Genomic DNA, 115,343 nt, shown 5'->3' with positions numbered 1-115,343 from the left:
CTTAAGCTCATTATTAACGATAACAAAACTATCGTTGCTATTTGTTAACCATTGTTTAACATCTGGCCTTTTATTGTAAAGTACTGAAATAAATCTACTAATTACATGGAAGTAATAAAATGAAGCTGATTTTTGTGCATGGTTGGAGCGTAACCAATACTTCTACCTACGGGGAGTTGCCGCAGTCCTTAGTGTCTAAGTCTGCTTCGGTAGGCCTTAGCATCGATATAGACCACATCTATTTGGGTAAATACATCAGCTTTCATGATGAAGTGTCGATGGATGATATTGCTCGCGCTATGGAACAAGCCTTAAAAGATCTTCCTGGTAATCAAGACCAGATTCAACCTTTCTCATGCATTACTCATTCTACCGGGGGGCCTGTTGTACGAGCCTGGGTAGATAAGTATTACGGCTCTGCGGGACTCGCCACATTACCCTTGCAGCATTTAGTAATGTTGGCGCCGGCAAATCATGGCTCTACTCTGGCGGCTTTAGGTAAGCAGCGGGTAGGGCGAATTAAATCTTGGTTTGCTGGCGTTGAACCTGGTCAGCGAATACTTGATTGGCTTTGTTTGGGTAGCCAAGGGCAATGGCAGCTTAATGAAAACGGTATGGCTTATGATTATGCCAATAACAGCTTCTATCCTTTTGTGTTATCTGGCCAAGGAATTGATAGCAAATTCTATGATTTTTTAAATGGCTATCTGGTTGAATCAGGGTCTGATGGTGTTGTAAGGGTAGCTGGCGCTAATATGAATTACCGATATTTAGCCTTGGAGCAATCAGAAGAGCTGATTAATGGGGTGGCGGGCAAAGCTTACCGCTTAAAACCCAGTGACATTGAACCAATTCGTCGACCCGCTGCCGTGCCTATTGGCGTGTTAAGTGAGTTTAGCCACTCGGGTACCAAAATGGGTATTTTGGCAAACAAAGCCAACACCGCAAACCACCATATTGTGGTAGACCAAGTTCTTGCCTGTTTAACAGTAAACTCAGCTGCGGATTATTCTCAGCGAAGCCAAGAGATGAAGCAGCTGACTCAATCTGAACAGGCCAAAGTGCCTATCGGTAAAAAGCAGCTTATTGGTAAGTATTGCATGTTGGTGGTGAGAGTACGTGACCAAAATGGCGAGCATATTCAAAATGAAGATTATGATATTTTGCTTCTGGCAGGCAAAGGTTATAAGCCTCACCAACTGCCCGAGGGCTTTTTTGTTGATAAGCAAATGAACACCGCAACTCATAGTTTGGTGTATTACATTGATGCCGACAAAATGTCGCAAATCAAAGATAACTGCTTTGGTTTGCAAGTGATGGCAAGGCCAAACAAAGGCTTCTCTTTTTACTGCAATACACAGTTTCGTTCAGAAGGTTTAGCCATAGACGAAGTGTGTGGTGCTAATCAAACCACTTACATTGATATTACTATTCACCGAGAGGTAGATAAGAATGTGTTTAGGTTTGATAAGGCCAGTAATCCTAGCGGTAGCTTTAAAAATGTAAAACCTTCAGGTGATGTTATCTCCTAAATGAACTTCGTTGCGGCGTAATGGTGAGTTGCTTACTGTTACGCCCGCCTAATATCAGGTTACCGTAAGTTACTGCCTGTTGAGTCAAATTCCCGCTAAGTTGGCTCTTTATTTACGGGAGTCCTTATGCAGTTATCTCAAGAGTTTCTTAAAACTATCAGTTTTGCCATTTTACATTTTAGTGTGCGTTCTCGGTGACCTATACCTTAACCGGAAGCGCTTTAATTGGTGGTGTGATTGCCCTTATTGAACCAGCGATAAACACAGTGGCTTTCTATTTTCATGAGAAGTTGTGGCAGCAATTTGACAAGAAGAAACTGGCGCAAATAAATTAATAAAAGTGGTGTTGGTAAACGGCTCTTATTGCACTCTGTTACCCGTTTGCAGAGTTGAGTCGCTTAGCTTGCAATTGTATAGGTGAGTGGGTATCGTCGCGTAGATTCAATCAATAACGTGGTGCTATGTTTACGCGCAGTATTCAAACTTGGCTAAGTTACTTTAGTTTGCTGGCATTTTTGCTAAGCGGCTTAAGTGCGAACGCAGCAATGCTTGAAATGTCCTTTATGCCTGCGCATAGCTCTCAGCAACAACTTGAATCCTCGACCCTTTCTCATCATTCAATGGTGGACTGCCATACTAGTCTTCTCAAAGGCTTTGACATTCGGCTGGGTGATAGTTCGACATCGTACACCATACCTAATAGCACCCATTGCTGCGGTGCTGCATGTGTTGTTCCGCCCTTAACTATCACTACCGCTTTACATGTTACCGAGTTAGCCAGTACTCGCTCGGTGCTACATTTGGAGCAACAACACGCTCCCTCAATAATTACCGACTCGCTCTACCGCCCTCCGATTCTATAAGTTTTGTTGTTTTTAAACACATCACCAACGCGGTGTTGTGGCTATCCCTATTGGGATCTTTTAAATAATAAATCGGAATAGATATGACAATTTTTGTGATTAGCTCAAGGCTAATTCAGGCATGGGCTAGAGGGTATAAACCCATCAACACAAAGCACCTACTAGTGCTACTTGTATCGTTTTGTCTAACGGCGATAGCTGACGAACATCTATACCAAACGGTAGGAGGCTATGGTTGCTCTGCTTGCCATGGTAAGTACGCAAATGGTGCTGGCAATGTGGGAGGCAATATTCGCGGGGCTAGTTTGCAACAACTCAATCAAGCTTTAGAGAATGAGCCCACTATGCAGTTGTTAGCCCGAGCGTTGAACGCGCAACAGCGCGTTTCGTTGAGCGATTATCTGCAGGCTCTAAAAGAGATGACGCTGATCGAGTGGAATGTTGCCGAAGGGGCTAAGCCTAGCCAAGTTCATTTGTTGCCTAATACGTCCCATCAATTGGTGATTAAAAATGACACCTTTAGTGAACTATTGCTTGATGTGAGTCTGTTAGGTGAACCGCAAGCTTTAAAAATTGCTCCCCTCGATACCCAAGCCGTTAGCTTTGTAACGCCTAAGCAAGCCGTAACCCTAAATGCTTTAAACAATCAGCTAACCTTAACTAATAAAGAACAAGAGAACTAATGATGAGATTAACTAGAAACCTCAGCCTGGTGCTGGCATTGCTTTTTAGCAATGCACTATTTGCTGCAACAACTATCGAACTCTATAAATCGCCTACTTGCGGATGCTGTAAAGAATGGGCTGCGATTATGGAACAGAAAGGGTATACCGTAAACGTTCACCATCAAAGTGATTGGACACCTATTAAAAAACAGTACGCAATGCCGGCGCAGTTACAATCTTGCCACAGCGCGGTAATAGACGGGTATTTGATTGAAGGGCATGTACCAGAAGCGGATATTGCCCGTTTACTAAAAGAGCGCCCAGCTAACATAAAAGGCTTGGCTGCTCCGGGGATGCCACAACATTCACCGGGTATGGCTAAACCAGGGCAAGCATATAAAGATTTTAAGGTGATTAGTTTTTCAGAAGAGGGACTTGGCTTGTATCAACAATATTAACTTGTGCTCTCAGTGATTCGTAGTCACAGCTAAGCGAAAAACGCTTTGCTTAGGCAAAGCGTTTTTTATCGACAGTTAAACTGCTACCACGCGAAGGTTTGAATAATGTTTTGCTTAGTCACAGGGTTGTAGGCAATGTTGTCATTCACTTTATCTAAGAAAGGCTGGCGTACTCCGGGAAACATCCCCCGCATTGGCGAAATGTTATTGCCATGGTCGCCCCAGTAATAGCAATTGAAGTCAGCTAAGTTTTCTAAAAGGTATTTTTCTTCTTCTAAAATTTGCAAAGGCGTCGGCAATATAAACTCACCGCGCGCTACTTCACGCTCTAGCTCAGAGCCAGGTTGAATCGCCAAAGCCATTGGCGCGATGGCATCCGGCTTAATAATGTTAAGTAAACAGGTGGTATTGATGGCGTGCTCTTTTGAGCGCTCTTTACCGCCCAAGCCAAAAATAAACGAGGCTAATACTTTAATGTTGGCTTCTCGCGCCAGTTCCATACCTTCTATTGCATGTTCGCGAGTCATCCGTTTTTGGATACGCTGCAATACAATTGGGTCGCCAGACTCTAAACCGGTATATGCCATATCCAAACCAGCAGATTTGATTTCTTTAAGCTCGGTAATGCTCTTACGGCGAAAATCATTAAAACCTGAGTAAAGCGAAATATTTTCAATTTCGGGAAAGGTCGTTTTGATTTTGTCCAATATGCTAACCAGCATTTCAGTGCGAATCGCCATCACGTTACCGTCAATCAAAAAGATTGATTTTACTCGTGGGTAAATAACTCTGGCTTCTTCAATATCGATGAAAATGTCGGCTAGTTCGCGCACTTTAAATCGTTTATCGTCAAACATCGTGCAAAACGTACATTGGTTGTTGCTGCAACCTAAGGTTGTTTGAATCAATACGCTCTCGGCCTCCATCCACGGGCGATAAATTTTACCTTGGTAATGCATAATAGCTCCTCAGCCATGCGTCTTTTGTTAGTGGTGAGCAGTGTAACAAGCAGCATTAGTGTTGATAATGAGCGCTGCAAGGGAATCAGTTTTAAGAAAAGTTTAATAATCAATTTGCCTTGAGTGAAACCATGTTCATGAGCGTTTAGTTGCACTATTAAAGTCTACAATGGCAAATGAAAAGGATCGCCATCGCGATCCTTTAAGCTAACTCTCTAGTTGTAACTAGTTGATGTCTTGAACATTCATTACCAGTTGATTCCAGTTTCGTTGATTTTCTATGTCGTGCTCAAGGCCTTGCTCGTCTGCCACGGTGAAGCGCTTAATCGCTGCAGTTTTGCTGGTGGCTTGGTATAGCCAATACGCTTCTGCTTTAAGCGCTTCGTCGATTGGTTTATCAATTGATTCATAGACGGCTTGTTTACAGGCGTTAATTGATTCAGCGGGGAAGCTGGCAATACGTTGCGCTAGATTATCTACGTATTCTCCAATTTCATCAGGTTCTAAAGCTTTGTTGATGGTGCCATAAGCTTCGGCTTCATCTGCGGTAAAGTCACGGGCACTAAGAATGATTTCCAAGGCGCGACCTAAACCTACTTGGCGCGCCATGCGAGAAGCGCCGCCGCCACAAGGCAAAATGCCCATCCCCACTTCCATTTGCATCAGTTTGTATTTGCCACGCGCGGCAAAGCGCATATCACACGCTAAGGCAAACTCATGGCCGCCGCCACGGGCAAAACCTTCTAATTTAGCAATGGTTGCTTGTGGTAGTTTGCTGATCCGCTCTAATACTACTTGCAGGTCGAGAAGGGTGACTTCATCTCGCGATACTGCTTCGGTAGACATATCCTTCAACAAATTTGTGTCGTAGTGACAGACCCATATCACTGGATTTGCCGATTGAAATACCACCACCTTTACCGTTCGGTCTCGTTCTAAGCGCAAGGCTAAGCCGTTTAAGTCGGCCAGCATTTCCTGCCCTTGTACATTTACGGTTCCAAAATCAAAGGTGACATACAAAATGCCACCTTGCTGCTCTGCGTTAAATGTTGTGTAACCCTGATAAGCCATAGTGTTCTTCCTTTTATTCATTTGTCTTGTGTGCTCACAACCTGCTGCGAGCACCTAGTCCAAATTCAAGGTATCAGTTGACACACCGCTCAACAATTAAGCAGATATAGAAACAGTGTTAAGCAAAATTTAAAGGTTATTTGAGTGTTTTGGTGTAGCTCTCGCAACGCATTGATTGCTTGCCTATCACTCAGTAAGGCTCTTCAAAGGATTATTAACGAAATCTTAAAACTCATTCTTTATTAAGCTGAATTATCATCTGTGACAAAGCTGAATACACTGCCTTCATTCCAACAATGTTTAGGGTAAAGTTTATGAAAGCAATGGTTGTTCGAGAGTTTGGTGGTGCTGAAGTGTTTGAAGCAGCAGAATTAGCAAAGCCACAAGTTACAGTAGGCAATGTTGTGGTTCGTATTGCCGCTTCCAGTGTTAATACTATTGACATGATGATTCGAGAAATGGGCGAAGGCTTGCCGTTTTCCCCTCCTGCGCCAGCTGTGTTGGGAATGGACTTTGCCGGCGTTATTGAAGAAGTCGGTGAAGGCGTAAGCGACTTTAATGTTGGTGATGAAGTCTACGGTTGTGCCGGTGGATTAGGCGACTTACCAGGCAGTTTAGCCCAGTACATATTGGCCGATGCTAAGTTAATCGCTCGCAAACCAAGCAACTTAAGCATGCGCGAAGCAGCAGCTATTCCGCTAGTGGGCATTACCGCTTTTGAAGGTTTGACTCGCGCTGGCATTAGCCAAGGCCAGAAGGTGTTAGTACACGGTGGCGCAGGCGGTGTAGGGCATTTAGCCGTGCAGTTAGCCCGTTTCTACGGTGCCGAAGTATATGCCACCGGCGCCGCGGGTGAGCAAGCTAAGCTGATAGAGAAGTTAGGCGCTACCGCGATTGATTTTGCAGCCGAGCCTGTGGCCGACTATGTATCTCGCTATACCCAAGGTGCGGGTTTTGATGTGGTGTATGACTCAGTGGGTGGTCCTAACTTAGTAAACTCGGTGGAAGCGGCTAAGTTAAATGGTCAAATCGCCACAACTCTAACCTTTTTAGAGCTAGACCTGTCGATGATTCACATGAAGGGATTGTCGCTACACGTAGTGTTTATGCTCATCCCAATGATTCATAACCAAGGTCGTGAAGCTCATGGTAAAACTTTAGCTGAGCTCGCTAAAATTATTGAACAAGGCGCGTTAACACCGGTATTAGGCGAAAAACGTTTTGCGCTAGATGAAGTCAGTGATGCTCACGCTTACTTATCTAGCGGTAAAGCCCTTGGTAAAGTGGTTGTAGATGTAGAATAAATTTTGCCATCGTTAATGGCTTACTCTGAGGTAAGCCATTTATCTCCTCGCTAGGAAGGCTTGTTTAGACCCCTTTGGGAACACTGCCATGTTAGCTGTATCACCAACATTAACTCTCATCATCAAAAAGACTCTGCCACTCAGCTTAGGCTTGTTTGCGGTAATGCTAGTGCAACTAGTGGACTCGGTATTCATTAGTCGCTTGGGCTTAAATGAATTAAGTGTTCACGGTATTACTCTGCCATTTCAAGCTGGCTTAATAGGTTTGCAAGTAGGCATTGGAGTCGCAGCAACATCGATTATTTCTCGCGCGGCAGGTGCTAAGCAACATGCTCAGGCTGGGGTTACCGCTAGCTTGGCTTTTATCTTTGGTTTGTTGTTTATTGCCCTTATTTGTTTGTTATTGATTGTGTTTACGAACAGCATCTTTGCTTCGTTTGTCGAGCGCGGGCCGGACGAGGCGCAATTTGAGTTGCTGTTAGCCATTTTCGCGGCTTATTGGCCGGTGTGGTTGTTAAGCGCTAGCACGGGAGCGGCGCTTTATTTGGCTACTTGTGTCTATCGGGCCAATGGCGATACCAAAACAACCGGAGCCATGTTTGTTCTGGCGAGTGTGATTAACTTGATTTTAGATCCATTGTTGATGTTCAGCTTGGATATGGGCATTCAGGGAGCGGCGATTGCCTCTACCTTAGGTTATGGCTTAAGTACCCTTGTTATGCTGCTGAAAGCCAAAAACAAAAATTGGTTTTACGCTATCCGTTTTAAGCCTGGAACGCTCAAGTGTTTTACTGCTCTTATCAATATGGCTATACCGACTACTGCTAATCAGCTTTTGCCTTCAGCGGGTGCTTTTGTAGGAATGATGCTGATAGCGCGGTTGGGCACAGAGGAGATCGCTTTTTGGAGTTTGCTTGCTCGCATTGAAAGCTTTTTGTTGGTATTTACCCTTGCGTTAACCATGTCGGTTCCGCCAATGATAGGACGTTATTTAGGAAAGGCGCAGCCAGAGAAAATAGCGCAAGTGGTCAGCGCGACAGCAAAGTTTGTATTGGTATATCATCTGCTGGTGGCGGTGATTCTGGCATTGGCCTCTCAACAACTGATTCCTACCTTGAGTCAAGATACGGGGATTCAGCTTTGGCTAAGCAGCGCTTTGTGGATCATCCCTTTTAGTTATGGAACCTTAGGTTTGTGCATGGTGGTAGCATCGATTTTTAACGCACTAGGTTTAGCTAAAATCGCGTTATTAGTATCATTCGCACGCTTGTTCGTACTGTATATTCCGGCCTTGCTGATAGGCACCTTAAGCGGTAGCGTATTGCAGGTAGTTATCGCTGCTACAGCCGCTAACTTTTTGGCGGGGGGATTCGCGTGGTATAAGCTAAGCACCTATATTAAAAGCAATCTTTCTGGCAATACCATTGTCAATCAACGCCAAGTAAGACTACTACCGAGCTAATGTAATGAACATAGAACACCTCAAACTGTTTGTGAGGCTAGCCTCCACCCATAATATTAGCCAAGCGGGCCAAGAATTAGGTTTGTCTCCACCGGTTGCTAGTATGCATATTAGCCGTCTTGAAGAGAGCTTAGGTGCGCGATTAGTACATAGAACGACCCGTAAGGTATCGCTTACCGAGGAAGGCGTCGCCTTTCTACCTCATGCTAAAGAGATACTGTTAAGAGTAGATGCAGGAAAAGCCTCTGTTGGCTCTGGCAGTGCTCTACCTCAAGGCGTGCTTCGAATCGCCGTGCCGTCTTCTTTTGGGCGAATGCATATCATTCCTGCCTTAAAAGAGTTTTTGGCGTTATACCCAGATTTGTCGGTGGATATTTCCTTAAGTGACAGTATGTTTGATTTAGTTGAAGGAGGTTTCGATGTATCTATTCGTAACGCCACATTGCATGACTCAAGCCTGATTGCGCGAAAACTGGCGGCGGATAAACGTATTATTTGTGCATCTCCTGAGTATTTAGCAAAACACGGCAAACCGGAAAATCCTGAGCAGTTAGTAAATCATCAATGTATAAAGCAAGCAGGTTTAGCCCATTGGAATTTTGCTACTACTAATGGTCCTTTTAACTTTAAGGTAAAAGGGCATATCCGCGTTGATAATGGAGAGGCCGTTCGCGACCTTTGTGCTGATGGAATGGGCTTGGCGAAGTGCGCAACTTGGATTGCTTATGAGCAGCTTAAGTCGGGTCAACTGGTGCAAGTATTGGAGGATTATCCGCTACTCGATAACGCCGCTATTTGGGCTGTTTACCCCAGCGCGACCTTGCTTGCACCTAAAGTAAGAGTGTTTATTGATTACTTTTTGCAATGCTTTGGCAGTCCGCCTTATTGGTGCGAAGATACTCAAGCAAGAGATACCCAGCCTGCAGACGCATAACTAAAAAGTCGTCATCCTCATTTCATGGACTCTATGTTCTCAGTAAAGAGCTGGGTAAGAGACTTTTTCACACCTTAACAAGTGCTTTTAGATAAAAGAAAACACCCTAAGGGTGTTTATGCTATAAATAAACAACTTACCTCCAAGAGCACTAAGATGAATTACTCACTGAGCCAACTTCAAGCCTTTGTTAGTACGGTGGAGTCAGGCAGCTTTAAGCAAGCTGGTATGCTGCTAAATAAGCGCCCGCAAGTTATTGCTAAGCTGGTGGGCGCTTTAGAAGATAGCTGTAACTTGAGCTTGTTTGAACGCAAAGTGCGCCAGCTAGTGATTACCGATGAAGGTAAAATATTGTTTCGGCTTGCTAAAAGAATTATGCAAGACGCCCAACAATTTGATAGCCAGCTAACGGCATTTGACCAAGCCTTGCCGAATGAGTTTAAGGTTGCCATTGATAACAGCTTAGTTTGCCAGCAAGTGACCGAATGTTACTTGGAAGTATTGAATCAAATTCCTACCATTGAATTAGAAGTGTTAAGCGGCGAAACCCTGCAAGTATTGGATTGGGTGAACGCAGGCGATGCAGATCTTGGTTTAGTATTTTCACCACTAGTTGAGCAAAGTGAGTTAGCTCAAATTGATGTCTTTCATTTTAGTATGGTAGAGGTGGCGGCTAAGCAGGTCGTTACTCAAGGCTGCGTTCTCAGCGAACAAGAGGTAGCAAAGCTTAGCCAAATAGTGCCTAAGTTTATTTATCAACTGGGTCACCAAGAGGTGTATGTATCCAGTGACCGAAATATCATCTCTAACAATGCGCAGGAAAGCATTGCTATGATGCTTGCTGGCACTGGTTGGTGTCGATTACCTTGTTATATTGTGCAGCCTTACTTAGATTCTGGAGACTTAAATGAGTTTTCTTTAGAGGGCGCTAATCGAATCATTTGGCATGGGTCGGTGATTCATAATAAGAACAAAGAACTGAGCATGGCTGGTGATATATTTTTGGAAAAAGCCATGGCACTGCAAGACCGGATTAGTCAGTAACGTACTTTAACACCTGCTAAAACAGGCCTGGCAGTTTAAGTTGTTATCTTTAGTTGGTTGCGGGGAATGACTGGTGAGAGTGCATGTTTAACCAGTGACCATTGACCTTTTTTAAGACAACGGTAATGACATAAGGGCCAGACTCTAGGGGGGGACCATTAACATCAAATTGGCTGTAATGCATGTCTGCTACATAAAGAGCAACAGTGTCAGATAACAGCGTTACTTGCTCTTTATGGGTTTTTAAGTGCTGTTTTACTACGCCATCAAAGGCTAAACCATACAAACCCAGCGTCTCTTGCTTTGACCAAAGAGGGTGGCCAGCCATTACGTAAGTGTGGTTATCAGGCGCTTTGCTAAACATTGCATCTACATCGGCGTTGCTCGCATGATCCCACATTTCATGCACTGCGGTTAATACTTCTGATTTACTATCGTTAGCAAAAGCGACACCCGGTGACGCCATAGTAAGTGCTAACAGCGCAAGACCAATTAAAAAGTTGATGATATTCATAGCTTGTTCTCTTGAGGTGATGGCCTGATAAAGGGCTTTGATGATTGAATGTAATCGACGACTTTTTGCGCGTGTAATTACTGCCATCGGTATTGTTGGTAATCTGCAGAGCCATAGATAGATGCAGCCTTGTACTCCACGGTGGAGAAATCTATTCGGTCCACATCAATTTTGCGAATGTTCATGTTGTCCATGGTGCGAAAGTAATAATCTTTTTTTTTTAGATCTACTACCGTGCCATAGCCAACCATCTGTGGGTTTTGATCTATCCAGCGCCAGTACAATGAGCCCTCTACAATTTCCATTGAGTTAACAATGGTCCAAGCTCGGTTCACTGCATCTAAATCAGTTTTTACTCGACGTAGATCTTCAACATAGTTCATTGAGACAGATTGCAAGAAGCGGTCGGTAGAGGTTTTATCAAAGCCTTTGAATGTTTTCTCAGATAGTTTTAGTTGGTAATCAGCCATGCGTACGCTGGCACCATCGGCATCAAAGACTTCCGCTGCAAGTTGCTCCATCTCTGCGTAGTTAGGGTCGTTGGTCATTGCACCTAAGTGGTTTTCAAAAATGCTTGGGTAACCACTGCCATCTAGGTACTCAATAACTATGGCGCGTTGGTTATCACGAATGGCGAAGTGCATTCCAACGGTTGAGCCATGCGCAACGGCAATAGTGGTGGTTTCTACTTTGGTTTTCTTCAATAGTGCAATGGCTTGTTCTACGCTTTTGGCATTTGCTAATACATGAGAGACCAGGCCCAAGTAATTTACGTCGCCTTCACCTTCTGCCACATATTTGCTTTCTATAAGGGCGAGTGATTCAACATTTAGGCCGTGCTCATTAAGGCCTGACGAAACCCATTCGGTGCTACCGTGTTGTATACCAATGTAGCCAATGCTTCCGTTAACGCCGTGCAAATCATAACCTCGTGGGAATACCGCTAGTCGTTCTTGCATGGTCATTGGTGCTTCCATAGAGCGTGCAACAAAGGCGTTCCCATTAGCTTCGAAAGTATTGTAAGAGCCTGCGTTGGCAGCCGTGGCAATTAACGCTGCAGTTGCAGTTGTTACAACAAATAGCTTTTTCATAACTGTTTCTCTTAGGGTGGAAAGCAATAAGTTTTTGTTCGGTCGCTGCATTTCAATGACACCATTATCAACATCCTTTAGAGTACTTGATAATCGTATTGGGCATCTTTAGGGTGTTTATGGTTGAGAAAAATAATTAACCAGTGTTGCGGCCAGTTGGCGAGTGGATAAAGCCGCCTAAGCCAAAAGCTTTGTGAATCAGCGGTGAAAATCGGATGGTGCTAAATAGAAAAGGCCGCATTAGCGGCCTTTGTAAGGATGTTTGTTGGTAGTCGCTTAGCTAAGTATTACTGTGTTTGGAAAAAACTGTGTCCAAATACCGTAGTGAACACCGTTATGGGTAGCCACTTGTTCACCTTGTTCATTGAGCAACTTAACAATCTCGCCATCACTAAATATCTGCAGGGTTTCACCACCTAACTCAAAGGTGAAGCCATTATTTTCATGGGCAAAGCTTGGGTCAATCGCAATTTGCTCTTGGCCGTTGTCGTATCCAAATATTTCTTGTTTCGGGTTGATTCTAGTATCAGCCAAGTTCAAGGTATCAAAGATAAAGTCTGGATTATCAATATTACGTTGGTCTTTCAGTGGTTGTTCAAATAAGCCAAGTAATACCTGGTCGATTAAACGCTCCATACCATAAACGTATACTTGTGCATCTGGGTATAAGGTTTTAGCCGTTTCCCATTCCATTTGGGTATTTGGGTGTACCGTAGTTTGATGTTCGGTAAATTCAGACTGCATAGTAATTTGCTGAATCGCGGTACCGTTATTAGTGTCTTTGAATACTAGGTTGTTATGCACTTGCCCCAATACTTGTAAGTTAGATTTACCTAAGCCGTAGTCTGTTTCTACTACCATTGGTAAGTTAGATAATCCACAATAGGTTACTGCGTACTCAACACCATCTTGTTCAAAACCAGCAACATGCGGAACTTGTAGGTGGTAACGAGGGAAGATAAAGGTTTCGCCTTTTAGCTCAACCACATAAACCCGTGAGTCTTCTTCTGGAATGAACATATCCGCATCTTCGGTTGAGAAGTACTGCGCGTTAAACTGCTCAGTAGGGAAAGCGGTGGGCATTGCATAAGACTGCGCCCAGAAAGTAAGCGCTACACCTGCAGTGGATAAGCCCATCCATACAGGTTTCCAAAACTTCCCTTTGCTATTTACCAACCAAAGTAGGGCTAAAGCCAATGCTTGTGCTGTCCAGTAATAAGGCATGTAGCGGAAATAGTGCAGCACTAAGTCTCTTGGTACGCCAATGGTTTGACCTGGCTCGGTCATTAATACCGCACAAAAAATAGCGAAGCTAGCCAGCAGCAGTGCATATAAGTTAAAAAATATCTTCATCGTTATCTCCTCAGAGCACCTGGTAAATTTGGTGCTATTGACGCTAGTGATTAACACAATCTTAAAGTTGTTAGGGCTAACCACGTTGTCGCTGTTCTCACTGTGCTTGTGAGCGATGGCGCTAACTAAGTGGCTATAAGTTGAGTGAATTTTGTCATGAAGATGATGAGAGAGTAAGCCGAGTGGCTGGAAAGCATTGTTCCACTAAATGGTTCAATAATGCAGACTCGTTATTTAAGTTTGATAGCCGTTCAGGCTTGGTTCGCGGTGTTTAGCTAAGTTCTTAGGGTCATAAAAGCACGGCAAACGCCGTGCTTTTTACTTTTAAACTGCGGCTTTTGCTTTAGGCTGAATAAGCACTTCTGGGCTCGATAGTCCCCAATCTACAATGGCTTCTTGCTGGTCTATTTCATAAAGGTTTTTGCCGCTGGCATGGTTAATAATTTTTGCAGCTCGCCAGGTGGCTAAGCTGAGTTGCGGCTCGGCAATACCGTGGCTATGAATGCCGGCATTCACCATGTAAATGCGGTTGTTGTTAGCTGCTGGCCATTTCACGCTAAAGTCAGGACAAAGCTCTGGCAAGCCTTGTGAATTTAGAGGGATTTGCGAAGCTAGTTTGCTTAAACAACTCGGCAGTGCACGGCGGTAACCGGTACATAATATCACTACGTCGGCGTTGATTTGAGTATTGTCGTGGGTGAGACCATGCTCCAAGTGTAATTTGTAGCCATTTTCGTTATGCGCCAGCGAAATCAGTGTTCGATTGGGCTGAATAGACCACCAGCTTGGATTATTAAGCACATAACGGTCGTGATAAAGGCGCTGGTAAATGCCTTGTAAGCAGTCGTTTGTAATTCCGTCACTGGTGAGTTTTTGGCGAGACACTTCACTGTTTTTGGTAGTTTGCGCTAGGTGATAAAATCCATCCACATAATCAGGCATAAAATACTGATCGGTAAAGCAGCTTTCATCTAATGCCTCAATATTTGAGCGGCGCGATATCCAGTTTATATCTGCTACTTCGCCGAAGGTTTTGTCGAACAAGTGCTGGAATACATCAGCACCGGTTTGTCCTCCGCCAATAATAGCCACACGCTTGCCCGTTAAATTGGGTTTTCTCAAGCCTAATTCGCTGGCATGAAAACAGGTATTGCTAATGTGGGGCTCACAAAAAGTAGGCACTTGTGGTTGCATACCAGTGCCAACGACCAAGTGTTTACTTTGGTAACTGTGTTCACTGGTTTCAATGGTAAAGACGTCGCCATTAAACTCAACCGACTGAACGTCTTGGTTAAAGCGTGTATTGTTTAAGCTGTGTGCTGCCCAGCTTAGGTAATGGGAAAATTCGATGCGTGAAATTACCGACTGGCCTGAGGCAATAAAGGGATAGAGCTTTTGTTGTTCTACCAAGTAATTTAAAAAACTATAGGGATTGGTGGGGTCAATGCCTGTCACTAAATCCTTCAAGTAGGAGGTTTGCATTTTTGCATCATTTAGTAACAGCCCAGGGTGCCAAGCAAAAGCCTTTTTACGTTCTAAAAAAAGCGTTGAAAGATCAGGCTTTGTGCTGGCTAAGGCAGCAATACTCAAGTTAAAAGGGCCAATACCAACGCCGAGTAAATCTACTGTTTGTGTGTTCATATTTAGTCCCTAAATGGCAAATTGATTAAAGAATCGCTGGCGGCTACATTGCAGTAATGCCGCCCGTTTGTGTGGAAAATCGAACTCAAATTGTTTCTCTAAACCAAGTCGTTCGGTAATGCTTACTACCCGGTGATTGTCGGCCCTTGGTTCGCCCATTACGTTGTTGGTTTTAGCTTCATCTAAAAAGCAGTACTGCAATATTGCGCAGCCCCAAGTGTCAAAATACACGCCGCCCCTAAAATTGAAGTTGCCCACTAAAATATGCACGCCACGGTCGTATTCTTGATAGCTATAATGAGGACCTAAGCGATCTTCTGCTGTCCAATACACTTCAAAATAGCCAAACGGTACCCCATCAAATTCGCCAATGACGGCATATTGATGTGGGTCTTTTTCCATTTTGCTTAAATACTCGTTATGGCTTTGTTTATCGCCTTCTAGCTCCCAAACCGGAAATATTTTGGGGTGGTTATGCCAACGATTAAAGCAGGTTAAATCTCGCTCTTTATCGATGACCCTAAAGGTGAGTTGGCGTTTTAAGTGGTAAAAGTAGCGGCTATATACCTGGCCACGAGGCCTTGCAGGACGAATCGGGTGCTTATTACCATTGTCGGCGCATATTAGCTCAGCACTTTTTGCGGTAGTTTGTTGTTCTCGCCATAGCGGCGCTAGCTGCAAAAATTGCTGCAACGTTAAGGCATTCAATTCGGATTGATTAACAGCGTGTTTGGCAGAGGCTGGGTAGTAGTCACACTTTAGGGCGTCGAGCTTAAGCTTGAATAGGCCATGTTCCGCAACACTCCACCATAACAAATCGTCTGTTTTGTATAGTGCGTTTAATGTGGAATCATCGCCATCAAACCGCAGCTGGCAGCAGTGTTGATGGTTTTCTATGGTGCCTCTCGCCAGCGTTTCGCCATTTTCTCTTACCGCAAACGTTATTGCGTTGTCAGGGAGTTGTTCATCTTCGAAACATAGCGTTCTGCCACCTGCGAGCTTTTTAAAGGTGAGCAACGGTGCCTTAGTTTGTTTAAAAGGGTTGTCGATAGAACAGTAGATTTTGCTAGGATCTTCTAGCGTGGCTTCATTGTGATTCGCCAAGAAGCAATAAAAATTACGTTTCCAATGTAAGCTTGGAGTGCTAAGTAAATACGTATAGAAAGAACCATCTTGAGGATGGCTTGCTTGCAACTCACTTATTTTATCCCGGCACAAATCCCATAATTTAGTTTCGCTGATCAAACCTGCGGCACCAATAGCGGCAAGGGTATTAAGTAGGCTGTTGCCGATTAAATAGTAGGCATGGTAGGGGTTTACCTGCTCAGCCTCCATAAAGTACTCGGGCCTTTCGTCGCCAAACTGTTGTTTAAACAAACTCATTGCTTGGCTGGTTAAACCAATACCTTGGCAATCTCTATACGCAGCGCCGCTAGGTAGGTTGTTTTCAATCTTAACAAGAATATTTTGTTGGTGGGCTAACAGCACAAATCCGTAGTCGGTGCGCGCAATACATAGCGGCTTAATCACCTTGTCCCAAAACGCCGACACCCATTTAAGCGAAGCGTGCTGGTAACATAATTGGTGTTGTTGTGCGTAGCTCTTAATCCAGTGAACAACTTTGGCATCTTTTTGCGCGCTGTTAACTTGGTTTACACTTGCCAAGCAAAACATGTTTTCAGTATTTAATTTACTGTTAGCAGCATGTGATTGATGGAATGGGTTTTCTCTAAAGCTAATCAGTGGTAGGTCTAATACTTCGCCGTTTATGCCAGTAACACTTGCCCATAAGGGTTCTTCTATAAAGTAGCTATCAGGCAAGCGCTGACGCAGCTCTTCACCCGCGGGGGTATTTAGTAAGCGACTGAACTGAATTCCTCGTTTGGCTTCTTTACTGGTGAGTAAGCGTAAGGAGTTGGTGAGTTTGACTGGCAGCGAGACCTTTAGCATCCAAGCTTGCTGGGGATGGTAAATAGCCCGACTAGATGATGTGGCTGTCCAGCCTGCAGATTCTATTCCTAGGTCTTTTACCACTTCGGCAAGGCTTAGCGCCTGTTCACTCGCACGCCAGGCTTTGGCTTGTAAAGGGTGCATAGGGAAGGGCACCCATTGTTTATCTTCTAGCTGATCTGCAGTGAATGTAGCGCCATTAGCTTGATTGGCCTGTTTTTCACAATTTCTGTAAAGCTGTTTTAGTTTGTCTGCTAAGTCTCCAACAAGGCTTTCGCCGACCAAGTGAGAGGAGTGAACCGCAAACCATTCAATGGCAAAATTGCTGGCAAACTCCGGCAAATATTGGGCTTGTTGTTGTTCACTTAGGGGCTCACAACTTTTTCCTGCAGGGTGCATGCTATGGCCGCCAGTCAAACTTTGCTCAGACAAAATAAACTGGTCTAAAGTAAGCTTAGAACGCTGGCTTAAAGCTTGTTCGGCTCGAGTAATATAATGATTAGAATCTTCGACACGCTGACGAAATAGCGCTTTTTCTTCTTTGCTTAGCTGAGAGTACAAACCCTCGACGATTAATTTTAATGCCACTTCAAATAAGATTCTTGTTTGTTGTTGAGCTTGATGTAACACCAGTTCACCGCTGTAGCGGTGACGCCAACTGGGCGATACATAACTCAACTTAATCTCTAGGCTAGAGCTTGCTGATAAGGGCAAAAATACTGAATTGCCTTCTAAATGCTTGTTAGCGGTTTCGGCCAGCAAACTGTTGAAAAATGACTGATGGCAAAGTGCGTGAGTCTTCATTACTGCTGTTCCTGTTTAACTGATTGAGTTGATCCCCAAGGGCTTACAGTAGCCGCGCCTTGCCACTCAACACTGAGCTCGGCCACGTTACTACGCGATTTAGTTCGTTTGGTGATTGGGCTGCCGATAACTAAAAATCCCACCGGGTGGTGCCTGTCTTGTAAACCTAACAAGTGCCTAACGTTAGGGAGTTCAACGGCGTCGGTGCTATACCATATGCCGCCGAACCCCAGCGCATCGGCCGACAGCAAAATCATTTGGCAGGCTGCTGCAGCCGAAAATATTTGGTCTTGTTTAGAAATGTGACTGTCTTCGGCAAGCTCGGCTGAAACCAACACTAAGCTGGGGGCTTGCTTTAAATAACTGGCTAAGCGTTTGGCGCGTTGTGGCTCTAAGCTCGCGTTGGCAGTTTGCCAAGCGGTTTGCAACAGTGAGATAAGTGCCTCAATATTTTGTTGATTAACCACTAAAAAATGCCAAGGCTTTAGTTTTCCATGATCGGGTGTGCTCATAGCCGCTTGCAGTATCTCTGTCATTTGTTGTGGCTTGGGCGCTGGTTGTTGCAGCTCATGAACGTGGTAAGACACTCGTTCATTTAAAAATTGGCTAATGGCATTCATGTACGTTTCCTGTAGCTAATCAGAAGTAGCAAAATAAAGTAGATAGACCCGATTACCGACACCATAAGGCCGGCAGGGATTTCGTTGGGCGCCATGAGTTCTCGGCCTAAGCTGTCGGCCCATATCAGCAATATTGCTCCAGTAATGCCCGAAGCAGGGATAAGGTGTTTATGGCGGTATAAACCTAAAAGGCGCGCGCAGTGCGGGGCAAGCAAACCTACAAAGCTAATGGAGCCAATGCTTGAAACACAAATGGCAGTGAGAAGGGCAGAAATAGCCAATAACAGTAGCCGTTGCTTTTGCAGCGCTACGCCTAAGGTTTTTGGCAATATTTCGCCCAATGGCATTAAGTCTAACTGTCGCAAAAGGGGCACAATGGTCAGTAAACTAAGGGTAGTAATGCTGGCGATGGGGATGATGCGTTCAAAAGTTGCCCCATAGGTGGTACCCGCTAACCACATCATAGTGACCGACGCGGTGGAGCTGCCAAAAGTGAGTAATATTTGGGTCGCAGTGCCAGCAAAGGCGGTAATCACAATGCCAAACAAGGCTAATTGAGATACGCTGAGTTGTTGTTTTAGTCCCCATGACAGCAAGGCCATTACCGCACTACCGCCTACTAACGCAGCTAGAGTAAGCTGCAATTGATTGGCGGCGGGGAAATATACCAATACGCAAGCAATCAGCAATACTGCCACAGCACTTACCCCTGATATATCGGGGCTCGCCATGGGATTTTTAAACAAGGTTTGCAGTAAAGTGCCAGCACACGCTAGACCAAAACCGCCCAAACCAGCCAACAATACCCGTTGGTTAATCCATACCGCGCCTATGTTTTGTGGCTTGGCTAAGCAAAAGTACAAACTAACAACTAACAAGCCACTGAGGGCGCCAATAACAAGGGCGGGGCTGGCGTGAATAAAGGGCTTTAAACCTAAGTGTTGAGTTTCTACCGCGGCTAAGGCCTTGCCAGAGCGTTGAAACAATAAAAACACAAAGTAAGGTGCACCTAACAGCGCTGTAAATGCACCAGTGGGTAAGCGATAGCCCAAGAACAACAAACTTCGTGAACACCACTCGGCGGCTAATACCAGCGCTGCACCAATAACAATGGTTATAAACCACTGCAGGGCGATATTGTTGGCCCCTTTGCTAAGCCTTAATACCAAACGTGTTAGATGCGGAGCCATTAAACCCACAAAACCTATCATGCCAACAATAGACGTGGCCAAAGCTGCTTGGCTAATGGCTAGTAGCAATATTGTCCAACGCCAAGGTTTTATGGCAAGGCCTAAAGCGGCTGCATGAGTATCACCCAATAAGAATAACGCTAGCTTAGGCAGTACCACTACACTCAGTAATAAACACACCAACATCGGTAGGGCCGTTTGTTCTAACACCAGAGTATTGGTTTGTAATACCTGACCACTTCCCCAAAGAAATAATCCGTCGGTTTGGTTTTCAAAGTAGAGCATAAACAACGACGATAGCGCTCCGGCACTTAAGCCTAAGGCCATGCCAATTAACACCACTGGTAGCTTACCGCCGCCAATCAGTTGGCTAACTGCTAGCACTGCTAACGAGAGCACAAATCCGCCGATTAACGCACCTAACCATACTAAATTAAGACTTGCCTCGGGCAATAATACGCGGGTTAGCACCGCGCCGAGCAGCGCGCCAGCGGCTATGCCCAAGGTAGAGGGAGAGGCGAAATCATTATCTAAGCTGGTTTGAATTAAAAAGCCTGAGCTGGCGAGCAGGGCGCCGGTAAATAAAGACATAAAGGCGGTAGGTAGCCAAATATTGTTTAGCATGGCTTGCGCCAATTCTTGGTTGGCTATCTCTGGCCTACTTAAGTAATAGGCAGCCATCAGCAACAGTAAGACCATTAGGCTAGAAGAGATGGATTTAACCACGGTTATTCTCCTGCCAGTTGAGTAATGACTGGGCGAATGCTTCGGCCATTTTTAGTGAAGAAAGCGGGCCGCCAAAGCTAAACAAAGGCTCAACTTCAGAGAATTGCTTCTGTGCAACAAATGGCAATAGAGGCCATACCGGAGATAACATCATTCGTTCACCGTCGACTTGATTGCCGGCCAACAATAAATGGCTGCTGCTAAGCCTTGGCAGTTGCTCTAGTTGTAAGTGAATAAAATCTTTACCAGGTAAGCCTTGTTGCCATGCGTAGCGCAGCCCTAGCTCTTGGCTAATCGCGCCAGCTAAGCTCTTATCGGTAAACACGCGCAAGCCATATCCCATGCCCACAAACTTGGCATAGGCCACTGCTTTATTGCTTAAACCCTGGGCGGCAATGCTTTGTTTTAACTCAGCTAATCGCGTGTTTAAGCGCGCCAATACCGCACTTGCTTGATCCGTTTTATTTACTGCTTTAGCAATGCCACTGAATACCCGCTGGGATTGCTTAAAGTAACTAAAGGTTTGTTGGTCAGCGCTAGGGAATTGTTGATACAACAAAGTTGGGGCAATTTGCTCTAAGGCGTCTAATATTCGGCGGTGGCGAAACTCGTAACCAATAATTAGATCTGGCTTTAAGCGCGCAATAGTTGCGAGATCAGGTTCTTGGCGACGACCAATTTCAGTGACCGATTCGGGCAACCTTGGGTGGTTAGTTTGCCACTTTTGGTAGCCCTTGGTGAGGGTTAAACCAACCGGCACGACGTCGAGCGTTAGCAACATTTCTGCGGCAGACCAGTTCAGTGCGATAACCCGTTGAGCAGGCTGTATTAAACTTACGCAATTGCTTAAACACACCTCAGTAACTTGGGCAAAGCTTGGTGGAGAAAGAATCAGCATGAGCATAGCCGCTAAAGCTTTTGGAAAACGTCTCATTGCTGTTGCTCCGGCCACAAAACCTGTTGTGAGCCAATTTGGTGGGAAGTTACCGGGGTCTGATACACCTCGCTAACGTCTTTGGCATTGATCACTGAACGGGCGTCACCACTGCTCACAATGTGCCCGTGATTAATCAACATAGCTTGGTCACTAAATTGGGCGGCCTGGTTTAAGTCATGCAATACCCACACTATGGTTTTGTTGTATTGTTGATTTAAGCGCTGAACGATCTTTAGCAAACCTAGCTGATGAGAAATGTCTAGCCACGAAGTGGGTTCATCGAGCATTAACACCTCGGTATCTTGGGCAAGAACCATCGCCAGCCAAGTGCGTTGTAACTCTCCTCCTGATAGATCAGTAAGCAACTGCGATGCATACTGTTTTACGCCTGTTTCCTGCATCGCCCAGTCGATAATCTGCTTATCGTCATTTGAAATGTTTTTATACCAAGGTCGATGAGGGTGGCGCCCAAAACAAACCAAGTCAGCCACATTCAAAGTGGCGGGCACTGGGTTTCGTTGCGGTAGCAAAGCAAGCTGTTTGGCCAGCTGTGCCCGACTAATGCTTGAGAGCGGCTGTTGCGCAAAATTTACGTCACCAGCGCTGGGCTTTACCAAGCCAGCCAATACCGACAACAAGCTGCTTTTGCCTGAACCGTTAGGGCCAATCAGCGCGGTAACCGCGCCTTTGGCAATCTTTCCGCTCATATCATTGAGGATGGTATTTCCCCCCAATTGGAGGGAAATATGATTAAAAGTAAACAAAGACTATCCTCTAAAATTCAGCGTTGTAGCTAAGTGCGTAGGTTCGGCCTTGGCCTTTAAAGCTAAACAATTCAGGGGCTGATATGCTGCTATAAAGGATCTGCGCACGTTGCGACCACAGGGTTTCATAATCTTTGTTGAACAGGTTTTGAATACCGAAGTTAACTCGGCCAATTGGCAGTGCGTAGTAGGCGCTGAGGTTAGCCAGTGAATAGCCCTTAAGCTCGCCGCCATTGTCGTCACTGTAGTCAGCCAATGTTTGCCATTGCAGTTCGGCGCCGTAGTTCAAATTGTCGTAGCCACCCCGTAGCACCGCATTTGAGGGGCTAGTTTCTTCTGCCGCTAACGCAGACCAAGAACCATCGGATTTAGTTTGGCTTTTAATTAGATGGGCTTGAACGCCACCGTACCAGTCTTCGGTAAACGAATAATTGGCTTGTCCTTCTAAGCCATAAATTCGGCGTTCATCGTCATTCACCACTACTGCTAAATTGCTTCGGTCGTAGGAGGTGGTTTTATCTGATAGCGAGTAATAGGCGGCTAATTGAACGTCGTAATCGGCTTGTGCAATTCGCCAACCAAACTCTAGCGAGTTAGTTTTTACTCCTTCCAAGCGATTGTCGGCAACGTTAATGCTGTCTACTAAGGTTGGGCCATCTCCATAAGTGCCATTGTAAGTGCCGTTACCGTAATATTTGGCGGGGTCGGGTAGGTTAAAACCTTGGCTAAAGTTGGCCCACAATTGTTGTTGCTCGGTAATTCGGTAAATAGCACCTAGGTTGAACAGCAATTCGCTGTAGTCTGTTTTGCCGCCTTCAATGGCATCTGGCGAAGCACCACCATAAGCACCAATGCCAGCAAGGTGCTGCTGCAATACACCAACGTTGTCGCCGACTTCGTGTTCAATGTATTGGTAGCGCAAGCCACCAGATATCGCCCAATCTTGGTTTATCTCCCAGTTGGCTTGACCAAAAGCTGACAGCTTTTGGGTATCAATATCTGGGTAGCGTTGCAGGGTTTGCACTTGTTTAAAGTTCATGCCGCCAGAGGATAGGGCGGTATTGGTGTCGTAGACTTTTTGCTTGGCAGAAAACGATTCTGATTCGGCATCTATACCGTAATTTATTTCTAAGCTATCTATGTTCTTAATGAAAAGAATTTTGCCGCCAAATACATCGGTTTCTTGTAACGATGCGCCGTATAGCGGGTAGCTATTGCCGGGAAGCGGAGACCCTGTTACACGATAAATTGATGGGAAAGGGTAAAACTGCATCGACTCACTACGGTAATAGGCCTGTGCTAACATGGTTTGGTTTAGCAAGTTGTCATGACGATATTGAGCGTTTACCAATACGCGCTCGGTGGCTGGTTGCTCTTCTAATTGCAGGCTCTTTTGAATGCTAATGAGTTCAGGTGCGCCAAAAATACCCGCTAAGTTAGGTCCTAGATAAGTACCGTATTCGGTATCCTGCTCGCTGTTGTAATATTGCCCCGTTAGCGATAAGAGTTGCTCATTGGTAGGTTCAAATTCAACATTACCCATAATGTCGATACTTTGATTAAACTGTAAATCGGTTTGGGTGATATCAGGCAAAATCATTTGCCCATCGGCATCATAAGCTGCGCCGCGACCTTCATAGGCGGCAGATAAGCGGCCACGTAGTTTGTCACTGCCACCAGATACCGCTAACGCGACATTCTTATTAAGATCTTCACTGCTGTTAAAACCAGAAGAAGCACCTACTTTTAGTTCTACCTTGGTCTCGTTTGCGGTGGCCTTTTTGGTGATGATGTTAATGATGCCGCCCGCCGCGCCAGCACCATAAATAGAGGTAGCGCCAGATAACACTTCAACATGGGCAATGTTGAAAGGATTAATACTGTCTAGCTGGCGGCTAATAGCGCGAGTAGAGTTTAACGATACGCCATCAATCATTACTAAGGCCGAACGACCACGAAGGTTTTGGCCAAAGTTAGTCCGACCTTCATTACCAAAATCAAAACTAGGGATTAAACGGCCTAGTGCCGTTTTTAAATCTGCACCGGTGTTAATTTCACGTTCGATTTGTTCTGGGTCTATTACCCACATAGTGGCGGCAATATCTGAAATAGTGGTATCTACCCGGTTTGCTGTAACCACTACCGTATCTAAAGTAGTGTTGGCGTAGCTAAAGCCAGCAAATAACACCAAAGCTATGGGCGTTAGTGTTGTGTTTAAAGTGCTAAGTTTGTTCATTATCTTCCTTGAACCGTAGTGATTATTATTAATTTGGGGCTGGCTGTAATCGCGCATGCTGGTTGACGACCAACACCAGCGCGACCATCGCCAAACTAAAGACCCAAATAGGAGTGAGTAGGGGAATACCCAGCATTAAGCTAGCGCTAGCTACCGCTGTACCTATTAAGTAACCGGCGGTATGCGCTCTTGCTAAAAAGGCACTTCGTTTTGCTCTAAACGACAGCGTGGGATTGTTTAAATAGGCCTGTTGGCTGTACCAGCTGGGTAAGCCTGAAATAGCAAATGCCATTACCGCTAAAGCCAACAATACAAATGACCAGTTTGAGAGAGGTACGCTGAGTAGCAGGACTCCGACGAGTAGCGACCCGACTAATACTGCGGGTAAGCGAGCTTGGCTGCGAGCAAACAAAGGGAGCAACACAAACTGATACACGATGATGATTACACTTAAATAAAGCAGTAATGAGGCGTAAATTTTGGTTGCTTGGGCGCCTTGATAACCAAAACCAATCAGTAGTGGCAGTATCAAATATTGCACCATACTAACCAGTGAAGTGGTGAATACAGCCAGCAGTAAGATGTATTTGAATGGCAGATACTCAGAGAGGGAGGACGGTGTAGCTAAAGGTTTGTTTTGCTCTATCTCAGCTGGCCAGCTTGACTTCGCTACCAGGCAGTAAATCAGCGCTATTAAGGCAAACAACACTGGAGCGCTCAAGACCCAAAGGCCTACCAAAGGCAGTAGGGCGATGCAGGGGCCTAGTAGTCTGCCAATAGTAATTGAGCCGCTGGTTTTAGCCAGTTGTCCAACATTGCTGTTGTTAATTATTGCTAGGTAGCTGTGCGCTAGAATGATAAATGCGCTGCTAAACAGACCTAGCAGTAAGCGGCTGGCAGACACTAATAAAAGCGATGGTGATTCACTAACAAACAGGGTGAGGCAAAACACCAAGTTTGCGAGTAAAAAACCGCTAATCGCTAAAACAGTGCTACGCCACAAACCAAGTTTACTGAGCTTACTTCCCCAAAATGTAACGCCAAACCAATAGCTAATTAGGTTTATGTTTAGCACTAAGGCAACGAAGCCTAGGTCTTTTTCTGAATGGCTAAAACCTAGCAACAGCGAAAGCTCCGGCAAAAACGCCAGCACCAGTGTTTGGTTAAGACCTAGAAGAACTAACAAGCCGCGATACAGCAAAATACAACTCAAATACAAATGATAATAGTTTGCATTATCATTGTGTATTTTTGTGGCCTATGTCAATATCTTCATAACAAAAATAGCAATAAAAAATAAATCTGCTTTTACAAAGGATTAGGAGAAGTGATGTTTAACGAAGCGCATTGGCATGCCGCAAACGTAAATTTAGTAGCAAAAATTCTAAGTGAGCTGCATTTCGAAGAACGGCTTCAGTTTGAGACTGACTATGAACATGAGCATGACGGCGGACCTCACCTGTCGCGCTCTTATTTGCTTGTGGGTGCCCAACAACGCTGGGCTTTTAAAGCGAAGAAAACTATTTGGGGCATGTTGCTTATAGACCCAAGAAGCATTGAAGTGAATGACCAATGTGTACCTTTAGCAGCCGAATTACTGCTCGACATTCAAGTATTAATCGGCATTAACGATATTAATTTGGCAGGCCTGCTGGAGGAGATTCAACAGACCTTGTATAGCGATACGGTTCGCTGGAAACAGCAACAAAATGTCAACGCAACAGATTTGGTATTGTTAGACGAAGCGTCTCGCCAAGCGTATTTAGATGCCCATCCTAAAGCCATCGCCAATAAAGGACGCTTGGGGTGGGGAAGCGATGAGCTAGCTAAATATGCGCCAGAATCAGCCAAAGGCATTCAACTTAGCTATCTAGCGATTAAAAAAGAACTGTGTAAGGTAGGGTTTAAGCAAGGCTTAGAACAATCCACTTTACTCCGCGACACCTTAGGCGAGGCAGCATTAGCAGCCTTAGTGAAACCATTGCCTAGTAATTGGCAGGATGGTTTTTACATTTTTGCCGTTCACCCCTGGCAATATGAGCGTTTTATTCAAATTCAGTACGCCCAATATTTAGCGCAGGGAGAAGCGATTTATTTAGGCTGCATCACAGGTGATTGGTTGGCACAGCAATCAATTAGAACCTTAAGCTCTGCTGACCAAGCGCAGCCTTATGATCTGAAAACAGCATTAACCATTCTCAATACATCTTGTTTTCGTGGGATCCCGGGACAGTTTATTGCGCAAGGGCCGCGGTTATCCAGTTGGTTGGCGAACTTAGCTGTGCAAGATCCCTTATTTAGGGAACGAGGGCTACATGTTCAACAAGAGGTAGCTGGCGTGTTTTGTGCCCATCCCCAGCAGCAAAAAATAGCTGCTGGTGCTTATCGTTATAACGAAATGCTAGGGTGCATTTGGCGAGAACGTGCTGAATCACTAATCCCCAAACATCAGCGAGTCATGTCGATGGCAACCCTTATGCAAGAAGATAGCAACGGCGAAGCTGCCATTGTGGCTTTAATTAGTCTGTCTGAAATTAGCGCTGAAGCTTGGTTAAGAAAACTGTTTAAACATGTAGTGGTGCCGCTGTATCACTTAATGTGTCGATATGGTGTTGCTCTAGTGGCGCATGGGCAAAACATTACCCTAGTATTGGAAAATCATCAGCCTGCTGGCTGTACCATTAAGGACTTTCATGGTGATTTACGCTTGATTGATCAAGCATTCCCTGAGCTAGAAAGTTTAGATAAAGAGGTGGCAGATACCTTAACGCGCTTACCAGCTCACTATTTAATTCATGATTTAGTGACAGGGCACTTTGTTACGGTGTTACGTTTTGTTTCTCCCAAACTACAACGAATTGCGGTGTCTGAGCAGCAGTTTTATCGCTGGTTAGCTGAAGAAATCTGCGATTATCAAGCCAGCCACCCTGAGCTAAAGCCTCGTTTCGAGCTATTTGATTTGTTTAAACCAGAAATTGAAAAGATTTGTGTTAACCGAGTACGGTTTAAAATTGGTTACGGAGATAGCGAAGAGCGTCCTTTGCCGGAGATTGGCAAGCCAATATCTAACCCTTTATGTTGTTAAAAGGAAGATTGGAGCATGCCGTTAGTAAGATCAACGATGAGAAGCCAAACAGATAGGTTTATAAACTCAAATTTGCTTAATCTTCATCAAAGCTAACGTAAACAATAAGGGCAAGCTCAGCTTACCCTTATTGTTTTTCGATTTACGCGTTTAACTTAGTCAAAGGCATTTTTTCTTCACATCAGAAAGGTAAGGGTACAGAAACACAAAGCGACCTACATAGAACATGATAAAAGCGAACCATAAGCCGCTATTCCCCCATGGTTCTAATGCAAAGTGCACCACCAGCAAAAAGACAATTAAAGTAAATACGCTCGAATTTCTCACCGGTTTTGTGGTACCAGTGCCGGTAAAAATACCGTAAATAGTTAGTCCGTAGCCGGCAACTAGTGGAAATACTAACAGCCAAGCCGACATGTCCTGATACAGCGTGACTAACTCGGGAATTTGCGTGAAGATTAACACTAAGTCATGCTGGGTTAAGGCGATTAGCGCGGTTAACAGTGCAACAAAAATGCTGGTCCATTGCCAGTTTAAGCTTAAGGTGCGTTTAAGCAGGGCAGGGTTCTTTTGGCCAACAGCTTTACCGGCAAATACACTAGACGCATTGGCAATACCATCGAACATATAACTGACTAAAAATGTTACCTGCATCATAATTGCGTTGGTGGCGAGTACCTCTGCGCCTAGCTTAGAGCCGCTTCTTGCCATTACGTTGAAGAACACCAAAATACATATTGTTCTTAGCATTAAATCGGTATTGGAGGAGATAATGGTGGCGAGATCTTGCTTACTCATTCGCATATAGCCAATGTATTGGAGAAGTGAGAAATGACTGCTCTTGATCACCAATATAAAACCTATCGCAAAAGTTGCGGCTTGGGCGATTAAACTGGCGTAGGCAACACCTACTACCCCAAGATCAAAACCTAATACAAACACCGCATCAAGGATGATGTTAAGTACGTTGCCAAATACTTGAGTAAACAGGGTTTCTTTTACTTTGGCTTGACCCATCAACCAACCAATAATGGTGTAATTGAGAAGCACGAGCGGTGCGCCCCAAATGAGTATATCGAAGTAACTTTTAGCGTGAACAGCAACATCAGGTTGGGGTTCTATTACCGCCAGTGCACCTTGCCAAATGAAACTTTGAGTGGCAACAAATAAGAGCCCTACACACCCTGAAAGCATCAGGGGCCTAATTAAACTACTTGCGCGGTCTTGATCGCTATTTTTCCCCATAGCAATGGCACTTTGGCCGGTAGTACTCACCCTAAAAAAGCCAAATAGCCAATATAGGGTATTCATAATTACTGTACCAATGGCTACGCCGCCAATTAACTCGGTTACTCCTAGTTGGCCAATTACTGCTGTGTCAACAGCCCCTAAAAGGGGTTGACTTAGGGTGGCAATAATAAAAGGTATGGCGATTTTGTAATAATCGTTATGGCTTAAGGTCATTTATCTACATCATTAATATCAAAGGGGATTTCTAGGTAACTGGCGGCATTTAATAAGTTTTTTGTATACTCGTTAGTCACCAATGGCAGGGCTGCAATATCGTTCACTTGCTCTACAATTTTACCGTCTTTAAAAAACATCAAGCGGTCACACAGGTAACTCGCCACAGCGATATCATGTGTGATGAACAAGTAAGCAATGTTGCGTGATTGCTTCAGTTCAAGCAGTAAGTCCAAGATTTGCACTTGAATAGAGACATCCAGCGAGCTGACAGCTTCGTCGAGCAAAATAAATCTAGGATTGGCTGCGATGGCGCGAGCAATGCAAACTCGCTGTAACTGCCCACCACTTAATTGGTGCGGATACCTTGCTCGCATACTGTCTTCAAGGCCTACTTCAATCAGCAGTTTACTGATTTGCGCTTTTAATTGTGATTTCTCAAGGCCTTCATTGATCAGTGGTTCGGCAATAATTTGGGCAATGTTAAGTCGTGGATTGACCGAGGTATTGTAATCTTGAAACACTACGCTAACGGCTTTGTGCCGAGGCAACTGAGAGATTTCATTGCTGAATGTGACCGAACCACTATCTTGTGTTTCTAAGCCCAAAATAACTTTGCCTAAGGTACTTTTACCGCTGCCAGATTCCCCTACAATGCCTATGCATTCACCTTTATTTAAACTAAGAGAGACACCTTTTAAAACATCTTGGTAGCGTTTAAAAAACCAGCTGTCGTCTTTAGCAAAAGACTTAGTAATGTCTTTAAGTTCAAGCAGCATTTATACGCCTCCCATAACGTGTTTAAAACGATTGATTAACTTCAGTCTGGTATCTATCAGGTAACGGGTATGCTGGCTGGAAGGCGCGTTAAACACTTGCTGAGTGCTACCGTAATCAACCATTTTTCCTTGATGCATGACTAACACTGAATCGGCGATGTGCGATACCAAACTGAGATCGTGACTAACAAAAATAATGCTCGTACCAAAGCGTTCTCTCACCATTTGTAGCTCATTGATGACTTCGCGCTGGCTAATATAGTCAATGGCAGTGGTGGGTTCATCTGCAATAATTAGCTTTGGTTTTAGTACTAAGGCTAAAGCCACCATGATGCGCTGCAGCATGCCTCCGCTTAATTCATGAGGGTATTTGCTTAACAGATATTGCGGATTTTTAAGGTTTACTTTGCTGAGTATCTCGCAAAAAAGCTTTTTAGCATCAGGTGTTGAATGAGGCTGATGTTGCTTGATGGTTTCAACTGCTTGGTTGCCTATGGTAAACAGCGGGTTAAACGCCGTCATTGGGCTTTGCATTATCATGGCTATTTGCTGTCCACGCATGTCTTGGCGCTGTTTACTCGGCATTGTTAACAAGTTTTCACCGTCAAATATGGCTTGCCCACTCACGCTAAATTGCTCGCCAAGTAAGCCGTTAATTGCGGAGCAGCTGACGCTTTTACCGCTGCCAGATTCTCCTAATATGCCTAAGCATTGGTCTTCTTTAAGAGTAAAGCTCACGTCACTAACTAAATGAGATTGGGTGTTTCCTGTTGCTACCGATACGTTTAGCTCTCTAACCTCTAGCATTGTTTATGCTCCGTTCTTGGGTCAAGCACATCGCGTAAGGCATCGCCTAACAAATTGCAGCAAGCCACTACAACCATAATGGCTAATCCCGGTACTATCATTTGTTCTGGGTTGGAAAACAGGACTTCTTTGGCATCGTTTAGCATGGCTCCCCATTCCGCCGTTGGCGGCTGTACCCCAAGGCCAAGAAACGACAGGGTAGAGATACTTAAGATAATCCAACCTAAATCAAGTGTGGCTAAAATGATCACTTCAGCGGTGATATTTGGCGCCAGGTGTTTAGCAAAGATAAAGCGCTGCGGAGACTTCACTGTTTTCGAGTACAACATGTAGTTTTTGTGATTAAACGAAATCACCGAGCCACGCACAATACGCACGTACCAGGCTATTTTTGCGATGAAATTGGCCAAAATAATGTTGCCGATCCCCGGCCCTAGAATGCCAACAATACTTAGAACAATGATTTCATAAGGAAACGACAGCATGACTTCGCAGGCACGCATAATTAAGGCATCCACCTTGCCTCGTAAATAACCCGAAATAATGCCAATTAACGCGCCTACCGCTGCGGTAATCACCATCGTGATGAGCGAATAGTAGAGGGTAGTGCGGACACCAAACAGTAGTCGAGAGTAGATACACCTTCCCAGATAATCAGTGCCTAAAGGATACTCTCCAGACATGGGTAATAAGGTGTTAATCACGTCGGCTAAGTTTGGGTCGTGAGGCGCTAAAAACGGTGCAAAAGCCCCCATTAAACAAATAATGGACAATAGGATTAAACAAATTAGTGCGGTTTTATTATTGAGTAGGCGCTGGGTCATTGGTATTCGCCTTCTGATTTAAGGCGTGGATCGATCACCGTTTGCAGGATATCAATAATCAAGTTCGACAGAACAAACAAGCAACCCATCACCAAAATGTAAGCTTGAATCACCGGGTAATCGCGATTAAAAATTGCCGATAGCGCTAGCCGGCCAAGCCCAGGAATGGCAAAAATACTTTCAATAACCACTGTGCCGGCAATTAAGCGAACCACACCAATACCCAATGCTGTCATTGAGGTTTGTAATGAGTTTTTGAGTAAGTGCTTCCAGATAACTTGGTATTCAGATAAGCCTCTAGCCCGAGCATAACTTACGTAATTATCTTGCATGGTGTCGAGCATTGAGTTGCGAATTAAACGTATATACGTGGCAATGTATGCCATACAAAGTGTAATTGAGGGCAATGCGTAGTGGCTCCAACTGGTTGCGCCGCTGCTTGGTAGCCAATACAATTTGATAGAGAAAAACCAAATCAGAATAAAGGCTAACCAGAAATTGGGCATGGCGGTACTAGCAAAAATAAAGGTTCGAACGATTTTGTCTAGCCAATGGTCTTTGTACACCGCACTCAATACGCCTAGAGGAATACTCACTGCAATGAGCAGAACTAATGAGATGCCAGCCAAGGTTAAAGTGTAAGGAAAGCTCCTCGCTAGTTCGCCAAATACAGAGCGATTAGCGTTAGTAAACGAGGTGCCAAAATCGCCTTGTAGCGAAGCACTTAGCCAGTGGGTATAACGCACCAAAAAAGGTTGGTCTAAGCCCAGCTTTATACGGATCTCTTCAATGGCTTCTTCGCTGGGTGTTGTGTCGTTTACCCTTAAGGCGACTTCGGCAGGATCTGCCGGAATTAAGTTAACCATGGTAAAGGCGATGAAAGACACCAGCAGTAAGGTGATGCAGGCGCCAAGCATTCGCTTAAAGATGTATTTTGCCATTATTAATTTTTACCAAAAATAGAAAAACTGACGCTCATCTCTGAGCGCCAGCTTATTACAGCAACAGTAGCGTGTTATTTAATAGACATACGCTGCAGCGGAATTTCGAATTGAGAAGGATTAAAACCTACGCCTTCGAGTTTTTTATTGAAAATTGCACGGTTTTGCTCATAGGTTAGCGGTATATAGATGGCTTGATTGTGCAGCGTTTCTAATACATAGCTGTAGTGAGCTTGGCGTTCTTGTTCGTTGGTGGCTTCTAGGGCATCCAATATATGCTGGTCTAACTGAGCTTTTTCAGGAATGCCTTGCTGCGCAGCGTAATCGCCATAAACGGGTTTACGCATGCCACCCAAAAATGATTGAGGATCATAAGGAGTACCCCAAGAAATATTGAATGAAAGGTCAAATTCGCCGTGCTTTAAGCGGTCGCGGTGGGCTTGTTCTTCTTCACCTACAAGATTTAAGGTTAGCCCCAGCTTCGACCATTCACTTTGTAAGTACTGGGCAATGGTGCGCTCAACTACCTTGTCACTGTCGTAAGACAAGGTGATCTCAAAGGGCTTTCCGTCTTTCTTGCGCACCTTTCCATCTAATGTCCAACCGGCAGCATTAAGCAATTGCTCAGCTGTTTCAACATTGTATTGGTAAGGTGTTAGCTCAATGTCGGCGTAAGGTACATTGCGAGCCAGCAAGGTGTCTGCTGGTTTCTCTAGGCCCAACAAAATGCGCTCGGCAATAACCGCTTTATTGGTGAGGTGGCTTAAGGCTTGACGTACTCTGGTGTCATTTAGGTTGTCGCTTTTTGAATTCAAGATCAGCATTCGAGTAGATACTGGCTCAGACAGAATCGTGTTAAAGCGAGGATCAGTTTCAAACTGTTTAAATGCGCGTGCGGTTATCAGTTGTAAACCATACACCATATCTACATCGCCACTGCGCAGAGCTAACAGTCTCGCTTGGTTATCAGGGATAACCTTAGCAACTATCTTTTCTATTTGTGGCTTTTCCCCCCAGTAGTTAGCGTATTGTTCAAAGCTAGCTTGTTGGTCAACAGTGTTGCTACTTAATTGATAACTCCCGGTTCCTACATAACAAAGAGTGCCGTCTTTGGTGGTTCCCTCTTTAAAACATTTAGGTGATAAAAAGCGAAACGGCCTAGTTACACCTAACTCTACCAAGAATGGGTAGTATGAATTAGCAAACTCCACCTCAATGGTATGGTTATCTACAACTCGAACGCTCTGCTTGCCAGTTTCTTCTACTTCTAACATCAAGCGAATCGACTCAAGCCAAGTATGGCGATTACCATTGTCTAGCAGGGCATCAAAGTTTTGCTTTACGACTTCGGCATTAAATGGTGAACCATCAGAGAAAGTTACACCTTCACGTAGTGTGAATGTATATAGCTTACCGTCTTCAGAAACCGACCAATTAGTTGCTAGCCATGGCTCAAGCTTGCCGTTTTCACCTAAATGAATCAGACCTTCAAATAGTAGGTTTTGAGCAAAAATTTCCCCTCCATAAAGATGAGGGTTCAAATCGCGAATATCACGGTAATTAGCAAAGGTTAATGTTGAGTCGTTAGCCAATGTAGCTGGGCTGGTTATTAAGGCACTCGCGAAGCATGTAGCAAGAGTAAGCAGTTTCATTAGCGTCATAGATTTCTCTCATATGAAAATGGGAATCATTATCATTTGGCGATATGAGGATGATAATAATTATTATTTAGCTTGGCAACCATGATTTGAATCAACTTGTTATTACAAGGCAGGGGAAAATATGAATTTGTTGTCTACATACTGTAAAGACTGACATTAAACGGCCTTTATCGCTGAAATTTAAGATGGGGGAGTGGCGGGTTATTTAGCCAACAATGATCAGTTTTATGTGTTCACCATCGTTCTTTTTAGCGCTTTATCTAAAAAGATGTTCTTGAGCACACCTGAAGTCTACAAGTGACATTGGTTACTTCGACAAATGAAAGTGTGGGGTATAAACAGTGATTTGATTGCTAGCACTGGTAAGTGCCTTGTTGTAGCTCTGCTTCACATTAAGAAGCTTTCGGCTGTAGATGATAAGTCATATTAATGAAGATTTAAGCTTAATGAGTGGCAAATAAAGGCGCAGTACTTAGCAGATAAACTAGCTAGAACTATAGCTTGCTAGCCACTATCGGTACTTTTCTTGAGTAATAATTTAGTTTTTATAGCCTAGTTATCACTTTTAACAGAAAAGCTTGTTAATGATTGCCTAAATTGATACGTGGGTATATCATGGTCTTATTGTAATACAATTGATTATTTTAGGAGTTTGAAATGACAAAACCTGTCATCGGTTTCATCGGTCTTGGCCTTATGGGCGGCAACATGGTTGAGAACCTACAAAAACGTGGTTATCAAGTAAACGTTATGGATCTTAGCGCTGACGCCGTTGCTCGCGTTATCGATCGTGGTAATGCTACTGCATTTACGTCGGCTAAAGAATTAGCTGCTGCAAGTGACATCGTTCAGTTTTGTCTTACAACTTCAGCTGTTGTTGAAAAAATTGTTTACGGCGAAGATGGCGTATTAGCTGGTATTAAAGAAGGTGCAGTATTAGTTGACTTCGGTACGTCTATCCCTGCTTCTACTATCAAAATTGGCGCCGCTCTTGCCGAGAAAGGCGCAGGCATGATCGATGCGCCTTTAGGCCGTACTCCTGCTCACGCTAAAGATGGTTTGTTAAACATCATGGCTGCTGGTGACCAAGCGACTTTTGATAAAGTAAAACCTGTTCTAGAAGAGCAAGGTGAGAATGTGTTCCACCTAGGTAAACTTGGTGCGGGTCATACTACTAAGCTAATCAACAACTTCATGGGCATGACTACCGTTACTGCTATGTCTCAAGCATTTGCTGTAGCAAAACTTGCGGGTGTTGATGGCCAACAGTTGTTCGACATTATGTCGGCTGGTCCTTCTAACTCGCCGTTTATGGCTTTTTGTAAAAACTACGCTGTAGACAGCAACCCTAACCTAGGTTTCTCAATTGCTAACGCAAATAAAGATCTTGGTTACTTTAATGAGATGGTTAAAGACTTAGGTAGCGAGTCTCTTATTGCTCAAGGTACCTCTACTAACTTGCAAGCCGCTGTTGATGCTGGTCTTGGTCAAAGTGACGTACCTGTAATCTTCGACTACTTCACTAAACTAGAGAAGTAATTCGAAGACCACCTTACTACTGCATATTAGCTACTTGCTTAGCTAGGCAGTAGTAGGGTTCAATCTTCACCTCACCGTTACTAAAACTGCTTTCCAAGCCTAAATTCAAACTACTTTTTAGCGGGGAAAATTGTTTTCCAATCCTGCTTCATGTTTACCACTGTCCAGCCTTTTTCTTTGGCCTCATCAAGTCCCTTATCAAAACGCCCAATACTAGACTCTCTATCATAGGCCCATTCACGCTTGTCATCGGTATGGTGGACGTATAACGCAAACCTTGCACCATCGCCGGCCGTTGTCCATTGCAGCATTTGTAAGTCGCCATCTGAATTGCCAAAGGCTGCTATAGGTCGGCGGCCTATTTGCTGATGAATGGCCACCACTTTTCCTTCTTTATCATCGTAAAAATCCAGCTCTGGCTGACGAATTAGAGTAGGGGAGCCATCCTGTATTTCAAATTCCACTTGAATGCTGCTACCGATCACTTGTTCAGGTGGAATGCCATAAACTTGCTCGGTCCAAGGGCGCATAAATTCTATACCACCGCCGGAAACAATGAATGTTTTAAAGTTGTTTTCTCGAAGATAATGCAGCAGTTCTAACATCGGTTGATAGACCATTTCGGTGTAGGGTCTGCCTGAATCTGGATGAATGGCTTCAGCTAGCCATGCGTTAACGATAACTTCAAACTCATTGGTGCTCATCCCGGCATGGCTGGCCATAACTAACTCTAAAATAGCATGTTCGCCACCGGCCAAAACACTTTCCATATCGCCTTTTAACACAGAGGCGAAGGGTTCTTTGGTTTTCCATTCAGGGTGCTCAGATGCTAAAGCTTTGATACGATTGATGGCAAAAAACAACTGGAAATACACCGGTTGTTCAGCCCACAAGGTGCCATCGTTATCAAACACCGCTATACGTTCTGACGGCGGGACAAAATCAGCTGAATCAGTGCTTACTACATTTTCTACAAAGGCAATAACCGATTGTTTAGCCTTACCCTCGTTCCAGGAGGCTAGTGGAGGGTTTGTCTCGGCTATTCCTTTACCTATAAAGCACAAGATAAAAAATAGCGGCAGCATGGTTAACTTAATGTTGTTCATCGTATTCCATCCCTGAATCGTCAAAATATGCAGAAAAAATCAAACAACAGGACTATGGAAGTAAATCTTTAAATACGCCAATAAATATCCTAAATAGTCTCAAAATAAGGCAGCTCGTCGGCTCCTTCAATAGGATTAACTGTTTGCTCTGCGCTATTGGGCGCCAATGGTACAGGGAACTGATTGCTTTTAATTATTAAAATGATTTTGACGCTTCAAAGTTTCCAGACTGCTGCTACGCTTTTAGTGACTTTTCTAACAGGGAGCGTTTAGCAGATGCTTAAACTTTTAAAAGATAGTATGACTTTATTGTCTGCTGGGGCACTAGGTTTGGCGTCAGCCAGCTTAATGGCTGCAGAAAAACCCAATATCTTGGTGATTTGGGGAGACGACATTGGCCAATCTAACGTCAGTGCTTATACCTTTGGCTTGATGGGTTACAAAACCGCCAATATCGACAGCATTGCCAAAGAAGGCATGATGTTTACCGACTATTATGCCGAGCAATCTTGTACTGCGGGGCGCTCTACCTTTATTACCGGTCAGAGTGTGTTGCGCACCGGCCTAAGCAAAGTAGGGTTCCCAGGCGCAGATTTAGGTTTACGAGCCGAAGATATCACCATCGCTGAAGTACTAAAACCAATGGGTTATGCGACCGGACAGTTTGGTAAAAATCACTTAGGTGATAAAGATGAGTTTTTACCAACGGCTCACGGCTTTGATGAATTTCTAGGTAATTTGTACCACTTAAATGCGGAAGAAGAACCTGAGAATGTCGATTATCCAAAGGATCCTGAGTTCCGCAAAAAATTTGGTCCTCGCGGTGTGATTAAGTCGTCTGCCGACGGAAAAATTGAAGACACCGGGCCATTAACCAGAAAGCGCATGGAAACTATCGACGACGAAACGGTAGAAGCTGCTATGGCATTTATGGAGAAAACCGTAAAAGCGGATAAGCCATTTTTTGTATGGTGGAATGGTACTCGAATGCATTTTCGTACTCATATAAAGCCTGATTTACAAGGCAGCTCTGGGGTGAGTAATTATGCAGACGGTATGCTAGAACATGACCGGCACGTAGGTTTATTGCTTAAAAAAGTGGATGATTTAGGCATAAAGGACAACACCATTGTGTTTTACTCTACCGATAATGGCCCACATATGAATAGCTGGCCTGACGCTGGTTTAACGCCGTTCCGCGGTGAAAAAAATACCAACTGGGAAGGGGCTTACCGCGTGCCTGCTATGGTACGTTGGCCGGGTAAAATTAAGGCTGGTGAGGTATCAAATCAAATCATGCACCACATGGACTGGTTGCCAACCTTTGCTGCAATTGCCGGAGATGACAAAGTAAAAGACAAACTGCTCAAAGGCCACAGTGCCAATGGTAAAGATTTCAAAAATCACTTAGATGGTTATAACTTCCTCCCATATTTGATGGGGAAAGAGGAAGTAGGGCCGCGTGATGAAATGTTCTATTTCTCTGACGATGGTGATCTCACAGGACTCCGTTATAAAAATTGGAAGATAGTCTTTATGGAGCAGCGAGCTCAAGGCACTTTGCAGATTTGGGCTGAACCTTTTGTTGAGCTGAGGGTGCCTAAAATCTTTAATTTAAGAATGGACCCTTATGAAACCGCAGATCGGACATCTAATACCTATTGGGATTGGGTGATTGATCGAGTGTATTTGCTGGTACCGGCGCAAACTTATGTTGCTAAGTACCTAGCTAGCTTTGAAGAGTTTCCACCTCGTCAAAAAGCAGCAAGTTTTAATGTCTCCCAAGTGATGGAGAAATTACAACAGCCTGCGTCTAAATAATTTATATTAATATCAAAAAAGGGCGCAACTCGCCCTTTTTTAACGTTTTTTTGTTGTTAGACTAATTGTATTAAGCCCCGATTGATTGTATTGCCCATTGAGATTTCCATGTGTTTTCTAAAGCAATGTTTTAAATTTTTCTTCATTCTTATCAGTCCTATTGTGCTAGCCCAGGAATACGTAGGTAATCAAAGTTGTGCTGCTTGCCATAAAACAGAAGTGGAAAACTGGTTGCCTTCTCATCACGCAAAAGCGATGCAACTTGCTACCGATGAAACAGTATTGGGCAATTTTGATAATGTGAGATTTGAGACAAATGACGGCTGGACAAAGTTTTTTCGGGACGAGCAAGGTTTCTATATAGAGACAGGAAAAACCGACGAAGTAGGCAAGCGTTACTCAGTGCCTTATGTTTTTGGCTACACGCCACTGCAACAGATTTTGGTTGATATCGGTAGTGGCCGTTTACAAGCTTATACTGTGGCTTGGGATTCAAGAACTAAAGCACAGGGAGGGCAACGTTGGTATAGCCTTTATCAGCAAACCCATACTTCTGATACCCCGTTTTATTGGAAGAGCCAATTTAATAACTGGAACGCACGCTGTGCCGAATGCCACTCTACAGATCTAAAACGTGGCTACGATGCCGCAAAAGATGAATATGACACCACTTGGAGCGAAGTCAATGTTAGTTGTGAAGCTTGCCATGGTGCAGCAGCTAAACATGTAGCCTTAAAAAGTGCTGATAACGCTGAGAATACCGATGAACCAAGCGCTAACTCAGGTTTTGACAAAACCTTGCTCAAACGCAGCAATTGGATATTCAAGCCAGAGCAAGCTAGCGCCGAGCGTTTAGACAATGGACTTGTATCTTTAGACCATGGCCAAGTAGATCAATGTGCTGCATGCCATAGTCGGCGAACGGCGCTTACTGACGGGGCAGGACCGCACAATTTCTCGCAACATTATATTCCTAGGCTGGCAGTACCTGATCTGTACCATGCTGATGGCCAAATACTTGATGAAGTCTATGTTTATGGCTCTTACAGCCAAAGTAAAATGGCCGCGGCAGGGGTGGTATGTAGTAACTGCCATGAGCCACATAGTGGCAAAGTGCTAAGCGCGGATAATAGTTTGTGTGCCCAGTGCCATTTATCTAACCAATTCGATACTCCTGAGCATACTTTGCATGACGCGGGTTCTGAGGGGGCCCTGTGTATCGATTGTCACATGCCTTCGCAGCGTTACATGGGGGTGGATGATAGAAGAGACCATAGTTACCGGATTCCCAACCCATGGGTAAGCGAAGCCTTAGCTTCGCCAGACGTGTGCTTAAATTGTCATCAAGATAAAAATACCGAGTGGTCTCAACAGCAACTGGAACATAAAAAAGCCAAAGTATTTGGTGCTTATGATGATATAGGCACTGCTTTATACCTAAACTCGCAAGACCCAACACTTGGCCAACAGCAAATTGCTTCATTGATATTAGATGAAGAACAACCTGCAATGCGCCGAGCGGTATTGCTTAATCATCTAGATGTAAATATTAGCAGTAATCTTGAGCTGCTAAACTCGGCTGCTAATAGCCCGCAAAGTGTCGTTAAATTAGGCGTATTAAATGCCCTTGAATCAGCGCCTTACGCCATGCAGCTACAAATAGGTTTTGGTTTACTTTATGACGAACATAAAAATGTTCGACTACAAGCTATTCGACTATTAGCTCCTGCATTTAGGCAAGCATTGCCTGAAAAGGCTCAACAGCCCATGCAAGATGCTTTAATGGAAGCTGTGCTGACTTATCAAGGGCAACAAGACTTACTTTCAGCGCAACTCGCTTTAGCTGATTTAGCTTACAAAGTTGGGGATCTTGAACAAGCAAGCATCCAGTATTTAAATGCGATTGATCTTCAACCTAGCTTTTTGCCTGCCAAGTTAAATTTAGCTAGTGTGTACCGGGAGAGTAATCAGCTAGAAAAAGCCCAAGTGTTGCTACAAGAAATTTTGAAGGTAGAGTCCAATCATCCAATGGCTTTACATAACCTTGGCTTAATTTATGTGGTAAAAAGACAGTGGGCTAAGGCGCTGCAAGCCTTACAAAAAGCGGCAGGCTTAGAGCCCGATAATCACCGTTTCGCCTATGTGTATTTACTAGCCTTGGAAGCCAGTGGTAATTTAGAACAAGCAAAAAAACAGCTAGCTAAGCTAGAGGTGATGACGCCTGGTGACCCGGCATTATCTGAAATTCGCCAGCGCTTAAAGTAGTGATAGGACACTACCGTGATGTTGACTGTAGTCGGCGTATTCCTCGCTGAAAAAACACCTAAATTCGCCTAGAAGTTTTAGCGTTTAGTTTAGGTGTTGAGCTCAGCTAGCAATTTGAAAGTGTGTAACCCTTCAGAACACCCCTCTTCGGGAATTATGACTTAATTAAATTGTTGTTTATCTTTACTGCCGTTTTAACGGCGCTTTTCAAGTATTGCATCATCACTGGGCTTAGTAAGGGGAGGGCTGCAGCTACTTTGACTGTAATGGATTCATTTAGGTTAATGCCGTTTCCATTCTTACGCCAATAATTAAGCTACGTTTGTTTTCTGCGGTTTTGGAGAAAGCTTCTCAACCCCCTTTAGTGATTATGGCCATGCTAATACCTCCAAAACCTATCGATATGGTTGTATTTGCAGCCACTTTACATGGCTGATTGTCTTTACCATTTATGATGATGAGAGCTTACAGTTAAGAGGCTTCTGCTTCATTGTTTGAAAGCGGAATGTGTTTACAAAAGTACTGAGTGTACTGATGGTATTAAGGGTGTAGCTATTCGGTATAGCTATTGCTGGAATATATAAGAGAACAAATGTTGGAACTCATCAACAAAAAAGCCCGTAGCTCATCGAGCTACGGGCTTATATATGGTCGGAACGAGAGGATTTGAACCTCCGACCCCCGACACCCCATGACGGTGCGCTACCAAGCTGCGCTACGTTCCGAATTGAATCTGAATTTACTTATCAAACCGCTTAGTGTCAATACACGGCTAGTGTTTATACGCTTAAGTGCTCAGCGATTGTACAAATTACTGTTCTGGCTGATAAAAACGTTTTAAGTCGTTTAAGACTTGTACTAGCATTGGCACAGAGACTCGGGCATTACTAGGGTTTAAGTCACGATCAAGTACCTGGTAGCTGCCAGATTGGTTAAATAAGGTAATTTGATTACCCTGTAATACGGCTTGCTGTTCTTGGTTACCGATTAATAACCAATCTCGCTTACGTTTGGAATAGATATTTTGTCCATTGCTATAGTCGGCACTATTTGATGTAACACCTAACATCCCTTCCAAAATAGTAGGAATAATGTCGTTATGGCTCGTCTCGTCGTGCATAAGCGTGGGGAGACGATCTGGCCAAGATATAAACAAAGGAACCTGAGTTTGGTAGCGACTAAAGTTACTGGCATTACCCCAATAGTTGCTGTTGTTATCGTCTAGCTCGTTTCCGTAGTCGGACGTTACCACTAAGATAGTATTTTCTATCTGACCCGTATTAGCGAGCTCTTGGTAGACTTTTTTAAGTTGTTTATCTACGTTTTGAGCGGCTTCGAAATAATGCTGCTTGATTAACTCCGGCGTCACTTTTTCCATACTTTCGCCACTAGCGTTATCGTATGCTGCTACGCCATTTAGATACAAAAAGTTGAACCAAGGTAGCTGAGAATATTGACTGTGTTGCCACATTAACCACTTTTGCAGCGCTTGCTCATCGCCTGCCGCACCACCAGGCCACTTGGTCATATCAAGATTTTTAAGAGCACTAAAGCTTGAGCCTGCGATTTCCGGGGTGTTTAATCCTTTACTGCTAAACAACTCTATTTGGTAGTTATTGTCTTGCAGAGCAGAGACTAAAACTGGGCTTTGTCGGCCTGCTTTTATACTTGGCCAATAGCTAGTGGGTAAGCCATAAAGCAGGCTTAGCATACCTTCTGGTGATTTATTACTACCACTAAAATGACTGAAGAATTGGCTAGAATTTTTAGCTTGTCGCCAGCTGTGGGGCATTGCTTCTTTTGTCAGCATGTCCCAGCGTAAACCTTCTACAACCACTAGCATCAAATTATAGCGTTGTTCTACATGGCCATACTTGATAGGCGATATCGGGTATCGCATGTTGCCTTGTTGCTTTTTCTCTTGAGCTTTAATGCCTTGATAATAAGCATCAACATCAAATATACCTTGTTCTTGTAAGAAGCTACGGGCAGTTAACGGATAGAATAAGGGGTAGTTATTCTTTTGCTGGGTAATTGTTCGGTAGTTGGTTGCATCGGCCCAAGCATGCACAAAGTGGGTTAATACAAAACAAACAAATAGAATTGCCGCTAGCGGCACACCCAAGCGTTTGTGTTCTAATCGGCGTAAATATTTCCAACACAAACGGGCTAGCCACAATTCCAGCAAGAAGATAAAAGGGACTGAAACAAACAGTAAATTAAGTGTATTTGCTTGGCTATTTTGGTCTTCATCTAAGAGCAGCTTTAACAACTCAGGGTTAAGGTGAAGGTTAAACGTAGCAAATACTTCGGTATCTACAATAAGTAAGCTGATCCCCACGGTAGCAAATAAAGCACCCACAAATCGCATTGACCGATTGCTAGGGATAACAAAGCTAAGAGGGAATAAGGTGAGTAGGAAAATCACAAAGGCGATAAATGAAAACTGCCCTAACCAGCTTACTAATAAATAGCTTTGCCCCAAAAACGTTTCTGGCGGCGCAGCTAACACTAAATAGCGTAAGCCAACAATTAAGGCCAAAATAATGTTAGATAAACAAAACCAATGCCCCCAGCTAATTAACTGAGACACTTTGTCACGGTACTGTTTTGAGCTATTTACCATTGCGGGCTTTACGGTCCTTTGCTTTATTCTTATTTTTCGTCAATTGAGCTTTGAAGGGCTTTTGCAAATCCTTCGCTTAGCTTTTTACGTTGCTCTGGCGCAACCCGTTGATTGATCAAACAGGTGGTAGCATTACCGAGTACCATAAGGGCTAAATCGGTAGTTACATTATGATTATCGACTACTTTGAGTACGTCATTAAGTAATTGTTCCACTTGCTCTGTGGAATATTTTGAAACTATTGCCATTACTTCTCTGCAAATTTGCTGGTAAAGACGCGTATAATAACCCACCTTGTCAGCAAACACTAACAGTAAGAGACTATGAGCATTTCCCTAAAACACCTTATTTTACATTCGCTAGAACTGACTGAAGACGGCACTATTGCTCTGCAAGCTAGGAGCGAAGAGATGGCTCATAGCGAAGAAGCGCTTAGTCTTATAGAAGGCCTGCATCTCAACTACAGTGGGCGAGCTGCCAAAGGTTTTGGTTTCTATAATGAAGAGAACAATAGTCCTTTTAAGCTTCAGTTAGATGCTTTACTAAGTGAAGAAATCGATTTTCACCGCTACAGTGTAGATAGCGGCACAGTATTAGTAGAGGAGCTCAAAAAGTATGAGTTTATCGAGCAAGGGGTATTGCTACTGGCCAACTACGAGCATGTAGCGGGTGAATACCTGTTAATCATGTTGTTAGAGAATAAGATCTCTCCTGCAGTTGATGACAGCTTAGAGCTAACCGCTAGTCGCTATTTAGAAACAAGTTCTGTGCAGTTAGCGGCGCGCATTGATATTACCGATATGCAGCGTAATCCTGAGTCTCAACGTTATGTTTCTTATGTAAAGGGAAGGGCTGGACGAAAAATTTCTGATTTCTTTGTGGAATTCTTGGGTTGCGATGATGGTTTAGACGTAAAGGTGCAAAATGCGGTCTTAATGCAAGCCGTTGACGACTACTGCCAAGCGACCCAATTAGATAAAGAAGAAAAGCTTGCTTATAAAGGTGAAGTAAAATCTTATTGTGAACAGCAACTTAAAGATGGTGAAGAAATCGTAGTAGGGGAGTTAGCTAAAGCCCTGCCCACTGCCGAAGACACCGTAGACTTTTACCAGTTTGCCGCCGAAAACTACCCTTTGGAGGATCAATTCCCTGCCGATCGTACAGCGCTTAAGAAATTGGCTAAATGCTTTGGCCAAGGTAAAGGTGTTTCTGTAAGTTTCGAACAAAAATTGTTAGGTGATCGCGTTTTTTACGATGAATCAACCGATACATTGACGATTGTAGGTGTGCCGCCTAACTTAAGAGAGCAGTTAAAAAATAACAAATAACTTAATTAACAAGCATGAAAAGGTTATCAGTTTCAAATGTGTTGTAAAATTACCACATGGAAAGGTTTTCACAGGCTTGGTGGGTTATTTTTGTTGTTTTATTACCACCGTTAGGTGATAAAACAACCGCTCAGGGCACGCGGGGCCTTGCTCTAGTGCTTTGTAGTATAATTTCAAAAGTGCGAGCTAAGTCATGTGCTCGCGTAGGCAATTGGGCTAGAATCAAGCGCAGCAAGTAACATTGCGACCCAAAATTATAATCATAACGACAGTTAAGGAAAGGCTAATGAAAAAGACAATTCTTGCATCTGCTATAGCGGTTGCTTCTTTAGGCATGGCATCTAATGCTTTTGCTGCGATTGAAGAAGGCCAGTTAACCATTTGGGTAAATGGTGATAAAGGCTACAACGGTTTAGCTGAAGTAGGTAAACGCTTTGAAGCTGATACTGGTGTTAAAGTAAGTGTTGCTCACCCTGATGATGCCCCTGGTAAATTCCAGCAAGCTGCTTCTACAGGCTCTGGTCCAGACATCTTTTTATGGGCACACGACCGTTTCGGCGACTGGGTTGACGCTGGTTTATTAACAGAGCTTAAGCCAAGTGCTGAAAAGAAAGCAGCAGTTGAAGACTTCGCTTGGAACGCTGTTACTATCGACGGTAAAGTTTACGGTTACCCTATTGCTATCGAAGCTGTAGGTCTTATCTACAACAAAGACCTAGTACCTACTCCTCCTAAAACATGGGAAGAGATTCCAGCACTAGACGCTAAACTTCAAGAGTCTGGTAAGCACGCAATTCTTTGGGATTACAACAACACTTACTTCTCATGGCCACTATTGGCTGCGAACGGTGGTTACATCTTCAAATATGAAAACGGATCTTACGATGTTAAAGATACCGGTGTAGCTACAGATGGCGCGAAAATGGGCGCTAAAGTAATTAAAGACCTAATCGAAAATGGTCACATGCCTAAAGGTGCTGACTACGGTGTAATGGACTCTGCCTTTAACAAAGGCGAAGTAGCCATGGTTATCAACGGTCCATGGGCTTGGGATAACATGGAAAAAAGTGGCATCAACTACGGTGTAACTTATATTCCAACTATCAACGGTAACAAAGCTAAGCCAATGGTTGGTGTTTTAGCAGGTGCAGTTAACTCTGCGTCACCAAACGCTGATTTAGCGGTAGAGTTCTTAGAAAACTACCTTGTTACTAATGAAGGCTTGAAGTCTGTAAATGACGATGTACCACTAGGTGCTGTTGCACTTAAATCGTACATGGAAGAACTTTCAAGTGACCCTCGCATCGCTGCAACTTTCGCAAACGCTCAAGATGGTGAGCCAATGCCTAACGTAGCTGCTATGGGTAAATTCTGGTCTGCGATGGCAACATCACTAACCAACATCACTAGTGGTCGTCAACCTCTAGAGAAAGCTCTAGACGCCGCTGCGCGTCGCATAGCGAAATAATACGGTCATATTATTTCGGTCAGGAGGAGGATATTGGTCTATCCTCCTCTTTATTAATTTCGGTCAAATACAAAGGTTGTACATAAGATGGGTCTTTCTGCGTCTCCAGGTTTTATGCAGGGCAAGTATGCCTGGCTAAAACTGCTGCTGATCACAGCGATTGTGTTGCTTAACGGCTATGCAATTGTTTTGATGTATGCAGGTGGTGAATATGCATTTGCATTGCTCACCCTTGTTGTTGTTTCTACCGGTGTGTATGTTTTTACTACTAAAAAAATGTATGCCCACCGATATATCTTCCCTGGTATTGCTGGGATGGTGGTCTTCATCATTTTCCCTCTGGCTTATACGATAGGCATTGCGTTTACTAACTACAGCGGAACAAACTTGTTATCGCTAGAGCGTGTAGAGCAGTTGCATACCCAGAAGACTTACATGGCTAAAGGCGGTTCATTTGGCTTCCAGTTGCATCAAGCAGCAGAAGGTAAATACGTATTAGCACTTTCTCAAGACGATAAGTTATTTGTGACTCGTCCTGTTGAAGTTGTTTCTAACGCCGATGTTCGCGCTAGAAAGCTTACTCTTGAAACTAAACGGATTAAGTTGCAAGCAGTAGACGCTTTACCTACTAGTGAAAAAGCCCCGATTAAAGAAATCATTGCTCATCGCCAATTCTTCAACAACATCGTGCTAGTCACGCCTGAAGCTGATGAATTAGTCATGAACGGTCTACGCAAGTTCTCAGCAATGAAACCACTATATTCTCGCTTAGCCGATGGTGTAGTACTTAAAGAAAGTGGTGCCATTTTACCTGGTCCTTCTATTCTCCGTAACAACCAAACTGGCGAGCTTATGCTGCCGAACATGGAAACAGGTTACTTCCAATACATCGATGGTGATGGTGAGTTTGTTGGTAGTCGTTTAGCACCTGGTTTCACTGTAGGTGTTGGTTGGAAAAACTTTGAACGTGTTGCTACCGATAAAGGTATTAAAGAACCGTTTATTGAAATCTTCATTTGGACGGTTATTTTTGCCGGTGTTTCAGTAGCTCTAACGTTAGCTATTGGCATGGTGTTAGCCTGTCTAATTCAATGGGAAGAGCTTAAAGGTCGCGCTTTTTATCGCGTGGTGCTTATTCTCCCCTATGCAATTCCCGCGTTTATCTCAATCTTGGTATTTAAAGGTTTGTTCAACCAAAACTTTGGTGAGATTAACGGTATTTTAGAGTCACTATTTGGCGTTAAGCCGGATTGGTTCACCGATCCTATCATGGCTAAGTCAATGATTTTGATTGTGAACACTTGGTTAGGTTACCCATACATGATGATCTTATGTTTAGGTATGCTTAAATCTATTCCTGAAGACCTGTATGAAGCGTCTTCAATGGATGGTGCAGGCCCAATCAGTAACTTCTTCAACATTACTGTTCCACTATTGATGAAACCACTAACGCCATTGTTGGTTGCATCATTCGCCTTCAACTTTAACAACTTTGTATTGATTCAGTTGTTAACAAATGGTGGCCCAGACATTATCGGTGCTTCAACACCAGCTGGTACAACCGACTTGCTCGTAAGCTACACCTACCGAATTGCCTTCCAAGGTGATGGTGGTCAGGATTATGGTCTAGCCAGTGCGATTGCGACATTAATCTTTATTGTGGTTGGTGCACTAGCATTGATTAACTTGAAACTAACTAAAGCTGATAAGACGGCATAAGGAGAAGCTACTATGGCAATGGTTCAACCTAAATCATTGAAATATAGAAAACTAGCTACTCACGTAGTGCTATGTTTGTTTCTATGTTTAATTATTTTTCCATTATTAATGGTAATCACTATTTCTTTCCGTACGGGTAACTTTGCGGTAGGTGAATTGATTCCTTCAAACCCAACTTTGGATCACTGGCGTTTGGCTTTAGGGATTACTGTTGTAAACCCTGATGGCTCACTAACTCCGCCTCCATTCCCAGTACTTACCTGGTTATGGAACTCGATTAAAGTTGCGGGTATTTCAGCCTTGTTAATTGTTGCTCTTTCTACCACAAGTGCTTACGCGTTTGCTCGTATGCGTTTTAGAGGTAAGGCAACCATTCTTAACGGTATGTTGATTTTCCAAATGTTCCCATCTGTTTTGGCCTTGGTGGCAATTTACGCCTTGTTCAATAAGATTGGTGAATATATTCCTTGGTTGGGTCTAAACACTCACGGTGGTTTAATCTTCGCTTACCTTGGTGGTATCGCACTTCACGTGTGGACTATTAAAGGCTACTTCGAAACGATTGACCCAGCGCTAGAAGAGTCTGCAGCGATTGACGGTGCAACTCCATGGCAAGCGTTTAGATTGGTATTGTTACCGCTTTCTGTGCCTATTTTGGCGGTTGTGTTTATTCTTGCATTTATCGGTGTTATTACCGAGGTTCCAATGGCCTCAGTACTGATGCAAGACGTTGATAAACTCACACTCGCTGTAGGTGCTCAACAATATCTCTATCCGCAAAACTACTTGTGGGGCGATTTCGCCGCTGCAGCTGTTTTGTCTGGATTCCCTATCACCCTGGTGTTCCTCATGGCTCAACGTTGGTTGGTCGGCGGGTTAACAGCTGGCGGTGTTAAAGGTTAAATTATTTGGGCGTAGCTGCGAATGCAGCTACGCAAAACAAGATTGATTGCGAGTAAAGCGACGCTTTATTCAGTTTGGAGCTAATAATGGCTGATGTAATTCTAAAAAATGTACGTAAAAACTACGACCCGGCAATTCACCAAGATACCTTGCGTGATATTAACTTAGACATTCAAGATGGCGAGTTTGTAGTATTCGTTGGTCCATCAGGTTGTGGTAAATCAACGCTGTTACGTATGATTGCTGGCTTAGAAGATATTACAAGCGGTGAGCTTAATATCGGCGGTAACTTCATGAATGACGTGCCACCAGTTGAACGTAACGTAGGTATGGTATTCCAATCTTACGCTTTATACCCACACATGGACCTACGCGAGAACATGTCGTTTGGTCTTAAGCTGAAAAAAGTAGAAAAAAGTATTATTGAAAAGCGTGTTAATAACGCTTCAGATATTTTAGGCCTAGATCCTTTACTTGACCGTAAGCCAAAAGAGCTAAGTGGTGGTCAGCGCCAACGTGTTGCAATTGGTCGCTGTATCGTACAACAACCAGGTGTCTTCTTGTTCGATGAGCCGTTATCAAACTTAGATGCTGCACTTCGTGTGAAAATGCGTATTGAGATTGCCAAGCTTCATAAAGAACTACAATCAACCATCATCTACGTTACTCACGACCAAGTGGAAGCGATGACCTTGGCGGATAAAATTGTAGTACTAAGCCCATTAGATCCAAATGCTGCTACAAACTTAGAGCAATATGGTTCACCGCTTGATCTATACCATAACCCAGCAAACAAATTTGTTGCTGGGTTTATTGGTTCACCGAAAATGAACTTCATTGAAGGTGAAATTGTAGAAGTAGGCGAGCAAGAAAGTAAAATTAAACTGGTAACTGGCGATATTGTTAGCGCTGCGGTAGATACAAGCCGTGCAAGCGTTGGTGATGCTGTTGAGTTTGGTTGCCGCCCTGAGCATTTGGTTGAAGATACCCATGCTCATGCAGAGAACTTTATTACAGGTACTGTAGTAGTTGCCGAGCACCTAGGTGCAGAGTCTTACGTTTACATGGACGTTAAAGGCTTTGATTTCACCTTTAAAGCGCGTAGCGAATTCCCAACGAACAATGGTGATGAGTTACGTGTTGGCTTACCAACTAAAGCTAGCTACTTGTTTGACAGTAATGGCATTGCGTTCCCACGTACTGCCAAGTACAACAAAGACTAGAAGTTGACCGTTAATTCAAAGCGACCTTCGGGTCGCTTTTTTTTGCTTAAAATAAACTTAGCTCTGGGGAAAAGAATAAGATTTAATTTGGGGTTTTGTTTTCGCGTTGAACAATCTCTAGCAGGGCCGTTTGAATAAATTTTTGTTTTACCGACTCATCTGCATCAAAGCTCAGCCCGTAATGAACCCGTTCAGGGGATCGTTGTTCTAAGTGTTGGTTACAAATACTTGCCTTTATGCTTAATGTTTTATATTCATCTATAGGCAGGTGTAAATTAAAGCTTCGTTTTGTTAGGGGTAATGGTATTGGAGCGCTTATAAAGCCACCACCATTTAGCGATAAGTCTTTGAGTAAGCCTTTAAAAGATTCATTGCTGTCGCTTTCACTTTGCATTCTACAGGGTAGCGACACCGGTAAACGGCTATGTTGTCGCAAACTAATTTTTTGGATATTACGGGGATAATCTAATACCACCCAGCGTCCTACACTGCTCATTAACTTTGAAATTGAGCCGCGGTAAGCAAAAATAGTAGCGTTTGGATCGCCTTCATTAACGATTCTCACCACAATAGATTGACCTTCGCGAATTAAGTCTCTAGCCGCTTCCCATTGTTGGTCCATGCCTCTAGATAGAATCACGCACATACCTGGTTCAATACCAATCAAGCGACTACGTAAGCGCAAAGGGTTAGTTGGGGTAGGGATCTGCAAGTGCACTTCGGTTTGGCAGGGAAGGGCATTAAACTCATTGAGTAACTCAGGCGCTATCGGGTCCACGGCGTTATCTAGTGATTATTCAACATGGTTAAACCTTATCACAGTTAGTTGAATTTTGGTTTTTCCGCTTGTTGAGATTGAGAAGCAACTGCCTAAATGGTGCCGTTGTGGCTATAATGTGCCGCATTAGCGATAACGGACTGCAATATGAAACTATTTGTAAAAGACTTAACAGTGATTGACTCAACCTACTTATGTCCAGACCGAGGTTTAGTGGGGGAAAGTTGGTTAGTGGATATTGAATTGGGCGGATCGCTAAATGATATGGATATGCTGCTTGATTTTGGCCAGGTTAAAAAACTGATTAAACGGTTAATCGACGATAAAGTGGACCATAAACTATTGGTTCCTCGTCGCTCTCCATTGTGTAAGGTAAGCAACAGCGAAGGCTACACGCAATTAGACTTCCAACGTCCACATGGTAAAAGCATTCACTTACGCTGCCCCGATGAAGCCTACACATTTATTGACGCGGTTGAAGTGAGCAACGAAGCCTTAACGGCTTACGTTAAAGCAGTGGTGCTCGAACAATTACCCAGCAATATACAAGATATAAGCATTAACTTGCGTCATGAAGCGATCGACGGACCGTACTACCACTACAGTCACGGATTGAAGAAACACGATGGTAATTGTCAGCGAATTGCTCATGGTCACCGCTCGACGATAGAAATTTTAGTGGATGCAGAGGGTGATGTAGACCTAGCCACTAGCTGGGCAATGAAATGGCGTAACATCTATCTCGGTAGCGCCAATGATGAGATATCAGCAAATGATATTAGTTTTTATCAGCGACAGGAATGGCAGCAGCATTACGCCTTTGCCTACCAATCCCCCCAGGGCTTTTTTGAGTTAGTGGTGCCTAAGCAAGAAACCGATATTTTGCCCTGTGAGACAACGGTAGAGAACTTAGCCGCTTATATTGCGCAAACCTTATCTAAAGCGATGGATGGGCATACGTTAAAAGTGATTGCTTACGAAGGCGTAGGTAAAGGCGCAATTTCAGAAGTTTATCGATAAAAAAAGGCTCCTAGTTAGGAGCCTTTTTAGTGTTAGCTCATTGTTTACAAGGTAAAACGTTTTACCAATGAGTCTTGTTGTTGTGCCAGCCCACCCAGTTCTTCACTGGTGCTGGTGACAATTTCAATGCTTTGGTAGTTTTCGTCACTAATATCGGAAATGCGATTTAAGTTATTCGATATTTCCGCGCCAGTGGCTTGCTGCTGTTCTGCTGCTGCGGCAATTTGGCTACTCATATCCGAAATTTGGGTAATAATTCCCTGAATTTCTTCCATTGCGCCGTTGGCATCTGATGATTGTGAGATGCTGGCCTGCATTTCTGATGAACATTCAGACATTACCGATACTGCACGTTGGGCACTTTTCTGCAGGTTTTCAATCATTGATTGAATCTCTGTTGTTGAGTTAGTGGTTTTTTGTGCCAGCACTCTTACTTCGTCGGCAACAACCGCAAAACCTCTACCTTGCTCACCCGCACGTGCGGCTTCAATGGCAGCGTTTAATGCAAGTAGGTTGGTTTGGTCTGCGATACCGCGAATCACATCTAAGATAGAACCAATGCTATTGCTCATGCTATCTACTTCGCCGATTACTGAGCTACTATGCCCCAGTTTTTCAGACAGTTGATGGGTAGTCGTGATGTTATTGCTCATGATCTGACGACCAGAGTTAGAGGCCTCTTCCACTTCCATTACTTTTTCCAAAGTAATGTTCGCGCTCTTGGCTACTTCTCTTACCGATTGTTCCATCTCGGTCATGGCGGCGGCAACAGAGGCCGTTTCTTGACGTTGATTATTTAGCTCTTCTTTAGCGGTATTTAGGGTCGTGGAGTTACCCTGAGATACATTCGACAGGCTTTCTGCCGCTTGGCTTATGTCATTTAGCACCGAGCGCATCTGCTCCATCATACTGTTGGCTGAATCTGCAAGTTGGCCAAACTCATTAGTACTTTGGTAGTTTACCGTTTCCGTCATGTCTCCCGCTGCAGCTGCCTTAAGCGTTTTAAGCAACTGATTAAGCGGTTGTTTGATTGAACCCGCCACGTTCCAAGCAACGAGTAACGCTAAAGGAATGGCAATAATCATCGCAGTTATTAGCTGAATACGGCTTGATTCAAGCATCTTATTTGCATTAGACGCCGCCATATCGACTTGAGCATTTGCAATATCATTGATCGCTGAAAGCTGGCTAATGGCATCGGTAATTTGCACTGCAGTATCAGCTACTCGTAGTGAGATGGCTTCTTTAACTTTGGCGACTTCTAAATGGTTGGCAAGTACGCCATCATCTTTGGTTGAGTCTTTTACAAACTGGTCAATTTGGTGACCCATATCGTTGCGCAACTCTGGAATTTCGTCTTCTAAATCAGAGGTGGCGCTCATGAAGTTTTTTATAAGCTTGTTATTTCGCTTCAAAATCACTGCAATTTTTTTAGACTCTACAGTGTTTAAACCTTCCAAAGTGTTTAGCTCAATTACCGCCATTGCATTCAGAAAGCTTTCGGCTGCCCAACGAATGTAGTCATCGTTTAGCTCTACCACTTTGTCTGACAGGTTCTTTTTGAGCTGTGGCAACATTACCGTGAGTTGGTTGGAGCTACGCTTTACTGATTTCAGTTCCGACAAGTAATTTAAGTTGTCATCCATTACTTGTTTAGCAACTTGAAAGTAGTTCTGATCTAGGCTGTTTAGCGTGTCTAAACGAGCTTCTAATTCAGCGTTGCCTTCGGCCATCGAGCGCAGGGTGCCTAAAGATGAAATGAACACTAATTCACTTTGCTCAAACGACTCGCTGCTTGCTTTGATAACCTTAGTATCAGCAGAGGTTAATGCATCTTTAAAGTATTTGTCTGCGGTCAGCAAATCAACGGCAAACTCACTACTTTGAATAACCAAAGGTGTAGCTTCTTCGGTCACTACATCAAGTTGTTGGTTAAACTGGCTGCCTGTTTGGAGTGACAATACATTAGTTAACACCATCATTAGAACCAAAAAACCAAATCCGATGTTTACCCGATGAACAATAGAAATGTTTTTAAAAAATTGGAGCGATGAGGCTACGTTTAGTGACTTTTTTTTCATAATTCCTCGACCAACCGATCTGTTAGCTATTTATAGTTTTTATATTATTTTATTTAGTAAAAAGTATGCCTTTAGTTGGCTATTCTTACTATGCAAGAGATCACAACTCTAGACGCTGGAAGCCCTTTTATACTGATAATAGCGGCCAACTTAACAAAGACTTTACCTTTTAAAATATAAAGCAAAATAAATTGTACAAATATAGAACAATCACAAGCAATTTGTAGAAATACTTCGCGCTAGATTAGGTCTAGCTCGTAAAATAGTTTATAAATAGACTTCTCCCGAACATCTGGTTTTTGGAACGCATTAATGGCTGATTCATCGCCCATCAAGTGGCGCGTTTTACATACTCGTAACACTGCGTTCTATAGCAAGATGAACAAACAAGCTATCGCTTTCGCTTTTTTTACCAGCTTATTGCTGGTTGGTTGTAGTACCGCAGTTTTTAGTGATCTTTTTGTGAGTTACGACGAGCAACTTAATGCTAGTCGTTATCAAATGGGGTCTGGGCAGTTCGAGTTAGCCTCGGACCTTATTTCTGAAGGCAGTAAAAGCGATAATAACTACTATCTTAAGCAGTTGGAAAAAGGCCGCTTATCTTATCTAGCGGGTGACTTTTCTGGCAGTCAGGCTCATTTTACCCACGTTGATGAGCAGCTTACTTGGCTGTCGCGCCAAGCGGAGTATCGGTTATCTACCGGCTTACAAAATGTTTCAGCCTTAGCAACCAACGACAACTTTATTGAGTATCATGTGCCGGTTTACGAGCAAGTGATGTTACATCATTATCAAGCCATCAATTACTTGCACAGCGATGGTTTGGAGTCTGCCTTGATTGAAATCCGCCGCGCCGGGTTGATTCAACAGCAAGCTATGCAAGAAGTGCCAGTGACCTTAGAAGAGCAACTGCGTGATTACAAGTCGCAATATGACGAACTAATGACGGATTACCCGCAGCTAAAAACTCAAGACAAAGCCTTAGCGAACGCCTTTCAAAACGGCTTGAGCTTTACGCTATCAGCCGCTTTATATTTGGCCGCAGGGCAAGAAGATGATGCTTACATTGATTACCGCAAAGCGCTAGCACTAGCGCCAAACAATGGTTATTTGCAAGCAGAGGTCGCTCGCTTGGGCCACAAGCTAGCCATGAGCGATTACCAAGAATACACACCAGCCAAACCTAAAGCCTTAACCAAGCAGGAAGGGTTATTGGTTTTGTTGCACGAACAATCAATTGTGGCAGCGCGCCAAGAGGCTCGCTTTACTTTACCCCTATATAATCATAATCGTTGGGAAACCTACACAGTTGCGCTACCCGTTATTTCAGGGAATGCGCAAATAGCTATACCGCAATGGATGAAAGTGGGTAACGAACGATTCTCCAGTGAGCGCTTAGTGCAGTTTGATGAGCTAGCAGCTAAGCAGTTACAACAAGATCTACCCGCAATATTACTGCGGCAAATTTTACGTGTGATAACCAAAGATCAATTTCGTCGTGAAGTGAATAAAGATAAAGCAGATGACGATGAAAACTGGGCAAACGCGTTGGTGAATGTGTACAACATTGCGTCTGAACGGGCTGATACACGCAATTGGCAAACCTTACCAGCCTTGGCGCAAGTGGCGATTAAGCCTCTGCCTGCTGGCGAACATACTCTAGAATTTGAAGGCTTGTTGCAAAACCAAGCAGCAATTAATATAACTGCTGGTAGAGTAACCTTAATACTGACTAATGATTTGGGCTCTCCAGCTCAAATATTTAATTTATAAAGAGGGTAAAGCTATGAAATATTTGCTGTTATTAACCGCACTGCTTGTCGTAGGCTGTACCACCGATACTTCTGGCATTTCGGCAGATTCAGATAAGCCCGACGGAAAGCAATGGCTAATTGTAGACAATATTAGCTTGGGTCGAAAACTCACCGTTCTAGATGCTGCTACTCACCAAGGAATGGACCGCTTGCGCGGTGTGGCAACAATACAATCTTTATTCAAAGGTGACTTAGATTTGCAGTATCGTTTTTACTGGTATGACAGTAACAACATGCAAATTAATAGTGCAACTACCGCATGGACGCCTCTAAGCTTACACGGCAAGCAACAAATTCAAGTGCAATCAGTTGCCTTGGTAAATATCGCGAGCCATTTCAAAATTTATGTTAGAGAAGTTAAATAACAGAGAGATATCCCATGAAAAAACTCGTACTCGCTGCATCTGTACTAGCCCTTACCTTAAGTGGTTGTTCTACCCAGGTAAGCTATGGCGACCCGCAGGAAGTTGAAACAGTAGATGTTGCTTTTGGCTCAACCGACTTACAAAAAATTGCCGGTGAAATGACAGATTCGATGATTTCGTCACCACTGCTAACCGATATTACCAATAACAATCGCCCGATTGTGTTTGTTGAACGCATTAAAAACAAAACTACTGAGCATATTGATACCGAGTCAGTGACTGATTCAATTAGCACTAAATTACTGCAATCGGGCAAGTTCCGCTTTGTTGATATGACACGCGTAACGGCGGTACGTGAACAGCTTGATTTTCAGAACGATGGCGGTTTAGTTGACCCATCTAAAGCGATTGCTTTTGGTCAGCAAGTGGGTGCTGAGTATATGCTTTATGGCAACCTTTCAAGCATTGTAAAAACTAACAAGAAAACCAAAGACGTTTATTACAAAATGACTATGCGATTAATGGACTTAAAAACAGGGTTAGTTGAATGGGCTGACGAAACTGAAATTCGCAAGGGCGAAACTAAATCTACTTTTGGTTGGTAGTTAGTACATGGGACCTCTGTTTTTGGATTTACTCGGTACGGAGCTGAGCGCTGAGGAGCGCGAGATGCTCCAGCATCCCCTTGTGGCTGGCGTTATTTTGTTTAGCCGCAATTATCAAGATCGGGCTCAGTTGTTAGAGTTAGTTCGTACCATTCGCTCTGCGAGTAAACAGCGCTTATTAATTGCTGTTGATCACGAAGGGGGCCGAGTACAGCGCTTTAGAGAGCAATTTTCAGCTATTCCTGCGATGGGCTTGATGGCGAAAGGCGCAGACACTCTTCATATTTCTCACCAAGACTGGGCTAAGCAACTGGGTTGGTTAATGGCTGCAGAGTTACGGGCTTGCGACATTGATATTAGCTTTGCACCCGTTTTAGACATTGATGGTGTTAGTGATGTAATAGGGCAACGCGCTTTTAGCAATAGTCCTAGCGAGATTATACGTTGCGCAAGTGCGTTTATTGATGGAATGAACTTAGCCGGTATGAAAGCTACAGGTAAACACTTTCCTGGCCATGGCAATGTAAAAGCGGATACTCACCATTTAGAGGCTCGTGATCCGCGCCCATACGCAGAAATTAAGCAGCAAGACATGCAAGTATTTGCCGCGCTTATTGCTCAGAACAAACTCGATGCGGTAATGCCTGCCCATGTTATTTACAGTGACGTAGATGACAAGCCTGCAGGGTTCTCGCAGATATGGCTGCAAAAAATACTACGTAAAGAGTTATCGTTTAACGGGCTTATTTTTAGTGATGACCTCAGCATGAAGGGCGCTGCAGTTGCGGGTAATCATATAGATCGTGCTCAGCAAGCCTTAGCGGCAGGTTGTGATTTATTGCTAGCCTGTAATGATAGAGAAGCTAGCATTAGTTTATTAGATGGCTTAGATCAAAGCTGTGTTGCGAATGCCGAAACCTTAGTGGGTAAAGCGTTTGCGCATAGTTGGTCAGAGCTTGAATCGCAAGCTCAGTATCGAGAAATTGCCGCTCGTGCTGCACAAATAGTGCAAATGAGTAGTGAATGGTAACAATTATAAATACACTTAGTTTTAGTGTGTGAATGTAAGGAAGGTATTGCAGGATGATTATTTATCTACACGGCTTCGATTCAACAAGTCCGGGTAACCATGAAAAAGTGCTTCAGTTGCAATTTGTAGATCCCGATGTGCGGCCGATCAGCTACAGCACCATTCATCCGCGGCATGATATGAGTCACTTACTGAAAGAAGTGCATAAACAGCTCATGTTAAGTGCCGAAGAAGAAGTTGTGATTTGTGGTGTGGGCTTGGGGGGCTATTGGAGCGAGCGCATTGGTTATTTATGCGGGATCCCATCAGTGATTTTCAATCCTAACTTACACCCAGAAAAGAACATGCAAGACCGAATTGAACGCCCAGAAGAGTACATTGATATTGCATCAAAGTGTGTTACTGAGTTTAGAACTAAGAACAAAGGTAATTGTACTGTGGTGCTCTCAGAGAACGATGAAGTGTTGGACAATTCTCATTCTGAGCAAGAGCTTAAAGCCTATTACGATGTTATTTGGGACAAAGAACAAAGTCACAAATTTAAAGACATCAGCCATCACCTGCAGTTGATAAAGTCTTTAAAACGCCTGCCAAGTTTATAGAATCTTAAATTTTCATAAAAAGAGGGAATTAATCCCTCTTTTTTATTGGGCGCTTTTTGTGATCTTAATCAAGTTACGTATAATGAGCCCACCTTAGCTAGTTGTTAAAGGCATAACAAAAATAAAGCCTTTGTAGTAGAGCTAAACACTTCAAGTTGTTACAAGGAAATATTCAAGCATGACTAGAATCGTTGTAGTTGGTGGTGGGGCCGGTGGTTTAGAACTGGCGACGCGCTTAGGCCGTAAACTCGGTAAACACGGAAAAGCTAACGTAGTGCTGGTAGATAAAAACCGCACCCATTTATGGAAGCCGCTATTACATGAAGTGGCTACCGGCTCTTTAGATGCAGGCATTGACGCCTTGAGCTATCGCTCACATGCTGCTAATCATGGCTTTGAATTTCAACTTGGTGAAGTGGCTGATGTAAATCGTGAAGATCAATTGGTGACTTTAAAGGCTATGGTCGAAGAGGGTAAAGAAGTTCTTCCGGCGCGCCAGCTAAATTACGATTACCTAATCATGGCCATAGGCTCTGTTTCGAACGACTTTAATACCAAAGGTGTTAAAGACAATTGTATTTTCCTCGACAACCCAAGCCGCGCTGATTTATTCCACCGCCGCATGCTTAATCGCTTTTTACAGTATTCGCAAAATGACGAAGCGCAAAAGGGCGAAAAAGTACGTGTTGCTATTGTTGGGGCTGGCGCAACTGGCGTAGAGCTTTCTGCTGAGCTGCATAACGCCTTAGACCAACTACGTGCTTATGGCGTGCCAAACCTAAGCCATTCAAGCCTAGCGGTAACCTTAGTAGAAGCGGGTGAGAAAATTCTCCCGGCATTACCTGTGCGCATATCTAGCTCAGCTCATTCAGAGTTACAGAAAATGGGTGTGGACGTACGTACCAAAACGATGGTGACGGAAGCCACTGAAGAAGGCCTAACGACTAAAGACGGTGAACTGATTAAAGCTGACTTGATGGTGTGGGCGGCAGGCATTAAGTGCCCTGATTTTATGAAAGAACTCGGTGGCTTAGAAACCAACCGGATTAACCAGTTAGTGGTTCGCCCAACCTTGCAAACCTCGCGCGATAGTAATATTTATGCGATTGGCGATTGTGCTAGTTGTGCCATGGGAGAAACTGGTTTTGTACCACCACGGGCTCAATCGGCTCATCAAATGGCGACCTTAGTATTTAAAAATATTGTGCGCCAAATTGAAGAAAAACCACTGCAAGAGTTTGAATACAAAGACCATGGTTCACTGGTATCACTCAGCCGTTACTCAACAGTTGGTTCGCTAATGGGCAACCTTATGCAAGGCTCTATGATGATTGAAGGGCGCATTGCACGAGTAATGTATATCTCTCTTTATCGGATGCATCAAATCGCCTTACATGGCTACATGAAAACGGGTTTAATGATGCTAGTAGGGCGAATTAACCAAGTATTAAGGCCTAAGCTTAAGTTACACTAAGTTTATTAGTTAAAAGCAGCTCAAGAGCTGCTTTTTTGTGCAAGTGTAAGCTGAAAGAATAGGCTACTAGTATCGTCGTATTGAACAATACACTTGCAAATTAGCACCTTCCCTTCGATGATAGCCAAGATACTATTTACAACGTTCACTTATTCTATGTCTCAGTCTAGTCAGATTGATCTCAATCTTTTACGTGTTTTTAAGTCAGCTTATGAGTATGAGTCAGTAACTCGAGCCGCAGAACAGCTTGACCTGACTCAATAGACAGTAAGCAATGCACTTTCCCGGTTAGAAACAATTGGCCAAGAGCTGCTTACCCGCATTGTTCGAGACATAACTCCAATGTCATTAGCACAAGGCTTTTATTCTAGCCGGCAAGTTGCTTTGCTTAACATTGAAGGGTTTATTGCCAAGGGGTGATGCTCCATAAGCTACGATAAAAACTCGCTATAGCACTTAAGGATAGTGCGATAGGTGTGATGTTGATTGAATTGTCCAGCGATGAGCAAGGAACCTACGAGGATATGAGCAGTGAAAGTGTCGATGTTGTTATTGATGTATGTGCACCAGAGAGTGTAACCTTTAACTCTCTGGTCATTCAGCGAGATAAATTGTGTTGCATTGCTAATCGATCGCTCCCTCGCTTACGAATCGGAGACCTTACCCGGGCTGCTTATTTAGCCGAGCTGAATGTAATGTTCGATATACGCAGCTTTACCTTAGCAGCCTTGCTTGAATCAGGTAAAGCTGGTATCGAAGGTGATAGTTCAGTAATGAAAAAATGACAGAGGTATCAATACACTCTGATGGTTCTTTTGAAATCCTACCTTGCCCGTCGAAGGGCCAAGAAGTAGATCCTTACACCTACAACTAGCTAACACAGAATATGAGTACCTATTAATGTGGTCATTTTTACTATTCTGTGGCGTGAATAATCGCGGACACATGGTTTTCAACCACTGTAAAAGCCACTTTATCTCCTACTTTAAAATCGTGACCATGCACTAAGCAGTTATATTCTTTTCCTTGTTTGTCTTTCAGTATTAGGCGGTCAATATACTCGCCAAATTTTTCGTTAGTAATGTCTTGGCCTATGAAAGCGCCTGCGGTACCTATAATGGCGTTAGCACTTCCACCACCAATTTGTCCGCCGACTAAAGCACCAATAAACGAGCCGCCAAATTGTTTACCTAACGAGGCATCTTTCTTTACTTCGCGAATATTTGATACCTCACCGACATGCCGAACTATATTGGGAGAGCTATCAAGTTGATCGGTAGGCACTTCTTTTTGAGGCGAAGTACATCCTTGAATCGTTAAGAGTAGAGTGGCCAATAGGTAAGTCCGTAGCATATTCATGTCATTTCCTTATCGGTGCTTTATGATCTTGGCTTAGCGGTAGAAAGTGCTCAGGAAAAGTATAATCCAATAAGGTGTTTTAGTTGGCGAAACTAAGTAAGCACCAAGAATTTTATTCATGAAAGAAAAGAGAGGGTAACCATTGAGGGCCGAATACCCAGTTTTTTTAGAGGCTTAGGTAAGGAGAGAAATTAAGGGTTATGGCTTGTCTAACGCAGACTTAAACACGATAAAAATCATCATCAAGCTAATCCACAAGGTGACTGCATTCAGCGCCTCAAAACGCCAAAAATTGAGATTTATGGAATGAACTTGAATCGCTATATCAGCAAGGAGTAAAACTAAGATCCCCCATAACTGCCAGCGTATCGAAAGTTTCTGCCATAGCTTAGGGAAGATTAAACGAGTGAGTGGCAGGGCGCCCATCGCAAGCCCAAAATAGAACCAGAAATGGTCGGGGTAAAGCAGCCCCAGTATTTTATCACCAGTTTGGCGAGAGCTGGCGGCAATCGCCAGCAATAACCACGTTCTGCTTAACAGCGCACAGGCAAACAGTACGCTGGGTTGATTTGCTAATAACACCGTTTAATTAAGATGCTGGCGTAGCGCTAGCGCTTGGTTCAGGCGAGTTATCCTCGGTTAGCTGTGCTTGTTCATTCTCCCCTGGGCTTTCTTCAACATTATCTGCAACGGGCAACGACTCAGCACTGTTGGTTAGGTTTGTTTGCTCTTCTGGGCTGCGGCGGATTTGAATCAGCATTCCCATTAGCGGATGATCAAAATAGTGAATTTCGCTGGAGCGAACTCGGCGTTTTTGATCAAATTTAAAGCTCTGTAGTTGCTCTTCTGTTTGATACTCAGTGACTAAACTACCAGCTTCAACATTGTTAGCATCAGCGCTTAATAACACCACTTGTTGCTGCTCTTCTTCATCAGAAAGAGCGGCTTCTACCACCACTGTACTGAGTTCAGTTTCGGTAGTTAACGGTTCTTCGCTAGCATTAATATCAAGCAACTCTTGCTCGGGTTCGTTAATTAACAGCTCTACATCTTCAGGTCGCTTAAGCAGCAGCTCTGTTTCAATGTATAAGTAGTGTTGAAGGTACACACGAATGCCGCCTTCTAATTCCCAAATCGCAGCAGCAGCTTCAGGCTCTATATCAAACGCTCCAACGGCAGTATCGGGGGCGTCAAACAGCGAAATGTTTTCAGCAGCTAAATCAAAGCCTTGGCTTTCCTCAATTATTGCATCGTCAGAGAAATTTAATGAGCCAAGTAAACGTCCATTTTCGTTAAAACGGGTCGAGAAATCTTCGCCTGCTTGAATTTGGTAGTGTTTAGCGCGATTACGCGGGGCAACAATTTCACGCCAACCTAGGTGAAGTAAGGGCGTAAAAGCAGCATGCTGTTTAAGCTTATTAAACTCGTCATTTAGTTCTAGCTGCTGTTTGCTCAGCATTTGGCGTTTTGTTGAGCCAGTGACAGGCCAGCCTCTACCGTCTATGCTCACCGGTAACTTATCAAATCGGGGGGCAATGCAGGGCTCTAACTCATCATTACAACCAAACAGCGGCGCGAGCAATGGTTCGCTGGTATTTACGCCTAGCGTTTGTGGCTGCGGCCAATATTCTTGGCTACTTTCCACACTTACATTTCGCTTAAAAAAGATAACTTCTATGTCAAACCAGCGAGGTTCTTGAGCAACACTCGGTAAGCTGGTTAGTGTTACTGCTGCTAACGTGGTTAGCTGCAGGGCATTTTTAAGAGTTTGTCGCATTGGCAGTAAATTGCTCCAATAATGATTCGATCAAGCTTAATCGTTGTTCTGGGCTGTCGCTAGGTACCGCAAATTTAAGTTTATTTGCGCCTTCTAGGCGATAAATTGCTGGTTGTGATTGTAACAGGCTTACTAGAAAAGCGGCATTAACTTTTGTTGATTCGCCGAACTCTACTACACCACCTTTTGGTCCTGCTTCTACCCGTTTGATACCGAGTTGTTCGGCTTCAATTTTTAGCTTTTGTACTTCAAATAGGTTTTTTGCTTGCTCTGGCAGTAAACCAAAGCGGTCGATGAGTTCAACTTGTAATTCACGCATTTCTGGTTGGTCTGCACAATTGGCAATGCGTTTGTACATGGTTAGGCGAGTAGTAACATCAAAAATATAGTCGTCAGGCAGCAATGCTGGCACGCGCAATTCAATCTCGCATTGGTCTGTTTGGCTTAAGTCCCAATTCAAGTCTTGGCCGTTTTTAAGAGCCGTCACGGCTCTATCAAGCATTTCCATATACAAGGTGAAACCTACCGCTTCAATTTGTCCGCTTTGGTCATCACCTAATAGCTCGCCAGCTCCCCGAATTTCTAAATCGTGAGTGGCAAGCGTAAAGCCTGCGCCTAAGTCTTCTAACTGGGCAATAGCATCCAAACGTTTAATCGCGTCTTTGGTGATAAGCTTTGGCGGTGGCGTGAGTAGGTACGCATATGCTTGGTGATGTGAGCGACCAACTCGACCACGTAATTGGTGCAACTGGGCTAATCCAAAGTTGTCGGCGCGGTTAATAATAATGGTGTTGGCGCTAGGGATGTCGATACCGGTTTCGATAATGGTGGTACACACCAAAACGTTAAAACGCTGATGGTGGAAATCACTCATTATTCGTTCTAACTCACGCTCGCGCATTTGTCCGTGAGCCACGGTTATACGGGCTTGCGGTAACCATTCACGTAGTTCTTGGGCCACGCGGTCAATGGTGTCTACTTTATTATGTAGGAAGTAAACTTGGCCACCACGCATCACTTCACGGCTTATCGCTTCTTTAATTAAAGCTGAGTCGTGTTCGCGAACAAAGGTTTTTACTGCTAAACGCTTAGCTGGCGGTGTGGCAATAATCGATAAATCTCGCATGCCGCTCATCGCCATATTCAAAGTACGCGGAATTGGCGTAGCGGTTAGTGTCAGAATATCGATATTAGCCCGCATGGCTTTGATTTGTTCTTTTTGCCTTACTCCAAAACGGTGTTCTTCATCTATTACCAATAAACCTAAATCGGAATACTTCACGTCTTTACTAAGTAGCTTATGGGTACCAATAATAATGTCGACTTTGCCGGCGGCTAAGTCTTTAAGTACTAGGTTTTGTTCTTTGGTGGTTTTAAAGCGCGATAGCGAGGCGACTTCGATTGGCCAATTAGCAAAGCGGTCGCTAAAGTTATCGAAATGCTGCTGGGCTAGTAGGGTGGTTGGCACTAATACTGCGACTTGCTTACCGGCATTCACCGCCACAAACGCTGCGCGCATGGCTACCTCTGTTTTACCAAAGCCTACATCACCACATACTAGGCGATCCATGGCATTTGGCGTTTGCATGTCTTGCAGTGTGGCCCCAATTGCTTGTTGCTGATCATCGGTTTCTTCAAAGGGGAAGTCTGACGAAAACTGCTGATAAGCTGCATCGTCTAATTCATAGCCAAAACCAGGCTTGGCGGCGCGCTTGGCGTAAACTTCCAGCAACTCGGCGGCAACATCGCGAATTTTCTCTGCTGCTTTTTGTTTGGCTTTTTGCCACTGGTCGTTGCCCAGTTTATGTAGCGGAGCGGTTTCGTCATTTGCGCCTGAATAGCGACTAATTAAATGCAATGCATTAACGGGAACGTAAAGCTTGGCTTGATTAGCATATTCAAGCGTTAAAAATTCAGTTTTTATGCCGCCATTTTCAAAGCTGGTTAAACCGAAATAACGACCCACACCATGCTCAATGTGAACCACCGGCTGACCAATAGTTAGCTCAGCCAAGTTGCGAATAAGTACATCGGGATTTAGCGTTTTGCTAGAGGCCTTGCGCTGTTTAGCGCGAACCTTATCGCCCAGTAAATCTACTTCGCTAATGAGTTGTATGTTTGGTTCTTTGAGCTCAAAGCCTTTGTCTAGCGGCGCTACCACCATGGCTAAGCTATCTTTGCTGGCAATAAAATCGGCAATGCTGCTGTAGTCTTTTAAACGCAGCTTTAGTGGGCTTAGCAGGTTTTTAAGGGCTTCGCGGCGGCCTTCTGTTTCTGCAATAAAGCAGGTCTTTGGCTGCGGGTGATGCTCTAAATAATGACTAAGCGCTTGTAAGGGAAGATTTAAGCGATGATTAACACTTAAATCGGGCAGGGTATGCGCGTCTAAATTTAGTTTGCCTTGGCTGCTACGTGCAGGGCCTTTATGTAGTTTTACTCCAGCAAACAGTTTTAATTCTTTAAAGCACTGCTCGGTACTTTGATAAAGCTCATCGGGCGGCAAGATTGGGCGCGCTTTATCGTAGCGGCGGTTTTCGTAGCGCTCACCTAATTCGCTCCAAAACTGTTTGCCTGCATGATCTAAATCGCCCACCTTTAAAATAACGGTATTTGCTGCAAGTTGATCAGTTAGACTTTCGGTGTGCGCATGAAACAGCGGTAAGTAGTATTCGATACCAGCCGGCATGATGCCTTTAGATACTTGCTGGTATATAGAACCTGCATCACGGCTGGGTTCAAAACGGTCTCGCCATTGCTGGCGGAAGGTTTCAATACCGCTATTATCCGTTGGGAACTCATGAGCGGGCAGCAAGGTGATGCTTTTGTGCTGTTCTGCACTGCGCTGGGTGTCGGGGTCAAATTCACGAATACTGTCGAGTTCGTCATCGAAAAAGTCTAAACGAAAAGGAAAGTTGCTCCCCATGGGGTATAAATCGAGCAAGCTGCCGCGTAGTGCAAATTCGCCATGCTCCATAACTTGGTCAACATGCTGATAACCGGCACTCACTAAACGTTCTTTAAATGCCGCCAAATTTAGCTGCTGGCCAACCTTGAGCTGTAAGCTGTGTTTAGCTAAAAACTCTGCGGGGGCGCAACGTTGCAGCCAAGTGGCAATAGGCGCTATAAGCACACTATTTTTATCGTGACTTAACTGATTAAGGCTTAATATTCGCTGCGATACAATGTCTTGGTGAGGTGAGAAGGTATCGTAGGGGAGTGTTTCCCAGTCGGGTAATAAATGCAGCGCACGCTGTGGCTGCAAGCCATTTACTTCTCGCTCGATTTGAAGCGCACTGCGAGTATCTTCAGTAAGAATAACTATTGGGGCGTCAAGTTGAGCAATATATTCTTGAATAACAAACGCCAATGCGCTGCCTGGGAGGTTGCTAACTTGTTTTTGATCGCCTGCAGATTCAGGACACGGTAAATTTAGTAACACAGAAAACTCTTATTTGTCGGCTTGCAGGCGAGCATCGGCTCGGGCTTTTAGTTGTTGGCTTTGCACGTGTAAGCTTGCTCGTACCAAGGCTTCTACGTCTTCATCGCGAATAAGTTTGTAGCTTATTTCAATAAGATGTTGGCTGCGATGGGCAATCGCCTTTGATTGCAATACCTCACCATAACAAAATACTGCGGTTGACTCTTCTGGTAGAAAAATCTTTAACTTGAGTAATTGGCCTTCCGGTAGTGCTTCTTTCCAAAAGCAGTGTATTTCAGAACCACCAAATTGTTGGCTTAATGTGCGCTGTGCTGGACTGTCTTGTTGGACTAATACATAACTGAGCACGCGGTTCAGCTTTTGTTCTTGCGCATGTAAATAGCTTAGTAATTGCTCACCGGCTTCGCCCAATTGTTTAATGGCCCGTAAACCTAATAATGATTGATGTTGACCGGGGTTAGCCAAAATAAATGGCTCGGGAATGCTAGCTTCAAATTCTGCAGTTGACTGAGGTAGCGCGCTGTTATCAATAGTTTCTAGATTAACGTTGAGCTGATGGGTAACACTAAAATACTGTTGATCCTGCATATTTCCCTACAAGCGCCGAGCGGCGAGTTATCAAATAGACCATGCTTAAAAGCGTAGTTGAAGGCGAAATTACAACAAGTTGTGTAACGGATTGCAAATAAACTGAATATCTTTGTTTTTTATGTGATTAAGCTAAGGATCTGACTTGTTGGGCTAACTGGCGCGCGGTATGATTAGCGCGATTTTTTACAACGCCTAGGGATGTCTGCCGCTTCGATGAAATTGATTGGCTTTATAGCATGGCGGTTCTCGCGAGGAGCCAAACAACAACGCTTCGCTTCATTTGTAAGTTGGTTCTCTACCTTGGGTATTACCCTTGGTGTGGCAGCACTCATTACGGTGATCTCGGTAATGAATGGTTTTGAACACCAGCTCAAACAACGTATTTTGAACTTAGTTCCTCATCTCACGTTATCTTCTCAACAACTCGCGCCAAGTGCCTTAAGCAACGTAGCAAATGCTCCTTTGGTATTAAGCGAAGTAGTCTTGCAAAGCAGTACTAATTTGCATGCCGCAATGATGCAAGGCATTGATGTGACTCAGCAAGCTGATGCAGCGTTGTTACGTAAAAAAATGCTAATTGGTGACTTGGATAGCTTACAGGCCGGCAGCTATAACGCGGTTATTGGTATTGGTGTAGCAAACGCGTTAGGTGTGCGCCTTGGCGATACTATTCGTTTATTGGCCACCGATAGGCTGGTGTATACACCGTTAGGGGAAATGCCTTCACAACGTAACTTTGTGGTATCGGGGGTGTTTGAGTTTGCCGCAGAGGTCGATAAACAGTTCATCTTGGTGAATATTGAAGACAGCGCTCGCTTGCTTCGCTCACCTGTGGATGCGGTAAGCCAACAGCGTTATTTCTTAGACGATCCTTTTCAAATTGAAACCCTCTCTAAACAGTTAGATGCCGCCTCGATTGAATATCAAGATTGGCGAAGATTTTACGGTGAACTATTTGCTGCAGTAAAAATGGAAAAAAACATGATGGGTATGCTGTTCTGTTTAATTATTGCAGTAGCTGCCTTTAACATTCTTTCTAGTCTAGTGATGATGGTAGGAGAAAAACGCAGTGATGTTGCCATTTTGCAAACACTGGGTTTATCTCGCGACAAAGTTGTGATGGTGTTTGTTGTGCAAGGTGCTTGGAGTGGCTGTATAGGCGCCGCGGTAGGGGCGCTAAGTGGTTGGTGGTTGAGCAATAACATTAACATGGTTATGTCGGGAATCGGTTTGAACTTTGCGGCTAATTTAGGTGGCGCAGGTTTACCCGTATTACAACGTAGCGACCAGATTATCTTTATTACGGTTTCTGCCATGCTGTTAAGCATTGTAGCAACCATTTATCCCGCTTGGCGAGCCAGCAAAATTCACCCTGCAGAGGCACTTCGTTATGAGTGAGCTTAATGCTCAGCCCGTTTTAGTGGCAAAAAATATTTGTAAAACTTACCAAGATGGTAGCCAGTTTACCGAAGTACTGCATGGCGTAGATTTTAGTGTTTACCCAGGAGAAGCGGTTGCTATTGTTGGAAGTTCAGGCTCGGGTAAAAGTACCTTATTGCATATTCTTGGCGGGCTCGATGAGGCCAACGAAGGCGAAGTAAGCATTGATAAACAACGTATCGATGGCTTAACGAGCAAGCAACTTGCAAAACTGCGTAATCAAAAGCTAGGTTTCATTTACCAGTTTCACCACCTGTTGGGTGAGTTTTCGGCAATAGAGAATGTAGCAATGCCGCTATTAATAGCTGGTAAGCCTAAAAAAGTAGCCTATGGCAAAGCAAAGAGTTTGTTAGAACGTGTAGGTTTAGGACATCGCTTAACGCATCGACCTGCCGAGCTATCTGGGGGGGAACGGCAACGTACCGCTATTGCCAGAGCCTTAGTGAATGAGCCGAGTTTAGTGCTAGCCGATGAACCTACCGGTAATCTTGATAGCCACAGTACAGAGTCCATCTACCAACTAATTTTAGAGCTCAACCGCGACTTAAATACAGCTTTTGTGGTGGTGACTCACGACTTAGCATTAGCGGCTAAGTTTAGCCGTCAGGCGTATATGCAAGATGGCAACTTTGTTGCCAAAGGCGAATAGCATGCGGCTGCCTTTATCTTTTTTTATTGGTTTACGTTACCACCGCGCTAAAAACAGTAATGGCTTTATTTCGTTTATTTCAGCGTCTTCTACCCTAGGTATTGTATTAGGTGTGGCGGTGTTAATTATTGGCTTGTCGGTAATGAATGGTTTTGAAAGGGAGTTGCGTGACCGTTTTTTAGCCATTGTAAGCCATGGGGAATTAGAGGCTGTAAATCCTCCCCTTAGTGACCATGAGCAACTATTAAGCTCGGCTACCAATAACAGTCAAGTATTAGGTGCCGCCCCTTACATCAGCTTTAGTGCTTTGGTACAAAAAGGCAAAATAATGAAAGCCTTGGCTCTTAAAGGTATTGACCCTGAGCTAGAAAAAAACGTGACTAATCTGCATCAATACGTGGGGGACGACGCTTGGCATGCCTTAGCCGAGAACCAAGCTCAACTGGTGTTAGGTGCGGGTATCGCTGATTTGCTGGGCGTATCGGTAGGCGAGCAAGTGACCTTGTTGCTACCCAAGGCTAATCAGCAAAATAGGCTCAGTTCGCCACAGCGTATTAGAGTAAAAGTGGTGGGCTTAATGAACGCTGGCGGCCAGTTGGACAACCAGCTAGCATTTATTAATTTGGCTTATGCTCAAAAGCTTATGCAGTGGCAAGAGGGCGTATCTGGAATTAGTTTAAGGGTTGTCGACCCACTGAAAGCCGATAAAGTGGTGCGTTCGGTAGCCAAAACCTATCCGCAGTTAGTGTATATCAAAAGCTGGATCCGCCAACATGGGTACTTGTATCAAGATATCCAATTAGTTCGCACCATTATGTATGCCATCATGTTGTTAATTGTTGCAGTTGCTAGCTTTAACATTGTTTCCACCCTTATTTTAGCTGTGAGTGAAAAACGCGGAGATATTGCGATTCTTAAAACCATGGGGGCCAGTGATGCCAGCTTGCTGCGCAGCTTTGTGGTTTACGGTTCTTACAACGGTGTATTAGGTTGCGCTTGGGGAGCCGTTTTAGGTATTGCCGGTAGCTTTGGTTTACCTAAATTAGTCGGGTTAATTGAGAGTTTAATGGGGCATACTTTATTATCTGCCGATATCTACTTTATCGATTTCTTACCCGTTAAACTAATTTGGACAGATGTATTAGCGGTGGTTGGGGCGGCATTATTATTGAGTATGTTGGCCACCATTTGGCCTGCTTGGCAAGCGACCAGAGTGAAGCCTGCTCAAGAACTGGGTTAAGGCAATGCAGATGCAAAAAAGGAGCGATTAAGCTCCTTTTTTATTAACGACGTTTACGGTAACGGCGTCGTACGGAGTATCGCCACAGTGCGTTTATTGAAAAGTAACCAAGTATTGAAAAGATAATACCGCAGACCAAACTACCTAACAAGAACGCCGGACCTATGGTCGCTATTAAATGTTCTAAGCCATGCCATGATAATTCTAAATGATAATCAGCAACGGGTTGTCCCAATATGCCAGTGCCTACGATATAACAAAAATAGAAAATAGCGGGAATAGTAAAAGGATTCGAAATCCATACTAATGCTACTGAAAGCGGCAAATTTACTTTAAACATTATTGCTAAAGCTGCCGCAATAATCATTTGCGACGGTAAGGGTATAAAAGCAACAAATAGCCCAATTGCAAAGGCACCAGCCGCAGAGCGTCGATTAAGGTGCCACAAATTAGGGTTGTGCAACCAGTCACCAAAAAACTTAAGGTGTTTGTTAGCTTTTAGCTCTTCTGTTTTAGGAATAAATCGTTGTATCGTCTTTTTTGGCATATAGTTTGTTATTGATAATAAACTTCTTATGACATATGAACGTCTTTTTACTAGCAAGTTTGCTAGCAATGACATCATCGTTAATCTGGCCTAGTTTACTGAGCCTACCTTTACTATATGTTAGCTACGTTGCACTAGCGGCTTTACTTTGGAAAAGAAAGCTCTGGGCTGCTGGCTTCATATTTGGCGTGTGTTGGATAAACAGCCATGCGCTGTATTATCAGTCATGGATTGTTGATATCCAACAAAAAGCGGCCAACTTTAGCATACATGGCGTGGTCTTGGCAGTTGATAATAATCAATACTGGCAAAAAGTTACGCTGCAAGTTGACCAACTCGATACTAGATCAAGTTTAGCATGGTGGAAGCCTAAGCTAAGTTTGTACCATTCGCCTCAGAATAATCAAAGCCAAATCTTACAGCCTGGTCAATCGATTCAAGCTATCGCTAAACTTAAACCCGTATTTGCCAGTATTAACCCTGCGGGATTCAATTACGCTCGTTGGCTCGTTTCAAAGTCAATGGTGGGACGGGGTAGTTTGGTTTCGCACCAAGTCTTAGGTGAACAGGTGTCGTTTCGTGAGCGCTGGGTGGCGAACTTAGCGGGGCAATTAAGTGGCTATAAATATGGTGGAGAGCTACTTGCCTTAATGGTTGGTGATAAACGCTTATTGAATTCTGAGCGGCGAACGCTGTATCAACAATCTGGTTTAGGTCATTTATTTGTTCTATCAGGTTTGCATTTAGGCATTGCAGCAATGTGGTCTTGGTGGCTGTTTCGTTTAATAGGGCTAGTTATTCGAATGCCTCACGCTAGTGGTCCGTTGATCGCGAGTTTTGGGTGTTGCCTGATTTATTGCTGGTTGGCAAATTGGCAGCTATCAATGATGCGAGCTTTGTTGATGTATGGCTGTTTATTGGTGTTTGGTTTAACTACCCAAAGGCGTAACTTAGCCTCTGGCATTGTTGTTAGCGCTTTTATCATTCTGTTGCTTTGGCCGTTTAGTTTGTATAGCAACGGTTTTTGGCTGTCATATACAGCGGTATCATCGGTTTTACTTTGTTTATGGCTAGGCCCTAGTAACAAGCTACTGATGCTTGTTCTTATTCAAGCGATGATTGGTATTGCTATGTTACCGATTCAAGTGGCTATGTTTGGTCAGTTACCGAGTGGCGCTTTATTGCTAAACCTCGTCGCTGTTCCGTTATTTAGTGTGATTTTGGTGCCGCTTAACTTGTTGTTAATGTTAGGGCTCTCTTTTGATTTTCCAAGTGTGGAGAATTTAGCAGAGTTACTCAATAATTTGTTTGCAGTGTCGTTTCGAGGTTTAGACTTTTTGGCCGGTCTTCAAGCAGTGAGCTTTACAACACCCATTGCCTTATTGGGCTTGTGTGTGTTGTTGTTTAGTGTGTTGTTAACTGCGAGTGCAGTAGGTCGGCGCTTTGCCATTGCTTATCTAACCGTTTTGCTGTTAGTTCCTTTGTTCAACTCATTTTGGCCTAGAAGCCTCAATTGGCAAGTATATGTATTGGATGTTGGGCAAGGTTTGGCTGTTGTTATTGAGCATAACAATCAAGCTTTAATTTTTGATAGTGGCCCGCGTTTTAGAAGTGGTTTTTCTTATGCCGAAAGCGTGATTTTGCCACTATTGGTAGACTTACGTGTTGAGTACGTGACAGCTATTGTGACCAGTCATGGTGATAACGATCATGCAGGAGGAAGGAGTGTACTTGAAGAGGCTTTTCCTAAAGCGTTACGGTTTTATGGCCGCGATAAACGATTACCAGATGAACGATGTAATGAGCAAATGAAATGGGGAGAGCTAGCGCTGACATTTCGTATGGCGAATTTAGGTGAGGGAAACAACGGCTCATGCACTTTGCGGATTTTCGATGGTAACTACAGCTTGTTACTGACAGGAGACATAGAACAAATGGCTGAACAACAATTGTTAGCGGAAGGCTTGACTAAAGTGAGTTTTTTACTGAGCCCGCATCATGGTAGTAACAGCTCATCTTCTAACGGGTTTATTAATGCATTACAGCCCGAAATAGTGATGCATAGCAGCGGTGCTTACAATCGTTTTGGTTTTCCTCACACATCAGTTACCGAGCGATATTCTGCCAGTGAACAGTTTGTTACAGGAAAGGGCGGCGCGATTCATCTTGAAATTGGTGACCGTTCATACCAAGTCACTCAGCAGCGCTATCTCACTTCAAGCCCATGGTACCAACAAATCATCAGTTGGTGATTTCTCTATAAACCGCTAAACTAAGGCAATTTTTCCGATGGAATAACTCTGTTCTTATGATTCCAGAAACAGCTACTGATACAAAAGCGAACTATATCCGCTTATTAAGCTACGTAAAAGATCGCAAAATTGGCCTGATTGTCGCAATTATAGGCATGATTGGTTACGGTGCGGTTGATACGCTATTTGTGTATTCAATTAAGCCTCTTATCGATGAAGGCTTGTCGGGGAAAAACCCCGACATTATGACTTATATGCCGATCTTCATCTTGGGGATTGTGTTATTGCGCGGTATATGCGGATTTGCTAGTAGTTACGGGATGTCTTGGGTAGGTGGTCACCTTGTGATGAAAATCCAACGGCAAATATTTAACCACCTGATGTTAATGCCAGTGTCGTTTTTTGATAAAAACCCAACCGGCACCTTATTGTCAAAAATCACCTATGATTCTAACCAGGTGAGTACTGCAGCTACCGCTAGTTTAGTGAACTTAGTTCGCGAAAGCGCCACTATCATTGGCTTGCTGTGCTTGATGTTCTATAACAGCTGGCAATTGTCATTGATCTTCTTTGTTATTGGCCCTCCGGTTGGTTTTGCTATTAGCTTGGTGAGCCGTCGTTTCCGTAAAATTAGTACTCATTTGCAACATGCGGTAGGGAATGTCACTACAACTAGTGAACAAATGTTGAACGGACATCGTGAAATTCTATCTTTTGGTGGTCAGCCAAAAGAAGAAGAGCGCTTTAACAGTGCCAGTAATATGATTCGACGTCAGCAGATGAAAATGGCAACGGTAAGTGCAATTGCTAACCCTGCAGTGCAATTTATTGCGTCTATTGGCTTATCTGTAGTGTTGTTTGCAGCATCTTCTCCAGAGCTAGTACAAGAGCTTACGCCGGGTACTTTTACCATTATTGTTACGTCAATGATGATGTTACTAAAACCGCTTCGCGTGATCACTCAACTAAATAACGATGTACAACGTGCAATGGCCGCTTGTACAAGCTTGTTCTCAGTGCTGGACATGGATCCTGAAAATGATAAAGGCACTTTCGAAACGCCGAGAGCTCAAGGTAAAGTCGTTCTAAAAGATGTGCAGTTTACCTACCCAACCAAAAATGAATTAGTGCTTAAAGGCATTAATTTAACCATTGATGAGGGGCAAACGGTGGCGTTAGTGGGGCGCTCAGGTAGTGGTAAAACCACTATTGCCAGCTTGTTACCCAAGTTTTATGAAGTTCAGCAAGGCTCTGTGTTGTTAGACGACAGACCCATTCAAGACTACAAACTCGCTAATTTGCGTGAGCAGTTTGCCCAAGTGTCTCAAACGGTACACTTGTTCAGTGGCACTATCGCCGACAATATTGGCTATGCCAAAGAAGACGCAAGCCGAGAAGACATTGAGCGAGTTGCTGAAATGGCTAACGTGACCAGTTTTGTTGATAAGTTTGAAGACGGCTTTGATACTATTATTGGTGAGAAAGGTGTGATGTTATCGGGTGGTCAGAGACAACGGATCGCCATTGCACGCGCATTGTTAAAAGATTCACCTGTGCTGATTTTAGATGAAGCGACTTCAGCTTTGGATACGGAATCAGAACGTAAAATTCAAGAAGCGATAGATAGAGTATGTTCAGACAGAACCGCAATTGTGATTGCTCATCGACTTTCAACCATTGAAAGTGCAGACGTTATCGTTGTACTGGATGAAGGAGTGATTGTAGAGCAAGGTAGTCATGCTGAGCTAATGGCTCACAAAGGAACTTATCACCAATTACACCAAATTCAATTTGGCGAAAAATAGTGACCTTTTGGTATCAACACGCGCGGCAGCATAAAGGAAAATTACTTTTATTACTGCCGCTTAGTTATCTGTTTCGTTTAGTAACGATTGTTCGGCGTTTAGCCTTTAATCGAGGCTGGGTGGCGAGTTACAGACCGCCTGTACCCGTGGCGATAGTAGGTAATATTAGTGTTGGCGGGAATGGTAAAACACCGGTTGTTCTAGCCTTAGTCAAAGCAGCTCAAGAACGTGGGTTTAAGCCCGGCGTAGTGAGCCGCGGATATGGCGGTACTGCCAAAAATTATCCCTACAATGTGACTGAATTTAGCGCAGCGGCAGAATGCGGTGATGAACCTTTACTGATTCACCTACGAACTCAATGCCCTGTTGTGGTGGATCCTAATCGTAGCCAAGCCTGTAAAAGTATTGTTGAACAAGGTGTCGACCTCATCATTTGTGATGATGGCATGCAACATTATGCTTTACAGCGCGATATAGAAATTGCCGTGATCGATTCGCAACGCCGACTCGGAAATGGCTTTTGTTTACCCGCAGGGCCGCTGAGAGAGCCCGCAAGCCGTTTAAGCGATGTAGATCTAATCGTGAGTAATGGGCAACCTAGTTATTCACCTGAAAGCCATCTATTGCAATTGCAACCTAATGCGCTGAAAGTCGTTAAGGGCAGTGGCGATATTCAAAGTGATAAACATTTTGATGCAGCCTTTGCAGGGATAGGTAATCCTGAGCGCTTTTTTGATTCTCTTGAATACTTGGGTTTTTCAGTTAAACAACGAATTAACTTAGAAGATCACCGGCCCCTAAGCCAAGAACAACATAAAGAATTGCTTGATAAAAGCGTGATTATGACAGAGAAAGATGCCATAAAATATCGCGATAGTGCCGGCACTAATTGGTATTATTTACCCGTAGATAGCGTGTTGCCAGAGCAGTTTTATCAACAGTTCTTCTCTTTATTACAGGAAAAATCTCATGTCAGTAGAACATAACCTATTAGAAATTGTGGCTTGCCCTCTATGTAAAGGTAAGTTGCATTTCGATAAACCTAACAACGAACTGGTGTGTAAATTTGACCGTTTAGCTTATCCAGTGAAAGATGCTATTCCTGTTTTGTTGGTCAACGAAGCACGTGAAATGTCAGCCAATGAGTTACCGCAATGAAGTTTGTGGTAGTTATACCGGCGCGTTATCAATCTACGCGTTTACCAGCAAAGCCCTTACAAGATATTGCAGGTAAAACCATGATTGAAAGGGTGTACCAACAAGCGTGTAAGTCGGGGGCTGAACGAGTAGTGATTGCTACTGATGATCAGCGCATTGTTGAGGTTGCTAACAGCTTTAACGCAGAGGTGATTTTAACCGCTGATACTCATGAGTCCGGCACTGAACGTTTGGCTGAAGTATGTGAGCGGCTAAATTTTGCCGACGATACCATTGTGGTAAACGTACAAGGCGATGAACCGCTTATTCCTCCAGCGGTGATTAGTCAGGTTGCAGGTTTATTAGATAAAGCGCCAGAAGTGAAGATGGCGAGTTTATCGGTGCCTATTACCGATGATACAGATATTCATGATCCTAACGTGGTGAAAGTGGTGTGTGATAAAGATGACCACGCCTTGTATTTTAGTCGCTCGGCCGTGCCACACGAGCGTGATGGTGGTTGGCGCAGTGAGCTTTACTCTCGCCATATCGGTATTTACGCATACCGTTGTCATTTTGTCGGCGAATATTTGCAGTTAAGTCCTTCTCCTATTGAAAAAATAGAGAAGCTAGAGCAACTGCGAGTGCTTTGGCATGGATACAAAATAAAAATGGCTCAAGCGATAGAAACACCTGCGCATGGCGTGGATACACCCGAAGATCTAGAGAAAATCAGAGCCCTTTTTAATTAGCCTTTTTATAATGGTAAGTAACCAGAGAACGTATGAATTACATTCCTTTAAGTGAGCATAAAAAAGCATGGATCTTTAAACGTGCTGATTTACCCGTGAGTGAGGCAGACTCCAGCCTAATAAAACCAATGACTGACACTCGCGCTACGTTACTTTGGAAAGAATCCGTCAGCAAACAAGTAGATCACCCAGACTTTTTTAGAAAAGGAGATTGGGCTTTTAATATGGATACTTGGACTGAGCAAGGTAATTGGGAAGATGTTTGGGATAGCGATCAACTTACCTTGCCGGAAGAACTGTTAGAACACCTACAGTGGCAAGATAATACGGTGGTTTATTACTGTAACGACCAACACAATGTAATTGAAACGACCTGGGCGGTGTTTAAGCGATGCTGGAAGAACTTTCTGTTTATGGACGATGGTGCATTGTTGATGGCTAAAAAGCGTAGTGAAGTCGCGCAATTTCTTGCCAATGGCAGTTATCAATACGGTAACAAGCCTAGTTAACTAAATCGAAAGATAAAAAAATCCGAAACCTAAGTTTCGGATTTTTTGTTTAGCGCTCAGCAAATAAGATTTACTTGAACGGGCGGTGTGGTTCACCAGTGTAAAGCTGACGTGGACGACCAATTCGCTGAGTCGACTCTTCCATCATTTCTTTCCAGTGAGCAATCCAACCTACTGTGCGAGATAGCGCGAAGATTACCGTGAACATACTTACTGGGATACCGATAGCTTTAAGCACGATACCAGAGTAGAAATCTACGTTAGGGAACAATTTCTTCTCTTTAAAGTACGGGTCAGAAAGGGCTATACGTTCTAGTTCCATTGCAACATCCAATAATGGATCGTCAATGTTTAGCTCGTTGAGTACTTCATGACAGCTTTCACGCATTACAGTAGCGCGTGGATCGTAGTTTTTGTAAACGCGATGTCCAAAGCCCATTAGGCGGAATGGGTCATCTTTGTCTTTAGCGCGTTCAATAAACTCTGGAATACGGTCTACCGAGCCAATTTCTTCTAACATAGTTAGACATGCTTCGTTGGCACCACCGTGAGCAGGACCCCACAAACAGGCAATACCAGCAGCGATACACGCAAATGGGTTAGCACCTGATGAACCTGCTAAGCGTACTGTAGAAGTAGAAGCGTTCTGCTCGTGGTCTGCATGCAAAGTAAAGATGCGATCCATAGCGCGTTCTACAACTGGGCTTACCTTATATTCTTCAGTAGGTACCGAGAACATCATATTCAAGAAGTTTGCTGCATAGCTTAAATCGTTACGAGGGTAAACGAACGGTTGGCCAGCAGAATACTTGTAGCTCATGGCTGCAAGCGTTGGCATCTTGGAGATTAAGCGGTAAGCCGCTATTTCGCGGTGACGCTCGTTAGAAATATCCATCGAGTCGTGGTAGAAAGCAGACAAAGCACCAACTACACCCACCATGATCGCCATAGGGTGCGAATCACGACGGAAACCTTGGAAAAAGTGGATTAACTGTTCGTGCACCATGGTGTGGCGTGTAACAGTTGTTTTAAATTTCTCGTATTGTTCAACGTTTGGTCGCTCGCCGAACAAAAGAATATAACAAACTTCAAGGTAATCAGCATGTTTTGCTAGGTCCTCAATTGAGTAACCTCGGTGTAACAAAATACCTTGTTCACCATCAATATAGGTGATTTTTGATTCACATGAAGCGGTCGCTAAGAAACCTGGATCAAAGGTAAAATACCCTTTTTTACCTAGAGTTCGAACATCAATTACGTCATGTCCCGCTGTACCAGACATTATAGGCAAATCATATGCCTCTTGGCCTGGCAGCGTTAGGGTGGCTTTATTGTCAGCCATAGCACGTCTCCCTTGCTTGTTCTAATTGTATTGTTATTTTGGATACAAAGCGCAGCACATTCTGACCCAACATTAGACCAAATGTCAATTAGCCTTGGTTGTGATTTATGGTGACTTATAGCGTTAATGTTAATTTTTCGATTTAAGTTGGCTGTTTCGTTGCGCTAAATTAGCTAAATGAAGGAAATGTTAATTGTATTTGTATAATGTGGGCGTTATACTTTGCTCGAAGTATAGCGCTAGTCCGAGCATTTTTTGCGCAATATAAATGGTAGTTTTTAGACTTTAGTCTAGTTTATGGCCTTAAGTTCACAAAATTAACATTATCGCAACTCGATGCCCTGTCCAGAGCTTCACTTTATAATCATAATAATACTCAAGGACCTGAGTGGGCAGAGAATCGTGAAAACAAAACAAAGACCAGTAAACCTCGACCTACAAACCATCAGATTTCCCATTACCGCTATTGCATCCATCTTGCATCGTGTTTCCGGTGTGATTACATTTTTCGCCTTGGCTATTTTGCTTGGCCTACTTGCTGAATCCCTTCAATCAGCAGAAGGTTTTGCAAATGTGCAGTCTATTATGGATAACTTCTTGGTTAAGTTAATCATTTGGGCCAGCCTTACTGCGTTGATGTATCACATAGTTGGCGGAATACGTCACTTGATTCAGGACATGGGCTATTGGGAAGAGCTAGATAGTGCCTCATCTAGCGCTAAAATCTCATTCATTATCACTGCTGTACTCGCAGTACTAATGGGAGTAATCGTATGGTAACTAATGCTGCAACTTTTGGCCGTAGCGGCGTACATGACTATTTGCTCATTCGCGCAACCGCCATTATCTTAACTTTATATACAATCTACTTGTTAGGCTTCTTCGCATTTAACGATGTGACATATCAGTCTTGGAGTGGATTCTTCGCTTGGCTTCCAACCAAAGTGTTTACCTTGCTTGCGCTGTTCTCGATGTTGATACACGCATGGATTGGCTTATGGCAGGTATTAACCGACTACGTTAAATGCACGTCATTGCGTTTAGGTTTACAGTTTTCTTTAACAGTTCTAGCGCTTGTATATGTCGCTAGTGGCTTGTTTATTATTTGGGGGTAAGTCGAGTGGCAATTTCTATTCGAGAATTCGATGCCGTAGTTATCGGCGCAGGCGGTGCGGGTATGCGCGCTGCTCTACAAATTTCTGAAGAGGGCAAGTCTTGTGCCCTTATATCTAAAGTGTTTCCTACTCGCTCTCACACCGTATCTGCCCAGGGTGGTATTACGGTTGCTTTAGGTAACTCTCACAAAGATAACTGGCAATGGCACATGTACGATACCGTTAAAGGGTCTGACTACATTGGTGACCAAGATGCCATTGAATATATGTGTAATGTAGGCCCAGAGGTCATTATTGAGCTAGAGAAGATGGGATTACCCTTTTCTCGATTCGAAGACGGTTCTATCTACCAACGACCATTTGGTGGTCAATCTAAAGAGTTTGGCGGCGAGCAGGCAGCACGTACTGCGGCTGCAGCCGACCGAACCGGTCATGCTTTGTTACATACGCTTTATCAACAAAACGTTAAGAAAAAGACCACCATTTTCTCTGAATGGTATGCCTTAGACTTAGTGAAAAATGCTGAAGGTGAAGTGGTTGGTTGTACCGCCATGGATATCGATAGCGGCGAAGTGGTTTATTTCAAAGCAAAAGCGACGGTTTTAGCAACGGGTGGAGCAGGGCGTATTTTTGCTTCTACTACCAATGCACACATTAATACTGGCGACGGTGTTGGCATGGCGTTACGTGCTGGCGTACCAATCCAAGATATGGAGATGTGGCAATTCCACCCAACGGGTATTGCTGGTGCTGGAGTACTGGTTACCGAAGGTTGTCGTGGTGAAGGTGGTTACCTTCTTAATAAAGACGGTGAACGCTTTATGGAGCGTTACGCGCCAAATGCTAAAGACTTAGCCGGCCGTGATGTTGTTGCTCGCTCGATGATGACAGAAATTCGTGAAGGCCGAGGCTGTGACGGCCCATGGGGTCCACACCTTAAACTAAAACTTGATCACCTTGGTGAAGAAGTATTAGAAAGCCGTTTACCGGGTATTTGTGAATTATCTCGTACCTTTGCTCACGTTGATCCAGTAAAAGAGCCTATTCCGGTGATTCCTACTTGTCACTACCAAATGGGTGGCGTGCCTTGTAATGTAAATGGCCAAGCTATTACTAAAGACGAGAACGGTGAAGATAAAATCATCAATGGCTTGTTTGCGGTAGGTGAAATTGCCTGTGTATCGGTACACGGAGCAAACCGCTTAGGTGGTAACTCACTGCTTGATTTGGTGGTGTTTGGCCGCGCAGCAGGTAAGTTCTTAGGTGAATACTTAAGCGATGACATCAACATGGCAGACGCTACCGAAGAAGAGTTAGCAGCAGCGATGGCGCGATACAATCGTTGGGAAAATTCAACGTCTGACGGTGAAGACCCAGTGCAAATCCGTAAAGACTTGCAGCAGTGTATGCAACTTAACTTCTCAGTATTCCGCGAAGGGGAGTCTATGGCTCAAGGCTTAGAAGAGTTACAGGTTATTCGTAAGCGCTTAGAAAATGCTCGCCTTGATGACAAATCAACTGACTTTAATACCCAGCGTGTTGAATGCCTCGAGTTAGATAACTTAATGGCTACCGCTATTGCAACGGCTCACGCTGCAAACTTCAGAACTGAAAGCCGTGGTGCGCATAGCCGCTTCGACTTCCCAGAGCGCGACGATGCACAGTGGTTATGCCACTCGCTATTCGATCCAGCTACTGAAACTATGGGGCGTCGTGAGGTGAACATGTCACCAAACCTGCGTGAAGCTTTTGAACCTAAAGTTCGTACATATTAAGGAGGCGGCAAATGAACGTTAATTTTTCTTTGTACCGCTACAACCCGGATACTGATACCAAGCCAAATATGAAGTCATATCAACTTGAGGTCCCTGAGGGCTCTGATATGATGGTGCTAGATGCATTAATTTTGCTTAAAGAACAAGACCCTAGCATCGCTTTCCGCCGCTCTTGCCGCGAAGGGGTTTGTGGTTCAGACGGTATTAACATGAACGGTAAAAATGGTCTGGCATGTGTTACACCTTTGTCAGACTTATTGGGTAAAGGCGATATTGTTATCCGCCCGTTACCTGGCCTTCCTGTGGTTCGCGACTTGGTTGTGGACATGGGACAGTTCTATGATAACTATGCTCGCATTAAGCCATTTTTGATTAATGATGAGCAGATTCCGCCAGCTCGCGAAAACTTGCAGAGCCCAGAAGAGCGTGAAAAGTTAGACGGTATGTACGAATGTATCTTATGTGCATGTTGTTCAACTTCTTGTCCTTCATTCTGGTGGAATCCTGAGAAATTTGTTGGCCCTGCTGGCCTATTGGCAGCATACCGCTGGCTTGCAGACAGCCGTGATACAGCAACAGACGAACGATTATCAGAATTAGATGATGCTTTCAGCGTTTTTCGTTGCCATGGCATTATGAATTGTGTAAGTGTTTGTCCTAAAGGATTAAACCCGACAAAAGCAATCGGCCATATTAAGTCGATGCTGATAAAACGGGCTGTTTAGCAAAAGTTAATTTTTATAATTAGCTTGGTTCTAAATAGCCATTTTACTTCGGTAGAATGGCTATTTTTTTATCAAACCCTATAAAGTCATACAGTGACGTAGAAAATAAAGGGATAGCGTTTAAATGCAAAATGGCGTATTGAAAGCCTGGCTAGAGTCCTCGCATTTAGCTGGTGCCAACTCGACCTATGTGGAAGACCTCTATGAGGCGTTTTTAGAAGATCCTTCATCTGTATCTGAAGAATGGCAGGAAGTATTCACTGAACTCCCTGCTGTAGAAGGTACATCTGAAGATACCCCGCACGCTCCAATTCGTGATTACTTTCGCCGTTTAGCGAAAGATACCTCTCGTTTTAGTTCGCCTGTTGAAGATCCTCAACATGGTGCCAAACAAGTTAAAGTGCTGCAGTTAATTAATGCTTACCGCTTCCGTGGTCATCAGCATGCGCAACTGGATCCTTTAGGTTTATGGCAGCAAGAACGTGTAGCCGACCTCACTCCTGAGTTTCATGCTTTAGATAGCGCAGACTTTGAAGAAACCTTTAATGTAGGTTCTTACGCCATTGGTAAAGACACCATGGCGCTTAAAGATTTGCACAAATCTTTGCTTAAAACCTACTGTGGCTCAATCGGTGCTGAGTATATGCACATCACCGATACGGATGAAAAACGCTGGATTCAAAGCCGTTTAGAGTCTGTAGAAGGCCAAGGTGAGTTTACTCAAGAAGATCGGGTTCGTTTCCTTAAAAGCTTAACCGCAGCCGAAGGCTTAGAAAAATACCTAGGGGCTAAATTCCCTGGTGCTAAGCGTTTCTCGCTAGAAGGCGGTGACAGCTTACTGGTTATGCTAAAAGAGATTGTTCGCTCTGCCGGTATCCAAGGTACTAAAGAAGTTGTAGTGGGCATGGCTCACCGCGGTCGCCTAAACGTATTGGTGAATGTGTTAGGTAAAAATCCATCAGAATTGTTTGATGAGTTTGCCGGTAAACACGACGATACTTGGGGCACTGGTGATGTAAAATATCACCAAGGTTTTAGTTCAGACTTTGCCACTCCGGGTGGTAATGTGCACATGTCATTAGCGTTTAACCCGTCTCACTTAGAGATTGTTAATCCAGTAGTCATGGGCTCGGTACGTGCCAGGCAAGATCGACGTGCAGGTGAGAATTGTCTGCCTATTACTATTCATGGTGATTCGGCGATTGCCGGGCAGGGCGTAGTCCAAGAAACTTTTAATATGTCACAAGCGCGTGGCTTTAAAGTGGGCGGTACGGTGCGCATTGTAGTAAACAACCAGGTTGGTTTTACTACCTCTAATCCTCGCGATACTCGCTCAACACAATATTGTACTGATATTGCGAAAATGGTTCAGGCGCCGATTTTCCACGTTAATGGCGATGACCCAGAGGCTGTCGCTTTCGTTAGCCGCATGGCCTTAGATTACCGCAATACCTTTAAGCGTGATGTCGTGATTGATTTGGTATGTTATCGCCGCCATGGGCATAACGAAGCCGATGAGCCAAATGCTACACAGCCTTTGATGTACCAAAAAATCAAAAAACACCCAACGCCGCGTAAGTTTTACGCCGATGTATTGGTAGAACGTGGCCAGTTAGATAGTGCCGAAGTCACTGCGCTAGTTAATGGTTACCGTGACCAACTCGATAACGGCGATTGTGTTGTCGACGAATGGCGACCGATGACCGAACACAGTGTTGATTGGCGTCCCTACCTTGGTCACGAGTGGGACATGGAGTACAGCTCTTCATTGCCAATCGAAGCCGTTAAAGATTTAGGTGAGCGTTTAACCAAACTGCCGGAAGAGCACAAGCTTCACCCACGAGTTAAGAAAATTAACGACGATCGTATGTTAATGACTCGTGGAGAAAAACCGGTTGATTGGGGCTTTGCAGAGAACTTGGCGTATGCGAGCTTGCTTGATGAAAAGCAAAATATTCGTATCACTGGTCAGGATTCTGGTCGTGGAACATTCTTCCACCGTCATGCTGTATTACACAATCAAACTGATGCCTCTACCTATGTACCGCTTAAGAACTTAGCTGAAGACCAAGGCCATTTAGCCCTATTTGACTCAGTATTGTCAGAAGAAGCTGTGTTAGCGTTTGAATATGGTTACACCACTGCAGAGCCTTCTACCTTAGTGATTTGGGAAGCGCAGTTTGGTGACTTTGCTAACGGCGCTCAAGTGGTTATTGATCAATTCTTATCTTCAGGCGAGCAAAAATGGGGCCGTATGTGTGGCTTGGTTATGTTGCTTCCTCATGGTTACGAAGGTCAAGGCCCAGAGCACTCATCAGCGCGTTTAGAACGTTACCTTCAGCTATGTGCTGAGCACAACATGCAAGTGTGTGTGCCATCTACGCCAGCTCAGGTTTACCATATGTTGCGTCGTCAACAGGTGCGTCCAATGCGTCGTCCACTGGTGGTTATGTCGCCTAAGTCGTTGTTACGTCATCCATTGGCGGTATCTAGTTTAGAAGAGTTGGCCGATGGTCAGTTTCAAAATGCGATACCAGAAATTGATGATTTAGATCCAGCGCAAGTGCGCCAAGTGGTGATGTGTTCGGGTAAAGTGTATTACGACTTGCTAGAGCAGCGCCGTAAGAACGAGCAGACTGACGTAGCGATTATTCGCGTAGAGCAGTTGTACCCGTTCCCAGACCAAGACGTGCAACAGATTTTTGAGCAATACAAACACGTAGAAAGATTTGTTTGGTGTCAGGAAGAACCACTAAATCAGGGTGCTTGGTATAGTAGCCAGCATCACTTTAAATCGGTAATCCCTGCCGGAGCAGATTTACGTTATGCTGGCCGACCAGCATCAGCATCACCTGCGGTTGGGTATATGTCTCTTCACTTAAAACAACAACGCGCCCTCGTTACTGATGCGTTGACAGTTGAATAAAAAAGAATAAAGGAAGCCTTAATGAGCATTGAAATTAAAGTGCCAGACCTACCCGAATCAGTAGCTGATGCATCGATTGCAACATGGCATAAACAGCCGGGTGATGCGGTTGAGCGTGATGAAGTCATTGTAGATATTGAAACCGATAAAGTTGTTCTAGAAGTGCCAGCAATGGAAGCCGGTGTTCTGGAAGAGATTATTGAAGCTGAAGGCGCTACCGTTCTTGGTCAGCAGCTTATCGGCCGGATGAAAGCTGGCGCAGTTGCTGGTGAAGAAGTAAGCACCAAAGCCGCTGACGCTGATAACGAAAAAGCCGACAGTGCTGATGAGTTATCACCTTCTGTACGCCGCCTAGTGGCAGAGAAGGGCATTGATGCTTCTGCAATTAAAGGCACAGGCCCTAATGGCCGAGTGACTAAAGAAGATGTTGAAGCGCATATTGCTAAGCCAGCTGCTAGCGCTGCACCTAAAGCAGAAGCTGCTCCACAAGCACCATTATCTTCACGTAGCGAAAAGCGTGTAGCAATGACTCGTTTACGTAAGCGCGTAGCTGAGCGTTTGCTTGAAGCGAAAAACACCACGGCGATGTTAACGACTTTTAATGAAGTAAACATGAAGCCAATCATGACATTGCGTAAACAATATCAAGAAGTGTTCGAAAAGCGTCACGACATTCGCCTTGGTTTTATGTCGTTCTACGTAAAAGCGGTAGTAGAAGCGTTAAAACGTTTCCCTGAAGTGAACGCTTCTATTGATGGTGACGAAATTGTTTATCACAATTACTTCGACGTAAGCATTGCCGTATCAACTCCGCGAGGCTTGGTTACGCCAGTATTACGCGACTGTGATTTGCTAAGTGTTGCCGACATCGAAAAAGGCATTCGTGCCTTAGCGATTAAAGGCCGTGACGGTAAGTTAACCGTAGATGAATTAACCGGTGGTAACTTTACGATTACTAATGGTGGTGTATTTGGCTCGCTAATGTCTACGCCAATTATTAACCCGCCGCAAAGTGCCATTTTAGGCATGCATAAAATTCAAGATCGTCCAATGGCTGTAAACGGCCAAGTGGAGATACTACCAATGATGTACTTAGCATTGTCTTACGACCATCGCTTGGTAGATGGAAAAGAGTCTGTTGGTTTCTTAGTAACCATTAAAGAGTTACTCGAAGATCCAACACGCTTATTGCTCGACGTGTAATAAAACTTTGTATTGGGCCTGAGTTTCAGGCCCTTATTCGGAAAGGTGTTCAGCACCTCTAATGTATCCCCTAACACTATGGATAGAACATCATGAATTTGCATGAATATCAGGCCAAGCAATTATTTGCCGACTATGGCTTGCCAGTGCCAGAAGGTTACGCCTGTGATACCCCACAAGAAGCAGCTGAAGCTGCGGGTAAAATCCCTGGCTCTACCTGGGTAGTTAAAACTCAAGTTCACGCAGGTGGACGTGGTAAAGCCGGTGGCGTAAAAGTCACCTCTGATAAAGAAGAAATTAAATCCTTTGCTCAGCAATGGTTAGGTAAGAACTTAGTGACTTACCAAACGGATGCTAACGGCCAACCAGTATCAAAAATCTTGGTTGAAGAAGCATCAGACATTGCTAACGAGCTTTATTTAGGTGCGGTAGTAGACCGTGCTTCTCGTCGCGTTGTATTTATGGCTTCAATTGAAGGCGGAGTGGAGATCGAAAAGGTCGCCGAAGAAACGCCTGAGCTGATTCATCAAATGGAAATTGATCCATTAGTGGGTCCACAGCCATACCAAGCGCGTGAGCTTGCGTTTAAATTAGGCCTAGAAGGCACTCAAATCCGTCAATTCACCAAAATCTTTGTTGGTTTGGCTGAAATGTTCACTGACCATGATTTAGCCTTACTAGAAATTAACCCTCTAGTAGTGACTGGTAGTGGTGATTTAGTGTGTCTAGATGGCAAAATCACCATCGACTCAAATGCCATGTACCGTCAGCCTAAACTACGCGAAATGCATGATCCTTCGCAAGAAGATGAGCGCGAAGCACATGCCGCTCAATGGGAGCTGAACTATGTAGCCCTAGATGGCAGCATTGGTTGTATGGTAAACGGTGCTGGTTTAGCAATGGGAACCATGGATATCGTGCAATTGCACGGTGGTTCTCCGGCTAACTTCTTAGATGTTGGCGGCGGCGCAACCAAAGAGCGCGTAACCGAAGCATTTAAAATTATTTTGTCAGATGACAAAGTAAAAGCGGTATTAGTAAACATCTTCGGCGGAATCGTTCGTTGTGACTTAATTGCAGACGGTATTATCGGCGCAGTTGAAGAAGTTGGCGTAAGCGTACCAGTAGTTGTTCGCCTAGAAGGTAACAATGCTGAATTAGGCACCCAACGTTTGGCTGAGTCTGGCCTTAACATTATTGCAGCTACCAGCTTAACAGATGCTGCAGAGCAAGTAGTTAAAGCTGCGGAGGCCAAATAATGAGCATTTTAATCGATAAAAATACCAAAGTGATTTGCCAAGGTTTCACTGGCGGACAAGGTACCTTCCACTCAGAGCAAGCGATTGAGTACGGAACGCAAATGGTAGGTGGAGTATCACCTGGTAAAGGCGGTCAAACTCACTTAGGTCTTCCTGTATTTAACACGGTAAGAGAAGCAGTAGAAGCCACTGGCGCAGACGCAACAGTGATTTACGTTCCTGCTCCTTTCTGTAAAGACGCTATTTTAGAAGCAATCTCTGCAGGCATTAAAATCATCATCACCATTACTGAAGGTATTCCAACATTGGATATGCTAGACGTAAAAGTGAAGTTAGATGAAGCTGGCGCGCGTATGATTGGCCCTAACTGCCCAGGCGTAATTACTCCTGATGAATGTAAAATTGGCATTATGCCTGGTCACATTCACAAAGCCGGTAAAGTAGGTATTGTATCGCGTTCAGGTACTTTAACTTATGAAGCAGTTAAGCAAACTACCGACGAAGGGTTTGGTCAGTCTAGTTGTGTTGGTATTGGTGGTGACCCAATTCCTGGTTCAAACTTTATTGATATTTTGGAGATGTTCCAAAATGATCCGCAAACAGAAGCCATTGTAATGATTGGTGAAATTGGCGGTAGTGCTGAAGAAGAAGCTGCTGCTTACATTAAAGCTAATGTGACTAAGCCGGTAGTCTCTTACATTGCTGGTGTAACAGCTCCTCCTGGTAAGCGCATGGGCCATGCTGGCGCTATTATCGCAGGCGGTAAAGGTACCGCAGCAGATAAATTTGCAGCTTTGGAAGACGCTGGTGTTAAAACAGTACGTAGTCTTGCTGATATTGGTAAAGCATTACGCGAAGTAACAGGCTGGTAAGCTTTTTACGTTTAATATTAAGGCGCCGTAGGGCGCCTTTTTTGTGACTATTGTTTTAGCTAGAACAATTGGCTCTTAACATTTTGGTAAACTCAACTAACTACAATCACAATAAACAGCGCGAGAAGCCTGAATTACTTGATTTTGTGAGGGGAATGAACAAGGATGGAGGTATAAAAAATAAAATTAAAACTAGACTAACAACAAGGATGAACTATGAAGGATTCACCTCCTATAGAACACTTGTATTACACCGAACCTAGCCTAGATAAAATTCTAGGTAACCTTGATAAGGTGAGACAAAACATTTTCCCTAACTTATCTGAAGAAAAAGATCTGTTAGAGCAAAGTTTTCCATCGGTTTGTTTAATTGGCCTTGGCCGATGTGGTTCGAATATAGCACTCGATGTAGCCACCTTGGTTTACAACTCCCGCACACATTACCTCAACGAAATTGAATACCAAGATCAAATCGCACAAGAGCGTGAATTTAAGCCAATGCGTTGGATTAAAAATCATTTGCCACTGGATAACGGTAACGGTGACAACCCAGTATTTTTAATCGAGCCCGTGGTGTTGGTGGGGGACTTAGATAAAGACATCGCGGGTCGTATCAAGTACTCCTCGCAAGCTGGGCGTCAAAAATTCTTAGAGGAATACAAAAAACTCCAGCTAATGGATTTGTCTGAAGTACATGCCGGCGGTGCGGGTAACGCACCTATCTTAGGCCAGTACTTAGCCAAAATTATTCTTAATAAAGAAACCGGCAGTTTTAGAAATGAAGACTGGCGACATATTCATTCTTACTTGGTTGACTCTTGCGGCATTAAAGCTAACCAATCGCGCTTGTATTTTTATATTTTCAGCGCGGGTGGTGGTACTGGCTCTGGTATGGCATCAGAGTTTGGTTTAGCGCAACAGTTTTCCTACCTCAGCAAAACCTTCGATTACCAAGTATCGCCGTCTAATCAGCCAGATAAACGCGACTCATTTGTTTTCGAGCCTATCTTTACGTCGGGTATTTGTATTCTGCCAAATATATCTGGTAGCAGTATTGAAGTGTCTGAAGCACTGCACATCAACGCTGGACGTTTGCTGTGTAAATATCTTTCTGAGGAGTGGGATTTCTCCTACAACGTTGAGCGTGAAAGTAACGATACGCCCGAAGATGTAATGAAGCGTATTCGCCCTTGGAACTCAATGATGCTGATCTCTAACGACATCATGCGTTATGTAGAGCAAGAAGAGAGCGAAAACGGCAAAGATATTGATGTAAACACTATGGAGAAATACGCTAACCAGTACATTTCTCAGCAAATATTCAATATTTTAACGGCTCAAGCCGTTACTACCGATTACGACGAGAACTACTTCCGTCGCGCGGGTATCGATATCTCTGAAACAGTGCGTCTAGACGCCAACGATTTGTTTATGAGCATGGCTGGCCCAGTAGCGGTTGCTTATGCCGAAAGTGTTGTGAATAAGTCGGTGAATGATGATGTAGACATTGACGAGCTATTCTTCCGCTCTATTGATCTGCCGCACTTTAACCGCGATACCCAAGCGATTGAAGGTATTAGTATTCTACCTATCGAGTCTCAGCGCTATAAGCAGTCTTTGAAGAAGTATCAAGAAAGCAAATATGATGCTGAACAGTTAAACGATCTACACTTCTTTAAGCATTGTTCATCGGTAATTTCGATTATTTCGCTACCTAAAGATTACAAGTTGTCGTTTATGGACTTGAATAAACTCAAGGTTCATATCAACAAACTGTTCCCAAATACCACGCTTAAACGTTACGCCTTGGTCATTGGCGCGTCAGCAAATTTATCGTTAACCACCTTAGTGGCCAAAAGCCCTTGTTTAAGTGACGACTTCTTAACCTTAGTCGTGGCTTACATTAAGCGCTGTTTTGCCAAAGAAGAATACCGCTATAACGACGATATCGACCAAGCTATTTTGCGCTTTATTACTCAAGATGAGTTTGATCCTGAAGAGCTGCAAAAGTTTTTGTGGGATTTTGAAAACCCAGCCAAGATTTTAGATACAAACTGGTACGCCATTAAACCAATGTACGAGAAGAAGTACCGTGAGTTAATTGGCGAGCCAGACAAGTTTGTTTCTATTAATGATATCCGTTTAGACTTTAAAAATGTTGAAAATGCGATTAAATATCTACGCGAAATTTATCGTCATAGAATCAGCAAAACCAATATTTTGTCTTTAGATAATCAAGCTGAGGGGGTGATTCATTTATCACCGGGTTTACATTCTATTGAACCTGTTCCAGACGCTAAATAGTAAACACTAAAAAAGGGGCTTTAGCCCCTTTTTTGTTGAGTAAACGGTAACAACTAATTGTTGCTTAAGTTCTCGCTGTTCAATACTAAGTGCTGTTCTTCAGCGTCTAGGTTTTGCTCTTGTTGACGCAATAAATTGTAGTTTTCTACAGCTCTGCGGTTGGTCGCAACATTTCGTTCGATGGCATATTGAAGATCAGACTTCATGGGATTCCCTTTAAATACATGATCAAACTTATTGACCTCATGGTCGGCACAAGTTTGCAGGCGGTATGTTACATTTATGTGAATGAAAAGTGAAGTCTTAACTTGCGTTTTAAACAGACCTTGCTGCTTAAATGTGCAAATTTACCAGAAAGCCTAAATCCATCTATAATCCGATGCATGCCTCGTGATTAAACTTGGACAAGGGTGAAAATTTGTTTCAAAATGTGGGTGTTATCTGATTAGGGTCATAAAACTTTTACCCATGGCGTGGCACAATGTGCGCACTTAAATACAGTTCGATGAAAACGCGGCAACGCAGGCTTCGAAGCTGTTAACAGAAAATATTTATTGCCCCCGACTGTTCTCGTTAAGCAAATAAAACCAATAAGCATTAACAGGGTAGTGGGAGGAATCGTTGAATTATTACGTAAGTTTTGGTCAGTTCAGCTTGGTGAGGGAATGATGGTTAAGAAAATTGGTGTTTTAACGAGTGGCGGCGACGCTCCTGGTATGAATGCAGCAGTACGCGCAGTTGTGCGTAGTGCTTTATCTAAAGGTATTGAAGTATACGGCGTATACGACGGTTACATGGGGCTACATGACGATAACATTAAAAAGTTAGACCGTTATAGTGTGTCTGATGTTATCAACCGTGGTGGTACGTTCTTGGGCTCAGCACGTTTTCCTGAGTTTAAAGAACTTGCAGTGCGTGAAGTTGCCGTAGAAAACATGAAGAAACATGGCATCGAAGCGCTAGTAGTAGTGGGCGGCGACGGTTCTTACATGGGCGCTAAAAAGCTAACTGAAATGGGCTTCCCATGTATTGGTCTACCTGGCACTATCGATAATGATATTGCGGGTACCGATTACACGATTGGCTTCGACACCGCATTAAATGTAGTGATTGACGCTATCGACCGTATTCGTGATACGTCTTCTTCCCATAACCGTATTTCTGTTATCGAAATCATGGGCCGTTACTGTGGTGACTTAGCCATGCAAGCAAGTATTGCTGGCGGCGCAGAGTACGTGATTATTCCTGAGAAAGGTTTTGATCGTGAAGGCTTGTTACAAAGCCTTCAAGATGGTCAGAAAAAAGGTAAAAAGCACGCCATTGTTGCTATTACCGAACATATTACTAATGTGAACGAATTAGCTGCTGGTATCGAGATGGCCACTGGCCGTGAAACTCGCGCAACTATTCTTGGTCACATTCAGCGAGGTGGTACACCAACTGGTCGTGACCGCGTAATGGCTAGCCGTATGGGCGCTTATGCCGTAGAGTTGTTGCTTGAAGGCGAAGGTGGCCGTTGTATCGGTATTCAAAACAACACCATGGTTCATCACGACATCATTGATTGTATTGAAAACATGAAACGTCCATTCAACGAAGAGCTATACGACTTATCTACAAGCTTGTTCTAAGCTTTTAGCGTGGAATAAAAAAGCCCGCTACAGCGGGCTTTTTTGTACCTGTGTTTTAGCTTAATCGCGCTAGCTAGCGGTAATCATTTAGCGACCAATCGTAATCTAAATAGCTGATTTTTGCCGCTTTCATTTGCTCTGGTGTCATCCTTAAATCAACGGCATAGTCACTAAGGTAGTTATTTAAACTCTTACCAAAGTCACCTTTGTACCACTTAAAAATAGACGACAGCTTTAAGCGATTACTCTCTTTGTCATAGTGGTTTTTGTTACTTTGTAAAAATTCTTTAAAAGCCTGTTTAATCTGTTGTTCAACAGCATCGCCGGTATAAGCAACACTTTGTAAAGGAGGGCAGCTAATCGCAGCACACACTACCGCGGCATGAATGTGTGGATTATTGTAACCGGGGCGAATTAAATCGTGTTCGATATGATCAAGGCTGACTTTTTCGCCAAACAACATAAAGCGTTTTTTCTTCCAGGGCGATTGAAACAGGTTACCCAAATCGCGAATAGAAGTAATGTTAGGGTAGGCACTAAGAATGTACTGCACGGTATAAGCGTTGTAAGCATTAATAAGAAATGCCAGCTGCTCGTTATCCGACCAAGCATCAAATTCACTTTGCGTGATGCTTGCCAATTTGTCTAAATAAGCCTGCAATTCTTGTCGATCAAAGTTGGCATAGTCTACGCGACTTTCTTGATTAGCCACCGGCCAATGAACATATTCTTTTAGCAAACCATCCCATTGCGAGTGATCAAAAGATTCTGCCAAGGCCAATGGAGATGCAATTAAACTAATAAGGATTAAAACTTGAGCAAACAAACGCTTTGCAGGGTTAAAAAGCGTTTTTAGCGTTTGCAAAACCGCAAGGCTTAAGCGAGAATAGCCTCGCTTCTTAGGAAGCTCATCTATGGTGGCCCTATTGGTCCTCCCGCATTGATACTCTGTGAACTCGGCCAGGCCCGGAAGGGAGCAACCGCAGCAGACGACTCGAGTGCCGGGATGTGGCTGATAGGGTTGCCACCCAATCTTATAAGCTACTAATTTAATAAGATTTCTCACGTTTCTTCCTCTCTAATACTCAGCATATATTTTATTGCAGAAACACATTTAGCATTGGTGTAATTGCCGTTGCTTATTGTTATTAATGAGACAGGACAAGTAAGCCATTTCTTTCAGCTATTTAGTGAGCTAATGTGAATACCCCCCTTAATACAGATTTTAGCTTAGTAAGCGCTTAGGCCTTAGTTAACCCACACTAACCTTACCACTCCTACAATATCTTTACTGGCAACAGCGCCAAAGTTTCGGCTATCAAAGCTGTAGGCGCGGTTGTCGCCCATGGCAAACCACTGTTGCTCATCTAAATTTATGGTTTGTTGGCCTTCGGCTAGTGGTGGTTGCCATCGCAACTGTGGGCAATCCCATGGTTGTTGCTGTTGAGTGAGTAAATGGCCTTGTAGGGTAAACTGGCTATTAGGCGGGGCAACTAAGCGTTTTACGTAGTTTATTTGCTGGTGTGTAAATACTGCCATGTCGCAACGCTGTGGTTTAGCGTAGCGATCTACCAAAATAATAGAACCTAAGGGCAGGGTAGGCAGCATAGAGCCAGAAGGCACTTGGTACAAAGACAAACCACCAGCAGCATAGGTTATGGCAAGGCTTAGTAGCGTGCTGGCGGGCAGCATTAATAGGTATTGTAGCCCTTTTATTAGTTTGTGCTTTGCTTGAGTCGTTAACCGCTGTTCCTGTTTGAACATCGGCTTAATAAGCGCCAGCAGCAATAGTAATATGCCAAGGTTTAGGCTCATAAAGCCAGTTAGCAAATATAACCATGAGAAGTTGATATTAGAGCTGGCACTGTTTGGCTCATAGCCTGAGTCAATACTGCTTACTCGCGCTAAAACCACTAAACAGAGTAAAAGGCTAGCTAGCCAAAAGAGATACTTAGTGGCATTTTTTTCTGCGCTCACCTTAGCATTTACTCGTACTCGGCATCATCACAGCTTTGGTTTATCGACAAGCTAGTTAGCGGGAAGGGCTTAAAAAAGCCCTCTAGGGCTTCGGCTAACTCTTCGGTGTCTGGGCCAGACAAAAACTCTACACTTAACTCACCTTGTTTATACTCTGCTTGCTCGGCCCAAATGTCTGGGAAGGCATCGAGTATTTCTTCAAAGGCATCGCCGCTATCGGGGCTAATTTCATCAAACAAATCTTGCAGTTGGTGGCCGATGGTATTGGCCATAAATAGCTTAGCAATGGCTTGCCACTGCGCTTGATGTTCTGCTTGGCCTTGTAGTTTAAGTAACACTATGTCTGTCATGTTAGCTCCTATTTTCAATAAACGTCGATTCGTGGTGTATCCAACTTTCGAGAGAAGTAATAGGCAGCTGTTCAAACAGTGCCACCAGAGCTTGCTCAGCTTGCTTGGTATTGCAAGTGTTAGATTTTCGAGTATTGCCTTTAATGAGAAGAGCGTAGTTTTTATAATAGGGCTTTTGGAGTAGGGATATTGCTACATAAATGTTTAATGCACGAATAGCGAGCCATTGCTCGCTTAAATGGGGGGCGATTTTTGCCAGTAAGCTAAATACTAAATCTGGATTGTCGGGGTCGTCGGGGGCAACTCGGAGGTCTACAAAGCCCCAATTCGCTCGGCTTTCACCTTCTCTTGGCTCAAGTTTGTTAAAGTGCTGCTGCCAAATTTTTAGGTTAGCTTCATCCAAACCAATTTGTATCTTACAGTCTTCGGCATACTCCAGTATTGGCTTGAAAAAGGCGGAAGGGGCCTGTAAATCGCTTAGTAATTGTTTTAACAGTGGGCGCTGCTCGGCGATTTTAGTTACCGCTGTTACTAGTTGCGATTGCTTATCTTTAAGCGCCTGTAAACGGGGCGATAAGCTTGCTGTGGCGCTGCTTATGCCCATGGCGAGCGCAATCCATAAATACGTTTTTTTGTCTTGTTTATCTTCGTCTTTCTCCCAGTTGGCTGTTAAACAACTATCTGGTAGGGCGGCAATCAGCGATGCTAGGTAATTAGGGCGTTGCCATAATACACTGGTATTCAGGTCGCAGTTGTTATCTAGTTCGGGCATTAGTCTTAACAATAACCTTAATAACAAATCGTCAATACTTATATCCAGCTGCCACCCGGGGTGCTCTGGGTTAAGTCTATGTTCTATTTGGTGTGCAGGGCTATAATTCTCGCCTAATATCCAATCAAATATACTGAGTTTTTCTGCTTGATGTAAATAACTGATAGCTCGCTCGGGGCAAGAGCTAAATTCTGATTCGATAAGCCATTGTACTAATTTAACTAGATAACTCTCAATTGGCAGATCATGTGATGTTTCCGGTTCGTTTTGCTCCAATATAGGGTAAAGAGTTTCAATTAAGTAACCGATACTGGCAGGTTCAACAATTGGAAAAAGGTCAATTAAAACATCGAAATGGCGGTGCGCAACTAGTTTAGAATCTATTTCACCGGTTAGAAAGCATCGCTTTAGGGCTTTTAGCTCGCTACGCTTTAAGAAATAGAACCATTTTGCGTGGTGTTTATCCCATATTTGCTCACGTTGCGTTTGCCAGTTTAAGTCACCGGTTCGTTCTTCTATTTGCTGCGCTAGTTGCGCAGGCATATTGCTCATATCAACTATAGGCATGTGGGTTCTCGTTATTTACTGGTATTCTTTAATTAATTGGTTTAGCTCATCGGTATCTAATACCTCGAGCAGTTCTGCTTCGGCCATTTTTAAAATTACTCGACTAATTGTTAAAGGTTTTACTCGGGCAGCCTGCGCTTTTACCCTATCCTCATCTATTAATTTGCTACCGGTTGGGCCGATACCAAAAAGAGCCTTCATTTCTGGTTCTTCGCCATTTTTAGGCGGTGTGGCAGCATGCCACCTTGGGCTGTCCTTTAACGTAGCACTACCTACTTGCATACTTAGGACTTTTTTTCGATTTGCTTTGGTAGCCCCTTCATACTTAAACTGTTGAAAATACCAACGGTTCTCTGCAACAACAACTTGTTCGCCTCCATCTTTGATAGGTTTCCAAGAAAGTTTTTTAAGAGTGGCGGTCCAGTCAAACACCATTTGTTTGTGCATTGGTGTGCCTTTATCACTGGCTATGTCCCAGTGCTTTACCTTGAGCAAGACGTGAGGTTTTTTTACTCGTTGCGCTTTATAACTTTTGGCTTCTACCCATATTTCGCCTTTATTACCTTCCAACAGTACATCAACGTAGCGTATTCGTGGCTTGCCTTGTGCCAAATCTTTATCTGTGATTATTTTGTTTATGCCTTTTAACTCATTTAGCTTAGTTGGAGTATCTGGAAGTACGACATAGCGGCCAACATCAGAGCCAACCACTGGTTCGTTGCCACTTATACGATAGGCTATTTGGTGAAGCGCTATTACCTCGAGGTGAAACATCGCTCCATGGCCTTTACCAGAAAATCGGGGGTCTCGATAGGGTGATTCTTCATACATTTTTCCATCCAAACTATCTGTAAAAATAGTCCCAACTTTTCTGGCAAAGTCTGCTGCTACTTGGGCATTTAAGCCTTGTCGATCGCCACAGCCCAATTGATTTGCTTGGTCACCATCTAGTGTTCCGCAGGCAATTTCCCAGCCTAGATATGAGAATATTGCAGCCATTTCTGTCACGCTGTACCGTGCGTTTGTTTTACCTTTTAGGAAGTTTTTAGTTTTTCTAGTTCCAGCATGAGCCATCAAATTTATGGGTGTCCTATCTTTTGTCATGAGCAAATGTTGTGCAAGAAATAACACCTGTAACTATGAGTGTATTACTAATCTTCATTCGAAATCATTCCACCCTTGTTGGCCTTTAGCGATTGCGGCACGAATGCGGTCTTCAACTTGCTGTTGACTAATGCCTGTGAGCTTTGTTTCGACAAACAAGGTCGCCTCGATACAAGCCAATTGCGGCAATAATTAAGAATATTACGGTGGTTACTCTTATGGGTTTGTTTTGGGGGGCTTGCCACCTAGTAAGTAGTTTAAGATTCATTTGAATGTGTTCCAGCCTCTGTGTCCATTTGTAATGGCTCGGTTGACTCGTTCTTCAACTTGCTGTTGAGTAACATCGTTAAGTGCAGTTTCTGTTAAAAAATCTGCGGCTAGACGAGGTAAATGTTTGTTTATTAATCGTTCTCTTTCTGTCTCGGGAATATCTAATATGTAACTGATAAAAGTTGAGGTTCGGACATAGCTTAAAGAGCATCTTTGTACTTTTTCTCTTTGTAATTGAGCTTCACTCCACCCCGTATTTTTATAATGCTCGATGGTTCTCTGTGGCATGCAACCTTCCATCCGGTACTTAATTGGCGCGATGACCACTTCACCTAGGTCTACCGGGCCTTCGGCGTTGGAGGGAACGCCAATCACTCTGCTACTCGCTGTGTGGTTTTTTACCCTAAATTGATAATCAAAGTGCCGAATACCTATTTGAAATCCTACCTGTTCTTGAACAATACCGCTGGGGCGCTTTGGCGAGTAGAAAAAACCTCGAGGAAATACAGTTGGTTCACCGGTATTCATCAGTTGCTCGTGGTGATAAGTGAAATCGTTGCCATCGAGCCAACCACCGGTAATGTGATACATACTAATCAGAGCATCTTCTACAGGCTCACCGTCTTCACTCACTAGGGTTAAAGTAAGCGGGCCATAACAACCGCTACGTAGACAAACAAGGTCGCCTCGATACAAGCCAATTGCGGCAATAATTAAGAATATTACGGTGGTTACTCTTATGGGTTTGTTTTGGGGGGCTTGCCACCTAGTAAGTAGTTTAAGATTCATTTGAATGTGTTCCAGCCTCTGTGCCCATTTGTAATAGCCTGGTTGACTCGTTCTTCAACCTGCTGTTGAGTAACATCGTCAAGAGCAGTTTCTGTTAAAAAATTAGCGGCTAGACGAGGTAAATGTTTGTTTATTAATCGTTCTCTTTCTGCCTCGGGAGCATCCAATATGTAACCTATAAACTTAGTTAGTTTAAACTTACTAATTGCGCACCTCTGCACTCTTTTTCGGTCAATTTGAACGTCACTCAACCCACTGTTTTTATAAAACTTTTCATTTTCTGAGGTAAAGCAACCTTCCATCCGGTACTTAATTGGCGCGATGACCACTTCACCTAGGTCTACCGGGCCTTCGGCGTTGGAGGGAACGCCAATCACTCTGCTACTCGCTGTGTGGTTTTTTACCCTAAATTGATAATCAAAGTGCCGAATACCTATTTGAAATCCTACCTGTTCTTGAACAATACCGCTGGGGCGCTTTGGCGAGTAGAAAAAACCTCGAGGAAATACAGTTGGTTCACCGGTATTCATCAGTTGCTCGTGGTGATAAGTGAAATCGTTGCCATCGAGCCAACCACCGGTAATGTGATACATACTAATCAGGGCATCTTCTACAGGCTCACCGTCTTCACTCACTAGGGTTAAAGTAAGCGGGCCATAACAACCGCTACGTAGACAAACAAGGTCGCCTCGATACAAGCCAATTGCGGCAATAATTAAGAATATTACGGTGGTTACTCTTATGGGTTTGTTTTGGGGGGCTTGCCACCTAGTAAGTAGTTTAAGATTCATTTGAATGTGTTCCAGCCTCTGTGTCCATTTGTAATGGCTCGGTTGACTCGTTCTTCAACTTGCTGTTGAGTAACATCGTCAAGAGCAGTTTCTGTTAAAAAATCTGCGGCTAGACGAGGTAAATGTTTGTTTATTAATCGTTCTCTTTCTGTCTCGGGAATATCTAATATGTAACTGATAAAAGTTGAGGTTCGGACATAGCTTAAAGAGCATCTTTGTACTTTTTCTCTTTGTAATTTAGCTTCACTCCACCCCGTATTTTTATAATGCTCGATGGTTCTCTGTGGCATGCAACCTTCCATCCGGTACTTAATTGGTGCAATAACCACATCACCAAGGTCTACCGGGCCTTCGGCGTCGGCGGGAACGCTTACATAAAAACTACTATCAGTGTACTTTTTCTTCTTGAACGCATAATCGAAATGTCTAATATTGAGTTGTATCCCAATTTGTTCGTGATTTTTGCCGCTGGGGCGCTCTGGCGAGTAAAAAAAACCTCGAGGGAATACAGTCGGTTCGCCGGTATTCATCAAGTGTTTGTGATAGTAAGTAAAGTCGTTACCGTGGAGCCAGCCGCTGGTAATGTGATTCATTATAATAAGAGCATCTTCTACAGGCTCACCATCTTCACTCACTAGGGTTAAAGTAAGCGGGCCATAACAACCGCTACGCAGACAAACAAGGTCGCCTCGGTACAGGCCAATCGCGGCAATAATTAAAAATATTACGGTGGTAATTCTTATGGGTTTGTTTTGGGGGGCTTGCCAGCGCCTTATTACATTTTTTATGTAGTTAAACACGAGCTAAGGCCTCTAGGCGATAATCGTTTTGACTGATAGTATCCCTCTTTGTTTATTCTCACTATTACCCCAAATAGACCAACGCGTAATGCTGTTGCCTCTCCCTTTTCATCAGTCGTTCCTTTAAATTTATTACTGCCTTTGCTGAGCATGAGGCTTTTAGTTAGGGTCATTTACCTGTTCCTTGGTGTTTCATTTTACTGCTGCTGGTTTGCAAGCTTAAGGCTCATAGACTTTTTCTTCGTGTTCTAGGTCGCGAAAAAGGTTTTGTCGCCAATCATACTCTAGGCTGCGTTCGTTGGGGGTAGGGTTGTAGTAGTAGGTGAATTCTACAAAACCTACATTTTTGCGTTTGGTGGTGCCGGTGTAAGATGAGCCGAGGAATTCACCTGCTATTTTTCCATAATTGGCATGTATAACCTCACCTTCACTGTTTAGTTTAGTATTAATGCGAAAAATGTAGCCTAAAGCAGAATTGTCGTAGGTGGTAAAGCTCTGGCTGCTGGAGGATGTGTGGTATTTTAATGTGAGGCTATTTGTGTAAGCTAATTGAGGTGCTAGATAGGGGAACTGATACTCGGAGTTAGTTGTAGCTCTATTTAATTTAACTAATCCATCACCTGCACTAGCAAAAGAGATTTGCAGTTCGTTGTTGTTGTTCTGTACATCAGTATACTCACCATCTAGATAAAAGAAAATATGGGCAATATTCCCTTTGCCATAAGGGCTAACCCAATCAGCTTGCTCGAAGTCGAAGCCGATTGCTTCTCGTTTCTTGGGTACCGGTAGAAGAAGCTTCTTGGCATACATTGCGGTGGTTTTTTTCTTTTTGCGCAGCTCGATAATGAGGTTTTGGAGGTTCTTATTAGTTCTTAGTTTAGTTTGGTAGTAGCCTTCTTTATTTACCCTGAAAACTACAGCAAGATTTTTTCGGCCGATAGTTTGGAAAACTCCCTCTTTATCTGTTAAATCTTTAATGTTTTCGCCATCAATACCTAACCGACCGCCAGCAAATACTTCAGCACCTTCAACTGCTAGCCCGTCTTGGTCGACTACTTTGACTTTTACCGTGGTAAAGTTTCCGGTGCAAGCGCTGAGGTTAATAATGAACAGGCTGAAGATTAGGCTTTTTGTTATTTTCATTAGCAGCGTCCTTGCTGTTAAGCACTGTAAATAGCGATTAGAAGTATTGAATAAACTAATGAGCCATCGCTTCATCAACGATATTTGGTTCGTTAACATGTTTCGTGCCCATCATCTGCGTAATTGTCTTTTATGTCAAAATGAATTTTTATTAAATGCTAATAATAACAATATGTTAAAGGGTGAACCGGTTTAAATAAGCTTGGCCTTAGAGACAATGTGAGTCCTTTTACTATTTAAGGACTCTTGTTCTGTGTTGAAACGCTAATTCACAGAATGATGCTTGGTGGTAATAATGCTTGAGCACAGTGTGTTACTTCTTGTCACCGGGTTACTCCAGTAACTTACTTCTTTCTGTTTGCCTAAAAATCCACAATGGCTCCGTCAAAACAAGCAGCGCCAAGTTATAGGCTTAGCGGCTGATTTAAACCGGAGACTAAAACAATGACTACAGCTACTTTTAAAAAACATCCGCCAATTCCTGCTGAGCGTTTGGCAAAGCCAGTCTGTAATGAATGAGACGACAGTAATGTCGCCTTTTTGTTTTTGTCGCTTAGGAGTTATTTATGAAAATACCACGTAAGTGGGGTTTAGAAGGCTGGTACACCGCGCATTTATTTCAGTTGGTGTTTATCCAGATCCTCGTCGCTACTTTTATTTATGAGCACCCTGGCAGCGCTACGCAAGTAGGCTTAGCTATGGGAATTTGGGGTTTATCGGGTTTATTGGCGTCGTTTTCTAAAGATATCGCCTTAAGTGAAATCAATTTCTGTGTTTGTCACGTATTAGCTATGTATAAGCAAACTTTTTGTCTGGTTTAAGAATTACTCTTTAACAAAGTATTAACTTCAATAGAGGTTGAATTATGTGGTCACATTTAGTTCGAATTTTTCACGAGCATCCCAGTAGTGTTAACGAGAGTTATTGTCAGCACTTAATGACTGCAGGGCGTTTTTCTTTACGGCTATTTTTTGCAGCAGTTGTGTGTTTAGTACACGCTATATTGCCCTTTGCTTTTGTTAAAACGGGCAGCCAACAGATTCAGGCTTTACACGACAGCATGCTAAAAAACCGCCAAGCGAACGCATCAAGTCACACACCTGACAGTGAAACTCAGGTAAACAGCTTCAATTTCGAAATCTAGCCCGTTGAGTAAACTTTACTTTTCGCTTTCCACCTGTTTAATGCAGGCTACCTCTGCTGAGCTTAGCTCTCGCCAACTGGCAGGCTCAACGTTAAGGCAAATATCAGCAATTTGTTGTCGGTGTAAGGCGGTCACGCGGTTGCCAACTGCTGCAAGCATTCGTTTCACCTGATGAAACTTGCCCTCTCTAATACTCAGTGAGATTTGTTTATCCGAAATCAGCTTAACCACCGCAGGGAGAGTGGGCTTTTGTTCACCTTGCAGTTGTAGGCCAGTTTCTAAGGCTTGAATGGCTTGTGGAGTTAGCGGTTTACTTAGGTTTACCCGATAAACCTTAAGACAGTGTTGCTCTGGCCGAGTGATAGAAAATGACCAACGGCCATCGTCAGTGGCTAATACCAAACCAGTAGTGTCGGCGTCTAATCTTCCTGCTATATGTAATTGCTCATCTAAGGGGAGGCCCACCGCGGTGAAAACTGAGGGGTAAGCTTCATCAACATTAGAGCATACACATCCGGCCGGTTTGTTAATCATTATATAGCGAGAAGGGCGAGCAAAGAGTTGCTTGCCAGCCAAACTAATATGGTTGTTTTCATGTACTTGTGTATTTACATGCAAAACACATTGCTGGTTTACGTGTACTTGGCCGTTTTCTATCGCTTCCCTCGCTTGTAGCAGGCTTAGCGAAGTGCTTTTACAAATAAACTTATCCAGGCGCATAAATAGATAGAGGGTGAGTTGAAGAAATAGCTCGCGAGTGTAACCAAATACACTGCTTATGAATACCATAAAGCCCAGCAAAGCTGGGCTTAACCGCGATTGAAACTGGTTTTACTTAAGCTTATAAGCGGTCTAATGAAGCAAGCATTTGTTGCTTAAGTTTAAGACAATCAATATAGGCGCTAAGATATTGTTCTCTGGCTTGTTTAAAGTCAGGGCAAAGTTCTAGCACCTTTAAGTAAGCCGATTTAGCTTGCGCATGTTCGCCCTTTTCTAAGTGCAGCATGGTTCGTAACAACGGTTGCCAGTAAAGTTGGCTTAAAGAGAATTGATCTAAGGCTTTTAAGGCCATTTGACACTCAGGGTTATTAGCCTCTAACTCAACCGCTTTACGCGCGCAGTCAAAGCCCTGTTCTACCGCATTGGGAATACAGGCCATTGCTAGTCGGTCGGCATCTATGTACAGCAACGCTAACATTGCCCGAGCAAGGGCAAATTAGGTTTCTTGTTGGGTGGCTTGTTGCCGCGCTGCTAAAGCGGGCTGATAGTGCTCTTTGTTCAGCGTCATTAAATAATGTCGGTAACACAAGGTGGCTTCGTAAGTGGATAATTGCTCAACTTTTTTATAGTTGTAGCTTTGGTAAATCTTGCGATGAATAATGCCAAAACTAGAGGCGAGTTCTGCCACTATCTCGGCTATAAATTGGTCCTGTGCGTCAAACAAATCTTGAGTAGACATATCACAGGTGTATTTTTCAGCCTAAATTTGTTGGCTAGTGTCTGCGCGATACAAACGAGCGTGGATGCGCATTTTATCGTTTAGCGCGCACATTGTGCCGGTGGTAATAAAAGATACGTTTAGCTCTTTCCCTAGTTGGCTAATGTTGGCAGCAGTTTTTATGGCGAAGTTGGTATCGTCCATAGCATACATAGACACCACGTTTAAGCTATTGAAACGAGACAGTTCAGTGGCAAGCTCCTCACCAAAGCCGTCGGTAAAAAACTGTTGCTGATCATCGGCTGCTAAAGACAAAATGGCAACACCGTTAGGCTAGGGCTGAAGCTCTCTGCCTTATTCGTAACAGGCGTTTGTGCAGCTGGTGTAGGGAAAGGTCTTCTTCACTGCGTAGTTTAAAGCTTGGAGCATAACGGCCTTTAGGGATATTGATGTACAGAGCATCGTTAACACCTTCGGTAAAATAGTAGGTATCTAAAGAGCGACGCACTCGACCCGCTTGAATACGTACAATGGGGTCTGATTGGTGATCAAAATCAACGCCTCGGTCAAAGATCTCAATGGCAATGGTGAACTGCTTGAGGCGGTCGCCATTACCCTGCAAGGTTTGCTCAACCAAAAAGCTGAGCAACTCTTTCATTTTTGGACTTTGCTCAAATACGCTGCTTTCAATAATTCGTTCTAGCTGCCCGCGTATTAGTATCTGATGCTGCTGATTCGCTAGATCTAAACTTTGCCGTTTGCCACTGTCTATCACCTGTTTCTTATTATGCTGAGTTCATTCTGCCATTAATATGCGCCTAGAAAGTAGCACCTTGCTTAGCAAAGCCTTTGCTAACAATAGCGTAGTTGCTGTTTAGGGAGTCGTTGTCTGCTGTTACTTATTGTTACCTAAAAAATACCTTTAAATGTTCACTTTTAAGTATTTGTTTATACGTACTTTTTAATCTATTTCGGCTTGGGGACATTGTGTAACTTCTAGATTTCTAGCCATTGAGTAAACTGGCTTCCGTCAAACAAATACACATTGTATTTAGCTAATAGAGAGACAGATTATGAACACACAAGTTCAAACCAAATCAGTTGATGCGGGTTTCATGGCGTTTTCTTTAAAGCGCGTATGGCAAGCAACGGGTGCCAGTGAGGAACACGCAAACGCTGTGACTAGAGTTATGTAACGGGGGTAGCGATGCCGGTTGGTGGCGGAATGTTACCGGGTTTGTAGTTAGCCATTTAAGGCCGTAAATAGAAGCGAAGTATCGATTAAGAGCTTCGCTTCTTTGGTTATTTAGTCCAAGCTCTTTTATTGCTTTGCTTGTAAATTTTGCACCAAGGGCTCGCAGGGTAGCGGTTTTACTTTTAACGGCTTTGGTTTTTTAGCGGGCTTAAGAGTAGGGGCCTTACTGAGTTGGGTTTTCCACCAATCTAATTCGTCACAGCCATGGCCTTTGGCAATCGGCTTTTGGTTTTTACACTGTTTATCGCCAGCTGGACACACTAATCGCACATGCATATGCGAGGTATGCCCCCACCAAGGACGAATTTTTTGCAGCCAATCGTCTTGCTCGGTACGCTGATTACAGAGCTGCTCTTTAATCACAGGGCTGACAAAAATACGCGCAACGCGCTCATCTTGAGCGGCAACTTTAAGCATGGTTCTATGCTCACCCTTCCAGTTGCTTTTATTAATGGTTAGCTGTTTTTTGTCTACTACACTTACCGCATATGGTTTAGCCAGTTGCTTAGCGCTGAGTGTATCGTTTTCAAGTTTGAGCCAAATATCTACGTCTAAGCCTATTTGATGGCTGCTATGGCCAAAATTAAACTGGCCGCCGCGTGGCATAGACATATCACCCACCAAAATATTGTTGATACCTTGTTGTTTCAGTTGTTTGGCGTAATCACTGATGAAGTTCACCAAATTGGGATGCCCATAGTAGCGCTGGCGTTGGCTACGAATAACTTGATAACCTTCGCCCTCAAGCGGTAACGCTTGTGCACCGGCTAAGCAACCATTTGCATAAGAACCAATCGCAGCAGCGGGCGCTTTATAGGTGCTGGTGGCCGCTTCCCATGGGTTGTTTTGCGCAAATGTTTGTTTGCAAGTTAGCAATATGAGTAGTGAAACAATCACCTTTAACAATTTCATTTAGCGCCTTTATTCCTTAACATTGATAGCAACTATTCGCTTAAACAAATCTATCACTTAGTGTAGCGGGCATGGCGTTGATCGGGTGAGAATATTCAATGAAGTGCTTGTACAAAACAGCAGTAAAGATTATTAGGAGTGTGTTGTGAGTAATGCGCCTATACCAAACTTGAGTATTTACAGTACCAAGCGACTCTATGTGGAAGCTGCTGATGCCGCTTACATTGCAACAAACAAACCTTTGCTTATGTTGCGCGCTGTGGAGTTACTCACTCCAGCAGTAACCAGTGAGTTGCCGCCTTATTTCCAGAACGTAACCGACTTAGGTAAGGCTGAGCAATGGTTAACACAGGTGAGCCAAGGCAGTCGCTTGTTTGTGGTAACGAAAATGAGTGACCAACAGGTGATTGGTTTTATGTTTGTTTACCCTGATGACCAAAACCGCGCGCATTTAGGGTACTTACTGGGTGAAAATTATTGGCGGCAAGGTTTTGCGCTAGAGCTGCTAAAGGGTTTTATTACTTGGGCAGAGCAGGAACGAGAATTTACTACTGTTATTGCAGGCGTAAGCCAAGATAATACTCCCTCTCAAAAGTTATTAAATAAGCTAGGATTTTCCACTCAAGGCGGCGCAGATAACACTGCTCAGTTTTATCACTATCGTTTAAAAAATAGCGAAAATAGAGAATAAAACGGTTCGGGTCACTACGATCTCCGCCAAAATGTACTGAACATGGCTTAAAAGCGCCTGTTTTCTATTCATTCGGTCGTTTTGCTGATAAAACTTTGATTAATAGGTTAGGCTAGCTCTACGCTAAATAGCAGCTAAGCTGCTGTTTTATACATTTATTTAAGTATTTACTAAACTTTAAAGCCGATGCCTATCTATTCTGTTCGATCTCTTATTCAATCAACCATCACTGTTCGTTGTTTATTGCTAAGCCTTAGTGCTTTAGTCACTATTGCTCCGGTTAGCGCAAAAACCTTGCTTAAGCCCAGTGCAGATAGTTACTTCTCTATTACTGGTGGCAGTGGTGTTACCCATCTAGATGACGGCGCAACAGAAGAACAAGAGAAGCAACAATTTCGCTCCTTTGATATTCGTTTTGGCCAGCATTTTCATCGCAATTGGCGGGTCGATTTAATTCACGCCAATGAAGGTCACCCATATAACCATCATCGAGATGGGTTTTCTGCTCACGCTACCTATGTGTATGTGCCTTCAGATGCTTTTCGCTTAGAAGTTGGTGCTGGCCCGTATATGTCTTTCGATACAACAGTGGATGAAACAGGCTTAGAGTTAAACGAAAAAAGGGTGGGGGCGATGAGTACATTGGCCTTTATCTATCCCTTAAAGCGCTTTAGCGAAAGCGCGCATTTGCGCTTGCAGTTAAACAGCTATCTTATGTCTGCACGACCAAACGGCAACTCCCTACTGATTGGTGTGGGTTGGGATATCGATAACTCAGATTACCAGCCAAGAGAAGCACGCTATCGCTGGGTTGATGACGTTTGGGCCTCAGTGATGAATGTAAAAATTAATCATGGCGGACCTGAAACCAAGGTGGGTTATAGCGTAGATATGGCCAAGCGCTTCCATAACAACCTTGCCTTATCACTGGGTTACATTGATGAGGGTGGCTACAACGGCGCAACAGACCGTAGCGGATTTACCACGCAGCTATGGAAAATTATTCCTCTGGGTAACAACTTTGAAGGCAGAATGGGCGGTGGTGGTTACTTTGTCGTAGACAAGGTTGAACACACCAGCGCTTATGATTTGAAAGGCATTGTGAGCTTTGGTGCTAATTACTACCCGCATTGGTCATTTTTCGATGATGGTTACTTTGGGGTAAGTATTAGTCGGGTGATTGACCGTAAAGGCCACCAAGATGATGCCGACTTATTCCGCTTTAGTGTGGGTAAACGTTTCTAGCGCTCATTATGGCTGAATAGAAAAAAGCGCATTGAACGTTTAACTTCAACGCGCTTTTTTATTGGTTGTATAGCTACAATGGCTTGTGTTTATTTAGCCGCGCCGTGAGTGACGTCTAAGCTGTAAAACGTTGCTTGAACGTAGTCTTCTGGGTCACCAGAGCGGTTTTGATTGTATACACCCGCTTTGAAATACATCCATTGGTCTTCTAAGCCGTAGCCAGAATTTTGCATATCTACTTTTTGCACCACATCGGCTTTGCCTTCACGGCTAATCGTTACTGTCATATCAGCGCCATTAATGTCAATTTCGTAAGAGAACTTCTCGCCTAAAGCGATACCGTCATCATATGACTTAGCGATGTCTTTATCTTTTTGTTTCCAGTAATTTGGTTTAGTTGGGCCAATCATTGGGAAGGTAATATCATCGCCACCATTTGGCTCGTGGCTTATCCATACCGAACCCGTTTCATGGTTAGGCAGTTTACGGTAGTAAATTTTAACTGGCTCATCATCGGGTGCATGAATTTGACCAATAATAACGCGGCCTTGTTGCCAAATTTCACCGGTAGAGGTTACGTGATCAACAGACAGAGTCGCTTTTAAGTTACCATCCACACCCGCTGCATTTTTCAATGAATCTGCTGACTCGTTATGACCAAATACCCAGTTGTTACCGTTAACGCCTTTAGTTTTGTGGCTGGTGTTGCCGCAACGCATCATTTCACGAAGCTCTGAGCGAACATACTTCGTTTTTTTAGAGGTTTTTATCCCTTGAACAGGAGAACGGAAAACAACGCCGTCTTTTGCTTCATTTACGTAAAAGTAATCAGCGTGCATCGCGCCTTTAGCGATCTCTTTTTCACTGAATTCAGTAGGGCGATCGCCATTGTCTAAAGACACTGGCAACGTTACTTTCCAACAAGATAGGTCTAGCACCTCTGCTGGCGTGGTATTGGCAGCGGATACACTAGTGCTTAAAGCTCCTAGCATCATAACAGCAAGAGTTTTTACTTTCATAAGCTCACCTTCAACTACTTAGATTGATATTTTGTACTACAATAACACCAAGATACCTCTGGTTAAAAACCAAGGTCAATTAGAGCTTGTGCTAAATGAGACATCAAACTGTCTTCACTCAAATTATCAGCGTTTAATTGAGCTGATGTATCAAACTCAAAGCAAGGTTCTAGGCTTGGAACAACGTTGTTAAGCCCATTATTAAAACACCATTAGCTGCATTTGTTAGTGCCATAGCGTCTTTCAACTAAGGTATTTTAAGTTTTTTGGGAGAAGCATATAGTCACTGCTGCCTCAGTAATACTCGCTACACTTAAGTTGTTCAGTAAGCAAGGAAACCAAGGGGGGGATGTATGCAAGAAGCCGATATAGAGGGGAGCTGTTTATGTGGAGAGGTGCACTACCAAATAAACGGCAATTTAGGCATTTTTCAATACTGTCATTGCTCTCGATGTCGTAAATTTACCGGTAGTGCCCATGCAGCTAATTTGTTTGTATTGCCCAGCCAGTTTAGGTGGTTGGCCGGTGAAGACAAGGTTCAGCAGTATCAACCTGAGCACACTAAGTACTTTGCTACTGCCTTTTGTCGCACTTGTGGTTCGTCTTTGCCTTGGCTAGCGAAAACGGGCAAAACTATGGTGATCCCAGCCGGTACCTTAGACCAGCACCCCAATATAGAACCGATTCAGAATATTTTTTGTGCCGATAAGGCACCTTGGTTTGTCGACAACCAGCAGCTTCCGCAATTCGCTGCATTACCACCGCGTAAACCCAAAGCATGAATGGATATTTGCTTATCTAACTTAAGTGATCGAAGTGATAGTTTGTAAAGTAATACTAAGTACTTTTAATTGAGCTAAAGTAATACATTAAACCAAAAGGTAGGAGCAAGTGATGGAAACACCAATGACAGGACCGCAACACAGCAAACCACAGTATGCCATTCCTCAAGAGGCCTTTGATTGGTACGACGAGTATGCTCATGGCCTTATTGACCGCCGTACTTTTTTAGCGCGCTTATCTAAATTAGCGGCTGTGGGGTTTTCCATGGCGGTGCTGTCGTCTGCCTTGTTACCTAATTATGCCTTGGCAGAACAAGTGTCGTTTAACGACCCAGAAATAAAAGCGCAGTTTGCGACTTTTGATTCCCCCAAAGGGTATGGAGAAGGGCGTGGCTATTTAGTGATGCCTACCAATTTGCAAGGAAGCGCTCCTGTGGTCTTGGTTATTCATGAAAACCGAGGGCTTAATCCTTATGTTAAAGATGTCGCGCGACGTTTAGCGAAAGATGGCTTTATCGCCTTTGCACCAGACGCGTTACATAGTTTAGGCGGCTACCCTGGCAATGATGATGAAGGCCGCAGTATGCAAAAATCTTTAGACCGCGCCAAAATTGAACAAGACTTTTTAGCTGCCGCTAGTTTTTTAAAAAGCCATTCTGCCAGCAACGGTAAGTTAGGTGCAGTTGGTTTTTGTTTTGGTGGTTATGTGGTGAACATGCTGGCTGCGCGCATGGGCACAGAGCTTAATGCAGGCGTACCGTTTTACGGCACCCCTGCTGCAAAAGAGTTAAGAGCCAACATTAAAGCGCCGTTGCAGATTCAGTTAGCTGAGTTAGATAAACGGGTAAACGCTACTTGGCCTGAGTACGAGCAAGACTTAAGGGCCAATAACGTCGACTTTGACATGCATATGTACGCGCAAGCCAATCATGGATTTCATAATGACTCCACAGGCCGTTATGACAAAGACAACGCTGAGCTAGCGTGGAACAGAACCATCGCTTTCTTTAAGCAGCATTTAGCTTAATTAATCCCATCTAGGGCTTTGCTTATTGGTGTTAGCAAAGCCCTTTTTATTTTAGATTTGTCTGCCACGGTAGCTGCCCACTTCATTTTCCCGTTTAATCAATAGATTACTGATGAATAAGTTATTTGTTAGTGGTTTAATTGATCTCTACTTTTAGCGTTAGCTACCACTCGCGAGTTTACCTAATATGACCAAACGCTTTGACATCATCGGTGCTCCCTTCAATCATTTAGGTTGCGTGACCACTAAGCAAAATACCGTAGATGGTCTTAGGCAAGCTAGCTAAAATACTTGGGTAGGGCTATCGAATTGGATTGATGTTAGAAATAGCTGCTGGAATGCGGACATTAAAGATTGCGGTGATGTGAGCCCTTCTTGTGAGGTATTACGCTTGCTTGAGGCAGAACAAAACGTAAGCGCCTTAGCGGATTACGGAGGCGCGCTTTGCGCTGCCGTACTCAATAGTTTTGACCAAGGGCGCACTCCCATCACTATTGGTGGGGACCATTCTATCGCGGTGGGCACACTGCAGGCGGTAATGACCTTTTATCAGAAACAACGGGACAAAAAGGTAGCGGTTATCTGGGTGGACGCACATGCAGATTGTAACGATAAGCTAGATGGCAATTTGCATGGTAAACCTTTAGCGATGCTTATGGACAAATACCCCGATAAAGCGTGGGAAATAGATCCAGAACGAGTGCTTAATCCTCAAGATATTTATTACATTGGGGTACGAGATGTAATGCCTAACGAGCAACGGTTGATTAGCGAACTTGGTATTCGCCATTACGGTATGCCAAGCATAGATAGCTTAGGTATAAACGGCGTTATTTCTAGTTTGATGACTGAGCTAAATGACAACTACGATCATATTTATTTGTCTTTCGATTACGATGCATTAGACGGCAGTATTTATAGAGCGTGCGCTACGCCTAATGTAGGTGGCTTAAGCGCCAGAGAGGCAATCCACTTGGTCTATTCGGTTGCATCTAGCCCTAAATTTGTCGGCGCTGACTTTGTAGAATATATGCCAGAACTGGATGACAATGGAGTATCCAAAGAACTGATGATTAAGCTGATAGATGCAGTGTGGGGATTTAGAACCTAATGGTTACGCTACGGGCAATTACCGCTAAGGAGTTTGCAGACTACTGCGAGTATTTTGTTGATGATTACAGCCGCGATATCGCAGCGAATCAAGGGCACTCTAAAGAAAGGGCGTTAGAGTTAGCCCAACAAACACTAGAACAAAGCTTTCCGCAAGGGGCAGAAAGCCAAGGCCACCAACTGTTGTGTATCGAGCAACAATCAGAGTTGATTGGTTATTTATGGCACTCTATTCAAGCCAGTGACCAGTCCACTTACATTTACGATTTTTATGTTTTCCCCAAGCAGCGCAACAAAGGGTTTGGGAAACTGGCGATGAAGGCGCTTGAACAGCAGTTGACGGGGTTTGGTATTAACCAAATCAAGCTTAGAGTCGCATTTAGTAATCAGCGCGCGTTAGCATTGTACCAAGAGATTGGTTTTGTGGTTACCGGCTACAACATGTCTAAAACCATTACCCAGTAGGTAAAATCTAGTTGGCTTTTGGCGCCGTTATTTAGCGGATTGCCTAACAACGGGCCGGAGAAAAAATACTTGTTCATTTTTCGGTAGCCGTTAAATCTACACTGAGTTATTTTGGTTTTATCAACTCTTATTAAGCAGTAAAGGTTTATGGAACCACTAAGCTTTCAGCAAAAGTATGACGCAATGAGCCGCAAGGATGCTCAGTACGAAGGGGTGTTTTACACCGCAGTAAAAACCACCGGTATTTTTTGTCGGCCAAGCTGTCGAGCGCGCAAACCTAAAATTGAAAACGTCACCTTTTACAACAGCGCGCAAGAAGCTCTGCAACACGGCTATAGAGCCTGTAAAGTATGCAAACCGATGCAAGCTTTAGACGAAGCCCCAGATTATATAAAAGCGCTGTTAGATGATATTCAGCAAGATAATTTCACGCGGATAAAAGACGGTGATTTGCGCGCCCGTAACCTAGACCCGGCTCAAGTGCGCCGCTGGTTTAAGAAGCATCATGGGATTACTTTTCATGCCTATCAACGCATGGTGCGAATTAACTCGGCCTTTAGCCAAATTCAACAAGGCGACAGCATTAGTAATTCAGCCTTTGATTCAGGTTATGAATCCTTGAGTGGGTTTAACGAAGGCTTTAAAAAAGTGTTTGGTGGCGCGCCAACTGGCAAAACCAGCAACGTGATTAATATTGTGCGTTTTACCACGCCAATTGGGCCCATGTATGCCTGCGCCACTCAGCAGGGGATCTGTTTGTTGGAGTTTACCGACCGCCGAATGTTGGAGACCGAATTTAACGATCTCACTAAACGTTTAAAAGCCGTTATTCTGCCAGGAGATAACCCTCATCTGGATCAAGTTCAGACAGAAATTGCTGAATACTTTGCTGGAACCCGCAAACAGTTTGACGTAGCGCTAGACACCCCCAGTACCGAATTTAGGCAATTGGTATGGCGTGGGCTAATGGATATTCCCTATGGCGAAACACGCAGTTACGGCCAACAAGCAGAGTACTTAGAGGTACCTAATGCCGTGCGCGCGGTAGCCTCGGCCAACGGCCAAAACCGTATTAGCATTATTATTCCCTGTCACAGAGTGATAGGTGCCAACGGCCAGCTAACAGGCTACGGCGGTGGTATTCATCGTAAAGACTGGTTGCTGAAACATGAAGCAGGTTTGCGCAATGGCTAAACAAGAAAACTCAGAGCAAATTGCCGCTTTACAGCAGCAGGTAAAGCATTCTTACTCGCGACTAAAACAGCAACTACATGCTTGGCTGTTAGCGCAAGCGGGTATTAGCGAGACGTTTTGGCCAAACGACAGCGGAGGCTTTTACGGCTTTGTTTATAAGGGCAAAGAGTTTGCTCACTTTCATCAAGGTGATGAGTTAGATTTAAAACTCGGGCGAACAAGCATTGCTGAACATGGCTTGCAGCATCCTGAATTCTCTGTATCCCATCCTAAACGCAGCCCTGGTTCGGCCTGGATAGAGCTTGGTTTTTCTGACCAAGGCTCTTTGCAACAGATACAAGCTTTGGTCCTATTGGCTATTGCGCCTCTATAGTTGTCACTGTTCTATTGTTGATAAGTGGTTAAATGGGCAGCAAATTCGAGTTGGCTCATAGTAATTACATATAATAACAATATAATAATACTATTACTGTAAATAGGTTATTACCATGCCGCAAACACTGTTGCCGAACATTATCGAATTTTTGTCGCAGATTTATCCATTTAATTTATTGCCGCCAGCCTTGCAGCGGCAAATTGGAGAGTCGGTAACCATTAGTTATTTGGCGCGAGGCGAGCAAATTCGCTTCGGTTCAGATAAATCAGAGTGTTTCCTATACATTATTCGCACCGGGGTAATGGAGCAGCGTAAACCTGATGGGGTGTTACGCTCAAAACTCGGCGAAGAAGACTTATTTGGTTTTACTTTTTTAGAGCCACTAAAAGACGCGCTAGATGGCTATAGTGCAACAGCGATAGAAAATACCTTGCTGTACATGGTGCCGCATACCGAGTTAACCCAACTGCTTGAGCAACACCCAGAATACGCCGACAGCTTTGCTTCTAAAGCGCGAGTACGCCTGCAGTCGGCGCTTAACGTGGTGTGGTCTGACAACGAGAAAGGCTTATTCTTTAAAAAGGTGTCGGAAGTTGCTAGCGGAACGGTTGCTGTGGTCACTGCTGATATGTCGATACAAGCGGTGGCGAACGAAATGCGAGTGCAGTGCCGCTCGTCTACCGCGGTGATTAAAAAAGACGGTGTTATATGCGGCTTAATCTCAGACCGTGATATGACCAAACGGGTGATTGCCGAAGGCTACGACATCACTCGCCCGATTAGTGACGTAATGACCTCGCCAGCTGTCACCACTAAACCGAACGATCTTATTCTTACCGCCGCCTCACTGATGATGGAACACAACATTCGCAGCTTACCAGTGGTGGAGAACAATCAGGTATTGGGCTTGCTCACTACTTCACATTTAGTGCAAAAGCACCGCGTGCAGGCGATCTTCCTGATTGAAAAAATTAAGTACACCGAAACTGTAGAAGGGCTAGCAAAACTTACTTCAGAGCGCCAAGCCATATTTGAAGCACTGGTCGAAGGCAAGGTGAGGGTAGAGGTAATAGGCCGAGTTATGGCCATGATAATGGATGCCTATAATCGCCGACTGATTCAAATGGCCGAAGCCAAACTAGGCGATCCACCTTGTGCATATACCTGGGTAGTAGCGGGCTCTCACGCTCGTAACGAAGTACACATGTTGTCTGATCAAGACAGTGCTATTATTTTGCCAGAGAACGTTAGTAAGTCTGACCGCATGTACTTTACCCATTTAGCCATGTACGTGTGTAATGCCATGGACACCTGTGGTTACCCCTTATGTACCGGCAAGTTTATGGCAGCGACACCAAAGTGGTGTCAGCCGATTAATGTATGGACAGAGTATTACCGTAAATGGGTGTCTAACCCTGAATACAGCATGTTGTTAAACGCCACGGTGTTTATGGAAGTTCGCAGTATATATGGCGACGCCAGTTTGTCGGAGCAGCTTCAGCAGCATTTGTACGCTCTGCTTAATAACAATAAAACCTTCTTAAACTCACTGGTCACAGACTCTGTATCGGTACAACCACCCCTAGGTATTTTTAACAACCTAGTGTTGGAGAAGGGCGGCGAACACAGTGAAATGCTTGATATTAAAAAGTACGCCTTATTGCTTATTGTCGACTTAGGCCGCATTTACGGTTTAGCGGTCAATAGTGACGATACCGGCACCGAGCAACGCTTCACCAGTGCTGCAAAGAAAAAAATACTCAGTGAAGACGCCCTAAAAGACGTACTAGGCGCTTATCGGTTCATTACACAACTTAGATTCCGCCATCAACTTAAAGCGTTAAAGCAAGGTTCTGCGCCAGATAACTATATTGCCCCTAAAAGTTTTGGTAACTTTGAACGAGAGCACTTAAAAGACGCGTTTCGCATCATTAATAACCTGCAAGATGCTGCTAAGCTGCGTTTTAGCGAAAAATAGGGTAAGCAATGTTCACACGTTTTAAACCACTGGCGAAGCTAGGCCGCGC

Annotated in this window: 105 protein-coding genes, 1 tRNA gene, 1 other RNA gene and 1 pseudogene (1 of these 108 cut by a window edge); 59 read left to right on the top strand and 49 right to left on the bottom strand. The window is 43.8% G+C overall.

Features of this window, described 5'->3' with window-relative positions; genetic code table 11:
* Positions 1-119: 119 nt before the first annotated feature.
* The 5 genes and pseudogenes from FFR00_RS09075 to FFR00_RS09055 all read left to right on the top strand — a co-directional run bounded on the left by FFR00_RS09075 (position 120) and on the right by FFR00_RS09055 (position 3,518).
* Positions 120-1,532 carry a triacylglycerol lipase gene (locus FFR00_RS09075; protein ID WP_137673070.1) on the top strand — a complete coding sequence of 471 codons (1,413 nt, stop codon included), beginning with the start codon at positions 120-122 and terminating at the stop codon, positions 1,530-1,532.
* Positions 1,533-1,658: 126 nt separating this feature from the next.
* Positions 1,659-1,867: pseudogene (locus tag FFR00_RS09070) on the top strand (DUF2061 domain-containing protein).
* A gap of 126 nt (positions 1,868-1,993) precedes the next feature.
* The gene (locus tag FFR00_RS09065; RefSeq protein WP_137673069.1) at positions 1,994-2,395 is read left to right on the top strand and encodes a hypothetical protein; all 402 of its coding nucleotides are present in this window, start codon (positions 1,994-1,996) and stop codon (positions 2,393-2,395) included.
* 83 nt (positions 2,396-2,478) lie between these two features.
* A complete protein-coding gene (locus FFR00_RS09060) occupies positions 2,479-3,078 on the top strand; it encodes a hypothetical protein (RefSeq protein ID WP_137673068.1) in 600 nt (199 codons plus the stop codon).
* Entirely contained in the window at positions 3,078-3,518 is a 441-nt protein-coding gene (locus tag FFR00_RS09055; RefSeq protein ID WP_235836190.1) for a DUF411 domain-containing protein, read from the top strand. Before FFR00_RS09060 ends, FFR00_RS09055 begins: the two co-directional genes overlap by 1 nt.
* An 83-nt stretch (positions 3,519-3,601) precedes the next feature.
* Here FFR00_RS09055 and FFR00_RS09050 read toward each other — a convergent pair whose 3' ends face one another.
* A complete protein-coding gene (locus tag FFR00_RS09050) occupies positions 3,602-4,477 on the bottom strand; it encodes a radical SAM protein (RefSeq protein ID WP_137673067.1) in 876 nt (291 codons plus the stop codon).
* 225 nt (positions 4,478-4,702) lie between these two features.
* Entirely contained in the window at positions 4,703-5,548 is an 846-nt protein-coding gene (locus FFR00_RS09045) for an enoyl-CoA hydratase/isomerase family protein (RefSeq protein ID WP_137673066.1), read from the bottom strand.
* A gap of 314 nt (positions 5,549-5,862) precedes the next feature.
* Here FFR00_RS09045 and FFR00_RS09040 point away from each other — a divergent pair, with 314 nt between their 5' ends.
* The 4 genes from FFR00_RS09040 to FFR00_RS09025 all read left to right on the top strand — a co-directional run bounded on the left by FFR00_RS09040 (position 5,863) and on the right by FFR00_RS09025 (position 10,292).
* Positions 5,863-6,852 (top strand): zinc-dependent alcohol dehydrogenase family protein, encoded by a 990-nt coding sequence (locus FFR00_RS09040; protein ID WP_137673065.1) that lies wholly within the window; start codon positions 5,863-5,865, stop codon positions 6,850-6,852.
* An 88-nt stretch (positions 6,853-6,940) separates the two neighbouring features.
* Positions 6,941-8,314, top strand: coding sequence for an MATE family efflux transporter (locus FFR00_RS09035; protein ID WP_137673064.1), 1,374 nt, complete (start codon positions 6,941-6,943; stop codon positions 8,312-8,314).
* 4 nt (positions 8,315-8,318) lie between these two features.
* Positions 8,319-9,248: a LysR family transcriptional regulator gene (locus FFR00_RS09030; RefSeq protein WP_137673063.1), complete on the top strand. Its 930-nt coding sequence runs from the start codon at positions 8,319-8,321 to the stop codon at positions 9,246-9,248.
* A 156-nt stretch (positions 9,249-9,404) separates the two neighbouring features.
* A complete protein-coding gene (locus tag FFR00_RS09025; protein WP_137673062.1) occupies positions 9,405-10,292 on the top strand; it encodes a LysR family transcriptional regulator in 888 nt (295 codons plus the stop codon).
* A gap of 49 nt (positions 10,293-10,341) precedes the next feature.
* Here FFR00_RS09025 and FFR00_RS09020 read toward each other — a convergent pair whose 3' ends face one another.
* The 11 genes from FFR00_RS09020 to FFR00_RS08970 all read right to left on the bottom strand — a co-directional run bounded on the left by FFR00_RS09020 (position 10,342) and on the right by FFR00_RS08970 (position 25,304).
* The gene (locus tag FFR00_RS09020) at positions 10,342-10,806 is read right to left on the bottom strand and encodes a nuclear transport factor 2 family protein (RefSeq protein ID WP_161985131.1); all 465 of its coding nucleotides are present in this window, start codon (positions 10,804-10,806) and stop codon (positions 10,342-10,344) included.
* 77 nt (positions 10,807-10,883) lie between these two features.
* Positions 10,884-11,897: a linear amide C-N hydrolase gene (locus FFR00_RS09015; protein WP_161985130.1), complete on the bottom strand. Its 1,014-nt coding sequence runs from the start codon at positions 11,895-11,897 to the stop codon at positions 10,884-10,886.
* Between the two features lie 276 nt (positions 11,898-12,173).
* Positions 12,174-13,250, bottom strand: coding sequence for a DUF3179 domain-containing (seleno)protein (locus tag FFR00_RS09010; RefSeq protein ID WP_137673059.1), 1,077 nt, complete (start codon positions 13,248-13,250; stop codon positions 12,174-12,176).
* Between the two features lie 324 nt (positions 13,251-13,574).
* Complete coding sequence (locus FFR00_RS09005) at positions 13,575-14,891, bottom strand: lysine N(6)-hydroxylase/L-ornithine N(5)-oxygenase family protein (RefSeq protein ID WP_137673058.1); 1,317 nt, start codon at positions 14,889-14,891, stop codon at positions 13,575-13,577.
* 9 nt (positions 14,892-14,900) lie between these two features.
* On the bottom strand, positions 14,901-17,645 hold the full coding sequence (locus FFR00_RS09000) for a GNAT family N-acetyltransferase (RefSeq protein ID WP_137673057.1): 2,745 nt from the start codon (positions 17,643-17,645) through the stop codon (positions 14,901-14,903).
* On the bottom strand, positions 17,645-18,265 hold the full coding sequence (locus tag FFR00_RS08995; RefSeq protein ID WP_137673056.1) for a nitroreductase: 621 nt from the start codon (positions 18,263-18,265) through the stop codon (positions 17,645-17,647). Before FFR00_RS08995 ends, FFR00_RS09000 begins: the two co-directional genes overlap by 1 nt.
* Positions 18,262-20,181, bottom strand: a complete 1,920-nt coding sequence (locus FFR00_RS08990) for an iron ABC transporter permease (RefSeq protein WP_137673055.1) — start codon at positions 20,179-20,181, stop codon at positions 18,262-18,264. The genes FFR00_RS08995 and FFR00_RS08990 overlap by 4 nt, the downstream gene beginning before the upstream one ends.
* Complete coding sequence (locus FFR00_RS08985) at positions 20,174-21,115, bottom strand: iron-siderophore ABC transporter substrate-binding protein (protein ID WP_137673054.1); 942 nt, start codon at positions 21,113-21,115, stop codon at positions 20,174-20,176. The genes FFR00_RS08990 and FFR00_RS08985 overlap by 8 nt, the downstream gene beginning before the upstream one ends.
* Positions 21,112-21,882, bottom strand: a complete 771-nt coding sequence (locus tag FFR00_RS08980; RefSeq protein ID WP_137673053.1) for an ABC transporter ATP-binding protein — start codon at positions 21,880-21,882, stop codon at positions 21,112-21,114. Before FFR00_RS08980 ends, FFR00_RS08985 begins: the two co-directional genes overlap by 4 nt.
* 10 nt (positions 21,883-21,892) lie before the next feature.
* Entirely contained in the window at positions 21,893-24,118 is a 2,226-nt protein-coding gene (locus FFR00_RS08975; RefSeq protein WP_137673052.1) for a TonB-dependent receptor, read from the bottom strand.
* A 28-nt stretch (positions 24,119-24,146) separates the two neighbouring features.
* A complete protein-coding gene (locus tag FFR00_RS08970) occupies positions 24,147-25,304 on the bottom strand; it encodes a hypothetical protein (RefSeq protein WP_137673051.1) in 1,158 nt (385 codons plus the stop codon).
* A gap of 144 nt (positions 25,305-25,448) precedes the next feature.
* Between FFR00_RS08970 and FFR00_RS08965 the strand changes: the two genes are divergently transcribed.
* Entirely contained in the window at positions 25,449-27,203 is a 1,755-nt protein-coding gene (locus tag FFR00_RS08965) for an IucA/IucC family siderophore biosynthesis protein (protein ID WP_137673050.1), read from the top strand.
* A 159-nt stretch (positions 27,204-27,362) separates the two neighbouring features.
* Here the strand turns inward: FFR00_RS08965 and FFR00_RS08960 are convergent, their stop codons facing one another.
* From FFR00_RS08960 to nikA, 6 genes are all read right to left on the bottom strand, one after another.
* The gene (locus FFR00_RS08960) at positions 27,363-28,667 is read right to left on the bottom strand and encodes an MATE family efflux transporter (RefSeq protein ID WP_137673049.1); all 1,305 of its coding nucleotides are present in this window, start codon (positions 28,665-28,667) and stop codon (positions 27,363-27,365) included.
* Positions 28,664-29,446: an ABC transporter ATP-binding protein gene (locus FFR00_RS08955; protein WP_137673048.1), complete on the bottom strand. Its 783-nt coding sequence runs from the start codon at positions 29,444-29,446 to the stop codon at positions 28,664-28,666. Before FFR00_RS08955 ends, FFR00_RS08960 begins: the two co-directional genes overlap by 4 nt.
* Positions 29,447-30,253, bottom strand: coding sequence for an ABC transporter ATP-binding protein (locus FFR00_RS08950; RefSeq protein ID WP_137673047.1), 807 nt, complete (start codon positions 30,251-30,253; stop codon positions 29,447-29,449).
* On the bottom strand, positions 30,247-31,077 hold the full coding sequence (gene opp1C, locus FFR00_RS08945; RefSeq protein ID WP_137673046.1) for a nickel/cobalt ABC transporter permease: 831 nt from the start codon (positions 31,075-31,077) through the stop codon (positions 30,247-30,249). Before opp1C ends, FFR00_RS08950 begins: the two co-directional genes overlap by 7 nt.
* Positions 31,074-32,018 (bottom strand): nickel/cobalt ABC transporter permease, encoded by a 945-nt coding sequence (opp1B, locus tag FFR00_RS08940; protein WP_137673045.1) that lies wholly within the window; start codon positions 32,016-32,018, stop codon positions 31,074-31,076. Before opp1B ends, opp1C begins: the two co-directional genes overlap by 4 nt.
* A 74-nt stretch (positions 32,019-32,092) precedes the next feature.
* Complete coding sequence (gene nikA / locus FFR00_RS08935; RefSeq protein ID WP_137673044.1) at positions 32,093-33,679, bottom strand: nickel ABC transporter substrate-binding protein; 1,587 nt, start codon at positions 33,677-33,679, stop codon at positions 32,093-32,095.
* 657 nt (positions 33,680-34,336) lie between these two features.
* Between nikA and FFR00_RS08930 the strand changes: the two genes are divergently transcribed.
* Complete coding sequence (locus FFR00_RS08930; protein ID WP_137673043.1) at positions 34,337-35,218, top strand: NAD(P)-dependent oxidoreductase; 882 nt, start codon at positions 34,337-34,339, stop codon at positions 35,216-35,218.
* Between the two features lie 110 nt (positions 35,219-35,328).
* Here FFR00_RS08930 and FFR00_RS08925 read toward each other — a convergent pair whose 3' ends face one another.
* Positions 35,329-36,324: an HAD family phosphatase gene (locus tag FFR00_RS08925; protein ID WP_137673042.1), complete on the bottom strand. Its 996-nt coding sequence runs from the start codon at positions 36,322-36,324 to the stop codon at positions 35,329-35,331.
* 276 nt (positions 36,325-36,600) lie between these two features.
* Between FFR00_RS08925 and FFR00_RS08920 the strand changes: the two genes are divergently transcribed.
* Entirely contained in the window at positions 36,601-38,145 is a 1,545-nt protein-coding gene (locus FFR00_RS08920) for an arylsulfatase (protein ID WP_137673041.1), read from the top strand.
* A 108-nt stretch (positions 38,146-38,253) separates the two neighbouring features.
* Entirely contained in the window at positions 38,254-40,410 is a 2,157-nt protein-coding gene (locus FFR00_RS08915; RefSeq protein WP_137673040.1) for an ammonia-forming cytochrome c nitrite reductase subunit c552, read from the top strand.
* Positions 40,411-41,058: 648 nt separating this feature from the next.
* Here the strand turns inward: FFR00_RS08915 and FFR00_RS08910 are convergent.
* The 3 genes from FFR00_RS08910 to FFR00_RS08900 all read right to left on the bottom strand — a co-directional run bounded on the left by FFR00_RS08910 (position 41,059) and on the right by FFR00_RS08900 (position 43,284).
* Positions 41,059-41,135 (bottom strand) — tRNA-Pro (locus tag FFR00_RS08910).
* Positions 41,136-41,221: 86 nt separating this feature from the next.
* Positions 41,222-43,036: a DUF3413 domain-containing protein gene (locus FFR00_RS08905; RefSeq protein ID WP_137673039.1), complete on the bottom strand. Its 1,815-nt coding sequence runs from the start codon at positions 43,034-43,036 to the stop codon at positions 41,222-41,224.
* A gap of 29 nt (positions 43,037-43,065) precedes the next feature.
* On the bottom strand, positions 43,066-43,284 hold the full coding sequence (locus FFR00_RS08900; protein ID WP_137673038.1) for a DUF1414 domain-containing protein: 219 nt from the start codon (positions 43,282-43,284) through the stop codon (positions 43,066-43,068).
* A gap of 75 nt (positions 43,285-43,359) precedes the next feature.
* Here FFR00_RS08900 and yejK point away from each other — a divergent pair, with 75 nt between their 5' ends.
* From yejK to FFR00_RS08875, 5 genes are all read left to right on the top strand, one after another.
* Complete coding sequence (gene yejK / locus FFR00_RS08895; protein ID WP_137673037.1) at positions 43,360-44,364, top strand: nucleoid-associated protein YejK; 1,005 nt, start codon at positions 43,360-43,362, stop codon at positions 44,362-44,364.
* Between the two features lie 286 nt (positions 44,365-44,650).
* The gene (gene malE / locus FFR00_RS08890; protein WP_137673036.1) at positions 44,651-45,832 is read left to right on the top strand and encodes a maltose/maltodextrin ABC transporter substrate-binding protein MalE; all 1,182 of its coding nucleotides are present in this window, start codon (positions 44,651-44,653) and stop codon (positions 45,830-45,832) included.
* A gap of 87 nt (positions 45,833-45,919) precedes the next feature.
* On the top strand, positions 45,920-47,551 hold the full coding sequence (malF, locus tag FFR00_RS08885) for a maltose ABC transporter permease MalF (RefSeq protein WP_137673035.1): 1,632 nt from the start codon (positions 45,920-45,922) through the stop codon (positions 47,549-47,551).
* A 12-nt stretch (positions 47,552-47,563) separates the two neighbouring features.
* Positions 47,564-48,454, top strand: coding sequence for a maltose ABC transporter permease MalG (gene malG, locus FFR00_RS08880; protein ID WP_016402572.1), 891 nt, complete (start codon positions 47,564-47,566; stop codon positions 48,452-48,454).
* A gap of 86 nt (positions 48,455-48,540) precedes the next feature.
* Complete coding sequence (locus tag FFR00_RS08875) at positions 48,541-49,677, top strand: ABC transporter ATP-binding protein (protein ID WP_137673034.1); 1,137 nt, start codon at positions 48,541-48,543, stop codon at positions 49,675-49,677.
* Positions 49,678-49,759: 82 nt separating this feature from the next.
* Here the strand turns inward: FFR00_RS08875 and FFR00_RS08870 are convergent, their stop codons facing one another.
* The gene (locus tag FFR00_RS08870) at positions 49,760-50,455 is read right to left on the bottom strand and encodes a flagellar brake protein (RefSeq protein WP_137673033.1); all 696 of its coding nucleotides are present in this window, start codon (positions 50,453-50,455) and stop codon (positions 49,760-49,762) included.
* A gap of 147 nt (positions 50,456-50,602) precedes the next feature.
* Here FFR00_RS08870 and FFR00_RS08865 point away from each other — a divergent pair, with 147 nt between their 5' ends.
* A complete protein-coding gene (locus tag FFR00_RS08865; RefSeq protein ID WP_137673032.1) occupies positions 50,603-51,475 on the top strand; it encodes a 6-carboxytetrahydropterin synthase in 873 nt (290 codons plus the stop codon).
* Between the two features lie 44 nt (positions 51,476-51,519).
* Here the strand turns inward: FFR00_RS08865 and FFR00_RS08860 are convergent, their stop codons facing one another.
* Positions 51,520-53,556 carry a methyl-accepting chemotaxis protein gene (locus FFR00_RS08860; protein ID WP_137673031.1) on the bottom strand — a complete coding sequence of 679 codons (2,037 nt, stop codon included), beginning with the start codon at positions 53,554-53,556 and terminating at the stop codon, positions 51,520-51,522.
* Between the two features lie 312 nt (positions 53,557-53,868).
* Here FFR00_RS08860 and FFR00_RS08855 point away from each other — a divergent pair, with 312 nt between their 5' ends.
* From FFR00_RS08855 to FFR00_RS08825, 7 genes are all read left to right on the top strand, one after another.
* A complete protein-coding gene (locus FFR00_RS08855) occupies positions 53,869-55,329 on the top strand; it encodes a COG3014 family protein (protein WP_137673030.1) in 1,461 nt (486 codons plus the stop codon).
* A gap of 13 nt (positions 55,330-55,342) precedes the next feature.
* Positions 55,343-55,735 carry a YcfL family protein gene (locus FFR00_RS08850; protein WP_161985129.1) on the top strand — a complete coding sequence of 131 codons (393 nt, stop codon included), beginning with the start codon at positions 55,343-55,345 and terminating at the stop codon, positions 55,733-55,735.
* A gap of 14 nt (positions 55,736-55,749) precedes the next feature.
* Positions 55,750-56,340: a penicillin-binding protein activator LpoB gene (lpoB, locus tag FFR00_RS08845; RefSeq protein ID WP_137673028.1), complete on the top strand. Its 591-nt coding sequence runs from the start codon at positions 55,750-55,752 to the stop codon at positions 56,338-56,340.
* A gap of 7 nt (positions 56,341-56,347) precedes the next feature.
* Positions 56,348-57,370, top strand: coding sequence for a beta-N-acetylhexosaminidase (nagZ, locus tag FFR00_RS08840; protein WP_137673027.1), 1,023 nt, complete (start codon positions 56,348-56,350; stop codon positions 57,368-57,370).
* A 53-nt stretch (positions 57,371-57,423) separates the two neighbouring features.
* Positions 57,424-57,972, top strand: coding sequence for an alpha/beta hydrolase YcfP (gene ycfP / locus FFR00_RS08835; RefSeq protein ID WP_137673026.1), 549 nt, complete (start codon positions 57,424-57,426; stop codon positions 57,970-57,972).
* A gap of 178 nt (positions 57,973-58,150) precedes the next feature.
* A complete protein-coding gene (locus FFR00_RS08830) occupies positions 58,151-59,446 on the top strand; it encodes an NAD(P)/FAD-dependent oxidoreductase (RefSeq protein ID WP_137673025.1) in 1,296 nt (431 codons plus the stop codon).
* A 524-nt stretch (positions 59,447-59,970) separates the two neighbouring features.
* Positions 59,971-60,231 carry a hypothetical protein gene (locus FFR00_RS08825; protein ID WP_161985128.1) on the top strand — a complete coding sequence of 87 codons (261 nt, stop codon included), beginning with the start codon at positions 59,971-59,973 and terminating at the stop codon, positions 60,229-60,231.
* Positions 60,232-60,361: 130 nt separating this feature from the next.
* On the opposite strand, the gene FFR00_RS08820 is transcribed toward FFR00_RS08825, so the two are convergent.
* From FFR00_RS08820 to FFR00_RS08800, 5 genes are all read right to left on the bottom strand, one after another.
* A complete protein-coding gene (locus tag FFR00_RS08820) occupies positions 60,362-60,805 on the bottom strand; it encodes a hypothetical protein (RefSeq protein ID WP_137673023.1) in 444 nt (147 codons plus the stop codon).
* A 198-nt stretch (positions 60,806-61,003) separates the two neighbouring features.
* A complete protein-coding gene (locus FFR00_RS08815) occupies positions 61,004-61,387 on the bottom strand; it encodes a DUF2919 family protein (protein ID WP_137673022.1) in 384 nt (127 codons plus the stop codon).
* 7 nt (positions 61,388-61,394) lie between these two features.
* Positions 61,395-62,582, bottom strand: coding sequence for a peptidoglycan binding protein CsiV (locus FFR00_RS08810; protein ID WP_137673021.1), 1,188 nt, complete (start codon positions 62,580-62,582; stop codon positions 61,395-61,397).
* On the bottom strand, positions 62,566-66,021 hold the full coding sequence (gene mfd, locus FFR00_RS08805; RefSeq protein WP_137673020.1) for a transcription-repair coupling factor: 3,456 nt from the start codon (positions 66,019-66,021) through the stop codon (positions 62,566-62,568). The genes FFR00_RS08810 and mfd overlap by 17 nt, the downstream gene beginning before the upstream one ends.
* Positions 66,022-66,030: 9 nt before the next feature.
* Complete coding sequence (locus FFR00_RS08800) at positions 66,031-66,609, bottom strand: hypothetical protein (protein WP_137673019.1); 579 nt, start codon at positions 66,607-66,609, stop codon at positions 66,031-66,033.
* Between the two features lie 216 nt (positions 66,610-66,825).
* On the opposite strand from FFR00_RS08800, the gene FFR00_RS08795 reads away from it, so the two are divergent.
* From FFR00_RS08795 to lolE, 3 genes are read left to right on the top strand one after another with little or no spacing between them, the layout of a single operon-like run.
* Positions 66,826-68,010 carry a lipoprotein-releasing ABC transporter permease subunit gene (locus FFR00_RS08795; protein ID WP_137673018.1) on the top strand — a complete coding sequence of 395 codons (1,185 nt, stop codon included), beginning with the start codon at positions 66,826-66,828 and terminating at the stop codon, positions 68,008-68,010.
* Positions 68,003-68,701 (top strand): lipoprotein-releasing ABC transporter ATP-binding protein LolD, encoded by a 699-nt coding sequence (gene lolD, locus FFR00_RS08790; RefSeq protein ID WP_137673017.1) that lies wholly within the window; start codon positions 68,003-68,005, stop codon positions 68,699-68,701. The genes FFR00_RS08795 and lolD overlap by 8 nt, the downstream gene beginning before the upstream one ends.
* Position 68,702: 1 nt before the next feature.
* Positions 68,703-69,941 (top strand): lipoprotein-releasing ABC transporter permease subunit LolE, encoded by a 1,239-nt coding sequence (gene lolE / locus FFR00_RS08785; RefSeq protein WP_137673016.1) that lies wholly within the window; start codon positions 68,703-68,705, stop codon positions 69,939-69,941.
* Positions 69,942-69,984: 43 nt separating this feature from the next.
* On the opposite strand, the gene FFR00_RS08780 is transcribed toward lolE, so the two are convergent.
* The gene (locus FFR00_RS08780) at positions 69,985-70,488 is read right to left on the bottom strand and encodes a DUF2062 domain-containing protein (RefSeq protein ID WP_137673015.1); all 504 of its coding nucleotides are present in this window, start codon (positions 70,486-70,488) and stop codon (positions 69,985-69,987) included.
* Between the two features lie 68 nt (positions 70,489-70,556).
* Here FFR00_RS08780 and FFR00_RS08775 point away from each other — a divergent pair, with 68 nt between their 5' ends.
* Genes FFR00_RS08775 through FFR00_RS08750 form a run of 6 tightly spaced genes read left to right on the top strand, consistent with a single transcriptional unit; the run spans position 70,557 to position 76,943 of the window.
* Complete coding sequence (locus tag FFR00_RS08775) at positions 70,557-72,740, top strand: DNA internalization-related competence protein ComEC/Rec2 (RefSeq protein WP_161985127.1); 2,184 nt, start codon at positions 70,557-70,559, stop codon at positions 72,738-72,740.
* Positions 72,741-72,796: 56 nt separating this feature from the next.
* Positions 72,797-74,545: a lipid A export permease/ATP-binding protein MsbA gene (gene msbA, locus FFR00_RS08770; protein ID WP_137673013.1), complete on the top strand. Its 1,749-nt coding sequence runs from the start codon at positions 72,797-72,799 to the stop codon at positions 74,543-74,545.
* On the top strand, positions 74,545-75,531 hold the full coding sequence (gene lpxK / locus FFR00_RS08765; RefSeq protein WP_235836188.1) for a tetraacyldisaccharide 4'-kinase: 987 nt from the start codon (positions 74,545-74,547) through the stop codon (positions 75,529-75,531). The genes msbA and lpxK overlap by 1 nt, the downstream gene beginning before the upstream one ends.
* Entirely contained in the window at positions 75,515-75,703 is a 189-nt protein-coding gene (locus FFR00_RS08760; protein WP_137673012.1) for a Trm112 family protein, read from the top strand. The genes lpxK and FFR00_RS08760 overlap by 17 nt, the downstream gene beginning before the upstream one ends.
* Positions 75,700-76,434: a 3-deoxy-manno-octulosonate cytidylyltransferase gene (kdsB, locus tag FFR00_RS08755; RefSeq protein WP_137673011.1), complete on the top strand. Its 735-nt coding sequence runs from the start codon at positions 75,700-75,702 to the stop codon at positions 76,432-76,434. Before FFR00_RS08760 ends, kdsB begins: the two co-directional genes overlap by 4 nt.
* A 32-nt stretch (positions 76,435-76,466) precedes the next feature.
* Positions 76,467-76,943, top strand: a complete 477-nt coding sequence (locus FFR00_RS08750) for a DUF2947 domain-containing protein (RefSeq protein WP_137673010.1) — start codon at positions 76,467-76,469, stop codon at positions 76,941-76,943.
* Between the two features lie 70 nt (positions 76,944-77,013).
* Here FFR00_RS08750 and gltA read toward each other — a convergent pair whose 3' ends face one another.
* The gene (gene gltA / locus FFR00_RS08745; protein ID WP_137673009.1) at positions 77,014-78,285 is read right to left on the bottom strand and encodes a citrate synthase; all 1,272 of its coding nucleotides are present in this window, start codon (positions 78,283-78,285) and stop codon (positions 77,014-77,016) included.
* 336 nt (positions 78,286-78,621) lie between these two features.
* Here gltA and sdhC point away from each other — a divergent pair, with 336 nt between their 5' ends.
* From sdhC to FFR00_RS08700, 9 genes are all read left to right on the top strand, one after another.
* Positions 78,622-79,065, top strand: coding sequence for a succinate dehydrogenase cytochrome b556 subunit (gene sdhC, locus FFR00_RS08740; protein ID WP_137673008.1), 444 nt, complete (start codon positions 78,622-78,624; stop codon positions 79,063-79,065).
* Positions 79,059-79,400 (top strand): succinate dehydrogenase, hydrophobic membrane anchor protein, encoded by a 342-nt coding sequence (gene sdhD / locus FFR00_RS08735; RefSeq protein WP_137673007.1) that lies wholly within the window; start codon positions 79,059-79,061, stop codon positions 79,398-79,400. The genes sdhC and sdhD overlap by 7 nt, the downstream gene beginning before the upstream one ends.
* Positions 79,401-79,405: 5 nt before the next feature.
* Complete coding sequence (sdhA, locus tag FFR00_RS08730; RefSeq protein WP_137673006.1) at positions 79,406-81,175, top strand: succinate dehydrogenase flavoprotein subunit; 1,770 nt, start codon at positions 79,406-79,408, stop codon at positions 81,173-81,175.
* Between the two features lie 11 nt (positions 81,176-81,186).
* Positions 81,187-81,900 carry a succinate dehydrogenase iron-sulfur subunit gene (locus FFR00_RS08725; protein ID WP_137673005.1) on the top strand — a complete coding sequence of 238 codons (714 nt, stop codon included), beginning with the start codon at positions 81,187-81,189 and terminating at the stop codon, positions 81,898-81,900.
* A gap of 124 nt (positions 81,901-82,024) precedes the next feature.
* Positions 82,025-84,826 carry a 2-oxoglutarate dehydrogenase E1 component gene (gene sucA, locus FFR00_RS08720; protein WP_137673004.1) on the top strand — a complete coding sequence of 934 codons (2,802 nt, stop codon included), beginning with the start codon at positions 82,025-82,027 and terminating at the stop codon, positions 84,824-84,826.
* A 21-nt stretch (positions 84,827-84,847) separates the two neighbouring features.
* Positions 84,848-86,029: a 2-oxoglutarate dehydrogenase complex dihydrolipoyllysine-residue succinyltransferase gene (odhB, locus tag FFR00_RS08715; protein WP_137673003.1), complete on the top strand. Its 1,182-nt coding sequence runs from the start codon at positions 84,848-84,850 to the stop codon at positions 86,027-86,029.
* Between the two features lie 92 nt (positions 86,030-86,121).
* A complete protein-coding gene (gene sucC, locus FFR00_RS08710; RefSeq protein ID WP_137673002.1) occupies positions 86,122-87,288 on the top strand; it encodes an ADP-forming succinate--CoA ligase subunit beta in 1,167 nt (388 codons plus the stop codon).
* Positions 87,288-88,160 carry a succinate--CoA ligase subunit alpha gene (sucD, locus tag FFR00_RS08705; RefSeq protein WP_137673001.1) on the top strand — a complete coding sequence of 291 codons (873 nt, stop codon included), beginning with the start codon at positions 87,288-87,290 and terminating at the stop codon, positions 88,158-88,160. Before sucC ends, sucD begins: the two co-directional genes overlap by 1 nt.
* A gap of 216 nt (positions 88,161-88,376) precedes the next feature.
* Entirely contained in the window at positions 88,377-90,464 is a 2,088-nt protein-coding gene (locus FFR00_RS08700; protein ID WP_137673000.1) for a hypothetical protein, read from the top strand.
* A 53-nt stretch (positions 90,465-90,517) separates the two neighbouring features.
* Here the strand turns inward: FFR00_RS08700 and FFR00_RS21620 are convergent, their stop codons facing one another.
* Positions 90,518-90,670: a hypothetical protein gene (locus FFR00_RS21620; RefSeq protein WP_154675870.1), complete on the bottom strand. Its 153-nt coding sequence runs from the start codon at positions 90,668-90,670 to the stop codon at positions 90,518-90,520.
* A gap of 462 nt (positions 90,671-91,132) precedes the next feature.
* On the opposite strand from FFR00_RS21620, the gene pfkA reads away from it, so the two are divergent.
* The gene (gene pfkA / locus FFR00_RS08695; RefSeq protein ID WP_137673120.1) at positions 91,133-92,095 is read left to right on the top strand and encodes a 6-phosphofructokinase; all 963 of its coding nucleotides are present in this window, start codon (positions 91,133-91,135) and stop codon (positions 92,093-92,095) included.
* A 73-nt stretch (positions 92,096-92,168) separates the two neighbouring features.
* Here pfkA and FFR00_RS08690 read toward each other — a convergent pair whose 3' ends face one another.
* A complete protein-coding gene (locus FFR00_RS08690; RefSeq protein WP_201798719.1) occupies positions 92,169-92,960 on the bottom strand; it encodes a DUF547 domain-containing protein in 792 nt (263 codons plus the stop codon).
* A gap of 59 nt (positions 92,961-93,019) precedes the next feature.
* Here FFR00_RS08690 and ffs point away from each other — a divergent pair.
* Positions 93,020-93,116, top strand: an RNA gene (gene ffs, locus FFR00_RS08685) — signal recognition particle sRNA small type.
* 227 nt (positions 93,117-93,343) lie between these two features.
* Here ffs and lepB read toward each other — a convergent pair.
* The 8 genes from lepB to FFR00_RS08645 all read right to left on the bottom strand — a co-directional run bounded on the left by lepB (position 93,344) and on the right by FFR00_RS08645 (position 100,658).
* Positions 93,344-94,072 (bottom strand): signal peptidase I, encoded by a 729-nt coding sequence (gene lepB / locus FFR00_RS08680; protein WP_137672999.1) that lies wholly within the window; start codon positions 94,070-94,072, stop codon positions 93,344-93,346.
* Positions 94,073-94,080: 8 nt separating this feature from the next.
* Complete coding sequence (locus FFR00_RS08675) at positions 94,081-94,422, bottom strand: hypothetical protein (protein WP_137672998.1); 342 nt, start codon at positions 94,420-94,422, stop codon at positions 94,081-94,083.
* A gap of 1 nt (position 94,423) precedes the next feature.
* On the bottom strand, positions 94,424-95,761 hold the full coding sequence (locus FFR00_RS08670) for a hypothetical protein (RefSeq protein ID WP_137672997.1): 1,338 nt from the start codon (positions 95,759-95,761) through the stop codon (positions 94,424-94,426).
* A 15-nt stretch (positions 95,762-95,776) separates the two neighbouring features.
* Positions 95,777-96,865, bottom strand: coding sequence for a hypothetical protein (locus tag FFR00_RS08665; protein WP_137672996.1), 1,089 nt, complete (start codon positions 96,863-96,865; stop codon positions 95,777-95,779).
* Positions 96,866-97,129: 264 nt separating this feature from the next.
* Positions 97,130-97,924 carry a hypothetical protein gene (locus FFR00_RS08660; RefSeq protein WP_137672995.1) on the bottom strand — a complete coding sequence of 265 codons (795 nt, stop codon included), beginning with the start codon at positions 97,922-97,924 and terminating at the stop codon, positions 97,130-97,132.
* Entirely contained in the window at positions 97,921-98,715 is a 795-nt protein-coding gene (locus tag FFR00_RS08655) for a hypothetical protein (protein ID WP_137672994.1), read from the bottom strand. Before FFR00_RS08655 ends, FFR00_RS08660 begins: the two co-directional genes overlap by 4 nt.
* The gene (locus FFR00_RS08650) at positions 98,712-99,515 is read right to left on the bottom strand and encodes a hypothetical protein (protein ID WP_137672993.1); all 804 of its coding nucleotides are present in this window, start codon (positions 99,513-99,515) and stop codon (positions 98,712-98,714) included. The genes FFR00_RS08655 and FFR00_RS08650 overlap by 4 nt, the downstream gene beginning before the upstream one ends.
* A 219-nt stretch (positions 99,516-99,734) precedes the next feature.
* A complete protein-coding gene (locus FFR00_RS08645; RefSeq protein ID WP_137672992.1) occupies positions 99,735-100,658 on the bottom strand; it encodes a hypothetical protein in 924 nt (307 codons plus the stop codon).
* A gap of 566 nt (positions 100,659-101,224) precedes the next feature.
* Here FFR00_RS08645 and FFR00_RS08640 point away from each other — a divergent pair.
* The gene (locus FFR00_RS08640; protein WP_137672991.1) at positions 101,225-101,479 is read left to right on the top strand and encodes a hypothetical protein; all 255 of its coding nucleotides are present in this window, start codon (positions 101,225-101,227) and stop codon (positions 101,477-101,479) included.
* A 44-nt stretch (positions 101,480-101,523) separates the two neighbouring features.
* Entirely contained in the window at positions 101,524-101,802 is a 279-nt protein-coding gene (locus FFR00_RS08635) for a DUF6356 family protein (RefSeq protein ID WP_137672990.1), read from the top strand.
* Positions 101,803-101,817: 15 nt separating this feature from the next.
* Here FFR00_RS08635 and FFR00_RS08630 read toward each other — a convergent pair whose 3' ends face one another.
* Genes FFR00_RS08630 through FFR00_RS08610 form a run of 5 tightly spaced genes read right to left on the bottom strand, consistent with a single transcriptional unit; the run spans position 101,818 to position 104,015 of the window.
* Complete coding sequence (locus FFR00_RS08630; RefSeq protein ID WP_306766883.1) at positions 101,818-102,591, bottom strand: pseudouridine synthase; 774 nt, start codon at positions 102,589-102,591, stop codon at positions 101,818-101,820.
* Between the two features lie 52 nt (positions 102,592-102,643).
* Positions 102,644-103,000 (bottom strand): hypothetical protein, encoded by a 357-nt coding sequence (locus FFR00_RS08625; protein ID WP_137672989.1) that lies wholly within the window; start codon positions 102,998-103,000, stop codon positions 102,644-102,646.
* An 18-nt stretch (positions 103,001-103,018) separates the two neighbouring features.
* The gene (locus FFR00_RS08620) at positions 103,019-103,261 is read right to left on the bottom strand and encodes a hypothetical protein (RefSeq protein ID WP_137672988.1); all 243 of its coding nucleotides are present in this window, start codon (positions 103,259-103,261) and stop codon (positions 103,019-103,021) included.
* A gap of 21 nt (positions 103,262-103,282) precedes the next feature.
* Positions 103,283-103,555: a hypothetical protein gene (locus tag FFR00_RS08615; protein ID WP_137672987.1), complete on the bottom strand. Its 273-nt coding sequence runs from the start codon at positions 103,553-103,555 to the stop codon at positions 103,283-103,285.
* A gap of 13 nt (positions 103,556-103,568) precedes the next feature.
* Positions 103,569-104,015: a hypothetical protein gene (locus tag FFR00_RS08610; protein ID WP_137672986.1), complete on the bottom strand. Its 447-nt coding sequence runs from the start codon at positions 104,013-104,015 to the stop codon at positions 103,569-103,571.
* A 298-nt stretch (positions 104,016-104,313) separates the two neighbouring features.
* Here FFR00_RS08610 and FFR00_RS21970 point away from each other — a divergent pair, with 298 nt between their 5' ends.
* Entirely contained in the window at positions 104,314-104,436 is a 123-nt protein-coding gene (locus tag FFR00_RS21970) for a hypothetical protein (protein ID WP_255437866.1), read from the top strand.
* A gap of 125 nt (positions 104,437-104,561) precedes the next feature.
* On the opposite strand, the gene mepA is transcribed toward FFR00_RS21970, so the two are convergent.
* Positions 104,562-105,407, bottom strand: a complete 846-nt coding sequence (gene mepA / locus FFR00_RS08600; RefSeq protein WP_137672985.1) for a penicillin-insensitive murein endopeptidase — start codon at positions 105,405-105,407, stop codon at positions 104,562-104,564.
* A gap of 145 nt (positions 105,408-105,552) precedes the next feature.
* Between mepA and FFR00_RS08595 the strand changes: the two genes are divergently transcribed.
* Together FFR00_RS08595 and FFR00_RS08590 are read left to right on the top strand one after the other, a co-directional pair.
* Positions 105,553-106,098, top strand: coding sequence for a GNAT family N-acetyltransferase (locus FFR00_RS08595; RefSeq protein WP_137672984.1), 546 nt, complete (start codon positions 105,553-105,555; stop codon positions 106,096-106,098).
* A 186-nt stretch (positions 106,099-106,284) separates the two neighbouring features.
* Complete coding sequence (locus FFR00_RS08590) at positions 106,285-107,343, top strand: hypothetical protein (protein ID WP_235836187.1); 1,059 nt, start codon at positions 106,285-106,287, stop codon at positions 107,341-107,343.
* 89 nt (positions 107,344-107,432) lie between these two features.
* Here FFR00_RS08590 and FFR00_RS08585 read toward each other — a convergent pair whose 3' ends face one another.
* Positions 107,433-108,362: a polysaccharide lyase family 7 protein gene (locus FFR00_RS08585; RefSeq protein ID WP_137672983.1), complete on the bottom strand. Its 930-nt coding sequence runs from the start codon at positions 108,360-108,362 to the stop codon at positions 107,433-107,435.
* Between the two features lie 353 nt (positions 108,363-108,715).
* Here FFR00_RS08585 and FFR00_RS08580 point away from each other — a divergent pair, with 353 nt between their 5' ends.
* From FFR00_RS08580 to FFR00_RS08545, 8 genes are all read left to right on the top strand, one after another.
* Positions 108,716-109,144 carry a GFA family protein gene (locus FFR00_RS08580; RefSeq protein ID WP_137672982.1) on the top strand — a complete coding sequence of 143 codons (429 nt, stop codon included), beginning with the start codon at positions 108,716-108,718 and terminating at the stop codon, positions 109,142-109,144.
* 124 nt (positions 109,145-109,268) lie between these two features.
* Positions 109,269-110,171: a dienelactone hydrolase family protein gene (locus tag FFR00_RS08575; protein WP_137672981.1), complete on the top strand. Its 903-nt coding sequence runs from the start codon at positions 109,269-109,271 to the stop codon at positions 110,169-110,171.
* Between the two features lie 313 nt (positions 110,172-110,484).
* Positions 110,485-111,282 (top strand): arginase family protein, encoded by a 798-nt coding sequence (locus FFR00_RS08570; RefSeq protein WP_255437869.1) that lies wholly within the window; start codon positions 110,485-110,487, stop codon positions 111,280-111,282.
* A complete protein-coding gene (locus FFR00_RS08565) occupies positions 111,282-111,746 on the top strand; it encodes an N-acetyltransferase (protein ID WP_137672980.1) in 465 nt (154 codons plus the stop codon). The genes FFR00_RS08570 and FFR00_RS08565 overlap by 1 nt, the downstream gene beginning before the upstream one ends.
* A gap of 147 nt (positions 111,747-111,893) precedes the next feature.
* Positions 111,894-112,940, top strand: coding sequence for a bifunctional transcriptional activator/DNA repair enzyme AdaA (locus tag FFR00_RS22020; protein ID WP_137672979.1), 1,047 nt, complete (start codon positions 111,894-111,896; stop codon positions 112,938-112,940).
* Entirely contained in the window at positions 112,933-113,313 is a 381-nt protein-coding gene (locus FFR00_RS08555) for a luciferase family protein (protein ID WP_137672978.1), read from the top strand. The genes FFR00_RS22020 and FFR00_RS08555 overlap by 8 nt, the downstream gene beginning before the upstream one ends.
* A gap of 115 nt (positions 113,314-113,428) precedes the next feature.
* Entirely contained in the window at positions 113,429-115,294 is a 1,866-nt protein-coding gene (locus tag FFR00_RS08550; protein WP_137672977.1) for a putative nucleotidyltransferase substrate binding domain-containing protein, read from the top strand.
* A gap of 8 nt (positions 115,295-115,302) precedes the next feature.
* Positions 115,303-115,343 carry the beginning of a 3'-5' exonuclease gene (locus tag FFR00_RS08545; RefSeq protein ID WP_137672976.1) on the top strand. 661 nt of this gene lie beyond the right edge of the window, so only the first 41 of its 702 coding nucleotides appear in the window; its start codon is at positions 115,303-115,305; its stop codon lies off the right edge, out of view.

Source organism: Agarivorans sp. Toyoura001, from assembly GCF_005405585.1.
GTDB lineage: Bacteria > Pseudomonadota > Gammaproteobacteria > Enterobacterales > Celerinatantimonadaceae > Agarivorans.
This window is presented reverse-complemented; position numbering and strand designations above follow the sequence as displayed.

Bases quoted from the DNA above. Each gene is read 5' to 3' on its own strand.
- FFR00_RS08820 (WP_137673023.1), bottom strand. From the start codon at position 60,805: ATGAATATGCTACGGACTTACCTATTGGCCACTCTACTCTTAACGATT.
- nagZ (WP_137673027.1), top strand. From the start codon at position 56,348: ATGGGACCTCTGTTTTTGGATTTACTCGGTACGGAGCTGAGCGCTGAG.
- FFR00_RS09055 (WP_235836190.1), top strand. From the start codon at position 3,078: ATGATGAGATTAACTAGAAACCTCAGCCTGGTGCTGGCATTGCTTTTT.
- FFR00_RS08550 (WP_137672977.1), top strand. From the start codon at position 113,429: ATGCCGCAAACACTGTTGCCGAACATTATCGAATTTTTGTCGCAGATT.
- FFR00_RS08625 (WP_137672989.1), bottom strand. From the start codon at position 103,000: ATGTTAGCGTTGCTGTACATAGATGCCGACCGACTAGCAATGGCCTGT.
- FFR00_RS08795 (WP_137673018.1), top strand. From the start codon at position 66,826: ATGAAATTGATTGGCTTTATAGCATGGCGGTTCTCGCGAGGAGCCAAA.
- FFR00_RS21970 (WP_255437866.1), top strand. From the start codon at position 104,314: ATGAACACACAAGTTCAAACCAAATCAGTTGATGCGGGTTTCATGGCG.
- gltA (WP_137673009.1), bottom strand. From the start codon at position 78,285: ATGGCTGACAATAAAGCCACCCTAACGCTGCCAGGCCAAGAGGCATAT.
- FFR00_RS08580 (WP_137672982.1), top strand. From the start codon at position 108,716: ATGCAAGAAGCCGATATAGAGGGGAGCTGTTTATGTGGAGAGGTGCAC.
- FFR00_RS08555 (WP_137672978.1), top strand. From the start codon at position 112,933: ATGGCTAAACAAGAAAACTCAGAGCAAATTGCCGCTTTACAGCAGCAG.
- FFR00_RS08955 (WP_137673048.1), bottom strand. From the start codon at position 29,446: ATGCTGCTTGAACTTAAAGACATTACTAAGTCTTTTGCTAAAGACGAC.
- FFR00_RS08930 (WP_137673043.1), top strand. From the start codon at position 34,337: ATGACAAAACCTGTCATCGGTTTCATCGGTCTTGGCCTTATGGGCGGC.
- FFR00_RS22020 (WP_137672979.1), top strand. From the start codon at position 111,894: ATGGAACCACTAAGCTTTCAGCAAAAGTATGACGCAATGAGCCGCAAG.
- FFR00_RS08965 (WP_137673050.1), top strand. From the start codon at position 25,449: ATGTTTAACGAAGCGCATTGGCATGCCGCAAACGTAAATTTAGTAGCA.
- FFR00_RS08620 (WP_137672988.1), bottom strand. From the start codon at position 103,261: ATGTCTACTCAAGATTTGTTTGACGCACAGGACCAATTTATAGCCGAG.
- FFR00_RS08855 (WP_137673030.1), top strand. From the start codon at position 53,869: ATGGCTGATTCATCGCCCATCAAGTGGCGCGTTTTACATACTCGTAAC.
- FFR00_RS08675 (WP_137672998.1), bottom strand. From the start codon at position 94,422: ATGACAGACATAGTGTTACTTAAACTACAAGGCCAAGCAGAACATCAA.
- mepA (WP_137672985.1), bottom strand. From the start codon at position 105,407: ATGAAATTGTTAAAGGTGATTGTTTCACTACTCATATTGCTAACTTGC.
- FFR00_RS09040 (WP_137673065.1), top strand. From the start codon at position 5,863: ATGAAAGCAATGGTTGTTCGAGAGTTTGGTGGTGCTGAAGTGTTTGAA.
- FFR00_RS08925 (WP_137673042.1), bottom strand. From the start codon at position 36,324: ATGAACAACATTAAGTTAACCATGCTGCCGCTATTTTTTATCTTGTGC.
- FFR00_RS08865 (WP_137673032.1), top strand. From the start codon at position 50,603: ATGAAACTATTTGTAAAAGACTTAACAGTGATTGACTCAACCTACTTA.
- FFR00_RS08725 (WP_137673005.1), top strand. From the start codon at position 81,187: ATGAACGTTAATTTTTCTTTGTACCGCTACAACCCGGATACTGATACC.
- FFR00_RS08810 (WP_137673021.1), bottom strand. From the start codon at position 62,582: ATGCGACAAACTCTTAAAAATGCCCTGCAGCTAACCACGTTAGCAGCA.
- FFR00_RS08915 (WP_137673040.1), top strand. From the start codon at position 38,254: ATGTGTTTTCTAAAGCAATGTTTTAAATTTTTCTTCATTCTTATCAGT.
- FFR00_RS21620 (WP_154675870.1), bottom strand. From the start codon at position 90,670: ATGAAGTCTGATCTTCAATATGCCATCGAACGAAATGTTGCGACCAAC.
- FFR00_RS09065 (WP_137673069.1), top strand. From the start codon at position 1,994: ATGTTTACGCGCAGTATTCAAACTTGGCTAAGTTACTTTAGTTTGCTG.
- sucD (WP_137673001.1), top strand. From the start codon at position 87,288: ATGAGCATTTTAATCGATAAAAATACCAAAGTGATTTGCCAAGGTTTC.
- FFR00_RS08760 (WP_137673012.1), top strand. From the start codon at position 75,515: ATGTCAGTAGAACATAACCTATTAGAAATTGTGGCTTGCCCTCTATGT.
- lolD (WP_137673017.1), top strand. From the start codon at position 68,003: ATGAGTGAGCTTAATGCTCAGCCCGTTTTAGTGGCAAAAAATATTTGT.
- FFR00_RS09000 (WP_137673057.1), bottom strand. From the start codon at position 17,645: ATGAAGACTCACGCACTTTGCCATCAGTCATTTTTCAACAGTTTGCTG.
- FFR00_RS08655 (WP_137672994.1), bottom strand. From the start codon at position 98,715: ATGAATCTTAAACTACTTACTAGGTGGCAAGCCCCCCAAAACAAACCC.
- opp1C (WP_137673046.1), bottom strand. From the start codon at position 31,077: ATGACCCAGCGCCTACTCAATAATAAAACCGCACTAATTTGTTTAATC.
- FFR00_RS08830 (WP_137673025.1), top strand. From the start codon at position 58,151: ATGACTAGAATCGTTGTAGTTGGTGGTGGGGCCGGTGGTTTAGAACTG.
- FFR00_RS08875 (WP_137673034.1), top strand. From the start codon at position 48,541: ATGGCTGATGTAATTCTAAAAAATGTACGTAAAAACTACGACCCGGCA.
- opp1B (WP_137673045.1), bottom strand. From the start codon at position 32,018: ATGGCAAAATACATCTTTAAGCGAATGCTTGGCGCCTGCATCACCTTA.
- FFR00_RS08995 (WP_137673056.1), bottom strand. From the start codon at position 18,265: ATGAATGCCATTAGCCAATTTTTAAATGAACGAGTGTCTTACCACGTT.
- FFR00_RS08585 (WP_137672983.1), bottom strand. From the start codon at position 108,362: ATGAAAGTAAAAACTCTTGCTGTTATGATGCTAGGAGCTTTAAGCACT.
- malE (WP_137673036.1), top strand. From the start codon at position 44,651: ATGAAAAAGACAATTCTTGCATCTGCTATAGCGGTTGCTTCTTTAGGC.
- FFR00_RS08565 (WP_137672980.1), top strand. From the start codon at position 111,282: ATGGTTACGCTACGGGCAATTACCGCTAAGGAGTTTGCAGACTACTGC.
- FFR00_RS09060 (WP_137673068.1), top strand. From the start codon at position 2,479: ATGACAATTTTTGTGATTAGCTCAAGGCTAATTCAGGCATGGGCTAGA.
- FFR00_RS08750 (WP_137673010.1), top strand. From the start codon at position 76,467: ATGAATTACATTCCTTTAAGTGAGCATAAAAAAGCATGGATCTTTAAA.
- FFR00_RS08775 (WP_161985127.1), top strand. From the start codon at position 70,557: ATGACATCATCGTTAATCTGGCCTAGTTTACTGAGCCTACCTTTACTA.
- FFR00_RS09015 (WP_161985130.1), bottom strand. From the start codon at position 11,897: ATGAAAAAGCTATTTGTTGTAACAACTGCAACTGCAGCGTTAATTGCC.
- FFR00_RS09010 (WP_137673059.1), bottom strand. From the start codon at position 13,250: ATGAAGATATTTTTTAACTTATATGCACTGCTGCTGGCTAGCTTCGCT.
- FFR00_RS09005 (WP_137673058.1), bottom strand. From the start codon at position 14,891: ATGAACACACAAACAGTAGATTTACTCGGCGTTGGTATTGGCCCTTTT.
- FFR00_RS08630 (WP_306766883.1), bottom strand. From the start codon at position 102,591: ATGGTATTCATAAGCAGTGTATTTGGTTACACTCGCGAGCTATTTCTT.
- FFR00_RS08640 (WP_137672991.1), top strand. From the start codon at position 101,225: ATGAAAATACCACGTAAGTGGGGTTTAGAAGGCTGGTACACCGCGCAT.
- FFR00_RS08950 (WP_137673047.1), bottom strand. From the start codon at position 30,253: ATGCTAGAGGTTAGAGAGCTAAACGTATCGGTAGCAACAGGAAACACC.
- lpoB (WP_137673028.1), top strand. From the start codon at position 55,750: ATGAAAAAACTCGTACTCGCTGCATCTGTACTAGCCCTTACCTTAAGT.
- FFR00_RS09075 (WP_137673070.1), top strand. From the start codon at position 120: ATGAAGCTGATTTTTGTGCATGGTTGGAGCGTAACCAATACTTCTACC.
- malF (WP_137673035.1), top strand. From the start codon at position 45,920: ATGGGTCTTTCTGCGTCTCCAGGTTTTATGCAGGGCAAGTATGCCTGG.
- sucC (WP_137673002.1), top strand. From the start codon at position 86,122: ATGAATTTGCATGAATATCAGGCCAAGCAATTATTTGCCGACTATGGC.
- yejK (WP_137673037.1), top strand. From the start codon at position 43,360: ATGAGCATTTCCCTAAAACACCTTATTTTACATTCGCTAGAACTGACT.
- sdhD (WP_137673007.1), top strand. From the start codon at position 79,059: ATGGTAACTAATGCTGCAACTTTTGGCCGTAGCGGCGTACATGACTAT.
- malG (WP_016402572.1), top strand. From the start codon at position 47,564: ATGGCAATGGTTCAACCTAAATCATTGAAATATAGAAAACTAGCTACT.
- ycfP (WP_137673026.1), top strand. From the start codon at position 57,424: ATGATTATTTATCTACACGGCTTCGATTCAACAAGTCCGGGTAACCAT.
- FFR00_RS08975 (WP_137673052.1), bottom strand. From the start codon at position 24,118: ATGAACAAACTTAGCACTTTAAACACAACACTAACGCCCATAGCTTTG.
- FFR00_RS09020 (WP_161985131.1), bottom strand. From the start codon at position 10,806: ATGAATATCATCAACTTTTTAATTGGTCTTGCGCTGTTAGCACTTACT.
- FFR00_RS08635 (WP_137672990.1), top strand. From the start codon at position 101,524: ATGTGGTCACATTTAGTTCGAATTTTTCACGAGCATCCCAGTAGTGTT.
- FFR00_RS08700 (WP_137673000.1), top strand. From the start codon at position 88,377: ATGAAGGATTCACCTCCTATAGAACACTTGTATTACACCGAACCTAGC.
- FFR00_RS08670 (WP_137672997.1), bottom strand. From the start codon at position 95,761: ATGCCTATAGTTGATATGAGCAATATGCCTGCGCAACTAGCGCAGCAA.
- kdsB (WP_137673011.1), top strand. From the start codon at position 75,700: ATGAAGTTTGTGGTAGTTATACCGGCGCGTTATCAATCTACGCGTTTA.
- FFR00_RS08780 (WP_137673015.1), bottom strand. From the start codon at position 70,488: ATGCCAAAAAAGACGATACAACGATTTATTCCTAAAACAGAAGAGCTA.
- FFR00_RS08590 (WP_235836187.1), top strand. From the start codon at position 106,285: ATGCCTATCTATTCTGTTCGATCTCTTATTCAATCAACCATCACTGTT.
- FFR00_RS08900 (WP_137673038.1), bottom strand. From the start codon at position 43,284: ATGGCAATAGTTTCAAAATATTCCACAGAGCAAGTGGAACAATTACTT.
- pfkA (WP_137673120.1), top strand. From the start codon at position 91,133: ATGGTTAAGAAAATTGGTGTTTTAACGAGTGGCGGCGACGCTCCTGGT.
- FFR00_RS08985 (WP_137673054.1), bottom strand. From the start codon at position 21,115: ATGAGACGTTTTCCAAAAGCTTTAGCGGCTATGCTCATGCTGATTCTT.
- sdhC (WP_137673008.1), top strand. From the start codon at position 78,622: ATGCCCTGTCCAGAGCTTCACTTTATAATCATAATAATACTCAAGGAC.
- FFR00_RS08575 (WP_137672981.1), top strand. From the start codon at position 109,269: ATGACAGGACCGCAACACAGCAAACCACAGTATGCCATTCCTCAAGAG.
- sucA (WP_137673004.1), top strand. From the start codon at position 82,025: ATGCAAAATGGCGTATTGAAAGCCTGGCTAGAGTCCTCGCATTTAGCT.
- FFR00_RS08905 (WP_137673039.1), bottom strand. From the start codon at position 43,036: ATGGTAAATAGCTCAAAACAGTACCGTGACAAAGTGTCTCAGTTAATT.
- FFR00_RS09030 (WP_137673063.1), top strand. From the start codon at position 8,319: ATGAACATAGAACACCTCAAACTGTTTGTGAGGCTAGCCTCCACCCAT.
- FFR00_RS08825 (WP_161985128.1), top strand. From the start codon at position 59,971: ATGAGCAGTGAAAGTGTCGATGTTGTTATTGATGTATGTGCACCAGAG.
- nikA (WP_137673044.1), bottom strand. From the start codon at position 33,679: ATGACGCTAATGAAACTGCTTACTCTTGCTACATGCTTCGCGAGTGCC.
- FFR00_RS09050 (WP_137673067.1), bottom strand. From the start codon at position 4,477: ATGCATTACCAAGGTAAAATTTATCGCCCGTGGATGGAGGCCGAGAGC.
- FFR00_RS08660 (WP_137672995.1), bottom strand. From the start codon at position 97,924: ATGAATCTTAAACTACTTACTAGGTGGCAAGCCCCCCAAAACAAACCC.
- FFR00_RS08800 (WP_137673019.1), bottom strand. From the start codon at position 66,609: ATGCAGGATCAACAGTATTTTAGTGTTACCCATCAGCTCAACGTTAAT.
- FFR00_RS08850 (WP_161985129.1), top strand. From the start codon at position 55,343: ATGAAATATTTGCTGTTATTAACCGCACTGCTTGTCGTAGGCTGTACC.
- FFR00_RS08860 (WP_137673031.1), bottom strand. From the start codon at position 53,556: ATGAAAAAAAAGTCACTAAACGTAGCCTCATCGCTCCAATTTTTTAAA.
- FFR00_RS08665 (WP_137672996.1), bottom strand. From the start codon at position 96,865: ATGACAAAAGATAGGACACCCATAAATTTGATGGCTCATGCTGGAACT.
- FFR00_RS09045 (WP_137673066.1), bottom strand. From the start codon at position 5,548: ATGGCTTATCAGGGTTACACAACATTTAACGCAGAGCAGCAAGGTGGC.
- FFR00_RS09035 (WP_137673064.1), top strand. From the start codon at position 6,941: ATGTTAGCTGTATCACCAACATTAACTCTCATCATCAAAAAGACTCTG.
- lolE (WP_137673016.1), top strand. From the start codon at position 68,703: ATGCGGCTGCCTTTATCTTTTTTTATTGGTTTACGTTACCACCGCGCT.
- FFR00_RS09025 (WP_137673062.1), top strand. From the start codon at position 9,405: ATGAATTACTCACTGAGCCAACTTCAAGCCTTTGTTAGTACGGTGGAG.
- msbA (WP_137673013.1), top strand. From the start codon at position 72,797: ATGATTCCAGAAACAGCTACTGATACAAAAGCGAACTATATCCGCTTA.
- odhB (WP_137673003.1), top strand. From the start codon at position 84,848: ATGAGCATTGAAATTAAAGTGCCAGACCTACCCGAATCAGTAGCTGAT.
- FFR00_RS08920 (WP_137673041.1), top strand. From the start codon at position 36,601: ATGCTTAAACTTTTAAAAGATAGTATGACTTTATTGTCTGCTGGGGCA.
- FFR00_RS08645 (WP_137672992.1), bottom strand. From the start codon at position 100,658: ATGAAAATAACAAAAAGCCTAATCTTCAGCCTGTTCATTATTAACCTC.
- FFR00_RS08960 (WP_137673049.1), bottom strand. From the start codon at position 28,667: ATGACCTTAAGCCATAACGATTATTACAAAATCGCCATACCTTTTATT.